Here is a 113897-nt window from a genome sequence, read left to right on the forward strand (position 1 = left end):
ATCACCACCAGCAGCTTCTCGGCCAGCGCGTTGGGCAGGATGCGTTGCCCCACCGCGAAGGAGACCAGCACGAAGCCGAATTCCCCCGCCTGTGCGAGGCTCAGCGTGAACAGCGAGCGATCCGGCCCGCGGATCTTGAACAGCACCGAGAGGCCATAGAGCACCGCCGATTTCAGCGCGACCAGAAGGAAGACCAGCGCGAAGATATTGGCGGGCTGCGCGGTGATGACGTCGAAATTGATGCCCGCGCCCACGGTGATGAAGAAGAGCCCCATCAGCAGCCCTTTGAAGGGCTCGATGTCGGATTCCATCTCGTGCTTGAACTCGCTATCGGCCAGCACGACACCCGCGAGAAAGGTGCCAAGCGCGGGCGAGAGCCCCACAAGGTTCATCAGGCTCGCGATGCCCACCACGATCAGCAGGGCCATCGCCGTGTTCACCTCGCGCAGTCGCGCGCCTTGCACGAAGCGGAAGAGCGGGCGCACGAGGTAGTGCCCCATCAAGACGGTGAGGGCGACGGCTGCCAGCGTGATCACGGTGACACCCCAGGCGGGCAGCGAGTCGATAAGGCGAGCCACGACGTGATCGCCATGCCCCGCCTTGGCCACCGCGCGCGCGCCGGGCAGCGCCAGAAGCGGCATCAGCGCCAGCATCGGGATCACCGCGATATCCTGCGTCAACAACACCGCAAACGAGGACCGCCCGCCCGCCGTCTGCATCAACCGCTTTTCATTCAGCGTCTGCAGCACGATCGCGGTCGACGACAGCGACAGCGTCATCCCGATCGCCAGCGAGACGCGGAAATCCTCGCCCATCGCCATGACGATCGCCGTCACCAGCACCATGGTGACCAGCACCTGCAACCCGCCAAGGCCGATCAGCTTGTCGCGCATCGCCCAAAGTGCGCGCGGCTCCAGTTCCAGCCCGATCAGAAACAGCATCATCACCACACCGAATTCCGCGAAGTGCTGGAGGTCGGTCATTTCCGCGCCGGAGAGGCCCGTGGCGGGGCCGATCAGGATGCCCGCGATCAGATAGCCCAGCACCGAGCCGAGGCCCGCACGCGTGGCCAGCGGCACCGCGATGACCATCGCGAGCAGGTAGAACGTGGCTTGGAAGAGAAAGCTTTCCATTGGCGGCTTGCATCCTTGGGCGGGTGCGCGGGGGAGGCGCGCGACGCGGCTATTCCCCAGCGTAGTCCGGCGCGGGCGGTGCGCAAGGGCGCAGGGGAAAGAATGGTTGCGCCGGGCGCGGTTAGCCGCCTTGCAGCAGCTTCAGCGTCAGGTTGCGCGACCCCTTCTTGTAGGTCAGCGCGTTGGAGCCGATCTGCGTCACGCGCCCGCCATCCAGCCGGTCACCCACCCCCACTTTCACGAAGCGCCCATTCGAGAGCCGCACCAGTGCGCGCCGGTTCGAGGAGGAGCCATAAAGCCCGATCAGGTTGATCTTGCGCAGGTTGATCACGTTCTCTTCGGTCGCCTGACGGGCGACGGAGGCCGAGGTCGGCAGGCGCGGCGGTGCGGCGGTGGGCTCGGGCTCGTCGAGATCGGCGGGCCTCGGGTCGGGCACGGGAGTGGCGACCGGGGCGCGCGCAGCCGCTGCGGCGACCGACGGGGCGGGCTCGGCGGCTATCGCGGCGGCCAGCGCCTTCTCGACCGAGCGCGAGAAGTTGCGCGGTTTGGTCGGCGGGGGAGCGGAGCGCGCCACGGCCAGAGCGGTCGCGCCCGCGAAGGGATCGGTGTTCTCTGCGACGGCGTCGTCTTGCGCCTGCACCGCTGCGGAGACAGCTTCCTGGATCGAGGTCGGACGTCGCTCGGGGCGCAGCGCGGCGAGTTCGGGGTTCGCGACCGCGGCGGATTCCGAAGCGGGGGCCTGCGTCGCGGCGAGCTCGGTCACAGCGTCGGGCCGGGCCGTCGGGCGCGTGGTCTGAAGTTCGGGATTGGGCTGCAGCGCCGGGTCGAGCGTGCCTTGATCGTTGGGATCGGCCTGCGCGGCAGGATCGGTCTGCTCCGGCGCAGGGGCCGCGCCGGTGAGATCAGCGGGGCGGCTGGCCGGGCGGAAGCCCGAGAGCGACGGGATCGCGCCCAGCGTGCCTTCCGGCGTGACCGGCTGCGTCGCGGCATAGGCCTGCGCGACCACTTCGGGGCGGGAGCCCGGCGTAACGTCGGGTTCGCCCGCGAAAAGCGTGAAGCCGCCCGGCATCTCGACCCCGTCTTCCGTCGGCGTGACGGGCGGGGTGTCCGGCGTCTGCGTCTCGCTTTGCAGCGTCTCGGCGCTTGGCGGATCCAGCGGCGTCGCGGTGAAGGCCGGTAGATCGGACGGCTGCGTCTCGGTCGTCGCGGTTTGCGCGTCGCTCGCCGGGGGCTCGGATGCGTCGCTCTGCGGGGCGTCGCTGGTCACGGCGTCCGCTTGGGTGTCAGGCGTGCGGTCCGTCGCCGCTGCCTGCGTATTCGGTGCGGTGTCGGCGGCCGTGTCTGCTGCGGTGTCGGCGGCCGTGTCTGCTGCGGTGTCGGGAGTGTCCGGCTGCGTATCTGCGGGCTGGTCTGCCATGCCCGTGTCGGCTGGCTGCGCATCGGTAGGCTGCTCGGTTGCAGCCGTCTCGGTGCCGGTCTCGGCGGGCGTCGCCTCGTCCGTCGCCGCGGTGTCGTCGGTCGCGGACGTGGTGGCCTCGTCGCTTTGCGCGGCTGGAGCGGGCTGCTCATCGGCAGGGGCGAGCGCTGCGACCTGATCGCTCTCGCGGGCAGGCTGTTCGGGTGCCGCGTCGGTTTGCGCCTGCGAGCCCGGCTCTGCGACTTCGGGAGCGGCGGTCGTGTCGGGCGTGGCCGGTGCGAGTGCGGTCTGCTCGGGGGCGTCATTCGCATCCGGGGCGGGCGCTTCGGCGATGGTGTCCGTCGGTGCATCGACGGGAGCGGGATCGTCGAGCAGGGTGGTCCAGAGCGCGATGATCGCCAGAACCAGCACCAGCGCACCGGTGAGCATCAGCCCGAGATGACGTGGCTTGCCGCCGGTTGCGGGGCGCTTGGTGCCGCCGAAAACGGTCTTGTCCTGCGAGGTCTCGACGATGGGTGCCGGGGTCGCGGTGCTCGGAGCCGGCCCGTCCTTTGCCTCCTTGCGCAGCAGCGATGTCGCGGGTTTCGCGCCAAGCGCGCCCGCGCCGACAATGCCCTTGCGTGCCGCGGCACCCACAGTTTTGGCCCCTTTCGCTCCGGCTTTCGGAGCCGTTTTCGGCTCAAAACGCGGGTCGGGCTCGTCGAAATCGAGGGTCGGCGCAGTGATCTTGGCGCTGCCCGAGGCGATCTCGCTGCGATCGGGCTGAGGGTGGAGCCGGGTGGCTCCGCCGAGCCGGGGGGGCGTCTCGTTCACGGTCACGGTGGTCGTGTGATCCCGGCGCGAGGCGAAAGCGGCGGCGATTACGCTGGCATCGGATTTCGGCAGATCGTCGTCGTCATCCTCGGCTGCATCGTGCCCTTCGTCCTCCGCGCTGGAGCGCGCCTCCTCGGGCTTTGCGTCGGGCACGGCGGGGGTGGCGGCAAGGCCCGCCGCAGCCAGCGACGCGTCTGAGGGCTCAACGGCAGCGTCGGCGTCATCAATGGCCGTTTCGTTCGGCTCGGCCTCGGCAAATTCGACCGCCTCCGTCGCCTCGGTTTTCTCCGCCGCGACCTCGCCAGCCGCGACCGCTTCGGCTGCCTTGGCGGCCGGGCTTTCCGCGCCGGGTGTGCCGTCGCTCGGAGCCTCGGGCGCACCCGTATCTTGCGTATCCGTTTCAGCCTCAGAGGCCGCGAGCAGATCGGAGAATTCGCCCGGCTCTTCCGGCAGGGTGGGCTCGGGCTCCTCCGCCGAAGCTGCCTTCGACGGTTGGTCCAAGGCGCTCAATTCGGCCAATTCGGTTTCCGAGACCGCGCTATCGTCGGCAAGCTCCGTAATGTCGCTTTGCGCGTCGGCGGGGTCCGCCTCAGAGGGGGGCGCCTCCTGCGTCGCGGCTTCCGCCGACGCCTCGGTCGCCTCTTCGGACAGGTCGACGGCCACGATCAGGGCGGATTTGTCGGGCTCGACATGCGCGCCCTCGGGGATGTGCTGCGCGACCGAAGAGGTCAGGCCGAAATGCGGCTCGCCGGGGAAATCGCCGGGCTCGGGGGCGGCGACGAAGCTGACCGGATTGAAACCGTTTTCCTGCGCGAAGCTTTCGGCTTCTTTCAGCGTCTCGCGCGCGATCACGGCGACCTGCACAGTCTGGCCGGGGCCTACGAAATCATAGACCAGCTCGCTGACCGGGTAGGGCGTCATGCCCTCCAGCGCGGTCTCGATCTGGGTCTTGCGCTGCGCGGGGCTCGGTCCGGGCGCATAGATCGCGGTGTAGAGGATCTGCGAATCCGGCAGCACGAGCTTCGAGGTGAAGCCACGCGGCGCCTGCGCCCGTGCCTTGTCGCGGAGGGCCGCGACCTCGGCCATCGGGTCATCGCCTTCGAGCGCGGCCTCGCCCAGAAGCGTCCAGCCCTCTTTCGCGCGGTGCACCAGAGCGATGCCATCATGCGAGAGGATCAATGCAAAATCGGGTTTCATGGGTACTGCGCGCGCCTCGGAGCGGTCCGGTCCAACTCTTCACATCTTCGTAAAGGAGATTCGATCTTCTGAAAAGCGTCGCGACCGGGGCGGAGCGGGCAATTGCCGGTTTTCCACTGTTTCGACGGCGCAGCCGCTGCGGGCGCCGGAAGAAATGTTCGAAATGCAACGACGGGTGGTTTGAATGGCGCGCCGGTTTCGCGGCGCGCCATGTTTGTTATCAGCTGGTTGCGGCGCTCAGCGCCTGATCGAGATCGGCGATCAGATCGTCGACATTCTCGATGCCGATGGAGAGGCGCACCACGTTCGGCGCGGCCCCTGCGGCGATTTGCTGCGCCTCGGTCAGCTGGCGGTGCGTGGTCGAGGCCGAGTGGATGATCAGCGAGCGCGCATCCCCCAAATTCGCGACATGGCTAAACAGCTTGAGATTGTTCACCAGCTTCACGCAGGCGTCGTAGCCGCCCTTCACCGCGACGGTGAACAGCCCGCCTGCACCTTTCGGCGAGATGGTCTTCATCCGCTCGTGCCAGGGCGAGCTTTCCAGCCCGGCATAGGTCACGTAGTCGATGCGCGGGTCTTTCTCGAGCCATTCGGCCACGGCCTTGGCATTGGCGTTGTGCTTGTCCATCCGCAGGCTCAGCGTCTCGATCCCCATCAGCGTGTAATGCGCGCCTTGCGGGTTCATCGTCATGCCGAGATCGCGCAGCCCCACCGCGATCGAGTGGAAGGTGAAGGCCATCGGCCCCAGAGCCTCGTGGAATTTCAGCCCGTGATAGGCGGGTTCGGGTTCGCTTAGCGAGGGGAACTTTCCGCTCGCCGACCAGTCGAACTTGCCGCTATCGACGACACAGCCGCCGGTGACGGTGCCGTTGCCGGTCATGTATTTCGTCAGCGAGTGGACGACGAGCGTCGCGCCATGTTCGATCGGGCGGCACAGGTACGGGGTGGCCAGCGTGTTGTCGACGATCAGCGGCAGGCCGACCTTGTCGGCCAGTTTCGCCACCGCCGGAAGGTCGGTGATGTAGCCGCCCGGGTTCGAGATCGACTCGCAGAAGATCGCGCGGGTGTTCTCGTCCACCGCGGCTTCCAGCGCGTCGAGATCGTCGAAATCGACGAAGGTGCAGGACCAGCCGAAGCGTTTGATCGTGTGGCTGAACTGGGTGATCGAGCCGCCATAGAGCCGCGTCGAGGCCACGATGTTCAGCCCCGGTCCCATCAGCGGGAAGAGCGCCATGATCTGCGCCGCGTGACCCGAGGAACAGGTTACCCCGCCCGCGGCACCTTCCAGCGCCGCGACACGTTCGGCCAGTTTCATCACCGTCGGGTTGGTCAGGCGCGAATAGATGAAGCCCACTTCTTCGAGGTTGAACAGGCGCGCCGCGTGGTCGGCGTCTTTGAAGGCGTAGGATGTGGTCTGGTAGATCGGCACCTGCACCGCGCCGGTCGCGGGATCGGGCTCGGCGGCGGCGTGAATTTGCAGGGTGTCGAAAGCGTAATCGGACATGGTCTGGGGCTCCTCTTCTCTTGCCGAGACGTTAGCGGGACCGGGGGAGGCCGACAAACACATTCGTTTTGCGTGATGAGAGGGGGCAGCTCGCGCGGCTCAGCGCATCCAGAGCTTCGCGCGCTTGATCCGGTTGCGCAGCGCCTTCTCGTGGCGCGGCATCCCTTCTTCGGCGATGATCGCGCGCAGTTTGCGGCCCTTGCCCTGATAGATCAGCTTCTTCGCAGGCTCGTAGGCCTTCAGCACCTTCTTGATCTTGTTCGGGGCCGTCAGCTCTTCGACCGTGTCGATCACGGCCTCGCTTTCGCGCGCATACATTAGCGGCAGGGCGCGGTAATGGCAGGTGATCTCGCCGTCGAGCCCATCGAGCTCCGGCCCCGGACGCCCGCCGCCGAAGGAATGGATCACCAGTGGCAGGGCCACCTGATCGAGCCACGGGTCGAGCGACTGGCAGGCCAGTTCGTCGGGTGCATCGTCGCGGATTTCGCGGGCGTATCGCAGGAAGCGCGCGCCGAATTCGACCGGGTCGGCGCCGAAGAACCAACCCGCGTTGAAATACATATAGCGCCGCCAATATTCGTCCGGCTGGCTCAGATCGAGCGTTTCCTCGAACCCGTCCAGCCCGAACTTGTCGTAGAGCGATTTCCAGATACCCGCGTAGCCGGGACCGTAAAGCGGCGGCTCGGGCCATGTGCCGGTGCGCCGCATCGACGCCGAAGGGCGGTCGAAATCGAAGCCAATCTGCGACAGCGGTCCGGTGAAGACCGTATCGGTGTCGAAGAAGACGAAGGGCTCCCCTTCGGGCAGGGCGGCGAGCGCCTCGATCTTGTTGCCATAGGGATAGGACTGACCGAAGATTTTCGACTCGAAGGGCACGATTTCCGCGCCCGCATCTTCAAGCAGCGCCCGCACCGGACCGGAAATCCGCGTCTCGTCGGACCAGCGCGGTCCGGGCTGCGGCTCGGCTATCAGCAGGCGCCCTTTGAACTCCGGATTGGCTGCGCGAAAGCTCAGCGCGAAAAGAATTGCCTCGAATTCCAGCCGTCCCGCCTGTGCAACACAGAAGATGTTATAGGGTTGTGAAGTCCGGGGGGTCGCCGCCATACTGCCGCCTGTCGGAGGGTTTGGTGCAGTATAGCGAGAAAGTGCAGGGGTAAAAGGTGATACGGATAAGCAAGTTAACTGCGTTGGCGCTGTGTGGCCTCGTGTCGAGCGGCCCGGCGAGCGCGCAGAATTTCACCACCGCCGCCGAAGTACGCCCGATTCTCGGTATGACCCGCGATTCCTGGGTCGCGGTCCGTGAATATGGCGGGAAGGATCTGGTCTATTTCACCCATCTTCTGGCGTGGCGCTGCGGGCTGAGCGAAATTCGCTATGGCTTCAACGGCGCGCCGCCGAGCAAGTCGTTCAAGATGGAGAAGTGCCACGAGGGCACGGCCCAGCCCAACGCGATCTCGGGTGATAATGTCTATGTCAGCCAGCCGCTGGGCTCGGTCTCCGAGGTGCGGGTGAAGCTAATCTATGACGACGGCAGTTCGGAAGAGGCGCGGTTCAACCGCAAGGCTGTGCTGCAGTAAACGACGCAGCGAATGCGCGTTATTCAACGCAGCGGCCCCCGTGGGAGCCGCGTGTCACCAGTTCCTTAAGAGGGGGAAGTGGTGGGTGACCCTGGAATCGAACCAGGCGTGGGTCGCCCCGGCGGAGTTACAGTCCGCTGCCGCACCTTGCAGCACGTCACCCGACGCTGGGCGGGAGATACAAAAGGGGGCGGGAGGCGTCAAGAGAGAGTTTGCCGAAAAATTGCCCTCCGGATCAGAGCTTGCCAAACGAGGCCATTCCGCGCAGGTAGGGGCCAAAGGAGACCCGCGATGAAAAAGCCAGTCTGGGTGATCGAAAAGGAACGTGCCAAGCGCGCTGCGGCCGCCGAGACCGTGTGGCTCTTCGGCCTGCATGCGGTGCGCGACGCGCTGCAAAACCCGATGCGCGAGCGGTTGCGGCTGGTTTGCTCCAAGAATGCCGCCGACAAGCTGGGCGAGGCGATCGCGGCCTCGGGTATGGAGCCTGAGATCGTCGATGTGCGCAAGTTCGACAAATTCGTGCCGATCTCGACCGATTCCGTCCACCAGGGCGCGGCGCTCGAGGTGAAGCCGCTCGATTGGGGTGCGCTGAAGGATGTCTGCTACGATGCGCGCCGCGTGGTGCTGCTCGACCGGGTGACCGATCCCCATAACGTGGGCGCGATCCTGCGCTCGGCCGAGGTCTTCGGCGCGGCTGCCGTGATCGCGCCGCATCGCCATTCCGCGCCCGAGACCGGCGCGCTTGCGAAAACCGCCTCCGGCGCGCTGGAGCGTCAGCCCTATCTGCGGGTGAAGAACCTCTCGGATGCGATGGAGGAGCTGCGCCAGATGGGCTTCCGGCTGATCGGGCTTGCGGGTGAAGCCAAGATGTCGCTCGAAGACGGGCTGTCCGAGGCGGGAATGGAACCGGTTGCACTGGTTCTGGGTGCCGAAGGGCCGGGGCTGCGCGAGAAAACCCGTGAAACCTGCGACCGTCTGGTGCGAATCCCCTTCGCGGGCGAATTCGGGTCGCTCAACGTCTCGAACGCCGCCGCAGTGTCTCTTTACGCATCCGCAAGCCGCTGACGGTCACAAAATCGCGATTATGAGGGTATGGACCTTAAAAGTGGTGAGATGCGTTCCTATCTCACTGTCAGAGGCGCAGCTTCGGAACCGCCGCGCCTCTAGTTCACTGTCCCTCGTTCCGCCACTATTGCGCCCAGCCTTTAAGGCTTGGGCGCATTTTTCTTAGAGGGCTGCGACAAAGTAGAGGTTTCAGATGCAAGACGAGATTCGCGACATTCTGGGCAATGCGAAGGTGATCGCCGTAGTCGGCATGTCCCACAAGCCGGAGCGCCCCTCCTATGGGGTCGCGCAGTTCCTGCAGTCCAAAGGCTACCGCGTGATTCCGGTCAATCCCGGCCTCGCCGGGCAGGAACTGCTGGGCGAGACGGTCTATGCCGATCTCGGCGCGATCCCCGACGAGATTGCTGTGGATATGGTCGACGTGTTCCGCCGTTCTGAGGCGGTGCCGGAGGTCGTGAATGAGGCCTTGGCGCATCTGCCGCATCTCAAGACGATCTGGATGCAGCTTGGCGTGTCCCATGACGCGGCGGCCGAGAAGGCGCGCGGGCAGGGGGTCAAGGTCGTGATGAACCGCTGCCCGAAGATCGACTATCCGCGCGTGATGGCCGGCTGAGGCGGGGGCTCTGCCCCTCGGCCTGTCGGCCTCACCCCCGGGATATTTTCCAAGAGCGAAGGGGGCTGTGCGCCTACGGTCTTCGCTCTTTCCAAATATCCCGGGGTGAATTTCCGTCAGGAAAGAGGGGCAGAGCCCCTTAACCCTTCACCGCTATGACTGCCTCCAGAATCGCATCGGCGATGTAATCCAGATCCGGCTGCTTGAGGCGTGCGGGCAGGCGCGTATCGCAGGCGCGCATCAGCATCTCGCGGGTTTTCGGCAGCTCCGGTACGTCACCGAGGAACTGCCAGTTCCAGAAGGCGCGCGCGTTGTCTTGGCTGAGGCCAAAGACCTGCACGCTGACACCGCGGGCCTTGGCCTCCGATTGCAGCTTGCGGGCCTCGTCATCGGACCAATCGCCCGCGAGGTTGAACTGCAGCGAATCCGGGGCGCGGGTTTCGGGGCCGAGCGGCGGCGGCACGTCGAGCCAGTCGCTCGTGTTAAGTCGCTCGGCGACGTAGTCGTGGTTTGCGCGGCCATCATTCACACGGCGCTCCACTTCCGCGATCTGCGGGCGGATGACGGCGGCGGAGAGGTTCTGCATCCGGCAGTTATAAAGCGGCAGCTTGTTCTGCCAGTGATGGAAGCTGTTCTGCAGGCCGGGATGCTTCTTCCAATTATGCTCGTAGGCGCCCGACATGATCACCGCACGCGCGGCGAGTTCCGGATCGTCGGTCAGCAGGATGCCGCCTTCGCCCGCGTTGATCAGCTTGTAGGACTGGAAGGAGAGGCAGCCGATCTTGCCGATCGTGCCGATCTTCTTGCCGTTCCAGAGCGTGCCGAGCGAATGCGCGGCGTCTTCGATCACCGGCACGTCCTTCTCGGCGGCCAGCTCCATGATCGCGTCCATGTCGGAGGTATGGCCGCGCATATGCGAGATCATCACCGCGTCGATGCTGTCGTCGAACTTCGCGCGGAAATCGTCGAGGTCGATGCGGAAATTGGAGCCGACTTCGACCAGCACCGGCACGCAATCGGCATGGACGATGGCGGAGGGGACGGCGGCGAAGGTGAAGGCCGGGACCAGCACGCGTGCCCCGCGCGGCAGGTCGAGCGCCTTCATCGACAGGAACAGCGCCTGCGAGCACGACGACACGGCGACCGCGTATTTCACGCCCATGAATTCGGCGAATTCGGCTTCCAGCTTGGCGACCGGCGCGTCTGCGGAGGTGTAGCGGAAGAGGTCTCCGCTGGTCAGGAGGCGTTCGATCTCGGCTCGGGCGGCCTCGGGGATGGCCTCGGCGTCATAGCAATTCGGGGCGGTCTGTCCGTCACGCGGCATGGCAAGATATCCTGAAACTGACTTTCAGGTTTTCTTTACACGAATGCCGCTTTTCGCGCCAATGAAGAATTCATGACCAAATTTGAGGCGGCGGCGGCTTGCCTAGATCCCCAGCTTGTCGCGCATCGAGAACCACGTCATCGCGGCGACCAGAAGCGGGCTGCGCAGGAGCGAGCCGCCCGGGAAGCCCGGCACTTTCAGCCCGGCCATCAGGTCGAAGCGCTCGGCCTGACCCGCGACGGCCTCGGCCATGATCTTGCCCGCCATCGTGCCCATCGCTACTCCATGGCCCGAGAAACCGCTGGCCGAGAGCGCGTTTTTCAAGGGCCGTGCGAAATAGGGCATCCGGGTGCGGGTGATCGCGAGCGTGCCGCCCCAAGCGTAGTCGATCTTCACATCCGCAAGGGAGGGGTAGACCTCCAGCATCGGTTTGCGCACGGTCTGCACGATGTCGGGGAACTTGTAGCCATAGCTTTCGCCGCCGCCGAAGAGCAGGCGATTGTCGTCAGAGAGCCGCCAGTAGTTCACCACGAATTTCGTATCCGCGACGGCGACGTTCTCGCGCAGCACTTCGGCCACGCGCGGCCCCAGCGGCTCTGTCGCGACGATGAAATTGTTGATCGGCATCACATGCGAGGCCACACGCGGCGCGAGGTTCCCCAGATAGCCGTTGGCCGCGAGGATCAGGTGATCGGCATCGATATGGCCGTGTTCGGTCTGCACGCGCACCGGCTCGCCGGGGCGGATGTGATGGACGAGCGAGCCTTCGTGGATCGTCACGCCCGCCTTTTCGCAGGCGAGCGCCGAGGCTTGCGCGAAGTTCAGCGGATGCAGATGCCCCGCGCCCCGGTCGATATCGCCACCCAGATAGGCCTCCGAGGGCAGGATCGCGTGCAGCGCGTCGCGCGAGAGCGGCTCCACCTGATCGTAGCTGTAATCGCGGGCCAGCCTTTCCGCCATGTGATGCGAATGCGCGACCTCGGATTGCGTCCGGCAGGCATGGGCGATGCCGGGATGGAATGTGACCGGCATCTCGTAGCGCGTGATCAGGTCGCGGATCAGCGCCTTCGCGTCTTCGCCGATGTCCCAGAGCCTGCGCGCCATCTCGGGACCGTGGGCTTTCTCCAGATCGTCCTGCTCCAGCCGCTGGCCCGAGCCGACCTGCCCGCCATTGCGTCCCGAGGCCCCGAAACCCACGCGATGGGCCTCGAGCAGCCGCACCGAATAGCCCTTCTCCGCCAGATGCAGCGCCGCCGAGAGGCCGGTAAAGCCGCCGCCCACGACGCAGACATCCGCCCGGTGGCGGCCCTTCAACTCGGGCCAGCGCCGGTCGGTCAGCGCGGTCGCTGCGTAATAGCTCGGCGCGTGCTCGCCCTTGCGGTCATTGGCGAAGAGCAGGTTCATCGCATCACACGTTCATCAGCAGATGCTCGCGCTCCCAGGGCGAGATCACTTGCAGGAATTCCTTGTATTCGTTGCGCTTCACCGCCTCGTAGACGGCACAGAATTCCGGGCCCAGAACATCGCGGATCGGCGCGCTTTCCGAGAAGAGATCGAGCGCATCGCCCAGATTCACCGGCACGTCCTCGGCCGACATATAGGCGTCGCCGAGACATTCGGGCTTCGGCATCTGCTTTTCCTTGAGGCCCAGATAGGCGCAGGCAAGCGATGCCGCGAGCCCGAGATAGGGATTGCAATCCATCCCCGCCAGACGGTTCTCGATCCGTCGCGCCGCGGGGCCCGAGATCGGCACCCGCAGGCCCGTCGTGCGGTTGTCGCGCCCCCATTCGAGATTTATGGGCGCTGCGAAATCCGGCACATAGCGGCGATAGCTGTTCACGTAAGGCGCCAGCAGCGCGATCACCGCGGGCAGGTGCGTCTGAAGCCCCGCGATGCAGTGCAGGAAGGCTTCCGTCTCGCCGCCATTCTCGTCGGAGAAGATGTTCTGGCCAGTCTTGGTGTCGATCACCGACTGGTGGATATGCATCGCCGAGCCCGGCTCGCCCTCGATCGGTTTCGCCATGAAGGTGGCGAAGCAATCCTGCCGCAGGGCAGCCTCGCGGATCAGCCGCTTGAAGTAGAAAATCTGGTCGGCCAGTTCGACCGGGTCGCCATGGGCGAGGTTGATCTCGATCTGACCGGCGCCGCCCTCCTGCAGGATGCCGTCGATCTCGAAGCCCTGAAGCTCGGCGAAATCGTAGATGTCGTCGATGACCTTGCCGTATTCATCGACCGCCGACATCGAATAGGCCTGTTTCGCCGCCGCCCGACGACCCGAGCGCCCCATCGGCGGGATGATCGGCTGGTTCGGGTCCACGTTGCGCGCGACGAGGAAGAATTCCATCTCGGGGGCGACGACGGGCACCCAGCCTTCGGCCTCATAGAGCGCGAGCACGCGCTTGAGCACGTTGCGCGGTGCGATCGGCACCGGATTGCCCTGCTGGTCCTCGACGTCATGGATGATCTGCAAGGTCCAGTCCGCCGTCCACGGCGCGGCGGTCGCGGTCGAGAAATCGGGCGTCAGGATCATGTCCGGTTCGGTGAAAGCGCCCGAGGGGTTATCCGTCCACTCGCCGGTGATCGTCTGCAGGAAGATCGAGTTCGGCAGGAAAAAGCGATCCTGAAACTTGAATTTGGACGCGGGCATCGCCTTGCCGCGCGCGACCCCTGCAATATCGGCGACAATGCACTCCACCTCGTCGAGACGCCGACCCTCGATGTAATCGCGTGCGGCTTGCGGGATACGGTCGGTCCAGTCCTTCATGTCGCTCATCGGTCAGCTTTCCGGGTGCGCAGGCACCCTTGTCTTGAGGAAGAAATCGGCGATGCGCTCGGCGATCCGGGACGCGCCGTTGGGCTGCCCGAGCCGCGTGCGGGCGGCCTGCATCAGGTCATCGGGCACGACACCGCGCCCGCGTGTATCCATCAGACCTTCCACGAATGCGTCGGGAAATTCGGGGTGGGGCTGGACGGTGAAGATCGTGTCGCCATAGGCGAGCGCGGGGTAGGCGCAGAAATCATTTTCGGCGATCGGCGTCGCGCCCGGCGGCAGCTCGGTCACCTGATCCTGATGCCACGCATTGAGCGCGATCACCTCGCCGCCGAAATCGTAATCCTGCGGGCCCACGGCCCAGCCGCCGGAGAATTTCTCGACCTTGCCGCCAAGCGCCTGCGCGATGATCTGATGGCCGAAACAGATACCCACCATCGGGACATTCTCGGCATGGGCGTCGCGGATGAACGTCTCAAGCGGCTTGATGAAAGGGTGATCCTCATAGGCGCCGTGGCGCGAGCCGGTGATCAGCCAGCCGTCGCAGTCATGCACGCTTTCGGGGAAGTGCATATGCTCGACGTCGTAGCGCTGGAATTCGAGGCCGCGCCCGGCGAGCAGCGCTTCGAACATGTCAGGATAGTCGCCCGCCTTGTCGCGCAGAACGTCGGGGGATTGGCCGGTTTGGAGGATGCCGATACGCATGGGAGGTCCGCTCGTAAGCTCTTGTTGCCGAAGCGTAGTGCGGGGCGTGAGCGGCGGCAAGGGGGCTCCGCCCCCGGCGCGTGCCGCGCCTCCCCCGGGATATTTCTGCCAAGAGGAAGATGCGTTTCGGCTTGGTTGAAATATCCCGGGGGAGGGCGAAAGCCCGAGGGGGCAGAGCCCCCTCTTTTTTAAGTCTTGTCGTCCTACAGCGACGGGGGGCAGCGCCCCCTCTTGCTTTGGTTTTGTCGCGCTTAGCGCGAGCGGATCATTCCCATGATCTCGAGCGTCTTTCCCAGGATCGGCTGCGCGACCTCGTCGGCGCGGTTCGCGCCGTCGCCGAGGATGCTGTCGATCTCGGAGGGATCGTTCATCAGCCGGGTCATCTCGTCCGAGATCGGAGCGAGCTTTGCGACCGCCAGTTCCGCCAGCGCCGGTTTAAACTTGCCGAAGCCCTCGCCGCCATATTCGCCCAGCACCTGCGTCGGCGTCATGTCGGCCAGCGCCGCGTAGATGTTCACGAGGTTGCGCGCCTCGGCCCGGTCCTTGAGCCCGTCGAGGTCCGAGGGCAGGGGCTCGGGATCGGTCACGGCCTTGCGGATCTTCTTGGCGATCGTGTCGGCATCGTCGGTCAGGTTGATGCGGCTCGCATCCGAGGGGTCGGATTTCGACATCTTCTTGGTGCCGTCGCGCAGGGACATCACGCGGGTCGCGGCGCCTTCGATCAGAGGCTCGGGGGCGGGGAAGAAATCGGTCTTGTAGTCATGGTTGAACTTGGCCGCGATGTCGCGGGTCAGCTCCACATGCTGCTTCTGATCCTCGCCCACCGGCACCATCGTCGCATGATAGAGCAGGATATCGGCGGCCATCAGCGCGGGGTAGGCGTAGAGGCCGAGGCTGGCCTTCTCGGCATTCTTGCCCGCCTTGTCCTTGAACTGGGTCATCCGGTTCATCCAGCCCAGACGCGCGACGCAATTGAACGCCCAGGCCAGTTCGGCATGGGCCGAGACCTGGCTCTGGTTGAACAGGATCGAGCGTTTCGGATCGACGCCCGAGGCGATGAAGGCGGCAGCCGCCTCGCGGGTGTTGCGGCGCAGCGCGTCGGGCTCCTGCCAGACCGTGATCGCGTGCAGATCGACGAGGCAGTAGATCGTCTCGATCCCTTCGTCCTGCTTCTGGGCAAAGCGCTTGAGCGCGCCCAGATAGTTGCCCAGCGTCAGCCCGCCAGAGGGCTGGATGCCGGAGAAGATCCGCGGTTTGAAATTGGCGTTGAGGGGTTGCGCTTGCTCGCTCATCTGATGCTCCTGATCTGCGGGGGGTGGAAGCCCGCCATTGAGGATCTCCCGGGGTGGAAATCCGCTCTCCGCTCGCTTATCGCTAAAGCGCAAAGGGCGCAACTGAGCCCGCGAGCAGGAGACCAATATGCGCGACGGCTATGACGAACACCCGATGAACCCGCTGCCGCCAGTGGTCTGGCTTCTGGCGCTGCCGATCATCGCGACGGAGCTGTTCTTCGCGATGGGCCAGTCGGGTCTGATCGGCGGGGCGCAGGCCGCGGGCTGGCGGCTCGACGCGCTGCAGAAATTCGCCTTCTCGCCGCAGGTGATGCGCGCAATGTTCGAAACCGGTCAATATCCGCCGGAGCAGATGATGCGGATTTTGACCTATCCTTTCGTGAACGCCTCGGTGACGCAGGCGATCTTCGTGCTCGTGTTCCTCTTGGCACTCGGCAAGATGGTGGGCGAGATCTTCTCGGGGCTCGCCGTAGCGGTCGTGTTCTTCGGCGCGACGATCCTTGGCGCGCTGGTCTATGCGGCGCTGCCGTTTACGCAGATCGGGCTCTATGGCGGCTATCCGGGCGATTACGGGCTGATCGGGGCCTTCACGTGGATCTTGTGGACGCGGCTGGGGCAGGAGAATGCGAACCAGCTGCGGGCGTTCTCGCTGATCGGGGCGCTGATGGGCATCCAGCTGATCTTTGCTATGATCTTCGGCGCGCGGCCCGACTGGATCGCGGATATCGTGGGCTTCGTGGCGGGCTTCGTGCTGAGCTTCTTCGTGGCGCCCGGCGGGATGCAGCGGACATTGCAGCGGTTGCGGCGTCGGTGAGCCTTCCTGGCTCGGGGCGACCAGCCCCGGGCCGCGCCCGACCCTCCCGACGGGAGGGCGCATTGGCGATGTCGGTGCAGGCACGGATGACACACGGGCTTGAGAGATAAAGTGCCTGGCCACCAGCGGTTCGGCGCGCCCACCCGAGGGTCGGGCGCGGCCCTCACGCCCCGCCCGGACCGCGGCGCATCGCACCTTTCAGATCGGCCATATGCATCGCACCGATACCGATAGCCGTGCCGAAATAGACGAGCATCCCGAACAGCACGAGCCCCAGCAGCGCCAGCGCGCGTAGGCCCGGCACGGCGAACACGCCCGGCACCGCCCAGGTCACCGCCCAGATCGCAGCCCCCATCACCAGCGCCGCGATCACGATGCGGGGCAGGCGGCGGTAGAAACGGTGATCGAAGCTCGCGGCCTCGCCCATCGGGCGCGCGCCGAGCCAAAGTTGCGCGACCATCGCCCAGGCGGCGAGCGTCGTGCCCACCGCGGCGGCCAGATAGCCGATCACGAAGGACAGCCCGATCGCCAGCACCGCGTTCACCACCATCGCGACCAGCGCGTAGTTGAACGGCGTGCGGGTGTTCTCGCGGGCGAAATACAAAGGCTGCAGCACTTTCTGCAGCACGAAGGCGGGCAGGCCGAGCCCGTAGATCGCTGTGGCCCAGGCGGTGGCGATCGTGTCCTCGTGTGTGAACTGGCCGCGCTCGAACAGGACCGAGACGATGGGCTGGGCTGCCACCAGAAGCGCTACGGCGGGGCCGACGGTGAAGAGGAGCGCGAACTCGCCTGCGCGCGAGAAGGAATAGCGGCTGCCAGCCGTGTCGCCGCCGCGCAACCGGCGCGACAGGTCGGGCAGCAGCACCACGCCAATCGCGATACCCACCACACCCAGCGGCAGCTGATAGAGCCGGTCGGCATAGTTCAGCCACGCGATTGCGCCGTCGAAATGCGAGGCGACCTGACGCCCCACCAGCAGGTTGATCTGGACCACGCCACCCGCCAGCATTGCCGGGATCGCGATGCGGATAAGGCGCTTCATGTCGGGCGAAAGGCGCGGGCGCTTCGGGACGATCTTGAAACCCGCGCGCCATGCGGCGACCCAGACGAGCGCAAGCTGTGCTACGCCCGCGACCGGCACAGCCCAGGCCAGCGCATCGCCCACCGGCCAGCCCGCCTGATCGGCCATCAGCATCGCGATCACGAAGGTGATGTTCAGCAGGACCGGGGCGGCGGCTGCGGCGGCGAAGTGACCGGCTGCGTTCAGCACGCCCGACAGAAGCGCGCTGAGCGAGATGAAAAGGATATAGGGAAACGCGATCCGGCCATAAGTTGTGGCGATCGTGAACCGCTCGTCGCCCGCGAAACCCGAGGCCATCGCCAGCACCAGCCACGGCATCGCCGCCGAGGCCACCAGCGTCAGCAAGATCAGCACAGAGGCCAATCCCCCCATCGCCTCGCGTGCAAAACCTTGGGCGTTCTCGCCGCCCTCCAGCTTCTTCGAGAAGATCGGGATGAAGGCGGTGTTGAACGCGCCCTCCGCGAAGAAGCGGCGGAACAGGTTGGGGAGCGAGAAGGCCACGAGGAAGGCCTCGGCCACCGGACCCGCACCCAGGTAGGCCGCGATCATCATGTCGCGCGCAAAACCGAGGATGCGACTCGCCATGGTCCAGCCGCCCACCGTGAGGAAGCCGCGCACCAGCCGGATTGGTTTCATATTAGTTTCCCGCCCGTTTCGCGCCCGACGCGATGGCGTCCATCAGCTTCTTCTCGAGCGCTTCCTGGCGGGGTTTGGAATGCAGTTTCAGGCCGAACATGTCTTTCACATAGAAGCTGTCCACGACCTGCGCGCCATAGGTGGCGATCACCGCCGAGGAGATCGAGATATTGTTCGACGCCAGCGCCCGGGTCAGGTCGTAGAGAAGGCCGGGCCGGTCGCGGGTATCGACTTCGATGATCGTGTAGATATCCGATCCCTCGTTGTCGATGGTGATATGGGTCGGGAACTTGAACTCGCGCTCACGCTTCTTGAGCTTGTCGCGATCCTTGAGCGCCTCGCGGGCGACGACCTCGCCTTTCAGCGTCTTCTCGATCATGCCGCGCAGCCGGGTCAGCTTCGACGCCTCATAGGGGTGGCCCTCGGCGTCCTGCACCCAGAAGACGGCGGTCGCATATCCGTCCTTCGAGGTGTAGGTGCGCGCGTCGACCACATTCGCGCCGACCAGTGCCAGCGCGCCCGAAAGCCGCGAGAAGATGCCGGGGTGATCGGCCAGCGCGAAGCTCACACGGGTCGCGTCGTGATCGTCGTCGGGATGCAGGTCGATGCGGATCTCGTCATCGCCCAGATCGCGCAGCAACCGCGCGAAGATCTCGTGATTGATGGTGGCGAGCGCTTGCCAATAGGGCGCGTAGTGACGCCCCAGCTCGGCGCGGATTTGCGCCTTGTCCCAGTTGTCATCCGCCTCCAGCACCTCGCGCAAGGCACGCTTGGCCTCGTCGGTGCGCTGCTCGCGATTGACCGCTTCCAGCCCGTGCTCCAGCGCCATCGCGGTCTCGGAATGCAGCTTGCGCAGCAGCGTCGCTTTCCAGTTGTTCCAGACATTCGGGCCGACGCCGCGAATGTCGCAGACGGTCAGCACGGTCAGCAGGTCGAGCCGCTTGCGCGATTTCACGCGCTTGGCGAAATCGCGGATCGTGCGCGGGTCCGACAGGTCGCGTTTCTGCGCCACGTCGGACATCAGAAGGTGGTGGCGCACCAGCCATTCGACGGTCTCGGAATCCTCCTGGTTCAGCCCCAGCCGCGGCGCGACCTTGCGGGCGATCTTCGCGCCGAGGATCGAGTGATCCTCGGGTCGTCCCTTGCCAATGTCATGCACCAGCAGCGCGACGTAGAGGACCTTGCGATTGATGCCTTCCTCGAGGATGTGCGACGAGAGCGGCAGATCCTCGACCAGTTCGCCGCGCTCGATCTGCGCGAGCGTCGAGACGACCTGAATCGTGTGCTCGTCCACCGTGTAGCTGTGATACATGTTGAACTGCATCATCGCCACGATCGGCTCGAATTCCGGGATGAAAGCGGCCAGCACGCCCAGCTCGTTCATCCGCCGCAGCGCGCGTTCCGGGTTGCCGTGCTTTAGCAGCAGATCGAGGAAGATGCGCTGCGCCTCGCGGTTATTGCGCACCTTGTCGTCGATCAGGTCGAGATTGGCCGAGACGAGCCGCATCGCGTCGGGGTGGATCAGCATCCCCGAGCGCAGCCCTTCCTCGAACAGCCGCAGCAGGTTCACCGGATCGGAGAGGAACGCCTTCTCGTCGGCGACATTTATGCGGCCGTTCTCTTCGCAATAGGGGGCTTTCAGTTTGCGCCGCCTGCGGAAAATCCGCTGCAGCATCGGCGCGCTTTTCACGTGCTGCGCTTCGAGCTTGGTCAGGAAGATGCGGGTCACGTCGCCCACGGCGGTCGCGTGGCGGAAGTAATCCTGCATGAAGACCTCGACCGCGCGGCGGCCCGCCAGATCGCGATAGCCCATGCGCTCGGCCACTTCGACCTGCATGTCGAAGGTCAGCTGATCCGAAGCCCGGCCCGAGATCAGATGCAGGTGGCAGCGCACCGCCCAGAGGTAATTCTCGGCCTCGTGGAAGGTCTCGTATTCCTCGGGGGAGAAGGCGCCGATCTTCATCAATTCGCGGGCGCGGCCCACGTGATGGATATATTTGCCGATCCAGTAGAGGGTCTGCAGGTCGCGCAAGCCCCCCTTGCCCTCTTTCACATTGGGTTCGAGCACGTAACGCTGCCCGCCCTGACGGCGGTGGCGCTGCGAGCGTTCCTCCAGCTTGGCCTCGATGAACTCGGCCTCGCTGCCCTCGAAGAGATCGTGACGAAGGCGAAGCGACAGCGCCTCGGCCAGCTTCTCGTCGCCGCCCACGCAGCGATGTTCGAGAAGGGCGGTGCGGATCGTGATGTCCTCGCGCCCGAGCCGGATGCAGTCGTCGAGCGTGCGGGACGAATGCCCCACCTTCAGCTTCAGATCCCAGAGCATGTAGAGCATCGACTCGATGACGCTCTCGGCCCAGGGGGTGACCTTGTAGGGGGTGAGAAACAGCAGATCGACATCGGAATGCGGCGCCATCTCGGCCCGGCCATAGCCGCCCACGGCGAGCACCGCGAAACGCTCCGCCTCGGTGCGGATGCCGCAGGGGTGCAGACGCTGCGTCGCGATGCGCAGCACCGAGCGGACGATGCCGTCAGTCATCTGGGCATAGGCTTCGACCGTGTCGCGCGCGGCGCGCGGATGGGTCTCGAAATCGGCCTCAATCGCGGCGGCGGCGGCGCGGCGCTCCTCGGAGAGGAAGGTCACCGTCGCGGCCCGGATGTCCTTCGGGTCGCGCATGTCAGAGGTCGCTGCGTCGAGCGCCTCGAACAAACGCTGTTGATTTAGAAGGAGGGGCGCCCCGGTCGATGCCGGGGCGGGGTCTGTCATGCTGGTCACTGCGCAGTCTTGTCCCTTGACGGGCCCTTTCGTTTGAAGGCGGTCCGGGTCAGAACCCGAAGCCGCCGAAGTTGCGCGGCGCCGGGTCGATCACGACCGCCTGGCCGTTGCGGACCTGCGCCACGGCGAGCGCCCGTTCGTTGGTGCCGTCGGGCAGGAAGCGGAAGACGCCGTTGACGCCCACGAAGCCCGAACGCTGGGTCAGGCCCTGCTTGGTCAGCGCGCTCGGGTTGCCGGACTTCACCAGCGCGCCGATGGCCGCGATCCCGTCATAGGCGAGGCCTGCGATCGGGTGGGGGGCTTGGCCGTAAGCGGCGCTGTAGCGCGACACGAACTGCTGTTGCAGCGCCGGATCGGGCTCAGCGAACCAGCCGCCCTGAGTGCCCGGCAGCGACAGCGTCGCCGGCGGAATATCCCAGCGGGTCAGGCCGATATATTGCGTCATCTGCGGGGTCACGCCCTGCTCGCCCATCAGCTGCGTGAGCAGAGGGAGCGCGCCTGCGGTATCGGCGGTCAGGAACAGCGCATCGACGTCACCGGACTTCACACGGCTTGCGATCTGCGGCGTCGCATCGACCACGCCCTGCTGCGAGAACGGGTAGGAGGCCACGCCCGCGAGCGAAGCGCCCGAGCGTGCGACCGCGGTCTGGATCGCCTGTGCGCCGATCTCGCCCGCAGTGGTCTGCTCATGCACGACCATGATCCGCTTCTTGCCCTGACGTGTCGCGAAGCTCACGAGGCGGTTGGCGGTGTTCTGGAAGGTCGGGCCGAGCACGAAGACGTTGCCGCCCGCGACGTTGGTGTTGTTCGAAAACGCAAGCACGTTGATGTTGCGCGAGGCGACCGCAAGACCTGCGGCATTCGCCGATTGCGCATAGACCGGGCCGAGGATGATCTTGGCGCCCTCGTCGGCGGCCTTGGTGGCCATCGCGGCCGCTTGCTGCGGATTGCCGGCGGTGTTGTAGACCTGCAGGTCGATCCGTGCGCCTTGCAGATCCTGAATCGCGAGATTTGCCGCATTCTGCAGCGCCCGCGCGAGCGTCTCGTCGCCAGCGTTGCCGGACCCGGCCGGAACCAGAAGCGCGACCTTGACCGGTGCGCTGGTGTCGATCTTCTGACCGGAATTGCCCATCGGCCCCGGCTGACAGGCCGCAAGCCAGACCAATGCGAGGAGGGCTGCGATTCGCGCGGCGAGGGCGCGGGGGTTACGAATGAGATTAAACATGATACGTCCTTTTGGGCGTTGGCGTCCGGTCCGGGCACTGAAGCAACGCCTGCGAACCGCGAGGAAATGACGCGGTCGAGACTACGCACAAGCAGGCGTGAAGTAAACGTTCCACACAAGTGATGAGGCGGGCGATGGGCGAGGGTGTTGTATCTGATGCAAACGCGGAAAATAAGGGAACCAGGAGTGTTCCGGCGCCGTTAAGCCCGGGGCTTCATTTCATTGCCACACCCATCGGAGCCGCCCGCGACATCACCTTGCGCGCCCTCGACATGCTGCGCGCAGCCGACGTTCTGGCGGCCGAGGATACGCGCAGCCTGCGGCACCTGATGGAGATCCACGGCGTGCCGCTGAACGGGCGACAGGTGCTCGCCTATCACGACCATAACGGCGCCGCGATGCGCCCGAAAATCCTCGCAGCCCTGGAGGCGGGGAAATCGGTGGTCTACGCCTCCGAGGCGGGGACGCCACTGGTCGCGGATCCGGGCTATCAGCTTGGCCGCGCGGTGATCGAGGCCGGGCTGCCGCTCTATAGCGCACCGGGTCCCTCGGCGGTGCTGACGGCGCTGACTTTGTCGGGCCTGCCGACGGATCGCTTCCTCTTCGCGGGATTTGCACCGAATAGTAAAGGCGCGCGACGCAACTGGCTCGCGGAGTTCAAGGAAATTCCGGCGACGCTCGTTTTCTATGAAAGCCCCAAACGCATTAGGGAAATGTTAGCTGACGCGGCCCATAGTCTGGGAAAAGAGAGACAAGCGGCGCTGTGCCGGGAGTTGACGAAACGCTTCGAAGAGGTCCGCCGGGGAACGCTGGAAGAGCTTGCGGAAAGCGTGGCTGAGTCGCCGGTCAAGGGCGAAATCGTCGTCGTGGTCGACAGGCCGCATGCAGTCGAGGTCGACGATGCGGAACTGGAGCGGCGGTTGAGCGCCGCGCTCGATCGGGAGTCGCTGCGCGATGCGGTCGATGCTGTCGCCGGGGCGACCGGGTTGCCGCGGCGCAAGGTTTATCAGGCCGCTCTGGCTATGGAGAAGAAGAAATGAGTGGATCGCTGTCGTATTATTCGGGTCTCGCCGCCGAGGAGCAGGTGATGCTGCATTACGAGCGGGCAGGGCGCGCGGTCTCGGAACATCGCTGGCGGGGCAAATATGGCGGCGAGATCGATCTGATCGCACGAGAGGGCGACACCCTGATCTTCGTCGAGGTGAAGAAGTCGCGCAGTCATGCCCGCGCGGCCGAACGTCTTTCGCAGCGCCAGATGCGCCGGATATGCATTTCGGTCGAAGAATATCTGATGCGACATCCCGCTCCGGCAAACTGCAATCGCAAGGTCCGCTTCGATCTCGCCCTGGTCAATGAGATCGGGGAGATCAAGGTGCTGGAGAACGCCTATTTCGGATTGTGACCGGCCCGTGGGTTGAGGTTGCATCCAGACGCGCCACATTGCATCAAGATTGCAGTCTAAAGAGGGGGCGCGGATGGGATTGAAAGTTGCGATCCAGATGGATCCGATCGAAGCGGTCAATATCGAGGCTGACAGCACGTTTAGGATCGCCGAAGAGGCGCAGGCGCGTGGGCATGAGCTTTTCTACTACACGCCGGGTCGCCTGATCTACCGCGAGGGGCACGTCTATGCGCGTGGCTGGCCTCTGGTGGTGCGGCGTGAGAAGGGCAACCACTTCACGCTGGGCGAAGAGACCGAGGTCGATCTGGGCGACTGGGATGTGGTTTGGCTGCGGCAGGACCCGCCCTTCGATATGGGCTATATCACGACGACCCATCTGCTGGAGCGGATACATCCCGAGACGCTGGTCGTCAACGATCCGTTCTGGGTCCGGAACTCTCCCGAGAAGCTTCTCGTTCTGGATTTCCCTGACCTGACGCCGCCGACATTGATCGCGCGCGATCTGGAGGCCATTCGCGCCTTCAAGTCGGAGCACGGCGATATCATTCTCAAACCGCTCTACGGCAATGGCGGGGCGGGTGTCTTCCGGCTCGATCCGAACGATCGCAACCTGTCGTCGCTGCACGAGCTGTTCATCGGCATCAACAACGAGCCACTGATCGCGCAGAAGTTCCTGCCTGCCGTTTCGAAGGGCGACAAGCGGATCATTCTCGTCGATGGCGAGCCGGTGGGCGCGATCAACCGGGTGCCGGCGGCGGGCGAGACGCGGTCGAACATGCATGTCGGCGGACGCCCGGAGAAAGTCGAACTGACCGCGCGTGATCGCGAAATCTGCGAGCGGATCGGCCCGTATCTGCGTGAGAAAGGACAGATCTTCGTCGGCATCGACGTGATCGGCGACTGGCTGACCGAAATCAACGTCACCTCGCCGACGGGCATTCAGGAGCTTGAGCGGTTCGACGGCGTGAATATCACCGCCCGCATCTGGGAGGCGATCGAAGCGAAACGGAGCTGATATGTCGATCCGGCTGGTCTTTCTCAATCTTTGGCTGCGCAGCATCGCGAAACCGATGGTGCGACGGTTCCACGGGGCTGCGCAAACGCGGCGCGCGACGGAGAGATTGGCCAGCTGGGTCGTGCGCGAGCCCACCGGGCTTTGCCGTCTGCCGACCAAGCTGGCCGGGCGCAATGCGCTGTCGCTGCGCGCGGGGCGGTCCTCGGTCGGGCGCATCATTCTCTATCTTCATGGCGGCGGTTACGTCACCGGCTCCCCGTGGATGTATCGCGGGCTCGCGGGGCGTTTGGCGAAGCTGAGCGGTCTCGAGGTGGTCGTGCCGGATTACCGCCTCGCGCCCGAGGCGCCGGTCGGTGCGGCGCTCGAGGACGCGACCGCAGCTTTCGATGCGCTGGTGGAAATGGGCTACGACCCGAGCGCGATCGTGATCGCGGGCGACAGCGCGGGGGGCGGTCTGACATTGGCGCTTCTGAGCGTGCTGTGCCAGCGCGGCACGCGGCCTGCCGGGGCGATTACCTTCTGCCCGTGGACGGACCTGACCTGTTCGGGCGAGAGCCTCCGCGTCAATGCCGCGAAAGACGCGATGCTGCCTGTGGAGCGGCTTGGCGATACCTGCGAGATGGTGCTGCGCGGGCATGACGCGAGTGATCCGCGCTTTTCGCCGCTTTTCGCGGAGTTCCCCGATCCGCCTCCGGTGCTGATCCAGCATTCGATGGGGGAGATCCTGAGCGACGATGCGCTGCGCATGGCCGAGCGGCTGCGCAGCTTCGACGCGGATGTCACGGTGCAAAGCTGGCCCGACGCGCCGCATGTCTGGCAATTCTTCGACGGTCGGGTGCCCGAGGCGCGCGCGGCGCTGGAGGATGCGGCAGCGGCGGCGCGCCGGATGCTCAACCTGCCACCGCGCTGAGCCGATAGCTCAACGCCTCGGCGATATGGGGCTGGCGCACATGCTCGGCATGGTCGAGATCGGCGATGGTGCGCGCAACCCGCAAAACCCGGTGGTAGCCGCGCGCCGATAGTCCGACCCGCTCCGCCATTCGGGCCAATAAATCTCGCCCCTGTGCATCCGGCGTCGCGATGTCTTCCAGCAACTGCCCTTCGGCTTCGGCATTAACGCGGATCGCGGGGTGATCCGCGAAGCGCTGGGCTTGTCGCTCGCGCGCTTCCGCGACGCGGGCCGCGACCTCGGTGGAGCTGTCGCCGGAGGCTGGCAGGTCGAGGTCGGCATAGCGGACCGGGGGCACCTCTATTCGTAGGTCGAACCGGTCCATCAGAGGTCCTGAAATCCGCCCCAGATAGTCGTCGCCGCAGCCGGGCGCGCGGGCGCAGGCGCGTTCTGCATCGCCGAGATATCCGCATTTACAAGGATTCGCTGCCGCGATCAGAAGGAAGCGGCAAGGATAGCGGGTATGGGCGTTGGCGCGCGAGACGACAACTTCGCCGGTCTCGATCGGTTGGCGCAGGGTTTCCAGCACGGCGCGGGGGAATTCGGGGAATTCGTCCATGAACAGCACGCCATTATGGGCGAGGCTGACCTCGCCGGGGCGCGCGCCACGCCCGCCGCCGATCATTGCTGCCATCGACGCGGTGTGATGCGGTTCGCGGAAGGGTCGGGTGCGCGAGATGCCGCCTTCGGCCAGCAGCCCAGACAACGACTGGATCATCGAGGTTTCCAGCATCTCTTCGGGACGCATTTCGGGCAGGATCGAGGGCAGCCGCGCGGCCAGCATGGATTTGCCCGAGCCGGGCGTGCCGATCATCATCAGGTGGTGGCGGCCGGCAGCGGCGATCTCCAGCGCGCGTTTGGCCCGTTCCTGACCCTTCACATCGCGTAGGTCGCGCGGATGCGGCGCGTCGCGGACGAGACCCGGGCGGGCGGGCTCCAGCGGCAGGCGACCGCTGAGATGGTCGATCGCGGCGCCGAGCGTCTCCGGCGCCGTCACCTCGGCCGCACCGACCCAGGCCGCCTCCGCCCCCGAGCCCTTCGGACAGATCAGCCCCTTGTCCTGCGCGACGGCCGCCATCGCGGCGGGCAGGGCGCCCGCGACCGGCAGGAGCCGCCCGTCGAGCGACAGCTCCCCCACGGCGACCAGCGCCTCGATCCGGTCGCGCGGCACGACCCCGATCGCGCCCAGCAGCGCCAGTGCGATCGGCAGGTCGAAATGCGAGCCCTCTTTCGGCAGGTCTGCAGGCGAGAGGTTCACGGTGATCTTCTGCATCGGCAGTGCGATCCCCAGCGCGCCGAGCGCCGCGCGCACCCGTTCGCGCGCCTCGGACACGGCCTTGTCGGGCAGGCCCACGACCGCGAAGCCGGGCATGCCTTCGGAGAGCGCGCATTGCACCTCCACGAGGCGGGCCTCCACCCCCTCGAACGCGACCGTATAGCTCTGGCTGACCATCGGCTCTCCTGCGCCTCTTCCCCGAGGGGTAGCGCAGCCGTGGTTTAGGAATGGTTAACGGGTGTAGGGGCGGGCACCGCGTCCTTCGCCCCTCGACTCGGAGACGAATGCGCCGCTCGAAACATCAGTGGAAATAGAGGGATAAAGGTGCAATTCCTGCATATCTGCACAGCCATCGCTTCAGTTTCGCGCACAAGATCAACATGTTGCGTTACAGTCGCTCAAGTGTCCGTGAGCACGCTTATGATATGCGGTGCTCAAGAAGGAGTGATAGCCTTCCCGTAGCGGCATGAATTTCTTCCATTTTTCGCTTGAAAACGTCGTCAAGTGCGCCACGCGCACAAAGTTTCAGGCAAAATTCAACATTTCCGTGAGGAACCAAAACATGTCATTCGCATTGGGTGGGCAAAGCAGCCATCCAATTCAAGGTTGCGCCGGTTTGGGCTGGACACCCCAGGGAGATTGTAAATGGCACTCGATGGTATGACCGATGAAACCCTGCCACGCCAAGCAATGCGGGCAGAGTTCCTGGATGCAGAAACCGAAGCAGAACTGGCGCGAGCGTGGCGCGATAATCGGGACGAACAGGCGCTGCACCGGCTCGTGACGGCCTACATGCGCCTCGCGATCTCGATGGCCTCGAAGTTCCGCCGCTACGGCGCGCCCATGAACGATCTGATCCAGGAAGCCTCACTTGGTCTGATGAAAGCCGCCGACAAGTTCGACCCGGAACGCGGTGTGCGGTTCTCGACCTATGCGGTGTGGTGGATAAAAGCCTCGATCCAGGAATTCGTGATGCGCAACTGGTCGATGGTGCGCACCGGGTCGACCTCTTCGCAAAAGGCGCTGTTCTTCAACATGCGCCGCGTTCAGGCCCAGCTGACCCGCGAAGCACAGCAAGAGGGTGAGCAGCTCGACGCGATGCAGCTGCGTCAGCGCGTTGCCGAAGTGATCGGCGTGCCGCTCTCGGATGTCGAGATGATGGAGGGTCGCCTGTCCGGCTCCGACTTCTCGCTCAACGCAACGCAGTCCAGCGAAGACGAAGGTCGCGAATGGGTCGATACGCTGGAAGATGACGGCGCGAGCCCCGAGGAAACCGTGGCCGACAGCCATGACGGTCAGACGATGAAAGTCTGGCTGGGCGAGGCGATGGGCCGTCTGACCGACCGCGAAGCCTATATCGTCCGCGAGCGTCGTCTGATCGAAGATCCGCGCACTTTGGAAAGCCTCGGTGAAGAGTTGGGGCTTTCGAAAGAGCGTATTCGTCAGCTCGAAGCGCAGGCTTTCGGCAAGATGCGCAAATCGCTTGAAACCCATCAGGGCGAGGTGCAAAGCTTCTTCGTATGAAGAAGTTTCTTGCCGCGCTTTGCCTGCTGTCACTGACCGGTCCCGCCTTTGGCGCGGAAATGTCGCCCGCCCAGCTGGATACGCTGTCGGGCGATATTGTCGTTCTGGGAGAGATTCACGACAACCCGACCCATCACCTCAATCAGGCGCGCGCGATCAAGGCGCTGAAGCCCGCCGCCGTGGTGTTCGAGCAATTGACGCCCGAGCAGGCGGCGAAGATCACGCCAGCGCTTTTGAAGGATGAGGGCGCGTTGGAAAAAGCGCTGGACTGGGACAATTCGGGCTGGCCCGATTTCGCGATCTATTATCCGATTTTCGCCGCTTTGGGCGATGCTAAGGTCTATGGCGCCGCGCAGCCGCGCGAGACCGTACGCGCCGCGATGACCAAGCCGCTGCCGGAGGTGTTCGGCAAGGATGCTGCACGCTACGGGCTGGACCAGCCCTATCCAGAGGATCTGCAGGCCAAGCTGGAAGCGGAGTCGCAAGAGGATCACTGCAACGCATTGCCGCCCGATCTGCTGCCCGGCATGGTCGCGGCGCAACGCTTCCGCGATGCAGCGTTTGCGCGGGTCGCGCTTGAGGCGCTGAAGGAGACCGGCGGGCCGGTCGCGGTCATCACCGGATCTGGCCATGCGAAGACCGACCTCGCCGTGCCCGCGCTTCTGCGCAAAGCCGACCCGGACGCGAAGGTCGTGGCGATCGGTCAGATCGAGGCGGAGCCGGGCACCGATCCCGGCAAGCAGCCCTTTGATGACTGGATCATCACGCCCCCGACCGAGCGCGCCGATCCCTGCGCCGCGTTCAAGTGATCCTTGCGCCAATGCGCCCCGGCGCTTAGACCATCTGAAAGAGTTTCACGGAGAGGCAAATGCTTGCGGGCAAACGCATCCTGTTGATCATCGGCGGCGGTATCGCAGCCTTCAAGGCGCCCGAGCTGATCCGGCTGCTGCGCGGGGCGGGGGCCTCGGTGAGCCCGGTCCTGACCAAGGCCGGGGCCGAGTTCGTGACGCCGCTGACCGTCTCCTCGCTCGCGGGCGAGGCGGTTCATTCCGACCTCTTCGATCTGACGCATGAGTCCGAGATCGGTCATATTCAGCTGTCGCGCGCCGCCGATCTGGTGGTCGTCGTGGCGGCCACAGCCGATCTGATGGCGAAGATGGCGAACGGTCTGGCCAATGATCTCGCCTCGACCCTGCTGCTTGCCACAGACAAACGCGTGCTGATCGCGCCCGCGATGAATGTGCGGATGTGGGAGCACCCCGCAACGCAGCGCAATATCGCGACGCTCAAATCCGATGGCGTGATCTTTGCGGGCCCGACTGAGGGCGACATGGCCTGTGGGGAGTTCGGCGAGGGCCGGATGATCGAACCCGAGGCGATCCTTGCTGCGATCGACGCCGCGCTGTCGGACGGGCCGCTGAAGGGCCGCCATATCCTCGTGACGTCTGGGCCCACCCATGAGCCGATCGACCCGGTGCGCTATATCGCGAACCGCTCCTCGGGCGCTCAGGGCACGGCGATTGCCGCGGCGCTGCGAGACCTCGGTGCGACTGTCACCTTCGTCACCGGTCCCGCGACGGTCGCGCCGCCTGCGGGCGTGCGGGTGATCAAGGTCGAGACCGCGCGCGAGATGCTGGACGCGGTGCAAAGCGCGCTGCCCGCCGAGGCCGCGATCTTCGCGGCCGCCGTGGCCGATTGGCGCGTGGCCAACGCGGCCGATCGAAAGATGAAGAAGGACGGCACCGGCGCGCCGCCCGCGCTCGAATTCGCCGAGAACCCCGACATCCTCGCCACTGTCTCGAAGATGGGCGAAGGGCGCCCGGGCCTCGTGGTGGGCTTCGCCGCCGAGACCCATGACGTCGCACGGTTTGCGGCCGACAAACGCGCCCGCAAGGGCTGCGACTGGATCGTCGCCAATGACGTGAGCCCCGCGACCGGGATCATGGGCGGGACCGAGAACGCGGTGACGATCATCGACGAGACCGGCGCGGAAAGCTGGGACCGGATGGGCAAGCAAGAGGTCGCGCGGCGGTTAGCTGCGCGCATCGCGGCAGCCTTGGGCGCGGCGACGAAGTAAGGGACGCTCCGCGGGGGATATTTATGCCAAGCCGAAGCAAATCGCCTCTTTCGGCTTGGTCCAAATATCCCCGCCGGAGGCATCCGCATTTGACGCCCGCGCGACATCGGGCAGGAGAGGGACACGTGAGCACACCGATCATCAAGGTTCTGCGCGAGGACTGGGCCGATCTCGAGATTGCGCTGCCGCGCTACGAGACCCACGGCGCCGCAGGGGCGGATCTGCGCGCCAATCTCGCCCCGGAGGATCGCGCGCGCGGGATCACGCTCGCCCCGATGCAGCGTGCTATCATTCCGACCGGGCTGCGCGTCGAGATCCCCGAAGGGTTTGAGATGCAGATCCGGCCGCGCTCGGGGCTGGCGCTGAAACACGGGATCAGCCTGCCCAACACGCCCGGCACGATCGACGCCGACTATCGCGGGCCGCTTGGGGTGCTGCTGATCAATCTCGGCACTGAGGCTTACCTGATCGAGCATGGCGCGCGCATCGCGCAGGCGATTATCGCGCCGGTGGTGCAGGCGCGCTTCGAGCTCACGGACGCTTTGGGCGACACCGCGCGGGGCGCAGGCGGGTTCGGCTCGACCGGGAAGGGCTGAGCGATGCTCGGGCTGGTTCTGATGGCGGCGATCGTGGGGCTCGGGCTGGTGCTCAAGGCCTCCGCGCGTGCGATCTTCGGGATGCTCGTGCTGATCTGGGCGGCCTTGGTGATCGCGCATCTGCCCATCCCCGGGTTTGGTCCGCTCGGGCGCGTTCTGGGCGGCTCGTTAGCGGGTTGGATTGGCCTCGGTGTCGTGGTCGCGCTGGTGCTGATCTATCGCCGGATGCTCGGGGCGATCCGCGTGAAGGCCGAGGCGAAAGAGGCTGAGGCGCCCGCGCCGAAACCGGGCAGCTTTTCCGAGGCCGAACTGGATCGCTATGCGCGCCACATCATGCTGCGCGAGATCGGCGGGCCGGGGCAGAAGCGTCTCAAGCAGGCTAAGGTTCTGGTGGTTGGGGCCGGGGGGCTGGGCTCGCCCGCGCTTTTGTATCTCGCCGCGGCCGGGGTGGGGCGGATCGGCGTCGTGGATGACGATATCGTCTCGAATTCCAATCTGCAGCGGCAGGTGATCCATCGCGATGCCGATCTCGGGATGCCCAAGGTCTTCTCCGCGCAAAAGGCGATGCTGGCGCTCAACCCGCATATCGAGGTGCTGCCCTATAATCGCCGTCTGAGCGCCGAGGATGCCGAAGGGCTGGTCGCCGAATATGACCTCGTCCTCGATGGGACCGACAATTTCGACACGCGCTATCTGGTGAATGCGGCCTGCGTGGCGACCGGCACACCGCTGATTTCCGGCGCGATCACGCAATGGGAAGGGCAGCTGTCGCTGTACGATCCGGCGAAGGGTGCGCCCTGCTATGCCTGCGTCTTCCCCGAAGCGCCTGCCGCCGGGCTTGCGCCGAGCTGTGCCGAGGCGGGCGTGGTGGGCGCGCTGCCGGGCGTGGTGGGCTCGATGATGGCGACCGAGGCGATCAAGGAGATCACCGGCGCGGGCCAATCCGCGCGTGGGCGGTTGATGATCTATGATGCGCTTTGGGGCGAGAGCCGCCAGTTCGGCGTGAAGCGGCGTGCCGATTGCGCGGTTTGCGGAGAAGTGCGCGGCGCGGGGGATGGTCAATCCTGAGCACGCGCCCTAGCTTGCGATGCAAAGGAGACCCGCCATGACCAACCCGCTTCTCGCCGACTGGACCGGCCCCTACAAACTGCCGCCCTTCACTGAGATTTCCGACGCCGATTTTGCGCCTGCGTTCGACGCGGCGCTGGCCGAGGCGCGCGCCAATATCGCGGCGATCGCGGACTCGCCCGACGCCCCGACATTCGCCAATACGATCGAGGCGATGGAGCTGGCGGAAGAGGCGCTCGAGAAGGTCGCGGGCGTGTTCTACAACCTCGCCGGTGCCGATGCGACGCCCGCGCGGCAGGAACTGATGCGCGATCTGGCGCCGAAGCTCGCCGCGTTTTCCTCCGAGATCACGATGAACACCGCGCTGTTCGGGCGGATCGACCAGCTTTGGCAGAGCCGCGAAAGCCTCGGGCTTGGCCCGGAGCAGGCGCGGCTTCTGGAGCAATATTACCAGATGTTCACCCGGTCGGGCGCGGCACTGGAAGGGGACGCGGCCGAACGGATGCGCGAGATCAAGCAGCGCTTCGCCTCGATCACCACGCAGTTCAGTCAGAACCTGCTGGCCGACGAGAGCGGCTGGTTCCGCCCGCTGGCCGAGGACGATCTGGAAGGCCTGCCCGATTTCGTGATCGACACCGCGCGCGCTGCAGGCAAGGAGCGCGGGCAGGACGGCCCGGTGCTGACGCTCTCGCGCTCGCTGATCGTGCCTTTCCTGCAGTTTTCGCCCAAACGCGAGCTGCGGCGCATCGCCTATGAAGCCTGGACGTCGCGCGGGGCGAATGGCGGCGAGACCGACAATCGCGAGATCGCCGCCGAGGTGCTGAGGCTTCGCGAGGAACGCGCGAAGCTTCTGGGCTATGACAGTTTCGCCGCCTACAAGCTGGAGCCCGAGATGGCCAAGACGCCCGAGGCCGTGCGCGGCCTTCTGATGCGGGTCTGGGAGCCTGCGAAGGCTGCCGCAGAGGCGGATGCCGCGAAGCTGGCCGAGATGATGCATGCCGACGGGATCAACGGCGATCTGGAGCCGTGGGACTGGCGCTACTATGCCGAGAAGCGCCGCGTGGCCGAGCACGATTTCGACGAGGGGCAGATCAAGCCCTATCTCTCGCTCGACGCGATGATCGGCGCAGCCTTCGATACGGCGAACCGCCTGTTCGGGCTGGAGTTCAAGGAGATCGGCGGGCCGTTCTACCACGCGGACGTGCGCGGCTGGGAAGTGTCGCGCGGGGGCGAAGTGCTGGCCATCTTCCTGGGCGATTATTTCGCGCGCGGCTCGAAACGCTCGGGCGCGTGGTGCTCGGCGATGCGCTCGCAGCGCAAGCTGGGCGGCGCGCCGGTGCCGATCGTGGTCAACGTATGCAACTTCGCCAAGGGCGATCCGGCGCTTCTGAGCCATGACGACGCGCGCACGCTGTTCCACGAATTCGGCCATGCGCTGCACCAGATGCTGTCGGATGTGACCTATCAGTTCCTATCCGGGACTTCGGTCGCGCGCGATTTCGTGGAACTGCCGAGCCAGTTGTACGAGCATTGGCTCGACGTGCCCGAGACGCTGGAAAAGCACGCGCTCCACTACAAGACCGGCGAGCCGATGCCGATGGAACTGCGCGACAAGTTGAAAGGGGCTGCCACCTTCGATCAGGGCTTCTCGACGGTGGAATATCTCGGCTCGGCACTGGTCGATCTGGCCTTCCACGAGGGTGCGGCGCCGGAAGACCCGATGGCGAAACAGGCCGAGGTGCTGCGCGAGATCGGCATGCCGCATGCGATCCGGATGCGCCACGCGACGCCGCATTTCGCCCACGTCTTCTCGGGCGACGGCTACTCGTCGGGCTATTACAGCTACATGTGGTCCGAGGTGATGGATGCCGATGCGTTCGAGGCTTTCGAGGAGGCAGGCGACGTGTTCGATCCGGAAACGGCGGCGAAACTCGAACGCTTCGTGCTGTCGGCAGGCAATTCGCGGCCGCCGGAGGAGCTTTACACCGAGTTCCGGGGCAAGATGCCGGGGGTCGAGCCTCTGCTGAAGGGCCGCGGGCTGCTTGATCCGGCCGCCTGAGCGGGTGGTGATGTCGGAGCCTCCGGCGGGGATATTCAAGGCAGTTGGAAGCAGGACGATCTGCCTTCCTCTTGGCCAAAATATCCCGGGGGGCGGCGCAAGCCGTGGGGGCAGCGCCCCCTCCGCGCTCAGCCCCGATAGACGTCCTTATGAATGATGACATCGGCCTGCGGATAGGCCTCGACGATGGCGCGTTTGAGCGCGGCGCCGATGTCATGGGCCTCTTCCAGCGTCTGATCCCCGTCGAGCTCGATATGCAGGTTCACGAAAATCTGTGCGCCTGCGGTGCGGGTCTTGAGATCGTGGAAGCCGCGCACGCCGGGCCAGTCGCGGGCGATCTTGGCGATGCCTTCGATCACGTCGTCAGGAGCCGCGCGGTCCATCAGCGCGTGCCATGCGCCAATGAAGATCTTCGCCGCGCCGGCTAGCATGATCGCCGCAGCGATCAGGGCGACGATGCTGTCCACGTCGCCCCAACCGAACGCATGTGACAGCCAGAGCGCGAGGATCGCGCCCAGTGTCGGCAGCAGATCGCCCACATAGTGCAGCCGGTCGGCGGCGACGACCTTGTTGCCGGTCTTGCGCGCCACGCGGCCCTGCCACCAGATCAGGCCGAAGGTGATCGCCGCAGAGGCGACCATGACCGCGATCCCAACACCTTCGGCGGCAAGCGGGGGCGGGGTCGGGGCCAGCAGGCGCTGAACGCCGGTGATGCCGATCGTGATGCCCGCGCCCAGTACGATCAGCGCCTGACCGAGGGCTGCGAGGTCTTCGGCCGAGCTATGCCCGAAGGCGTGATCGTCATCGGCGGGCTTCGCGGCATAGAGAATCGCGAGCAGCCCCGCGCCCGAGATCAACAGGTCCACCGCGCTGTCGGCGAGCGAGGCGCCCACGGAGAGCGCGCCGGTCTGCCACAGCGCCCAGGCCTTGATCGCCACAAGTAGCGCGGCGGTGCCGACCGAGGCCAGACCCGCCGAGGTGTTCATCCGGTGTTCGTTTTCGCTATAGGCCATCGCTGCCGTCTCTACCTTTGCGCCGATCCTCTAGCGCAGGTGAGCGTCTCAGTCACGGGTCTCGTCGGGGTCGACGCCCCAGATTTCGGTCTTGGGCAGCCAGCCATCCGCGCCCGAGCCCTCGATTTCGCACCAATCATGGGTGCAGGCGCCGAGGCCCGCGATCGCGCCGGCCTGCGCCTTGGCGGTGACTGCGGATTTCGGGTCGGGACGGGCATGTAGCGACACCATGTCCTGCATGACGATCACATTGCGCACGCCCGAGATCAGCGTGTAGTGAATCCAGCCGCCCTGACCTTCGTTATCCTCGACGCGCCGCCAATGGCCGAACTCTGCGGTGACTTTCAGCGGCATGCCGGGATGGGTGAAGACCCAGTCGATCCGGTGCGAGAGCGAGGGTCCGCGACGCACATTGCCCTTGGAGCCTTTGAGCGAGACATAGCGCGGGATCGGCAGGTGGGTGACCGGGCCGCGGCGCTGGGGTTTCGCCAGTTGCACGTCGGGGCCGTTGGGGGCGGGCTTGGCCGCGGGCTTCGCTTGTGGCTTGGTGGTCTGGCTGGTTGCAGCGGGCTGAGCGGCGGGGGCGTTCGATTTCGACTGCGCGCCCGAGGCATTGCCCGACACGCTCCAGATTGCGCCGACCAGAATCGCAATTGAGGATACCGCCGCGAGGATTTTGCTGCCCGTCATCGTCCGCCTCATATCCCGGCCCGCCCGCTGGCTGATCCGCGGGTCTGCAACATCCGGCGCGCAATAAAATTGCGCTCCCATGTCGATTTCGGCCATTACTGCTCTTGCCGGGCCTTGTGCCTGCCCGCGTTGAGGGGCAGTTTGCATCCAACCGCCCCGCGATGGAAGAGAGGAGAGGACCGAGATGCCTGCACCGCGCCTGAGTGTTGTCGTGACGCGACGCCTGCCCGAGGTCGTCGAGACCCGAATGAAGGAATTGTTCGAGGTCGAGCTCAATCACGACGATCGCAAGATGAGCCGGGAGGAGCTGGTCGAGGCGATGAAACGCGCCGATGTCCTCGTGCCCTGCGTGACCGACCGGATCGACGCGTCGATGATCTCGCAGGCGGGCGAGCGGCTGAAATTGATCGCGAATTACGGTGCTGGGGTCGATCACATTGACGTTTCCTCGGCGCGTCAGCGTGGGGTGCTGGTGTCGAACACGCCGGGCGTCGTCACCGATGATACGGCGGATATGACCATCGCGCTGATGCTCGCGGTGACGCGACGTATCCCCGAGGGGCTCGCCCATATGCAGGCGGGCGACTGGCAGGGCTGGGCGCCCACCGCCTTCATGGGCCATCGCATCGGCGGCAAGCGGCTGGGCATTCTCGGCATGGGCCGGATCGGTCAGGCGGTGGCGCGGCGCGCCAAGGCCTTCGGGATGCAGATCCACTATCACAACCGGACCAAGGTTCATCCCGATATCGAGGAGGAGCTGGAGGCGACCTACTGGGACAGTCTCGACCAGATGGTGAGCCGGATGGACGTGATCTCGGTGAACTGCCCGCACACGCCCTCGACCTTCCATCTGCTCAATGCGCGGCGGCTGAAGATGCTCAAGCCCGAGGCGGTGATCGTGAATACCTCGCGGGGCGAGGTGATCGACGAGAACGCGCTGACACGGGCGTTGCGCGCGGGCGAGCTGGCCGGGGCCGGTCTGGACGTGTTCGAGCATGGCGCGGAGGTCAATCCGCGGCTGCGCGAGCTGTCGAACGTAGTGCTGCTGCCGCATATGGGCTCGGCCACCGTCGAGGGGCGCGTCGAGATGGGCGAAAAAGTTCTGGTCAACATCAAGACCTTCGCCGACGGGCACCGCCCGCCGGATCTGGTCGTGCCGTCGATGACCTGATCCGCGCGAAACTGTTTTGAGGCCCCGGTGAGATCCGGGGCCTTTTCATTTGGGCTTCGGTTGAGTCGGGCCAGCAATGACGAAAGGCCCCGGGAAAATCCCGGGGCCTTCGCTGGGAGCAGGGGCTGCCCCCGCTCTCCGTCACATCATCCGAAGATTACTTCGCTTCGTATTTCGGAAGCTTCTTCAGTTGCTCTTCGGTCAGACCGGTATGCACGGTGATCGAGGTGTCGTTCTGCAGAACGGTCAGCTCGCTCGCCTTGATTTCGACCGGCTTGGCGCCAATGCCGAGGAAGCCACCCACGTCGATCACGACGCCCGAGACTTTACCGTCATTGCCCTGAACCAGCTCGGACACGTCGCCGACCTTGTCGTCGTTCGGGCCATAGACGCCTTCACCACGCAGCGTGTCGGGAGCGACCGAAGCGATATCGACCTTCTGGCCGTCTTCCTGGTCAGCTTGACCCATGGTGCCCACGGCAGCGGCAGTGCTGTCGACAGCGTCGTCGATCGCGTTGCCGGTTTCATTCGCGGCTTCCTTGGTCGCTTCGCCAGCGTTGTCAGCCGCGTTTTCAACGGCCTGGCCAGTCGCGTTTGCAGCTTCCTTGGTGTTCTGAGCGGCGTCTTTCGCCATCTCTTCGGTCTTGTCGCCAGCGTTGTTCATCGCCTGCTCGGTTTCCTGCGCGGCGTTCTGAGCGGCGTCGGCAGTGTTCTCGGCGGCGTTGTCCATCGCTTCGCCTGCGTTGTCGGCAGCCTGAGCGGTCTTGTCGGCAGCTTCGTTCGCAGCGGCGCCTGCAGCAGCGGCGGTCGCGGTGGCAGCGGCTTCGGCGTTATCGCCAGCCTCATCCATCTTCTGCGACGCGTCGGCGTTCTGCATATCTTCGCCGTTGCCGTTCATGTCGCCATTGGCGTCCGCGCTGAACGCAGTCTGCATTTCGGCGTCATATTTCGGCGCTTGGTCCAGCTGGTCCTTGCTGCCCTGAGCGACGACGAAATAGGAATTATCGGTGTCGCCATCGGGGATCAGGTTGAGCGAATCCATCGAGATCGCGACGGTTTTCTCGCCAATGCCGAGGAAACCACCCACGTCGACGAGCACGGCATCGACTTCGCCGTTGGTGCCGATCACGACGTCGCTGACTTCGCCAACGTCATCCCAGCTATCCTGCGCTTCGTTGATCGCGGTCTTCGCGTCGACCTTGTCCTTCGAGATGTAAACGCGCTTGCCCATGAGGCCCGAAGCGTTGAAGGAGTCCGGAATCGACTTCATGAACATGTCGCCCGACATGTTGGCCGAAGCATTTGCGTTGGCTTCAGCCGTCGCGTTGGCGTTTGCTTTGTCTTCGGCATGTGCGGGCAGGGCAAGCATCAGGCCGATGGCGGTAGTGGTGATGAGCTTTTTCATATCTCGTCTCCCTTTCGTTTTACGTGAGGCGCGTCGGTCCCGGTTTCGGTTTCCCCGGCCTCTGATGGTCTGAAAACTGGTGAAACGGCGCACAGTTCCTGTGCAAATGGGGGAAAAATTTTTACAAATCGTGGGAACAAAACACGGATTCGCGACTCGCCTCACGGAAGCGTCATCACCGGGTTTGCGCACATCCAGTGGGGCTTGAGCTTTCATAATCGGGTCCCGCCGGGCAGGCGCCGCGCCCCCGAAGCGCCGCGCGTGCGCTTTTGTCGTTTTTGTCGCGCGAATGTCGCCCGGATCGGATTGCGTTTGCGATTATGAGGGTCAATCTGCCCCTACGTCCGTATCGGCAAGGAGGCCCCGCGATGAAATCCCATGTGAAAGCTTTGGTCGTCGGTGGCGGCGCAGTCGGGTGCGGTGTCGCCTACCATCTTGCCAAGGCGGGCTGGGACACGCTGCTCATCGAGCGCGACGAGCTGACCTCGGGCTCGACCTGGCACGCGGCGGGTCTGCTGCCGCTGTTCAACATGAGCTACGCGACGACCCACATCCACAAATACTCGGTCGATTTCTACAAGACGCTTGAGGCCGAGACCGGGCTGAATGCGGGCTTCGCGATCGTGGGCAACCTGCGCATGGCGCAGACGCAAGAGCGGATGGACGAATACAAGCTCTATTCCTCCGTCGCCGAGACCGCGGATGTCTATCACGAGTTCCTCACGCCCGCGCAGATGAAGGAGCGTTGGCCGCTTCTGAACACCGAAGACCTCAAGGGCGCGCTGTTCCACCCGCAGGACGGCTATATCAACCCCGCCGACGTGACGCAGGCGATGGCCAAGGGCGCGCGCCAGCACGGTGCCGAGATCGCGCGCAAGCTGCAGGTCAACGCCTATCGCTGGACCGGCTCGGAATGGGTCGTCACGCTTGAGAAGATGGTCGAGAAGGGCGGTAACCTCGTCGGCTCCGGCGAAGAGATCGAGATCCGCGCCGAACACGTCGTGACCTGCACCGGCAACCACGCGCAGCGCACCGCGCGCCTGCTGGGCATCAAGATCCCCGCGATCCCGGTCGAGCACCAGTTCATCGTCACCGATGCAGATCCGGCGCTGGTGAAATGGCGTGCCGAGGGCAATCCCGAGCACCCGGTGCTGCGCGATGCCGATGCGAAATGGTATGTCCGCGAAGAGCGCGGCGGCTGGATCCTCGGCCCCTATGAGCGCAACGCGCCCGCGCGCTTCCTCTATGACGTGCCGGAGACCTTCCGCGCCGATCTGTTCCAGCTCGATCTGGAGCGCATCGAAGAAGAATACATGTCGATGATCCATCGTCTGCCGACCTCCGAGGAAGTTGGCCTGAAGGACGATTTCAACGGCCCGATCTGCTACACCCCCGACGGCAACCCGCTGGTCGGCCCCGCGCCGGGCCTGCGCAACATGTGGCTGGCGGAAGGCTTCTCCTTCGGCATCACCGCCGCGGGCGGCACCGGCTATTACCTCGCGCAGATGATGGTCGAGGGCGAAGCCGAGATCGACATGGCCTCGCTCGATCCCAAGCGGTACGGCAGCTGGATGACCACCGAATACGCGGCGCGCAAGAACGAAGAGGCCTATGAGCACGTCTTCATTCTGCACCATCCCGATGAGGAGCGCGAAGCCTGCCGTCCGCTGCGCACCGCCCCCGCCTATGATCGCCAGATCGCGGCAGGCGCGCAGATGGGCCAGACCAACGGCTGGGAACGCCCGAACTATTACGGGCCCAAGGATGCGCCCTCGAGCTTCGACCATGACAGCCGCTCGTTCCGTCGCGGGGAATGGTGGCAATATGCCAAGGCCGAGGCCGAGGCATTGCGCGACACCGCTGGCCTGATCGACGCCTCCGCCTTCACCAAACATATGGTGCGCGGCCCCGGCGCGACCGCTTTCCTCGATGCCTTCTCCTGCAACAAGCTGCCGAAAGTGGGCCGGATCAACCTGACCTACGCGCTGACCGCAGCCGGCACGACCCGCACCGAATACACGATCGTGCGTCTGGCCGAGGACGAGTACTACCTGATCTCTGCCGGTGCCTGGACCGATTACGACGGTGACTTCCTGCGTAAATCGATCGAGGATTTCCGCGCCGCGGGCGGCGATTATGTCGATTGCCACGACGTGACCACGCAATGGGGTGTCTTCGCGCTGGCAGGCCCCAATGCCCGCAAGATCCTGCAGGAGGTGGTCAAGGACGCCTATCCGGAGACGGTGCTGTCGAACAAGCGCTTCCCGTGGCTCTCGATGCGCAATATCGAGCTGGGCATGTGCCCGGTCCGTGCCGTGCGCGTGGCCTATACGGGCGAGCTGGGCTGGGAACTGCATCACCCCGTCGAATTCGGCCGCTACCTCTGGGATCTGCTGGTCGAGGCGGGCGAGAAGCACGGCATGAAGCTCGTCGGCGCACGCGCCCAGAACTGGCTGCGTCAGGAGAAGAGCTACCGCGCCTTCGGCAATGAGCTGGGCCGCGATGCGACCCCGCAGGAAGCAGGTCTCGACCGCTTCATCGACCTCGAGAAGGAGTTCACCGGCAAGCAGGCGATGCTCGACACCGGCATCCGCTCGAAATGCGTGACGCTTCTGATCGACGGGCCGGACGATGCCGATCCCTGGGGCAAGGAAGTGATCAAACAGGATGGCGAGAAGGTCGGGCGTCTGACCTCGGGCGGCTGGTCGGTGGCCTTCGGCAAGCAGATCGGCATGGGCTATGTGCGCCCCGATCTGGCCGAGCCGGGCACCAAGCTTTCCGTGCGCATCCTCGGTGCCGACTATCCGGCGGAAGTGACCGAGGACAGCCCGCACGATCCGAGCAACGCACGCATCCGCGTCGACGGCTGAGCCTCGATTGATTGAGACCGGAGAAGGGGGGCTCTGCCCCCCTTTTCGCTGCGCGAATTCACCCCCCGGGATATTTGCGCCAAGGCGAAGGGGAAAACTTTGCTGTCTTCGGCTTGGTGAAAATGTCCCGGGGGAGGCGCGCGTCCCGCGCCGGGGGCGGAGCCCCCTCAACTTTGGTCAAATCACGCAGCGCCATCCCGTTGGCTTGACGCAGGTCAAGGATTTCGCCCGCGCCCCGTGTCACGCCGCGAGGGACGAAATGCGAAGGAGACCTCCGATGAGCTACAAGGCGAAAATCGACGAGATGCGCAACGAGCTACGCGTGATGAACAAGACGATCCCCGACGCTGTCGGCGGCTTTGGCGTGCTGTCGAAGGCCGTGAAGGAGAACGGGCCGCTCGATGTGAAGACCAAGGAATTCATCGCGCTCGGTATGGCGGTCGTGCTGCGTTGCGAGCCCTGCATCATGTTCCATGTCGAGGCGCTGATGAAGGCGGGCGGCACGCGCGAGGAACTGGGCGACGTGCTAGCCATGGCGATCCAGATGGGCGGTGGCCCGGGTGTGATGTATGCCGGTCACGCGCTGGCCTGCTGGGACGAGCTGGCCGCCGCGAAAGGCTGAACTGTCCCGCTCTGCGACATGTTGTCAGGCCCGCGCCGGAAAGGCGCGCGCCGTTTCGTTTCATTAGCGACATATCTAATGAAGGACAGACAGATGAAACGCATCGCTTCTCTCGCCGCCCCGTTTGCCGCCGCACTGCTGCTCGGTGCCGCACCGGGGTTCGCGCAAACCGCCCCGGTGCCGGGGCAGGAATTCCTCCTGCAATGGGATCTCGATGGCGATGGCGGCGTCACGCTGTCCGAAGCCCGCGAGCGGCGCGGCGACATCTTCACGATGTTCGACGCGAACGAGGACGACGCCTACTCCGTCGCGGAAATCGCGATGATCGACGAGCATAAGGAAATGGAGCGCGAAGCCGGCAAAGGTCCGGGGCATCAGATACCCGAGGGCATGGGGCAGGGACCCGGCAAGCGACAGGGTCAGGGCCGCAACGCGATGCGCTCGGGCCACGATATCCCGACGGCCGAGGGGCTGCGGGCCTTCGATGCGAATGGCGACGGGGTGATCTCGCGCGCGGAATTCGTGGGTGGCACCGATCGGTGGTTCGCGATGCGCGATCGCAACGGTGATGGCGTCCTGACCAAAGCCGATTTCGGCCCCCGGAGCTGAGCGCCCCCTCTTAGGCGAAGCCTCGCCGATGTCAAAAGACGCCCGCCTGTCAGCGATGACAGGCGGGCGTTTGCATGAGAGGCTGGGAAAAAATCACGGGGGAGTGAGCATGGGGATTTCACGCAGGTTCTTCGTCTCGGGCGCAGCCTTGGCCTTGGCGGGCTGCGGCGGCGCGCCAAGTGGCAAGCAGGCCAAATTGATGCGTCCGGCAGTGTTGTCGGCCTCGAACTACCGGGCGAGCGGCATTCCCGCGCGCTTCGGCGATACCGACCCGCATGATTGGGAAGGTCTGGCGCCGGCGCGGTTGCCGGTGCACGGGATCGACGCGGCGCGCTATCAGGGCGAGATCGACTGGCGCCGGGCGCGCGCGGCGGGGGTGTCCTTCGCGTGGCTCAAGGCGACCGAAGGGGGCGATCACTCCGATCCGGGTTTCCACATCAACGCGACCCGCGCGCGGGCGGCGGGCGTGCCGGTCGGGGCCTATCACTTCTATTACTTCTGCCGCTCCCCCGAAGAGCAGGCCGATTGGTATATCCGCAACGTGCCGCGCCGCCGGGGCGATCTGCCGCCCGTGCTGGATATCGAGTGGAACCACACCTCGCGTACCTGCCAGCGTCGTCCTGCGGCCCATGTCACCCGCGCCGAGATGCACCGTTTCCTCGCGGCCCTGACGCGTCATTACGGCACGCGCCCGGTGATCTACACGACGATCGATTTCTGGCGTGACAACGATCTGTCGCGCTTCTCCGGCTATGAAATGTGGCTGCGCTCGGTCACCGCGCACCCGATGGAACGCTACCCCGGCGCCGATTGGAGCTTCTGGCAGTATAGCGGCACGGGTGTCGTGCCGGGCGTGCCGGGGAACGTGGACATGAACGCCTTCGCGGGCTCTCCGGCCGCGTGGCAAAGCTGGCTCGCGCGGCGGGCACAGCGGGCGTGACCCGGGCGCAGCGCCCTCAGGGAATATGAAAAGGCCGCGCGGATCGCTCCGTGCGGCCTTTGTCTTGAACCCGGTGCGATCGCTTATTGCAGCGAACGCACGCTCACTTCGCCCTCTTTGCGGCTCTTGATCGCCGAGACGGCGGCGATGGAGGCGGCGGCGGTGGTGAAGTAGGGGATCTTGTCATAGAGCGCGACCGCGCGGATGTCGCGGCTGTCCGAGATCGCCTGGCTGCCGTCGGTGGTGTTGAAGACGAGGTCGATCTCGTCATTCTTCAGCCGGTCGACGATGTTCGGGCGGCCCTCATAGACCTTCAGAACCTTCTCGCTTTCCACGCCATGTTCGGCGAGCCATGCGGCGGTGCCGCCGGTGGCGACGATGGTGAAGCCCATCGAGACCAGCGATGCGGCGGCTTCGGCCAGATCGTCGGTCTTGTTCGAGTCCTTGATCGAGAAGAACACGCGGCCGCTTTCGGGCAGCACGGTGCCCGCGCCCAGCTGGGCTTTCCAGAAGGCCGAGGGGAAGTCGCGATCCCAGCCCATCACCTCGCCGGTGGAGCGCATTTCCGGGCCGAGCAGCGTGTCGACACCCGGGAAGCGGGCGAAGGGCAGCACGGCTTCCTTGACCGAGAACCACGGCGTTTGCGGGTCGGCCAGAGTCAGCGGATCGGCGAAGGGCAGCGGCGTGTCGGGGCCGACGCCTTCGGGGTAGGGCGGGCGCGCCGGGAAGGCCGACAGCTTCTCGCCCGCCATCAGACGCGCTGCGATCGACGCGATGGCCGAGTCGGTAGCTTTCGCGACGAAGGGCACGGTGCGCGAGGCGCGCGGGTTGACCTCGAGGACGTAGATATCGCCGTCCTTGATCGCGAACTGCACGTTCATCAGGCCGACCACGTTGAGGCCCTTGGCCATCTTCTCGGTCTGCACCTTCAGCTCGGCTACAATCTCGGGGCTCAGCGAGTAGGGCGGCAGCGAGCAGGCCGAGTCGCCCGAGTGGACGCCAGCTTCCTCGATATGCTGCATGATGCCCGCGACATGGACGCTTTCGCCGTCGCAGAGCGCATCCACGTCAACCTCGATCGCGCCGGCCAGATAGCTGTCGAGCAGCACCGGGTTGTCGCCCGAGACCACCACGGCCTCTTTGATATAGCGCTTGAGGTGGTCGAGGTCGCGCACGATCTCCATCGCGCGGCCGCCCAGCACGTAGGAGGGGCGGATCACCAGCGGATAGCCGACGCGGCCCGCGATCTCGAAGGCCTGCTCGTCCGAGCTGGCGATGCCGTTGACAGGCTGCTTCAGGTCAAGACGGTTGAGCAGGTCCTGGAACCGCTCGCGATCTTCGGCGAGGTCGATCGCGTCGGGCGTGGTGCCGAGGATCGGGATGCCTTCGGCTTCCAGCGCGTTCGCGAGTTTCAGCGGCGTCTGGCCGCCGAACTGGACGATCACGCCGTGCAGCGTGCCGTTATCCTGCTCGACCCGCAGGATTTCGAGGACATGCTCCAGCGTGAGCGGCTCGAAATACAGACGATCCGAGGTGTCGTAGTCGGTCGACACGGTCTCGGGGTTACAGTTGACCATGATGGTCTCGTAACCCGCATCGGTCAGCGCGAAACAGGCGTGACAGCAGCAATAGTCGAACTCGATCCCCTGGCCGATCCGGTTCGGACCGCCGCCGAGGATGACGACTTTCTTGTTGTCGGAGGGACGTGCCTCGCATTCGACTTCGCCCATCGCGGGGGCTTCATAGGTTGAATACATGTAAGGCGTCTGCGCCTCGAATTCGGCGGCGCAGGTGTCGATGCGCTTGAAGACCGCGGTGACACCGAGGTTGCGGCGGGCGCGGCGGACCTGCGCTTCGTCACGGCCGGTCAGCGTGGCCAGACGCGCATCCGAGAAGCCCATCATCTTGAGATTGCGCAGGCCCTTCTCGTCGAGCGGCAGGCCCTTCTTGCGGATCTCGTTCTCGGCCTCGACGATTTCGCGGATCCGGGCGAGGAACCACGGGTCGAAGGAGGTCGCGTGCTGGATCTCGTCATTGCTCAGCCCGTGGCGCATCGCCTGTGCGATGAGGCGCATCCGGTCGGGCGTCTGCTGCGAGATCGCCTTGATGACGGCTGCTTTCTCGGGCGCGCCTTCGATCTCGATCTCGTCGAAGCCGCTGAGGCCGGTCTCCATCGAGGCCAGCGCTTTCTGCACGGATTCGTGGAAGGTCCGGCCGATCGCCATTGCCTCGCCCACCGATTTCATCGCGGTGGTCAGTTCGGGCTTGGAGCCTGCGAATTTCTCGAAGGCGAAGCGCGGGATCTTGGTGACGACATAGTCGATGGTCGGCTCGAACGAGGCGGGCGTGACCTTGGTGATGTCGTTGTCGAGTTCGTCCAGCGTGTAGCCAACGGCCAGCTTCGCGGCGATCTTGGCGATCGGGAAGCCGGTGGCCTTGGAAGCCAGCGCCGAGGAGCGCGACACGCGCGGGTTCATCTCGATCACGACCATGCGGCCGTCTTCGGGGTTGATCGCCCATTGCACGTTCGACCCGCCGGTCTCCACGCCGATCTCGCGCAGCACGGCGATCGAGCCGTTGCGCATGATCTGATATTCCTTGTCGGTCAGCGTCAGCGCGGGCGCCACGGTGATCGAGTCGCCGGTATGGACGCCCATCGGATCGACGTTCTCGATGGCGCAGACGATGATGGCGTTGTCGGCCTTGTCGCGCACGACCTCCATCTCGAATTCTTTCCAGCCCAGCAGCGACTCGTCGACGAGGATCTGGCTCATCGGGGAGGCGTCGAGGCCCGAGCGGCAGATGCGCTCGTAATCTTCGCGGTTATAGGCGACGCCGCCGCCGGTGCCGCCCAACGTGAAGGCGGGGCGGATGATCGCGGGCAGGCCGATATGCTCCAGTTCGAGCAGCGCCTGACGCACGCCCTCGTTGACGTCATAGGTGCCGTTCTCGCGCTTGGGCGAGGACACGATGGTCGCTTTCGGGTTCTCGAGGCCGATCCGGTCCATCGCCTCGCGGAAGAGCTTCCGGTCTTCGGCCATCTCGATCGCGTCACGGTTCGCGCCGATCAGCTCGACGCCGAATTTCTCCAGCACGCCCATATCGGCCAGCGCCAGCGCGGTGTTCAGGCCGGTCTGGCCGCCCATCGTCGGCAGCACCGCGTCGGGGCGCTCGGCCTCGATGATCTTGGCGACGACTTCCGGGGTGATCGGTTCGATATAGGTGGCGTCGGCGAGCCCCGGATCGGTCATGATCGTCGCCGGGTTCGAGTTTACGAGGATGACGCGGTAGCCTTCTTCACGAAGGGCTTTGCAGGCCTGGGCGCCCGAGTAGTCGAACTCGCAGGCTTGCCCGATCACAATGGGCCCGGCGCCGATGATGAGGATTGACGTGATGTCTGTTCTCTTCGGCATGGGAATCCCCTCTGGTCACTGCGCAAATTGAGGCGCTTTATACGCAAAGGGTCAGGCGTCGCAAGAGGGTCAGGACGCGATAGCCGGGTTGCAGGGTGACGCGAGGGCGCGCGCCCAAGCCTGTCGGGCGCTGCGCCAGAGGGCGAGCGGCGTAAATTCGGCCCGGTCGGGGGAGGCTGGCCTATTCGGCGGCCAGCCGGTGTTCCTGTTCGTCTTCGTCGCGATAGAGGTAGTCGCGCGTCAGGGGCACGTCGCCCACCTCGTGGGCGAGCTGATACTGGAACACGACCTGCCCGCCATGGCGGAAGGCCATCTCGGACGCCACGAGATAGAAGCGCCACATCCGGCAGAACCGTTCGTCATACAGCGCGACGGCCTTGTCGATATTCGCCTCGAACCGATCGCACCAATGGCGCAGCGTTTCCGCGTAATGCAGCCGCCAGACCTCGAGGTCGGTGGTGATGAGGCCTTCATGCTCGACCGCATTCGACGCTTCCGACATGGCCGGGCAATAGCCGCCGGGGAAAATGTATTTCGTGATGAAATCGGCGGTCGCGCCACCGGGGCCCGAGCGTCCGATGAAATGGATCAGCGAAACGCCGCCCGGTTTCAACAGCTCGCGCACCTTCGAGAAATACTCGCGGTAATGCGGCACGCCGACATGTTCGAACATGCCGACCGAGACGATCCGGTCGAACTTGTCGGTCACATCGCGGTAATCGGTCAGGCGGATGTCGATCTTGTCTTCGAGCCCGGCTTCCTTAACCCGTTTTCGGGCCAGCGCGTGCTGTTCGGTGGACAGCGTCACGCCGACGACATTCGCGCCGAAATCGCGTGCCAGCGTCAGCGCCATGCCGCCCCAGCCGCAACCGATATCGAGAACGGTCATGCCCGGCTCGATCAACAGCTTCTTGGCGATATGGTGTTTCTTCGCCTCCTGCGCCTCTTCCAGCGTCATGTCGGGGCGCTCGAAATAGGCGCAGCTATATTGCCGGTCCTCATCGAGGAAGAGGTCATAAAGCTCGCCCGACAGGTCATAGTGATGCGCCACATTGGTGCGCGCCTTGTTGACCGGGTTGAACTGCGCGAAGCGGCGGCCGAAGAAACGGCTCGCCTCGCGCGGTTTCTCGAACCACGGCATGCCGGATCCGGTCTGGTTGCGGATCGCGAGGGCGAGAAAGCCACGCAAATCGTCATTCGCGATCGTGTAATCGCCGTTCATATAGCCTTCGCCGACGCCGAGATCGGGCCGGAGCACGATCCTGCGCGTTACGTCGGGGTTTTCGATGGTGACGCGGACCGGGTCTCCGGTGCCGTCGCCGTAGCGTCTGAGCGTCTCGTCCGAATAGACGAGTTCGAGCGTGCCCCTGCGGATCAGGTGGCGCAACATACGGTCGAGAAGCGAGTCCCAAGCTCTCATATGGTCTCTCCGGATCATGCCGGGGCTTGGCAGGCTCCAGCGTTAGCCTTCATGACGGCAACCTTTGTGAAATTACCAAAGTTCCCGTTGTCTCTGAAGTTAACCGAAAATTTACAATTTTTCGAGCCACGCGCGCGTGAACAGCTCGAGACGGGCCTGTGTGCCTCCGCACAGCTTGACTTTTGCGCGCTCAACGGGTGTATCGGCGCGACTATACGCAATTCTCGATCCGGGGAGCCTCCCATGCATGCCTTTCGCAGCCATACCTGCGCAGATCTGAGCGCCGCCAACGCCGGTGAGACCGTCCGCCTCGCGGGCTGGGTCCATCGCGTGCGCGATCACGGGGGGGTGCTCTTCATCGATCTTCGCGATCATTACGGTATGACGCAGGTGCTCTGTGACGGCGACAGCCCCGCCTTCAAGACGATGGAAAAAACGCGCTCGGAATGGGTGATCCGCATCGACGGCACCGTGAAGCTGCGCGACGAGAGCCTGATCAACCCGAAGATCCCGACCGGCGAGATCGAGGTCTATGTCCGCGACATCGAAATCCTGGGCGAGTCCGAGGAACTGCCGCTGCCGGTCTTCGGCGAGCTGGAATATCCCGAAGAAACCCGTCTGTCATATCGCTTCCTCGACCTGCGTCGCGAGAGCCTGCATGACAAGATGATCCTGCGCTCCAACGTCGTGAAATCCATGCGTAAACGCATGTGGGACGCCGATTTCAACGAGTTCCAGACGCCGATCATCACCGCGTCGTCGCCGGAAGGCGCGCGCGACTTCCTCGTGCCGTCGCGTCTGCATCCGGGCAAGTTCTACGCGCTGCCGCAGGCGCCGCAGCAGTTCAAACAGCTGATCATGGTCGGCGGCTTCGACAAGTATTTCCAGATCGCGCCGTGCTTCCGTGACGAAGACCCGCGCGCCGACCGCTCGCCCACCGACTTCTACCAGCTGGACGTCGAGATGAGCTTCGTCGAGCAGGAAGACATCTTCAACGTGATGCAGCCGGTGATCCAGGGTGTGTTCGAGGAATTCGCCGACGGTCGTACGGTCGATCCGAACTGGCCACGCATTCCCTATGCCGAGTCGATGCTGAAATACGGCTCCGACAAGCCCGATCTGCGCAACCCGATCGAGATGCAGGTGGTCTCCGATCACTTCCGCGACTCGGGCTTCGCGATCTTCGCGAAACTGCTCGAGCAGGACGGCACCGAAATCCGCGCGATCCCGGCCCCCACGGGCGGCTCGCGCAAGTTCTGTGACCGGATGAACAAGTTCGCGCAGGAACAGGGCCTTCCGGGCATGGGCTACATCTTCTGGCGCAAGAGCGAGGATGGCTCGCTCGAAGGCGCAGGCCCGCTGGCCAAGAACATCGGCCCCGAGCGGACCGAGGCGGTTCGCGCGCAGCTGGGTCTGGGCGAGGGCGATGCGGCCTTCTTCCTCGGCGGTGCGCCGTCGAGTTTTGAGGGCGTCGCAGGCCGTGCGCGCAACGTGATCGGCGAAGAGCTGGGCCTGACCGACAAGACCAAGTTCAAGTTCGCCTGGGTCGTCGATTTCCCGATGTACGAGGCCGATGACGAGGGCAAGATCGACTTCTCGCATAACCCGTTCTCGATGCCGCAAGGCGGGATGGAGGCGTTGCAGGGCGACCCGCTGCAGGTCAAAGGCTACCAGTACGACCTCGCCTGCAACGGCTATGAGATCCTCTCGGGCGCGATCCGGAACCACAAGCTCGAGACCATGTACAAGGCGTTCGAGATCGCGGGCTATCCGGCGTCGGAAGTCGAGAAGCGCTTCGGCGGCATGGTCAAGGCGTTCAAATACGGCGCCCCGCCGCACGGTGGTTGCGCCGCCGGCATCGACCGGATCGTGATGATCCTCGCCGACACCGCGAATATCCGCGAAGTCATCATGTTCCCGATGAACCAGCGCGCCGAAGACCTCATGATGGGCGCGCCGTCGGAGCCGATGAACGAACAGCTGCGCGAGTTGCGCCTGCGGGTTCTGCCGCAAGAGGACTGATCCTCGCACGGTTACCGATTTAAAAGGCCCCGTTCCGGATGGAGCGGGGCCTTTTGCTATTCGCGGCGGAGGAGCGCGCCAGCGCAAAAGGCGCAGAAGAATAAGGCGAAGGGGCTCTGGCCGAAGCCGAGCCACCCTGAGCCTAAAACCCCGATCAGTCTTCGAGACTGTCTTCCTTCTTCTCGTCGACCAGCTTCATTTCCTTCTTCTTACGTTCGAGGAATTTCTCGCCGTAGTTCTCGATTTCGCTTTCGTCGATCACGTCCTTGGCGCGGCCGAAGATTTCGTCTTCTTCCTCGTCCATGTGGTGATTGTAGTCATGCTCGAGCTTGTGGAACTTGTTCAGCCAGCCGGGGCTCGCCATGTCCATCTCGTTGAGCTCCTCGAGCAGATCGTCGAGCTCGGCATGTTCCTCGACCGAGTGACGCGCCGAGTCCTGACCCCAGGTCTTGGTCATCAGCTTGGAATAGAAGGTCTCTTCCTCGGCGGCGGCGTGGGACTTGATGTCGTAATAGAACTCATTCCACGCCTGCGTGCGCTCCGCGCTGTCGCCGGACGTATCGGCGATCTTCTTCATCAGGGCGCGGTGGTTGTCGTGATCTTGCTTGATGGCGTCGTAGATCGAGCTCATCGGGCTGTCCTCCGGTTGCTTTGACTTGTTTGAGCAACGCGAAGTCGATCAGGCAGTTCCCGGCTGCGTCAGAACGCCCCGGCCGCCGCGATCCGCGCATCTATAATCTGAGTGACCCGGGTCATATCCTCGCGTGAGGGGCCGCCGGACCGCCTCAGGCGCTGCGCCGCATCGTCCAGCGCCGCGTCATGAGCCGAGCACGCGATGCTATGAAGGAAATGTGCGGCATAGGGCAAGGCGCGAGTGTCGGCCCCCTCGGTGTCGCGCAGCAGTTCCGAGAGGTGTTGCAGGTCGTCGCGCAGCGCGAGCGGGTCCGGCGCGATCACAAGATCGGCAAGCGCGCGCAGGCCGAGCGGTCGCATCTCTTCGGGCAGGGTCGACAGGATCGCTTCCTGGAATACGGCGAGGCTTTCGATCGGCTTTTCCAGAAACCCGTCCGCGCCCGCCGCGAGGGCCGCGCTTTTCAGGTCGGGGTCGCCCGAGGTCCCAAGGATCACCGGATGCGGCCCACGCGTCCCGCGTATCTCGGCGATCAGGTCGCTTCCCGAGCCATCGGGCAGGCCCATATCCACGATCACGATCGAGGGCCGATAGGTCTTGAGATGCCGATCCGCCGAGGCGAGGCAATCGGCGCGTCGAATCCGCGCGCCCGAGCGCAGGCACAACAGCCGCACGGCTTCCGAGGCGAAGCGGCTGTCTTCCACCAAGAGCACCGTCAGCCCGGTCAGAGGGCGTTCGGGCGTCGGCATGCGGGTCAGGGTCGGGATCGTGTCGCTCATGTCGTGGCCCCTTCGGCTGCGATCGGATTCGGCTTGTCCGATCAGTAGGGCGCAGATTGCCTAACACTGCGTTAATCCGAACCGGGTTCACAACTGTCCCCGCAAGGCTTGCGCGAAGCCGCGCGCCCGGCTACCCCTTTTAACGCCCGCGTTACCGGAGGAGACCCAGATGATCGGACGCCTGAACCATGTCGCCATTGCCGTGCCCGACCTCGAGGCGGCCTCGGCCAAGTATCGCGACACGCTGGGTGCCAATGTCGGCGCGCCGCAGGACGAGCCCGATCACGGCGTCACGGTCGTCTTCATCGAACTGCCCAACACCAAGATCGAACTGCTCTACCCGCTGGGCGAGAACAGCCCGATCAACGGCTTTCTGGAGAAGAACCCCGCGGGCGGCATCCATCATATGTGCTTCGAGGTGGAAGACATCCTCGAGGCGCGCGACAAGCTGAAAGCGGATGGCGCGCGCGTTCTGGGCAGCGGCGAGCCGAAGATCGGCGCGCATGGCAAGCCTGTGCTGTTCCTGCACCCGAAAGACTTCAACGGCTGCCTGGTCGAACTGGAGCAGGTCTGATGAGCCTCACAGGCGGCATCATCCTCTTCGCGGTGATCTGGTTCATGATCTTCTTCATGGTCTTGCCGGTGCGGTTGAAGACGCAAGGCGATGTGGACGAGGTCGTGCCGGGCACCCCCGCAGGGGCGCCGCACGAGGCGCATCTGGGCGCGAAGGTGAAGATCACCACTATTGTCACCATCGTGCTCTGGGCGGTCATCGCGGCGGTGCTGCTGTCGGGGATCATCACCTTGGAAGATATCGACTTCTTCGGGCAGCTGCGCCGCTAGGCGCGCAAGGAACCCAGTAAAGCGGAGCGAGTTGGGAGGTTATTGAAAGGAGCCTCCCATGACACCAAACTGGTTTACCGTTCTGAGCTGGTTATCGCTTGCTATAGGCGTTCTCTCATTTCTCTATCTTCTCGTTCAAGTTCGTCGGAACCCGCCGCATATGGCCATCATGGCGTGGGTCTGGCCAATTTGCGGATTGTTCGGCGGACCGCTGGTCATCTGGTTGCATGGCCGCTTTCCGGGGCATGGCAATGCGCCCTTCCCGGTCTCGGTCGCGAAGGGGACGCTCCATTGCGGCGCAGGCTGCACTCTCGGCGATATTCTGGCCGAGAACCTCGCGCTCGCGGTTCCTGCGGTGCTGATCGCATTCGGCTGGCCGGGTTTTTGGGAAGACAAGATCTTTGCGGTCTGGGGACTCGATTATGTCTTCGCCCTCGCGATCGGGATCGTGTTCCAATATTTCTCGATTGCGCCGATGCGTGGGCTCGGCCTCGCCAAAGGCCTGAAAGAGGCGGCGAAAGCTGACGTGGCCTCGCTCACCTCGTGGCAGATCGGCATGTACGGGATGATGGCGATCTTCCATTTCGCCGTGTTCAAAGGGCTCTGGGGCGCCGAGATCAACGCCGCCGACCCGGAATTCTGGTTCGCCATGCAGATCGCGATGATGGCGGGTTTCGTGACCGCCTACCCGGTGAACTGGCTCTTGATCCGCAAGGGCATCAAGGAAGAGATGTGAGCGGCGCGTTGGCGCCGCCCCGTCACCCGCGGCGACCGGTGATCGCGTGGAACAGGTGGGTGAAGCCCGCAGCGCCCAGTACCGGCACGAAGAGGTTCACAAGCGGGATCGACAGCGGCACCGCCATCAGCGCGCCCGCGGCCCAGATCGTGACCTTGTTTCGCTCGTAAAGCTCCAAGGCCGCCTCGCGCTCCATCCGCCGGAAGGCCGCCATCTGGAAATATTCACGCCCCAGAAGGTAGCCGTTCAGCCCGAAGAACAGAAACGGCGCCAGCGGGATCACGAATGGGTAGATCATCAGCGCGATGATGTTCGCCACGAGGATCACGCCGAAGAACCGCACCGTGTCGCGCATCCCTTCGGCGAAGGTGAGTTTGCGCACCGGCGGCAGGGTCGGGTAATGCACGTCCTCCACCATCTCGGCCACGTCTTCGAGGAAGAAGCCGGTGAAGGCGGAGGCCACGGGCACCATCAGGAAGATTGAAGCAAACAGGATCACGCCTGCCGAGACGATCGACAGCGCGGTATCGATATGGCCGATCTCGCCGATGAAGGGCAGCGAGAAGCTGTCCGGCACCAGCCAGCCGATCAGCATCACCATCGCCACATAGATCGCGACCAGAAGGCCCAGCGAGAGGGCCACGCCGAAGCCCACGACTTTCATCGCACCGGGCCGCAGCAGATCGGCCCAGGCTTTCACATAGCTCGAGATGATCATTCCGAAATCCGGGTCGTGATCGCGTCGAGGTCGGGGCGGGGGCGTTCGGGAGGCTGCACGCCTTCGGTGCCCAGATGGATGAAGCCCGCGACGCTTTCGCCGTCCTTGAGGCCCAGCATCTCGCGCCCGAAGGCCTCGTCATGCGCGGCCCAGCCGGTGAGCCAGTTCGCGCCCCAGCCCGCGGCGAGAGCCGCGTTCAGAAGCGACAGGCAGACCGCGCCCGCCGAATAGAGCTGCTCGACCTGCGGCACCTTCTCGCTGTCCTTGGGCGAGAACACCACCGCCACGCAAAGCTGGCTGTCATGGAATTGCTTGCCCGCCTTGGCGATCTTCTCTTCGGGCAGGCCCTGCGCCTTCGCGCGGGTCTCGGCCTCGGCGCCCAGACGCTGCGCGGCCTCGCGGGTGATGGTGATGAAGCGCCACGGCTCCAGCTTCCCGTGATCGGGCGTGCGCGCGCCGGCGGTCAGGATCTCGCGCAGCGCGGCCTCATCGGGGGCAGGGGCCTTGAGGGTCTTGGCCGGGCGCGACCGGCGGGTCAGAAGGAAAGCCATCGCCGCGTCATTGCGCTCGGCCGGGTTCACTTCGGGCAGTTCAGTCATGAAAATCTCCGTCTGTTGCGCCAGATATCGGGCGCTCGGCGCGCGATTGCAACCGCAGCATGGACAACTGTCTTGTGCGCCATTGTGCAGGGTCTATGCTGCGCGGCGATGACGGATCTCAGCCACCTTGCCATTCCGGGCAGCGAAATCGCGCTGCGCGTGACGCCGAAAGCGTCGCGCAACGAGATACGCGTGGGGGATGAAGGGCTTCGGGCCTATGTCACGGTCGTGCCGGAGAACGGCAAGGCCAATGCGGCGGTTGTCAAATTGCTGGCAAAGGCGCTGGGCGTCGCGAAATCGCGGCTGACGCTGATCCGCGGCGAGACCGCGCGCGACAAGGTGTTCCGCCTCGATTGAGCGTGCATCGCGGCGCGGGCAGGGGGGTCAGCCGTCCTCGCTGGAGGTGCTTCCGGTCTGCTTCAGGCGATAGACGCCTTCGGGCAGGTTGAGCGCCGCCGCGAGTTCGCGCAGCTGGGCATGGCTGAAGGTGATTGTCTGCACCTGCTCGGTCTGCTCGTCGAGCTGTTCGACCACGACGCAGTCCTCGAAGGAACTGATCGTGATGTCTTCCTGCAGATAATCAAGCGGATCCGTCCCCTCGTCGACAAGGGTGATCACGGTCGCGTCGAATTCGTGTTCGATGGTAAACATGTCCTCATGCTAGCGCGGCTTTTCGATCCGAAAAAGCGAAATCACGCCGCTGCTTGCAGGCGATCGCGTGCAGGAGGCTATGCTGCTGCGAGCCAAGTGGTTAAGCTGGGCGAAATCCTCTTTCAGGGGCGCTTCCCGTCGATGCCTTCCTTCCGTTTTCTCCTCGCAATCCTGTCGCTCGCCGTGACGCTGCTTTCGGGCTGCGTGCCGACGATGGCGCCTATGCCGCAGACCGAAATCTCGCCCGAAGACAGGCAGCGCGCCGAAGTGGCCGTATCGCGGCTGGTCGCTGTGGGCGACCGGATGGAGCCGCAGATCGAGCAGGAATGCCGCAAGCGCACGCGAAAGCTCAACTGCGATTACCTCTTCGTGGTCGATGACCGGCTCGATCTGGATGCGAATGCGTTTCAGACCACCGATCGCTCCGGCCGCCCGGTGATCGGGGTGACGCTCGCCATGATCGCCGAGGTGCGCAATGCCGACGAACTGGCCTTCGTGATCGGCCACGAGGCCGCCCATCACATCGCGGGTCATATCGCGGCGCGCGAACGCGACGCGGCGGTTGGGGCGGCCTATCTGGGGCGCGCGGTGCAGGCGCAGGGCGCCGATCCCCTGACTGTGCAGCGTGCGCGGCGGATCGGGGCCGAGATCGGCTCGCGGCTCTATTCCAAGGATTACGAGCTGGAGGCCGACCGGCTCGGCACGATCATCACATGGGACGCGGGCTACGATCCACTCAAAGGCGCGCAGTTCTTCCTGCGCCTGCCCGATCCGGGCGACAAGACGCTGGGTACCCATCCGCCCAATCAGCTGCGCTTCGACGTGGTGCGCGACACCGTCGCCCAGTTGCGTGCGGGCAAGATCCCGGCGGGCAGCTGAGGGAACCCGTTCAGGGCCTGCGCACTTGGGATTTGACATAGAGGCCCCCGGCAAAGGCGGGTCCGGGACGCGGGGACTGGGGACGGGGACAAAGAACCAATGGCAATCTTTTCGCGACTGCGCTGGCGGCTGAAGGTCATCCTGCGGGAGATCTGGGTGCGGGTGACGGCCTTCGGCGTGCTGGGGGTCCTGACCGCGCTGGGATCGGCGGGCTTCGGCTATCTCGTGCCGCCGGATCTCGGCTACAAGATGGGGGCAGGCTCGGTGGAGCCGATCCTGAAGATCATCGCGACCGCGATGCTGACCGTCACCACCTTTTCGCTGCAGATCATGATTACCGCGTTCAGTTCGGCCCAGACAGGGGCGACGCCGCGCGCGATCAAGCTGATGCAGACCGACCGCGTCACGCAGAACGTGCTGGCGAGCTTCATCGGCTCCTTCGTCTTCTCTCTGGTAGGGATCATCGCGCTCGAGACGAATGTCTATGACGACTCGGGGCGGTTCATCCTTCTGGTGGTGACGCTTGGCGTGGTGGCGATGGTGGTGATCTCGCTGTTGCGCTGGGTGCAGCATCTGAGCGAATTCGGACGCTTGGGCGACGTGATCAGCCGCGTCGAGAGTGCGGCGAGCACGGCTCTGAAGGCACGCTGCGAGCGGCCGTGGCTCGGCGGCAAGAAATGGGAGGAGCCGCCCGTGGGGGTCTTCGGGATCACCTCGACGCGGACCGGCCATGTGCAGCATGTCGATATGGGCGCGCTGCAAAAGGTCGCCGAGGCGCATGACTGCCGGATCTGGCTTTGCGCGCGGCCCGGCGAATTCGTCCATGGGGCGTCTCATTTGGTCCAATGCGATGCGCTGCCGGGCGATACCGAGACCCGCGAGGAGATCGAAGAGGCCGCGCGCGACGCCTTCACCATCGACCATGCCCGCGACTATGATCAGGACCCCCAATTCGGCCTGATCGCGCTGGCCGAGATCGCCTCTCGCGCGCTTTCGCCTGCGATCAACGACCCCGGTACCGGGATCGACATTCTGGGGCGTCTGGCGAGGGTGCTGGCCGAATGGCATCCGCCGAACAGCCCCGAATGCGTCTTCGACCGCGTCTATGTGCGCGCGGTGACGCCCGAGCAATATACCGAGGACGCTTTCGCCGCGATCGGGCGCGACGGGGCGGGGCATCTGGAGGTCGCGCTGCGCCAGCAGGAAGTGCTGGAAGCCGTGGCCGAGATGCATCCCGATCACTTCGGACGTCCCGCCGCGCATCAGGCCCTGCGCGCCGCAGCCCATTCGCAATCCGCGATGACCTTGAGGCGTGATCGCGCCGTGGTCGCAGAGGAAGCGCAGGCTTTGGCCGCGCGCTTCGCGCCCGATCTGGACTGCAATGTCGGACATGAAATTGACGGCGAAACCTCGGATCGCAACGCTTGATCTGAATCATATCGAAATTGCGGACCCTACGGCAGAGTCCCCCCATCACCGGGATGACTGTTCAAGGGAGGCCGCCATGACCGCTGCCAAACATCTCAATCGCCACGCGGCGATGATGAACCGGATGGCCCAGCAGATGGGCGGCGATCTCAGCATGGAAATGGCCAGCGGACGGCTCAGTGGCGAGGGCTGGAGAGACGCGCTGATCCGCTGCACCAAGTGCCGCGAGGCCGGGGCCTGCCTGCTCTGGCTGGCCGAGCATGACCCGCAAAGCAACCCTGCGAAGGCACCTCCCGCCTATTGCGAAAACCGCCTGATGATGTCGCGGCTCCGCGCCACCATCGGCGCCGAACCCCAAGGAGTGGAATGATGGGAATGCAAAGCGAAGTCGATCTGAACTTCTGGGTGACGCGCGGTATGGCGCGGCGTCTTGGCGTGAATATCTCCGAAGCGATGCATAACGGCTTCCTCACGCAAGCCGACTTCGCCGAGATGATCACCACCTGCCGCACCTGCGGACGCACCGAGTTCTGCCTCGCCGTTCTGGCTGAGAAAGGCGAAGGCCCACAGGCCATTCCGTCGGATTGCCCCAATTACGAGGTCCTGACCTCTCTGCGCGCCCTGCAATAACTGAGGGCACCGTTAACGTCGCGAAGCATGTGAGGGGCGATCTTGTCCCCGTGCAGAGCTGATAGATGGTCCTTTCAAATCTGCGTGTTCATCGCGTGCGTAATTTCTTCGCATGCAGACCAACAATGCTTCATTGAACGTGTGTGGTTCCTTGGTCTTGGATGGCCGCGATGAGCAATACTTGCCTTGCGGATGGTATGTGCGCTCCCTGAGTTGAGGGAGCGCGGCACCCAAGTTTTCTTCGCATCGAAATCGCCCTGCCCCGTTCGAGCTACGAGGGCGCGCAATGGCACAGAAGATTGTAGGTCTCGACTGGCTTCGCGCAATCGCCGCGATACTGGTGATGATCGGCCACGCGAGAGCTTTCCTTTTCGTCGACTTCTCCGAGCTTGCGAACGACCCGACGGTCGTCGCCAAAGTCTTCTATTTGCTCACCGGCCTCGGCACCTATTCCGTAATCATTTTCTTCGTGCTCTCAGGCTATCTGGTCGCTGGCTCCGTGGATCGGGCCTATCACGAAGGTCGTTGGTCGTGGAAAGAGTACGCGGTTCACAGGGTCGTCCGTTTGGGTATCGTCTTGCTCCCGGTACTCGTCATGACAGCAATGTTCGACTGGCTTGGAGCATCTCAATTTGACCCGGCTTACTATCGAGGTGAGTTTGGGGCCGAGTTCGCGAGCGCCCCGAACGAGCCGGTGGCCAACGGCGTCCTCGTTTTTCTGGGCAATGCTTTCTTCCTGCACAATATTTTCGTTCCCGTTTACGGGAGTAATGGACCGCTTTGGAGCATCGCCTACGAATTTTGGTATTACGTCGCTTTTCCGCTCGGCTTTTTTGCATTGAAACCAGGCCGTTATCAGCTCTTTTTTGCCGCGCTCTTCGTTCTGACGATGTGGTTCATCGGGCTCGACTTGGCAGTACTCTTTCCGACTTGGTTGTTTGGATACTTTGCGTGGAAAGCACGCGACGGGCTTCTCGGACGCCTTGTTGCAACGAAAGCGATCTACGCGCTCGCGGTGGTCTTCGCGCTTTTCGTCGTCATGTCCGCTCTCAAGTTCGTTAATGATTACTCAATCGGCTCACTCTACATCACGGCTGTCGCGGCGTTTTTCGCGGTGATCGCGCTCTCAAATCCGGTTTTCGACCACGGCGCGCGGCTGGCAGAGTTCCTCTCCAAAACCTCTTATTCTCTGTATCTTGTTCATTTCCCTCTGATGGCCTTGCTCAGTTCGATGCGTCATGTCGCGAGGTTCGACGCTTTGGGGAACGGGATGGTCCTGTTCGGGGTGTATATTCTGTCCTCCTTCTTGCTCGCGTGGTGTGTTCATTGGCTATTTGAGCGTCATACCGCGACACTCCAGAGAGCTATCCTTAGAAGCATGCGCCAGCGTCCTAGGCTCGGGGCTGCGGGATGAGTTGAGAGTGTAGCTCGTCACCGCCTTTGCTTGCCTTCCGGCGCCGGCATTCTGTTCGCTCAGGAACGCGGTTTCTTCAGGTGAAACTTCAGCCAGAACTTCAGAAGCCTGAGCCAACCGACCTTCTTGCGCTCCATGACCTCCGCAAGAAAGGTCGTCCGGCGGAGATATTTCCAGTAGAGCCACGCGTAGGGGTGCCATTCGGCGGCCTGCCAGGGTTTCGGCGACTCCGTGAAATGGATGATCCGCGGCAAAGCCTGAGCCAAGGGAACGGAAGAGGTGTAGTCGCACCCTTCCCAGAGAAAGAGGCGCTGGAAATTCCACTTCGCGTCCAGCGGTGACCAGTTCTCCCAGAATACCTTGTTCAATGCGTCCTGATCCGCGAACTCGTATTTCTCGGGCGCGGCCAGGAGCATGTCGAGCGCTTGGGACAATGCGTCCGTGGCCCGGACCGCGTCGAGATCGAACAGGAGGACACCGGCATTGAAATAAGTGCCCTCGCTCGGCAGCTCATGTTGCCGCGCGAAGTTCGTCGGGTCCACGAACGCGTCTTGCACGGCGCCGCAGGCCAAACCTTTCAGATCGGTGCTCCAGAGGTCGACGAGACTTCCGGTCACAACCATGTCGATATCCAGATAGATCACGCGTGAGATGTCCTGCGGCAGAAGCTCTGCCATGATGAGGCGCAGGTAGGTCGCGCGACTGATATGCAGGATCGGCGGAAGCTTCAGCGCCTTATGATCCGCAACGTGATAGGGATGGATTTCGAGACCCGTAGCAGTCTCTGCGATCTTCGAGAACCGCGCCTCATCGACGGAATCGAGTATCGCGTGAACGCGGATCTTCTCCGCGCCTTTGCCCGCCTCGATGGATTTCAGCAGCGACACGAAATGCGGCGCATAGTTGGAATCGGTCACGCAAACGATGTCGATCACGTTCGGGTCATACGCGGCATGCGGCTCGCGGACGTCGTACATCATTCGGAGTCCTTTGCGATCAGTTCGCCTGTTAGAAATATCGGGACTGTCTCTTGGGAGGCTTGAAATTCGCTGCCAGCAGAGCTTTGGCGATCGCGAAATGCATCCGGGCACGATCGGGGCGGCGGCGGATGGTGGCGAGCACACCGCGCAGAAAACGTGCGGCGATCCGGTCGGGCATCACCAATCTTCGATTCACGAAATGCCCGATCGCGAGTTCTTCATTGAGAAGTTTGGCCTGACTCCAGACGGTCTCTCCGTGATTGGGGTTGAGGTAGCGGAACTTCTCGCTCTCGATCCGGAGCACGGGCCGCTTGAAGCGCTTCAGATAGTAACGCGTCCATTCCTGATCCTCGGCTGAGAAGACCTCTTCGCGGAAAGGGCGTTCGCGCATCAAAGCCGTGGGTGCCAACGCTGCGCTATTCGAAATCCCGTTGCGCCCGTTGAAGAGCCGAGGGGTGATCGAGACGGGTTCGAGCTTGCTCGGGTCCGGGCATTCGGAATGCGCCGGCGCCCAGTAGACGATCTCGAGATCTCGCGCTTTCATCTCCCGCCAGCCGTTTTCCACGAACTTCGGATCGTCGAAGACAACATGGCTGCTGAAGATCAGCGTATAGGGAAGCGTGTTCGCCGCGACGCCGACGTTGATCGCCTTGGAATAGTTGAACTCGGTGTCGTCGTAAGGCGCGACGGTCGCGCCCAGGGCAGCGAACTGGTCGCGCACCGCTGCATCATGCGAGGAATCCACGATGATGATGTTCTCTGGCGGGAAGCTCTGCTCGCGCAGTTTCGCGACCACCTCTGCAAGCAACGGCGGGCATTCATAGGCCCGGATCAGCGCCGCATATCGCGGGGCTGCGTCGTCGCGTGGAAGCTGCTCGGCTAAAGGTCGGGACTGTGAGGCCATCGTTTCTTGCCGCAATCTGAAAACGCTTTCCTGAAGGCAGGCACGGGCAGGTTTCCGTTCCTGAGTATCGCTTCGAAAAACGGTAGGAGGGCTGCCCCAGCCGAGCAAGACGGCCCGCGCGCAAGAGCTCTCGGTGACTGGCTCGCATATGAGATGCGCCGGTTTCTTATCCGTCGCGCCCGCATCTGCCCAAATAAATTGCAACTCGGGGTCGGATCGGAGGCGCGAGAACCGTCACGCGGTGAAGAGGGCGCAGGGCTCGCTTAGGTTCGAGTGGGGAGTGCTCGATACAGTTCAAAGGTAGCCCAGAGAATGCAGTATCTTTTTGTCGTCACTTACGGTCGGTCCGGTTCAACGGTCCTGCTCAACTTGCTCAACAGGTTGGAGGGATATTGCATTCGCGGCGAGAATAACGGGATTGCCAACCATCTTGGCATGAGCGTTTCCGTGCTTGCCGAGGCGCAGGAGCACCCGCATGCAAAGTCCCATAATCCGGACGCGCCCTGGTTCGGGATCAACGATCCGAAGGTCGAAAGCTGGGGCCAAAAGCTGGCGGGTGCGTTTGTCGAGGAGATCTTACGCCCGGACCCGGACACACGCGTCACCGGCTTCAAGGAAATCCGGTTCACCGCCCATGAGACTACGCTGGCAGAGTACGAGAGCTCCATCGCGTTCCTGACGCAATATTTTCCCGGCGCGCGTATCATCTTCAACACGCGCGATTGGCGCGAGGTCGCAGAGTCCGGCTGGTGGCGCTACGAGTCGAACATGAAACGGATCCGCGATCTGATCGAGGATGCGGACCGCCGTTTCGAAGCGTCGGCCAAGGCGCTCGGAGATCGGGCCTTCTTGATCGACTATGCCGACTACAAGGGTAAACCGGACGGGTTCCGCCCTCTGCTCGAGTGGCTAGGAGAGGAGGTCGACGAGACCCTGTTGGCCTCGGTGTCGCAGAATTGGCTCGTTCACCTGCAGAAGTCACACGATGACCGCGGGAAATTCCTCCGCCTGAAACGCGCGCTTTCGAAGCGTTTCGCGGAGCGCGCGATCAAGAAGTCCGGCGAAACTTCGATGCTTTCGTGAATAGCGCCTTCAACAACTGAGCCATTTCGAGTTCCGGCCCCGCTTTGCGCCCGTTGAACTGCCAGAGCGCGGCGACCGCAGCCACGTAGGCCATGCCGCCTATCGTAATCAGGCTCACCAGACGCACCGCCTCCAGAGGGACGCTCGGCGGCTTCTCCCACAGGCTACCGGTGAGCCAGACGACCAGGGCCATGAAGGCCACCGCGATCGTCGGGGTCAGGGCGAGTTTCAGCTGCTCGCGCAGCCTGATGCCTGCGATCTGCGTGACCAGGGTCATGTTCCAGATAATATTTATGACGACCGCCACCGCGCCGCCAATCAGGGCGCCGATGAGCATGCCGTAGTAGCTCGCGCTGCCGAGATACATCCCGAGCAGGATCAGTGGCCATCGAATGAAGAATGCGCGCAGGTCGCGGAAAAAGAGATGCCGGGTGTCTCCCGTTGCCATGGCGATCGGCTGGATCGCCACCGTCGCCTGCAAGGCTAGGATGATCGCCTGTATCTGAATGACGGGGACGGCGGGCATCCACTTCTCTCCCAAGACCAACGCGACAAGGTCATGGGCGACCACCGCGAGGCCGAAGCCGAAGGGGAAAATCCACAGACAAGCAACGCCCTGCACACGTTTATAGGCGGATACGAGTTTTTGCCGATCGTTCTTCACCCGGGAAAAGGCCGGGAAGAACGTCCTTTGCAGGGGTTGGTTCAACTGAGCGATGACCACATTCGTGATCCGGTTGCCGAAACTGTACTGCCCCAGAATATTGGTTGGCAGCACGGCCCCGAACAGCAGCGGATTGGCACGCCAGTTCATCGCTTGGATCCAGGTGCCCAGTGTGATCCAGATCGAGAAAGAGAGGATCTCGCGATACTTGCTAAAGGTCAGGCGGGGCCGGAAGGGATAGAAGACATAGGAGAGAACGATCCGGGCGACGTCCGAGGCCACGGCGCCCAGCACCAAGGCCCAATAGGATCGAAACACGAGTGCAAGCGTAATTGCGACGATCGTGCCGAAGAGTTTCTCCCCGACCTTCATGAGGACGACTTGATGGAAAACCAGTTCTCGCTCGAACAAGGCGAGTTTTGGATTTGCGAGACCGGCGAAGACGAAGGACCCCGCCATCACGAGCAGGATGTTCTGCAGTCGCATATCGCCATAGAGCAACGCGACCGGGTAGGACAGCGCGGCCACCGCGCCCCCGACGATGAGGCCACGCGCGAAGGACATCGAGAAGACGGTGTTGAAATGCTCTTCGGTCGGGGCGTCATGGCGCACCAGCGTCTCCGACAGGGGCATTTCCGCGAGCGACAGAAGAATGGCCATCACCGCAGCACAGATTGCCACAAGCCCGAAATCCTCGGGTACCAGAAGCCGGGCCATTATGATCGTGTTCAGGAACCCGATTCCGTTCGCGATCATGCTTCCGAGCGCGATCCAGACGGCTCCCTTCAGCAGGCGTGTCCGTGTGTCGGTCATCTGTTCTGGGCGTCCTTTCGCAGCAAGCTATGATCGAGGTGGTCGCCCGGCGATCAATGGATGAACGTGATATCCGCGCGCGCTTCAATCGCGGAGAGGTCCGAAACGTAGTCTTGCTGCATTTTTCGGAATTGGTTTTCGGGCCATGGGGAGAACCGGTCCTGAGCGCCTTGCACCGGATACTCATGCTCCAGAGCCGCCATTCGAAACCGCCATTCCGTCGCTGAGAGCGGTTCAGCGGTCTCGGCCATGGCGCGGATTGCACTGTCGGAAGCGCTTCCCCGCACAGTAGGGTTCTGCAGCGGCTCAAACGCCTCAGCCTCGACGTCACTCAACCCTTCGAGGATGCGGGGCTCGAGGTCGCGGAAATCCTCGTAGCGCCAGATGAAGACATTCGCGTGCGGCAAGGCATCGCGGATGTCGTCGATGATCTGCAGCCATGCCCCCTGCGGTGAGGAAAAGGCGGATGCGAATTGCTCTGGGGGCGGCACGGGAGAGAAGCGGATCGCTTCGCCATAGATCGATGCCAGAAAGTCGGGATAGGACCGGATGCAGAGCCAGATATCCAAGGGGCGATCCGGCAGGAAAGTCGACAAGAGGCTGAGCCGCGATATCGCCGTCGGATAAAACGCCCCGTCGAGGAATTCACCCGTTTCGCCCAACAGGTTCTCTTCGGAAACAAGCAGTTCGTCCGAGGTGTCGAACAGGCTCGAGATCTTCGACCCAAGCTTGTCGAGGCGCGTTGGACGGCCCGAGAGTGCCTTGAGCTTTTCCGACCTGCTCGTGCCTTCGCTTTCCGCCCATGCCTGATGGAAAAGGGGCCGCACATTATTGATCGGCCAGAAAGCGACACCTTGCGAGGCAAGAAGCTTCGCGTTCAATTCGAGGCGCGCCTGGAGATAGGTTGTCGCTGTCTTGTGGGCTCCGAGATGGAGGCGAATTCGGGGCGTCGTCACATCATCCTCCGTCTTCTCACCGTTGCTTCAGGCTGCGGTCGGCAGCCGCCGCTGCGTCTGCGGCCTCCTTTGAAAGGGCCGGTCGCGGCATCTTCATACCAATGGCTTACTGAGGAACGGCCCGCGCTGTGAGGTGCAAAGCGCTGAACGGGGCGAGCGCTCTTAATGAAACCGTACGCCTGCCACACAATTGGCCAATTTTCTGGCCATCGCTAAAATAAGTCGCAGGAATTTCTTCGAATTAGGGGTAATTCCGCGATTTAGCGGAATTCTGGGAAAGCGAACGAGCTTCGCACCTGGGATTAAAGGTGATTCTGCCGCCCATAATCCTCAAATTGGATTCCTAGCGCCCGTTTTTCGTGCGGACCGCCTCCAGAATGGCGCAATTTCGCGGATCAGTGATGCGAAATTTATGCTGCAGGTGCGAAAGGGGCATTTGGTCTTGTTCGTTTCGCAAGGTTACCAAATCGTTAATCGAGGGATTTCAAACTGTCGCTCTTTCACTGGGGGGTGAAAACATGACCTTTGAAACGCGTAAGGGGCACTTCTTTGCTCCGACTACAGTCCATAGTGCTGCTTCTGCTGAACCGCTCGTTGAGCGTCCTGCAGGAGATATTGCCAAGCGTGGGCTCGACCTGCTGCTTGTGCTCGTTTTCGTGCCGTTGCTTGTTCCGCTTTTGCTCGGGGTTGCCGCGCTTGTCTGTATGACGAGTTCGGGGCCCGTGCTTTTCGGACACGTCCGCGTCGGACGGGGCGGCAAGAAGTTTCGGTGCTGGAAATTCCGGACGATGGTCGTCGATGGCGACCGGATCCTGGAAGAGCATTTCCGGCGTTTCCCCGAAGAGCGCACTATCTGGGAAGAAGAGAGAAAGCTGCATGACGACCCGAGGGTCACGCCTTTGGGGGCTGTCCTGCGCAAGCTCAGCCTCGACGAACTTCCGCAGCTGATCAATGTGCTTGTCGGCGAGATGAGCCTCGTCGGGCCGCGTCCCGTCGTTGACGAGGAGATGCGCAAATATGGCCGCTCTGGCCGTCACTATCTGCGTGTGCGTCCCGGTGTGACGGGCCTCTGGCAGATCAGCGGACGTAGCGACACTGGCTACGCGACGCGGGTGCTTCTCGATCGTCACTACGTGATGTCGTGGAACGTGCTGCTGGACATCAAGGTTCTGGTTCTCACGATCCCGGCGGTTCTGTTTGCGAGCGGGGCGAGGTAGCTGTGCCAATGTCCCGTGTCCCGTTACGGCGTTTCCTCTTTCCGTTGGCCGTGACTGCGCTGACTGCATTTCCGGCCTATGCCGAAAAGCTTGAAGCCGGTGATGTTGTCTCGCTCAATATCGTTGAGTGGCGCAGCGTCGCCGGTGAAATGGCGCAATGGGCCGCGCTGAAGGGGCCATATGAAATCTCGTCTGACGGTGCCTTGGATATCGGGTTTATCGGGAAGGTCGAGACGAAGGGGCGCGAGGCTGAGGCTGTCGCCGAGGAAATCTCGGCGCGGCTGAAGGATACGTTGGCGCTGACGGAACAGCTCGATGTTCAGCTGAGCATCACCCAGCGTGCGCCGGTGATCGTCGGCGGGCTCGCGAGAAAGCCGGGGCCGGTGGACTTCACCTCCGGGATGACTGTCCGTCACGCCCTCGCACTCGCGGGCGGGCTGACCGGCGTCTCCGGCGATGGGACGATGTCCCAATATCTTTCGATCGCGGCACAGGAGGCCCAGCTGGCGCGGCAAGAGGGCGATTTGCGTCTGCGCATCGCGCGTCTTGACGCGGAACAGGCTGGCACCAGTGATGCGAATTTTCCGACGGCTGCCTCACTCGGGCAGGATGGAGAGTTGCGCGTTGCACAAGAGCAGTCGCTTCTGAAATTGCGGCTCGACTCGGCGAAGCGCAAAAGCGAACTCGTGGACGGGCAGGTGACCCTCCTGACTCAAGAGATCGACAAGTTGCAGCAAAAATCCAAAGGCTTGGACCACCAACGGGAGTTGATTGCAGAGCAGCGCGACAAGGTTGCGCAGCTCGTTGATCGCGGCCTGAGCCCCAGTAACCGGGCAATCGAAGCCGAACAGAAGCTTGCCGCAATCCAAAGTCAGATCCTCGATGTCGACACTGCGATTTTGCGGTCTCGTCAAGCACTGGCCCGCGCCGAAAATGATCGTCTCGATCTGGGCGCCGGGCGCATCACACAGCTGCTGAACGATAAGCAGAAAGCGGAATCCGAACTTTCCGATGTGCGTGAGCGCCTCGACCTTCAACGTGGGTTGATGCGGCTGGCCGTGCCGAGCGCTATCGGCGCAGGCTTGGCAGGCGAAGAGGGCGGCCCGCAATTGCAGGTCGTCGTCACGCCTGCAGGCGGGGGGGCTGCGAAGACCGTTGCCGATTTCGACACGCGGCTTTCGCCGGGTGACCTCGTGGAGGTGACGCTTTCGCGTGACCCCAACGAGACAGCGGCCACGACGGAAGCTCCGCAAAAGCAGGCAACCGGAAGCAACGGCTGAGGCGCGTCCTGCCTATTCGCCCCGCTTTATTCGCCGCGTCGCAATCGGATCGCGTAAACCATCGCGCCGACTGTGATCACCGTGATCGGATCGAACTGGAAGAAATATGTCACTTCGACCAGCGACAGGACGAACTGACGGATCATGAAGGCCGCGAAAAAGATCGTTTCGGCGCGCACATCGCGGATCGCCCAGACAATCACGACATAGCCCGCCCAGAAGACGAGGCCCGTCTGCAGAAGTGCGAAGGGCAGGCCGAGCTCCACGGCGTTCGTGAGCAGGGTGTTGTGGAAGTGGAAACCGGATTTCGACGCGATCCCGAACTGCGCCCAGATTTCCTCCGCGACGGGCTGGCCGGGAATCCAGAACGCCTGGAAACCTGTGCCAAGAACCGGACGTTCGGCAATCTGTCTTATCGCGATCGCCCAGAGGTCGGTGCGCCCGGTGAGCGTGACGTCCTTGCCCGTCGAATGGAAGAACCACGACTCGACATGGCTGAAATTCGCCATGATGAGCAGAACTACCAGAAGCAGTAGCATCGACATCATGACGAGCAGGAAGAACCGCTTCCATGCCGAGGTTCGCGAGAGAAGCACGATCCCCACGGCGACGGCCAAAGCTCCCACGCTCGCAAGGATCGCGCCGACGGATTGCGCTTTCACGAGAAGCAGCGCGGCCAGCAGGGTCATCGCCACGCCCGAGTAGCGCAGCCATCGCGGCAGGCTGCGGTCGAAAAACAGTGGCGCCGCCGAGATGAGCAGCATCGAGGCGGTGCTCGCCATTGCGTTCTTGCTGTGGAATATCCCGAGGAAGCCCAGCCCATCCGCGCGCTCGCGCCCCAGCACCGCACTGATGACGTTGACCGCGGCGAAAGAGTAGAAAACGGCCTTGTAGTAGTTGAGCGGGGACAGGCGCCGCGCAATCAGGATGGCGACCATGAAGGTAAATGTCAGAAGGATGCCGTATCGAAGGCTGAGAGCTGGCGCATCCGACCAGAGCACCGAAAGCACGGTCCAGCCGGGCAGAGCGAGAAGCCACCACATATCGACGATCTCATCGCGCGAACGCCATGGTTGCCGAAGGATCAGGAAACACCCGACGATCAGAAAGCCAAGCGCGCCCAGCGTCCCAATCTTCGGCGTGATGTGCAGGATGAACAGCGCCAATGTCGCGAAGAGCGCCGTCGGGCTGATCACGATCTCATTTCGATACGGATAACCGCCATGTGCAGTCTGGGCCGTCATGGTTCCTTGCACAGCATCGATTCAGGGAATTGGCATGTCTCGCCGAGCGGCGTGTAGCCGACCCAGTCGATCGTGTAGCGCAACGGACCGTCGGGTTTTTCGTAGCGCCCCATCCATTCGCTTAGCGTCTGTGTGCTCCAGAAGGACAGATAGATTTTCTGGGCCGAGCTGGGCACGTCCGATGTGACCTTCAGGATTTCCTTGCCGTCGGCATACCATGTGATCGCGTCCGGCTCCCAGCGGAAGGCAAGCGTCTGGAACCCTTCGGTCGTCGGCTTCGGCAAGGGGAATGCCCCGCCGCCCATCGGTTCTCCCGAGAGATATCGGTTGAGCGAGACTTTCGAGGGGTCCTTGGTGAGGATTTCGATGTCGATCTCGTCATGGGGCATGTCGTGGACCGGCCCGATATAGGTGAAGAAAGAGGCGTTGAGCCCCGAATTCTTAGGCGTGTTCAGCCGCACCTCGTAGGTGCCGTAGCTGTATCTCGCGCGGGTCTGAATTTCGGCGCACAGGTTGGTCTTGTCCGGTCCCGCTTCGGGCAGGAAGAACATGACCAGTTTGCTTTTCTCGAGCTTGAGGGCACGCCGCGCCCAGGTGCAGCTCTGGTGGTCGCCGTTGGTCCAGCCATCGGAGATATACCATCGCTTCTTGTTGAAGCTGTCGAAACTGTCGAAGAAGGCACCGCCCAGAGGTTTCTCCGCGCGGGCGAGGCTCGGTGCCAAAATGGCGAGAGCGACGAGACAAGAAAGGATGCGTAAGATCGACATGCAGCCTTTGTACCGCGCCCCGCAGTCGAATCGCTCGGGCTTTGGTGGCACATGCAGGAGGCCTCGGGCATAGCTGTCTTAAAGCGATGGATTTTTTGGCGTTTCGCTTTCTGTGGCTCGCAAATGCAGCGTGATGCAGACCTGACTTCGGCAGCTTTCTTGTCAGGCGCGCGTGCAGCCGACTCGGCAGCACGCATGGGCTAGCGTGTCTTCATCACTGGTGGAGACTGTATTGGCGGAGCGCATCACGGTTATCATGGCGAACTGGTGCGGCGCGTCCTATCTCGCGACTGCAATCGCATCGCTACGCCGCCAAACCGTATCGGACTGGCGGCTGATCATCTCCGATGACGGATCGGATGATGACAGCGTGGCCATTGCACAGGATTTCGCGCGGCAGGATCCGCGCATCGACGTGCTGACAGCTGATACGTCTTCCGGCCCGGCAACCGCACGCAATCGCGTGCTCGAGCGGGCCAAAGGCGAGTGGGTCGCCATTCTCGACAGTGACGACCTTATGCATCCAGAGCGGCTGGAGCGGATGCTGGAAGGGGCGGACGCGCTGGGCGCGGATGTTATTGCGGATGACATGGTGTTTTTCGGGACTGTCCCGGGATCGGGGGGGCGTACTTTGCTCGAACCGATGTCCTTGGTGGCGCCGCTCGAGATTACGGCGAAGCTGTGGGTCGAGGCCGCCGCGCCGGAGACCGAGCTCCCGCCGCTTGGGTATCTCAAGCCGATGATCCGTCGTTCGATCCTCGGCGATCTGCGCTACGATCCTGACCTGCGGATCGGTGAGGATTTCGATTTCGTCCTGCGTCTCTTGCTGAAGGGGGCGAAGTTCTACGCTTTGCCCGACCCGATGTATCTGTACCGTCGACACAATGCCTCTATTTCACATAGGCTTTCGCCTGCCGCGATCGGCGCAATGGTCCGCGCTCAGCAGCGGTTGTCGAAAGGGCTGGATCCAGCCGTTGCCGCGCAGTTGGCCGCGCGCCATCGCGGATTGCAGAAGATGGCAGACTTCGAAGCGCTCGTGGCCAACCTGAAAGCCCGGCAGTTCGCGGCGGCAGCGATAAAAATCGCGCGGCGTCCGACTCTGGCGCAGGACGTTCTCCGAAGTCTCGCCGAGAGACGCAAAGGCAAAGACGCGACCGGCCCTGAGCGCCGTCCGGTTCGGGTCTCTCTCGGGGCCGAGGAAGGGGCTGACGTGCTGGCCGATGAAATCCCAAACGCATCCGTCGCGGAGAAAATGCATGTCAGCGTACCGAAGCCGGTCGCGCCCGGTGCGCTGTGGTCCTCGCCACCCGCGAAAATGGCCGCGAAGTTGAGCGCCCTTTCCGAAGCGAATGACGTCATTCCGGAGGCTCTGGATGGGGCAGGGGCCTGGGCGCGTTGGCTGTTGCCGCAATGGGCGCAGGAGCAGGCATAGGCGGCAGGCAGCGCTCTCTAGTCTTCGGGTCGAAGCAAGAGGCGGAGCGTATTCGTCGCCGGCGCGGCGGGTTGTTTTTGGGCACGTAATTTGTCCCGCAGAATACCCGACGCGATCGGCATGAAGTTCCTCGGCGGCCTGATCGAGAACTCGAAGGCCGCCCCGAGACCGTCCTGCGCCTTGATGTCGAGAAAGCGCCGCAGCAGGTAGCGATCGCGGATCTGGTCGTGATGCCGACGCATGGCGGAATTCGCGGCGCGGGGCACCGATTGGTCGTCGAGATGTGCAGAGGCCGCTGTCATCAGCGCGCCGAGATCCTTCGTCCCGTGCCGACCCGAGAGCGAATTTTCCCGCACGCGTGCAGCGTATCCGCATTCATTGGTGACAAGAAATTTCGCGCCGCGCGCAAGCATGCGGACATAGAAGTCGAAGTCCTCGCCCAGCCGCAGGCTTTCGTCATAGCGCAGAGCATGTCGGTCCAGAAAGGCGCGCGACATGAGCGGCTTGAGAAACCCAAGCTCGCCCCGCGTCTCGCCGCGTTTGCCCATATTCCCTTCAACGAACCCAGCCAGATCGAGTTCGAAAACCCGCGTCTCACTGTCGGGAAGCCGGGTAGGGTCGAAGGCCTGCGCCATATCGGCGGGCACGAAGGCGATATTGTCCGCGATCAGATCCCAGCCTTCATAGGCGAGAAGGCGCGAGAAGCGGCCGGGGAGCAGAAAGTCATCTGCATCGAGCACTGCCAGAAACGGGGACCGGGAGGCGGCGATTGCACGGTTACGACCCGCGGCCGGTCCCTGATTGCTGTCGTTTCGAAGAACGATCAGGCGCGCGTCACCCGCCGCGGCGTCCTGCGCGGCCTCTGCACTTCGGTCCGTGGAGGCATCATCGACCACGACAACTTCGGCGACCTCTGGCTGTTCGAGTGCGGACCGGACCGCATCGCCGATCGTGTCTTCGGCGTTATAAGCAGTGATTACGACGCAAATCTCTGGGGTCATCGCTTGGTTTCTCCCACTTCGCCGACGGGCTTTCGTGTGCGCGCGATCACGTTAAGGAAGGCGTTCGAGAGGAAGGCCCGATTGCTTTCGCGCACCAGACGCCACAGGTCGCGCCCGCAGAGGCTGGCCAGAATTTCGCGCCGTCTGGGAAAGCTCAGCCCTTGCTTCCAAGGCTGAAAGACCATGTCGCGAACGGTTTCCGCAGAACGGTCGGCAAGCAGTTCGTGCGATCGCGGCGGGAGGCCGTCTTGCCCGATGCTGGTCGTTGCGAGGGCCATGGCGAAATCCAGCGTTTCCGAAAGACCCGTCTCTCGGGCGAGTTGTTCGAGCTGATCCCGCTCGGCCAACTCGAGACTCTCGAATGCCTTGATCATGTCGAGGGCCACAGAGCCCGCAGGTTCATGCGAAAGAAAGGCTTTGCAGAGCGTGATTGCGGCGATCAAACACATGTCTGGCGGGGACGGCACCGGCAGTGTGCTGTTCGCGACCGACTGCCTCACCGCCCGATGCAGGAAGCCCACCAAGTTCCGAGGGCGCGGCAAGCCGGGCTGTTGGACGCTATGGTGCAAGTCCACGAAGATGGGTTGGTCGGGCGCTTCGAAATGGCGTTCGCCGAGGAAATGCACCCACCAGCTGCCGAGTTCGGCTTCGGTGGGCTTGAACCCAGCCTCTTCGAGGATCTTTCCCGCCGCGATCCGGTCCTTGGGCGCGACCAGTATGTCGACATCCCCGGACGGCTTGAAAAGGGGCGTGCCGTAGAGCCGGATTTGCTGCAACGGGCCTTTCAGGTGAAGGTGCGGAATCTGGCCGGCATCGAGCGCTTCGGTGATCTCGGCGGCGAGCTTCAATCCGCGATTATTCGAAAGCATTCCGCGCATGCGTCCGAAGTTGAGTTCAGCGTTCACCTGTTCGGCTGCGTCGCCTTGGAGGTCTGGCCACCCGGGGTGCATCAACAGCTTGTTCACGCGCGCGATTTCAAAGAGAAGGCGAGGGTCGGTGCTGGTCGGCGGCGCTTGACCGGATGCCATCTTCCTGAGAATTTCGACCTGTGTCGAACAGTCGCGCCGCTTCACGTAAGTGAGCTCTTTCTCCGGAAAGCTCACGCGCCTACCTTCACGAAATCGCGAATCGAATCCATCGAGAGATCAACCCCAGGTTGAATTGCGCGACTTTTTAATTCCCCCAAGGTTGCAATTTTAAATGTCCAGCTTTCTGGCGAAATTTTAACGCGCTCATTTCTTGAGCGGGTTTTCGGACAGGATGCTCGCATATTGGACCCCCTGAAATCGGCCGCGGGAATATTGCCTTGATTTTGCCTGTTATTTTCGCAGCGAACTGAAGCTGTGACGCTCCGAATGGACTAAGGTTTGACTCAAGTGGAGCCTGATTAAAGACTTTAGGAGGCGCAAGCCAAAATGAGTACGTAACGTCAAAAGGGGGTATCTACTGATGAAAACGTATACTCGTCCGCAGCTTCAAAAGCACGGCAAGCTCGAAGACCTGACCCACGGTGCAGGTAGCACCACGATCGCCGACCAGGTGCTGCCGCCCGGTACGGATATTGCGGGTCTTACCTTCTCGTAATTCGTAAAAAATGAGAAGGACAGGGGCGTGGTCTCGCCTCTGTCCACTCTATGCAACGTGGCTCTCAAGGTGTGGGTGGGAAGTCTATGAATGCAATGTCCCAATATCGGGTTCGTTCCGAATGTGTTGCTTGTCCTTATGGTGACGGCGTCGCGATTTTGGATTTAAATTCCAATGCCTATTTCAGTCTGGATTCCATCGGCGCCATCGTCTGGAATCTATTGGGCGACGAAAAGAGCGTCGAAGAAATTATCGATACGATTTCGGGCGCTTATTCTGTTCCGCGCGACACCGTTGCCGAGGATGTCTCGGTGCTCCTGAGCGACCTTCACGAAAACGGTCTCGTCGAGGCTTCTTGAAATGCGTTGGAGGCGGCCGATCCTTCACGACGCTCGACTGTTGTTCGAGGCGCTCGTGACAGTCGTGCGTGTGCGTGTCGATCTGTGGCGCCACCGCCATGATGCATTGCGCAAGATCGTGGTGTCCAATGCCGCGCGTTTTCCGGAGCCGAAAGCCGCCGACCGCGGCACTCTCGCTGAAATTTCATGGGCCGTGGCGGCTGCTGCGCGTCTCGTCCCGCAAGCGACCTGCTTGACCCAGGCCACGTCGGGGCAGCTCTTGCTCGCACGTCGCGGGATCGACTCCACCGTACGCCTGTCGCTGCCGATGGGCGGGGAAGAGTTTCGTCCGCATGCCTGGTTGATGTCCGACAATATTATCGTACTGGGTGGAACGCGCGCAGAATTCGCGCGCCATACGCTGTTGAAGAATATGACGGCATTTGCGCAAGGCGAGGCGCGCCCATGAGCCGGCCCGCACTGCATTGCGCAATTGGCGGTTTCGCTGATCCCGCCAAGCTTGCAGCCGTTCCCGAGCTGCGGAACGCCGTGGTTGAGGCATCCGCGCGGTCTTCGGTTCTCATGTCGGGGCCGCAGACGACGCGCAGCGCAACCGGTGCGCTTGTCGCGGCCGATCTGGACCTGACCCACCTGCGCGACACGGCGCGGCGTCTGGCGATGCCGCCGAACAGCTCGGCCATCGAACTTGTTGCCGCAGCCTATGATCGCTTCGACGACGAGCTCGGCCATGTGCTCGAGGGGGCTTTCGCGATCGCAATCTGGGATCCGAAGCGCGCAACCCTTGTTGTCGTCCGGGATAGGTTTGGTCTCAAGCCGGTGGTCTACCGGGCTAATGCGCGCGGGCTTGCGTTGGCGAGCGATCCCGAAGCTGTCATCGCGATGACCGGGGAACGCCCGGAGCATGACGTCCTCTGGATCACCGAACATCTCTCGGGGCAGCTGACCAATCAGACGCGCACGGCTTGGAAAGATATCGTCCGCTTGCCTCCGGGAAAGCTGATGCACTATCGCGATGGCATGCTGTCACCACCGCGCACGTGGTGGAGCCTCGAGCCCCGCGAGTTGAGCGCGGTCGAGCAAACTGACGAGGCCTTGCGAGATGCGCTCTCGGACGCCACCGGCGAGGCAATGAGCGGAGGCTCCGCCGCCGCGATGCTAAGTGGGGGGCTGGATTCAAGTTCGCTGGCGATCCTTGCATCGCGATTGTCGTCAGAGCCTTTCCCGACCTACTCGCTGCGGTTTCCCTCTGCGCCTGAACTCGATGAGGGCGAATATATCGTTTCCGTTCTGGAGGCCGGAAACTTCCGGCCCACGATGCTGAATGGCGGCGTTGGAACGGCGCTCGATCCAACGCTTTCGGACCTTTTCCTGACGAACCAGCAACAGCCGTTTCCGGGTTTTGGCATGGTGACGACGCATACGATCTGTTCCGCAGCGCGGGCGGATGGGCATGCCGTTTTGATCGACGGGCATGGCGGCGATGAAGTCATCGGAGGCGCGTCCTTTTCCTATCTCAACGAACTCGCCCGGTCCGGTGAGTGGGCGAAGCTTTGGACGTTGCTGCGCAAGCTGCATGGGTTTGCGGGTGGCCGTGGCGCGGTCGCGTCCTTCGTGATGGCCTATGCGCGCCACGGCGGAAACCGAAGCGCCGCGAAATTGGCGGGTCGGTTGCAGCGTCGGCTTTTCAGCTCGAGCGATCCGGCCCAACCGGATTGGTTCAGCATCGTCGCGCCGGAGCTGGTTTCGCGTTTGGATCTGCGCGCGCGTTCCGAAGCCGCGAGCACCGCACTCTATTCGGATATGCCGTTTGGCTTTGCGACGCATGCGCGCGCGCTCGCCGGGGATCTGACGCCGAGCGCGTTCGAGCTGCTTGATCGAGCCACGCGCCCCATGGGGCTGCAGTTGCGGTTTCCGTTCTACGACCGGCGCGTCGTCGAGCTTTGCGTAAACCGATCCGATGTGGACAAGATCAAGAACGGACAGCCGCGCGCGCTGATGCGCGATGCGATGAAAGGCATCCTGCCGGAGCATGTCCGATTGAGATCGACGAAGGTCGATTTCACCGCCAACAATCGCCGCGCGATGCGCGAGGACCCGCAGGGACAGTTGCGGCGGTATATCGACAACCCGCCCGAACGACTTGAGCCATACGTCAATATTGCGCGTCTTCAGGAGACTGCGCGGGCGCTTTTCGACTCCTCCGCCGATGCCGGTGGATTGGAGGTCATGCAGCTCTGGCGCGCTGCTTGGCTCGACATGTGGCTCGAGCGGGAAGAACGCGCCCGCCAACCGATTGCATCTGGAATAGAACCGATAAGGGAGGTCCACGCGTGACCGAACTCGAACATATTGAAGCCGCGCAGGGGCTCGGCGCCCCCGCATATTCCTACAGCACATATGGCATGCAGGTTGTTTCCGATATTGAACTCCCGGAACTGGCCTCTGTCGTGCCCGGCTCGGTTGCAGAACCGCGCAGCTTGCGCATTCGCCGCGCGCCGGTGGAACTGCCCGAAAACGCCAGATCTATGCCGACCTGGTACGAGTTCGGGGCCACGGAAACACGGTTCTACTGGCAAACGGTCGGGGCCTTCTCCGTCAATCTCGACGGTACGGAAATTCTCTGCGAGCCCGCGGAGAGTGTCAGCGACGACCTCATCGCGTTTCCGCTGCTCGGTCCGATCCTGTTCGAGTCGCTCCGGCGTCAGGGGCATTTCGTCCTGCATGCGAGTGCGGTCGCCCTCGGGGGGCAGGCCGTCGTTCTGATGGCGGATAAGGGCACGGGAAAGTCGACCTCCGCGGCGGCATTGCTGAATGCCGGGGGCAAGCTCCTTGCAGATGACCTTGTCGCCTTTACGCCGGATGGGGAGGTTCTGTCGGGCTTCGGTCAGGTGAAGCTGTCCGACGCGGCCCTTGAGGCGCACCGGCCGCAGAAGTCCGTCGCCCGGGGCGATGTGCATGCGGCAATCGACAAGAAGCGGGTGCAGCTTCCTCGCGATGCGACGGCAGAATATGCGGCTCCCGCCGTGCGTCTCTATATTCTCGAACGCGGAGAGGGCGAGATGGCTTCCACAGCCGACGTGGCCGCCAACCAGTCGCTTCCCGCGATCCTGCGGTTCTCCTACGGGGTTCGCTTCGGAGAGAACCTGCTGTCGGGAGAGCCGGCCAATCGCCATTTCCGGGACGCCGTTTCGCTTGCCGGGCGGGTGAAGGTCCGCATCCTGCGCCTTCCCGCAACGCTTGACGCCATGACGACCCTCGCGGATGCCATTCGCGCCGATCTGAATTCGGATCGCGCAATGACCGGAGACGAGGATTGAGCGACGTTCTCTCCGCCAGAACGTCTCTGAGCGAGGCGCGCAACCTCTTTACGACGATGCGTCGTGCGGCGGGCAACAAGCTCTATATTGCCTTGGGCATGCTGATGCTGAGTAGCCTCAGCGAGGGCATTTCCGTCCTTCTGCTTCTGCCCATCCTGAGCCTCGTGTCCCGGTCGGAGGAAGGCGCGCCGATCATCGAGATCACTGAGCGCGAATTCATGGGCGTGACGCTTCCCGCCTTCACGCTCCCGCTCGCCGTGCTGCTCTCGATGCTCGTCTGCTTTCTCATTCTGCAGGCTTTGTTCAATCGGATGCGCACGGTCTATGTCACCGACATCCAGCTGAGGTTCTCCGCGATCTTGCGGCATGGTTTGTTTTCCGCCATCGCCGAGAGCCGGTGGGATCATCTGGTCCGCCAGCGCAACGCCGATCTGGAACATGCGCTGGTCGGCGAGGTGGAGCGGGTTCGGATGGCATCGATGTTGTTGATGTCGCTTATCCAGGGCTCTGCATCGCTTGTGCTCTACATTGCGCTGGGGCTGATGATTTCGGTGCCGATGACGGTGTTGTCCGCCGTGTTCGGCGTCGTCGCCTTTCTCGCGCTCAGGCCTTACCGGAAAATGTCTGCGGAATACGGAGTGAAGCTGCAGGGGCTACGGCGCGATCAGTTTCGTGCGGTCTCGGGCTTCCTGTCGGGGCTCAAGACGGCCAAAGCCATGAACCTCGAGGAGGCGGAAATCGCGGGGTTCGACGCGATCCTTGATATGGAACGGACGGACACGCGCGAATTCGCGCGGCGCACCGCGACCGGCTCAGGGATTTTCCAGATCGCCCAAGCGATCGGTGCGGTGATCTTCATTTACCTGTCGCTCGTGCAGCTCGGCCTCGCGATTTCCGAGATTGTCGTTTTGCTGCTCGTGATGATGCGGCTGGCCCCGCGGTTCATGACGCTTCAGCAGCAGGCGCAGATGTTTTTGGTGAATTTGCCGGGGTGGCAGCATATCCGAAACATCCAAGGTGAGATGATCCGCCAGCGCGATGTTGCAGCGGGATTGCCGATCGCGACGCGCGCGCCATGGCACGAGATCCAGTTGGAAAGCGTGTCCTATCGTCACGGCGAAGACCTGCCGCGTGCCTTGGAAGATGTCAGCCTTTCCGTTCGCGCGGGCGAGGTGACGGCGCTGATCGGGCCGTCGGGCTCCGGGAAATCGACCATCGCGGATCTGATTTGCGGCCTCATTCGGCCCGAGACCGGCAAGATCCTCATCGACGGTCAAGACCTCGATCCGATGGATATCCGGAGTTGGCGGCACCGGATTTCCTACGTCACGCAGGACACCTATCTGCCACCGATGACGGTGCGCGAAGCTTTGCAGGTTGGCGCGCCGGATGCGGATCAGAAGGACATGGAGGCGGCCCTCCGCGTCGCGTCTGCAGAGTTCGTCTTCTCGCTTCCCGCGCAGCTCGACACTCTGCTGGGGGAGCGTGGCGTGCTGTTGTCAGGCGGTGAACGCCAGCGGATCGCGCTGGCACGCGCTTTGTTGAGAAAGCCCGAGCTGCTGATCCTCGACGAGGCGACGAGCGCGCTCGACTGGCAAAGTCAGAACCGTATCGTGGCGAACCTTGCGAAGATCGAAACCCCGATGGCGATCCTCACGATCGCGCATCGCTATTCGATGGTCGAATTCGCGGATATGGTCTTCGCGTTGGAAGAGGGTCGGATCGTCGAGAGCGGTGCGCCTGCGATCCTGCGCACCAGGCCTGACGCAAGGTTCATGAAAATGCGTGACGCCGAACGCAGCACGAGCCGCGCGGTGTGACATTAAACGGTGCGCTGAAGCTCAGCGATTTTCCTGATTGAGGTAGGCGCCGCGCGAAACATGCGACGTCGTATTGTCGTCCGAAGCCTCGCGACCGGCTTGCGCGGGCCCCTGATTCTTTCTCCGGGCCGTTTCCTCGCGGGTCATGATGGCGACGAGGCCGACGTACAGGATCTGACCGAGAAAGAAGATCGCGATGCACAAAATCGCGACCATTCCCAAAGACATGCCATTCCAGAACCCGACCGCGCCAGCGATGATCGTGACAAGAGTCAGGACGACGAGAAATGGCATCAAGCGCATGGCTTGGCACTCCGAAACTTGGGCTGGGCTCCAGCGGTTACCTTCTCGATAATAACCGGTCAAGCATTTGAAATTCAATTCTTGCGTGTGTTGGTATTTGTGCCGCGCATCTCGGGCTTGTCCCAGCTTTTTCCCGGATCCCCGAAATATCCGTTGTAATCTTCGAAATAGGCCTCGGTGCTGGAGACGTCGACGAAGTCACGCAAGTCTTCCATATCCACGCGGTTCAGCACCGTTCCCAAGAGGCGCTCGCGCAACGCTGCATTGGCCGAGAGGATGCGGTTCAGCATCAACTTCGGCGTCTTGCCCCAGCTTGCCACGAGGAGCACGGTGTCGAGGTTCGGGATCATGGCACGCGCATCGACGATCGCGCCGAGCGGGGCGAGGTCGATGATCACGAAATCGAATTCGCTGCGCACCTCGGCGATCAACTCGCGCATGCCGCGTGAGGACAACAGCTCGGCGCTGTGGGTGAAGCCGTTCGGCGGAATGCAGGGCAGGATATGCACACCGGTGCCTTCCACTTCACGTACCAGGTTGCGCCAAGGTGCGCGGCCGGCGAGCACTTCGACAAGCCCTTCGCCATGGCGGAAGCCGAGGCGCTGGCTGAGCCCCGGGCGCCGGATGTCGCTATCGATCAAGAGTACCCGTGCATTGGACATGTTGAGCACGGCGGCCAGATTGAGAGACACCGTCGATTTGCCTTCCTCGGGACGTGCGGAGGTGACACCCAGAACGATTGCCCCGGTCTCGACCGGCGCGCGGATTTCTGCGGCGAGCCGCACGCTGCGCAGGGTTTCTGCGAAGAAAGATCTGGGATGGCGCACGGCGTAGATGGCGCTTTCACTGGTCGAATGCGACCCGTTTCTCGGTTTCGAGATATTCTCGGCAAGCCCGTCCCGCAGGTTCTGGAACACGGCGGTGCTCGTGATCGATCGGACCGGTTCCGACTGTGCCGACGTTTCGAACTCCGGCAGATAGCCGAGAAACGGTCCACCGGTTTCGTCCTGAACGTCATCCGAGGTGCGCAGGAACCGCTCCCGCCATTCCTGCCAGGCCGTGATCATCATCCCGATGATCAAACCTAGCACGATCGAGATCGCAAGCGCGCGCTTCGTGCTCGGACCGACCGGATTGCGCGGCACGTCCGCCTTGGTCAGGATCCGCACGTTCGAGACTGGGAAGGATTTCTGTTGCTCGATCTCCTGAAACTTCGTCAGGAACGCCTGGTAAAGCGTCGAGAGCGTGTCGGCGCGTTGCTGCAGCGCGCTGTATTGCACCTCGACGGTGCCGGAGCTCGTGTCGCTGTCGATCGCGAGACCGAGGCTGTTCTTGAGCGCGTCGACCTTCGCTTCGGCGCTTGAGAGATCGCTCTTCGCCTGCGCGCTCCCTTGCTTGAGAAGGGTGAACAGGCGTTCCGCAGCTGCCTGAACCTGTCGTTGGACCACCTTATACTGCGGGTGATCTTCGCCGAAGTTCGTCTTGATCTGATTGAGCATCGCCAGCGAGTCGGTGAGCGTATCGCGGGCTTGCTGCAGGGCAGGGTCGCTCCCGCCGCCAACCCCTGTGGAGCCGCCATCGACGAGGGCTTGGACCCCCCCGGAAATGATCTGGTTGTAAGTGTCGACACGCGCCCGTGCGCGAGCCACATCGCTGACCGCATTGGCCATCTCGGCATTGAGCTGGACGACGGAATCCTTTGTCATCGAAACGCCGCGCGAGGAGACAAGCCCATGCTCGGCCCGGAAGGTCTCCGCATCCAGCGCGGCTTGTTGAGCCTGATTTTGCAGCTCCGTCAGCCGGTCCTGCATCCAGTTCGTCGTCCGTTCGGTCGCTTCGAAATTCGCATTGAGGACATCGGCGATGTAGCCCTCGGCGAGCGAATTCACGATCGCGGCGCTCATGGCCGGATCGTAGGACTCGTAGCTGATAGAGATCACGGAGCTTCTGCCGACACGCCCGACATCGATGCGCGCCTGCAGGGCGCGCGCGGCGAGGTCTTGCCGCGCGGCGGTGATCTGTTCGGGCGTCAGAGTGGTTGTGCCGCTCGGTTCGGGCTTCGAGCGCAGCCAGTTGATCGGTGTGCGGATCGTATTGATCGCGCCGCCGATCAGCCGAGAAAACAGCGAGCTCGGCGGCGACGTGAAGGAGGGATTGTCGAGAAGATCGAGCTCCTTCACGACCGATTGCGAGATCCGGTCGGAGCGGATGATCAGCCGGGCATCTTCAAGGGCGGACTCGCTGAGATTGTTGCTTTCCGAAGCCCCGAGCTGTTCGATAGACCGGCTGATATTCGCATCCAGCAGCAACAGCGAATTTGCAAGGTAGCTGCGCGGCGTGGTCGCCAGATAAATGATCCCGAGGATGCCGAGGATCACGACGGGAACGATGATCGACCACCGCCGACGACGCAGGATACGCGTGAGCTGGCCCAGCGTTACGGTTTCGGGCGGTTTCGAGATCGGCCGCTCGAGATCGTTGCTGGTATCTGCGAATTTGAATTGCGTCTGTCTCAAGAGGTCGTTCCTCGCGCGTTGCGCCTTGAGGCTGTGTTGTGCGTGGCATCGGCAGATGCGCCGCCATAGATTTCCGTTCGGCTTCCGCCGGCAAGTCGCCAGACGACACCGATATGCAGGGCCGCGCGCATCAGATTCCGGTTGCGCGCCAAGGGGACGGTGACGTGGCCCAGCGAAAGTCCGAGGCAGGCAAGTGCTTTCGCACCGGCGCGTCCGAGTTCGATCATTCGTGCAGCGAAGCTCTTGCCCTGCGAGACCAGAACGGCATGGGTCTGGCCCATGCGGAAGCGGCGCCGGAAAAGCCACGAAAGCCGCGCGCGTTCAGCAGGCACATCCTCTTCGAGCCAAGCGTCCGGGGCGTAGGCAAGCGTCCCGCCGCGGCGCTTGATCTGGTCGAAGAAGATCGTGTCTTCGCCGCCGCTGCGACCGAATTCGGGATCGAACCGCAGGCCAGAGACGGCGGGGTGTTTCAGGTCGAGCAACACGTTGCAGGTGTAGCCCGCGCGCACGCGCCCTTCGCTATCGTGCTCGGCGAGGGTGTCGTGGATATGGCCAGCGCGCATCCATTCGGGAGCCGCGTCATTGTGGTAGGCGCGCACGGGGCCGATCACCGCGGCGCTCTCTTCGGATTGGCGCGCCTCCATCAGGGCAGGGAGCCAGCCGGGTAGGGCGCGCTCGTCATCATCGAGGAAGGCGAGGCAGTCCAAGTCTTGTGCCTCGGCTGCGTCGAGAACCGCATTGCGCGCGATCGAGATGTTGTGGGCGGGCGCGTGCAGATAGTGCAGCTCGAAGGGAAGCGGCACCGAACGAACCCGGTCTTCGGACGAGGGTTCAAGATCGTTATCCGCGACGATGACGCAGATATCGAGATCCGGCGGGAGCGTTTCGGCAAGCGACGCGAGGGTGTCGCGCACGATTTCGCGGCGATAAGTACACAGGCCGATGCCGATTTTTTCTTTGCGCGTCGGATTGGTCACTCGGGCACCCCGCGACAGATGGTTGGAATGCTATTGCCCAAAATCTGCGCCCAGAACCCCGCGGACCAGGCCAGATGCATGATACCCGCAATCGGGCCAGCCGTGAGATTGGCGAGGCGCTTCGTCTGGATCGCGATCGCCAGTCCAGCAACCGCGCAGCCCAGAAGCCAGATGATCGCGGGCAGGGCGAAGACCGGGTGCAGCGGGGCCAGCACGACAAGAGCGAGTGCCGGTGCCAGAGCCGCGACGATCGCCTGTCGCATCGCCGGGCGTTCCCTATGCAAGGCAAGCGTGCGGGCGCGTCCCTTGCCGAACCGGAAATATTGCGACGCGAGATCACGCAGGGATTTGCGCGGGAAGTAGCGGACGAAGGTGCGCGCGGTCAGCCAGATCTTGAAGCCCGCGCGGATCAGGCGGTGATCGAGTTCCGCATCCTCGTTATGGCTGAATGTGGTGTTGTACCCCCCGACCGACCGAAAGGCGTTCAGCCGAAACAGGGCATGATGTCCGTGAGTGACCCAACGGCCTTCCCCTGCGCCGCGATGTGCCGACCCACCATTCCCGAAACGAGAATTCTGAGCCCGCGCGATCTGGGTCTGTAGTGGGGACACCCCTTCGGCATGCATACGGACGACGACGCTGTCGGCGCCGGTGTCGATGGCCTCGTTCATCAGCGTTTCGCAGAAATCGCTCGGGTAGGCGCTGTGTGCGTCCACACGGATCAACCATTCCGCGTCGTCGCCGAAACGCTCCACGGCGAGGTTGACCGCTGCGGCCTGCAGCTTGTCGGGATTGTGCAGCAGGACGATTTGCGGCGTTTCCTGTGCCATATTCTCGACTATGGCGCAGGTCCCGTCCGTCGATCCGCCGTCGGCCACTATGACGGTCGCGTCCTGGGCGCGCGCGAAGGGCAAAAGCGCCGAGATGACCGAGGCGATATGGTCGATCTCATTCAGCGTGGGGATGGCGATGAGAATGCGGCTCACGATTGCGCCTCCCGCAGATGCGTGGCGCCGCTGCGAGGCGCGCCAAGCGTGGGGAGATCGGTCAACCACGACACGAGCGCGCGGCATTCTGCGTGACCCGCCTCCCAGGTGGAGCGTGGCTTTGCAGCGACCGCTTGCCGAAGCTTCTGGAGATCCGCATTGCTCAGGTCGGTAAAGGCTTGCGCGACCGACGCGCTCGACGGTTCTGCCACCTGAACCCCGATGCCGAGAGTTTCGGTACGTCGTGCGACCTCGGTTCCCGACAGAACCACCGGGACCGCACCATGCAGGCAGCCTTCGTAAAGGCGATTTGGCAGCAGCCAGTCCGAATTCTCTCCGGCCTCGTAGCGGTCGATCAGCCAGGCAAGATCGACCGCGTCGTAAATCTCATCAAGATCATCGGGCGCAGTATAGGGGCCGCCAAATTCGAGATCAGGATTTGCGGCGACGCGCTCATGGAAATCCGGGAGTTGATCGAGCGCCGGACGTCCGCGCATTTTGACCCGGAAATGTCCCGGTGCGTTGCGGGTGAGTTCGTCGAGCGTGTCCAGCGACCAGCGGCACCGGAGAATTCCATTCCAGCCGATCTGCAACGGCCCCTCCAGAGGGCGCATGCGCGCGTGAAGCTGTGCCGGCTCGAGCGCGAGCGGCTTGTTTTCAATCAGGCACTGGTGCGGCGCGAGCTTCTCGAACGGCTGAGGGTGGCCGCGCTTGAACCCTTCCGAGGAATACAGAAGCCCCGATGCGGATTTGAGCGCCGCTGCCTCAATGGCGCGAATTGCCTTGGACGCCGGGCCGTTCCCCGACAACAGGCGATGCACGTCGAGCAGTTCGTAGACGAGACGTACCGCCGGTGCGCGTCGCTTGAGATACGCCCCGAGCGCGAGCATTTCGAGATTGCGAGCGATGATGACGTCAGTCTCTTGGAGCGTCGGAAACTGCTTGGCGAGACCGGGGAGGGCCTTGAGCACCGAGAGCGCGCGTTGGGCCATTTTCCCATTCGCTGTGTGCCCGAGGACGAGCGCAAGCTCCGGCAGTGGCCGCGCTGAGCGTTGGAACCCCGCGAGGGTCACCTCGGCGCCGCCAGCGCGCAACATCTGAACGCGTCGCCAGATCGCGGCATCATCGAGGTCATGAACGAGGTAGATCAAACGCATCTTGAAAGCCGTCTTCCCTGCGCTCACGCTGCCGCGCGATCAACGGCGTGGCAGTCACCGATCTGCACATGGTCCGCGTGACCGTCAGTCTGCAGGGGCGGGACATTCGCATCGGGCCCACTTCGAGTCATTCAACTTCCTCCAGATCGCCTGAAACGCGGCGCGGAGCGGACGAAAACCAACCACCGCAAAATCAGGCTTCGATCTGCGCAGTTTCCGGTCAAATGCTAAGGAGGGCAGGTTTGCCGAATTACCGCGCGGCATGCGGAAACGTCGCGCGAATATCCAAGGCGCTTAGAAACTGTGCGTAATGTGAACGAATAATCGGCGGCGCTTTCTGCGCTGCAGCGAGGCTGCTTGGCGCTTTGGTAGCGATTCTATTTACGCAATGAGAGTTCTTTCGACGCGCGCTCTGAGAGAACCCGCTTGGTTGCCTATTCAGAATTAGGGTTTACGGAAATTCGTTAGTGGGTTGTCGATAAAATGCCTGCTGAATAGGCGCTTGGCATCTTTTGCACCTTTCACTGCTGAGTGATTGTGCGTCCATGGCTGCACGAGTGGCGGGAATTGCCTGCGGGCTGGCTCGGAGCGGCGCGTCATGGAAACCCTTGGAGGACATCTGAAGTGCATAGGGCGTCGCGTGCGGGGCATGTGATCCCCGAAAAGCCACTTCGGTTTGCGGCGCGATCGCAGCGCGAAGGGGAAGGTGGACGTTGGCTGGGGCAGCTTTCACGAACAAGGTTATTCCCGTCTTCTATGACGGTTACGAGATGCGCGCCTGGGAGATGCCTCTGGGGCGGCAGCTTTCGCAGCTGCGCGGGGTTGCGCGGCGCAGCTACCGCAAATTGAAGCGAAAGCAGCCCTATACCGGGTTCTTCACGGCGTTCCTGAACCTGACGGAAAGTCTTCGGCGAAACGGGTATGACGTTCGGATCAATGATTTCGCGCTCGCCCGTCGGTCACCGGACAGACCGATCGCCATTGCCGGTCATCAGTCGGTCTGGAGCGATGTCGTTCTGCCCAATCCGACCCTGTTCGGGCCCGGCTGGGTTCCCTATCCGGACCGCGCCGAGGCGATGCTGGCCGAGCGGAACTATCAGATCGTGACGCAGCCGTCGGAATGGCCGATCCGGCTTTATACACCGCAGGTCGCCGCGAAAATGGCCCCGATGTTCGTCGGGATCGATACGGATCGATGGCCGCTTCTCGCTGAGAACCGAAAGCAGATCGACTGTGTCATCTACAACAAGATCCGCTGGAACCACGCCGCGCGCGAGGCGGATACGATGCAGCCGCTGCGGGCAATGCTCGAACGCCGCGGCCTGAGTTCGGTCGAGCTGAAATATGGCGAGCACGAGTTGGCAGAGTATCGCAGCGCCTTGGCCAAGGGGCGTGCATTGATCTTCGTGACCGAGCACGAAACCCAAGGCCTTGCTTATCAGGAGGCGATGTCTTCCGGCGTTCCGGTCTTCGCGTGGGATGAAGGCGAACTCGTCGACCCGCTCGGTGCCAAGTTCGTCCCCGAAGGCTTGGAAGTCTCGGCCGTTCCTTATTTTGACGATCGATGCGGGCTGCGTTGGACGCGTGCGAATATGGAAGACCGGTTCGAGGACTTCTGGGCGCGGCTGCCGGAGTATCAGCCGCGCGAATACATCCTCGATGAGCTTTCCCTGGAGCGCGGCGCTCGGCGCTTTCTGGACTTGTTTGAGAGGATCGCGTGATGCCGCACTGTAAGCGACTGGTGCGCCGCGGTCGGTCAGACCTCTTTTCGACGAAGAAGGTGTTCCAATGCCGTTAGCGCTCGTGCGTATGCCGACCTATCGGCGCCCCGACCTGTTGCGGCGTGCCATAGGCACGCTTCAGGCGCAGACTTTCGAGGACTGGGTCTGTGAGGTGCGCGACGACTGCCCCGATGCGAGCGGTCGTGCGATGGTCGAAGAGATTGGCGATCCGCGGGTTCACTACGTGCAGAATCGCCCGCAGAAATTCATGACGCGCAATCTCGATGACTGCTTTCTCAAAGAGAACCCCTACAAGGCCGATTACTTCTGCATGTTGGAAGACGATAACCAAGTCTTCCCTGACTACCTTGCGCGAGGCCACGAGATTTGCACCCAGCAGGGGGTGAACCTCTGCATGCTGAGCCAGGTCATCGAGCACGAAAGCCGGACGCCCAACGCCCGTCTCGGCGACAAGGGCATTTTCGATGATGTCTATGACGAGCGCACCTACACGCCCGAAGAGGTTCATCTGGCGATCTTCGGATCGATCGGCGTGTCGAACGGTGCGCTGTTCTGGTCGCGAAATATGAAGGGCAGTCTGGCGGTGAAGGTCGATACGATCCCGACGCTGGAGGAATATCTGCGCACGGCTCTGATCTCCGAACCTGTCTATGTCTGTCGCGAACGGCTGGCCGCGTGGGCAGAGAACGAGACATCAACCACTCGCAATCTGGGCCTCGACAAGGGGTGGCTGCGGCGCGAGCTTGATCTCAAGGCGTCGATCACGCGGCTTCAACGGGCGATCTGGGGCCGCACCTCGCCAGAGGCGAAGGACGCATTTCTGGCTGGCGAGGTTCTGCGGATACCGCGTTCGGCACGGATCGAGGCGCTCCAGAAGGCGGGGATTGCGGCGAATGGGGTGCCGGGGAATTTCGAGCCAAAGGCGGTCTTAAAGCGGAATGCCGTGCGCTTTGTCGGCCGCGCTCATTCCTCCGTAGATGCTACTTTGCCGAGAGTAAGTAGCTGAATTTAACACGCATTAAGTGTGTTAAAACAGAACGTTCCGCCGCGAATAGCTGACGGTCAGGCGATTCCCTCTTGTCTTGCGGAGGGGTTTTCGGCCAGCCGCCGCCGATCGCAATTCCGTTAAATTCAGGAATCCAGCCCGTAAATGCGCGTTTTTTAAGCATTTTCGGGTGACTTTTAAATGCGCGCGCAACCGCGGATTGAATCGCCGCAAAAACCGCTAGCGGTTCATCAGAGCTGTGTAACCCTTTCTATATTCAATCAAACGTGGGGGTATATGTGGTGATTGAAAATTCTCGAAGCAAAAATGACGCCATCCGGTATGAGCGGCCCAAATTGAAACATTTGGGGTCTCTCGAAGATCTGACGCATGGCGGCCGCGGTCGCGGACACAAGGATGACGATTATGACGGACACGGCTCGTACTGTCCGCCGGATTTGGCTTTCTCGTAACGGCGTTCGGAAAGCTCCGGGTGCTGCCAGTTGCCCGGTAAAGAAGTGGAAGCCTCGCAGCGATGCGAGGCTTTCGTCTTTCCCTTCCGCGCGTGTTGCTCTTTGATGGCGCGGCAAACGACAGGAAGGGAGCGCGCGCATGGCACGTATTTACGAAGACAATTCGCTCAGCATCGGAAACACGCCGCTGGTGCGGCTCAACCGCATGACCGAGGGCGCGGGCGCGACCGTTCTGGCCAAGATCGAGGGGCGCAACCCGGCGTGGTCGGTGAAATGCCGCGTCGGTGCGAACATGATCTGGGATGCCGAGGAACGCGGCGTGCTCGGTCCCGGCAAGGAGATCGTCGAGCCGACCTCGGGCAATACCGGGATCGCGCTGGCCTTCGTCGCCGCCTCGCGCGGCATCCCGATCACCCTGACCATGCCCGACACGATGAGCATCGAACGGCGCAAGCTGCTTCTGGCCTATGGTGCGAAGCTCGTGCTGACCGAAGGCGCGCAGGGCATGAAGGGGGCGATCGCCAAGGCCGAGGAGATCGCGGCCTCCGATCCCGACCGTTACGTGTTGCTGCAGCAGTTCAACAACCCCGCGAACCCCGAGATTCACGAGAAGACCACGGGCCCGGAGATTTTCGAGGATACCGATGGCGTGGTCGATATCTTCGTCGCGGGCGTCGGCACGGGCGGCACGATCACCGGCGTCTCGCGTTATCTGAAAAAGGAAAAGGGTCTGCCGGTGATCTCGGTCGCGGTCGAGCCCGAAGCCAGCCCGGTTCTGTCGCAGGCCCGCGCGGGCGAGGCGCTGCAGCCCGGTCCGCACAAGATTCAAGGCATCGGGGCGGGCTTCGTGCCGAAGGTGCTCGACATGGATCTGGTGGACCGGATCGAGCAGGTCAGCAACGACGAGGCGATCGAGACCGCCCGGCGGCTGGCGCGCGAGGAGGGTATCCTCGCCGGGATCTCCTGCGGTGCGGCTGCGGCGGCGGCCCTGCGTCTCGCGCGCGAGCCGGAAAATGCGGGCAAGACCATCGTCGTCGTGCTGCCGGATTCGGGCGAGCGTTACCTGTCTTCGGCGCTGTTCGAAGGGATGTTCGACGAGGCGTGAGCCGTGGCCTTCGCCGCATCCAGCAGTGCCGCCACCAGCTTTTGCGGGCGGTAGTTCAGGTCCGACGGCGTCAGCCCCATCCGCACCACGACCATATCGGCCGAGGGGATCACGGTGACGGTTTGCCCGTCATGCCCCTCGAGCCAATAGGTGTCGGCGGGCAGCCCGAACCGCGCATCATCGCCCGCTTTCTGCTGATTGCTCGGGCCAGCCAGCCATGTCATGCCTTGCCCATAGACCCCGTCGGTCCGGGCGGGCGCATGCATCCGCTGCACAAATTCGGCGGGCAGCAATTGCCGACCATCCCATTTGCCATCCTGTAGCAGGAACTGGCCGAAGCGCGCCCAGTCCCGCGCGGTGGCGTAGAGGTAGGAACTGCCTACGAAAGTCCCGGAGGCATCGGTCTCGAGCGTGGCCGAACTCATCCCGAGCGGGTCGAACAGCTTGCGGCGCGGCCAGGCGAGCGCGGTGGAGGTGTCGCCCACCGCATTTTGCCAGATGCGCGAGAGCAGCACGGCGGTGCCGCTGGAATAGCTGAAATGAGTGCCCGGCGGATGTTCGAGCGGCTGGGAGGCCGCGAATTCCGCCATGTCCGGCTCGAGATAGAGCATCCGCGTCACATCCGAGACGTCGCCGTAATCCTCGTTGAAGCGCAGCCCGCTCGACATCGACATCAGCTGCGCGACGGTGATCTTCGCACGGTCGTCGCCCTGCCATTCGGGCAGCAGGTCGCTTTGGTCCATCCGCAGCTTGCCCGCCTCGATCGCGGTGCCGACAAGGGCCGCGGTGACGGTCTTCGTCATCGACCAGCCCAGAAGCGGCGTCGCGGCATCGAAGCCATCGCCGTAGCGCTCCGCCACCAGCTTGCCATCCTTGATGACCACCACCGCGCGCATCCCCGGCCCGGTCAGCGCATCGTCGCGCAAGACGGCTTCGAAGCGGCCTTGCCCGGTCAGGTCGGTCTGCGCACCGGTGGGCCAGAGGGCGGCGCTTTTGCTGGGCCCCGGCGCGGGCGGGGCGCTTTGATCGCCGGCGTCGGCCAGATTGCCATCGGGGTAGGTCGCGCAGCCAAGGCCCACGCGCTCCTCGGCGGTCGTGGGCGCGATGATCCCGGCGAAGGCGGCTCGGACCCGGCCTGCCCGGCGATCCGTGCTGACCCAGAAGGCGCGCAGCAACGGGTTGCCCGGCGCCTGCACATCGGTTTCGAGAACTTCATCGGGGTCACGGCCTTGCAGCGCTTCCGCCGAGCAGGTGATCTTCGCGCTATAGCCAGCGCCCACGCGCAGCAGCTCCGGCGGCACCATAACCGCATAGAGCACCGCCGCCACGACAAGCCCGCCGATCCCGGCAAGCACCGCTTTCCATCCCCGCATCTCGTCCTCCCTCGGGTTCCCGCCGCGCCGGACGCGCCAAGTCACCCGCCTGTTTGCGCTCGCGCTGTAGTTTTGGCAAAGCGCGCGCCCTTGCCAAGAGGGCGAGGCGCGGGCTGACGGAAGGTCATCTTGGGGTATGGTGCGTCTTTTGACACGAAATCCGCCCCTCGGTGCGGGAGCCGAGATCATGGACTGAGCGCTGCGAATGGGCTAGCGATAAGGGATGGGCGCCCGTTGCGCCCGGCTTTGAGAGTGTCATGTCGCGCGAGTCCGCACCCGATAGCCAGCACCCCTTGGACCCGACCTTGGCCGGGCTGTTGCGCCACGCGCCGGGCGCGGATGAGGGGGAGGGCGAAGACGTCTGGTTCGATGTGCTCTCGGCGGTCGACCGGACCTATGCCGATCTGGTGGACTATCAGGAGCGGCTGGAGCAGCAGAACCACGAGCTGGAAGACCTGCGCTCGTTTCTGGGCTCGATCCTCGCCTCGGTCTCGGATGCGCTGATCGTGATTTCGCGCTCGGGCGAGGTGCTGGAAACCTCGGCCTCGGTCGCAAGCCTGACTGGCGAGCCGCCCGGCGCATGGCATGGTCGCAAGCTCGCAGGCATGTTCGATGCGCGCTCGGTCGAGGCCTTGGATCGCGGGCTGGCGGAGGCTGCGAATACCCGCAAACCGGTGACGATCGAAGCGGCGCTGAGCGGGCCGGAAGGCCCCGCGCCGCTGGAGCTGTCGATCAGCCCGCGCATGGACGAGCGGTCGCGCATCGCCGGCTATGTGCTGACCGGGCGACCCTTGGGCGAGCTGCGGCAGGCCTATTCTGAGCTGGAGCGCAGCCACGAAGAACTGAAATCGACGCAGGCGCAGCTGGTGCGCAACGAGAAGCTGGCCTCGCTGGGCCGTCTGCTTGCTGGCGTCGCGCATGAGCTGAACAACCCGATTTCCTTCGTCTACGCGAATACCCATGCGCTGGAACGCTATGCGGGCAAGTTCGAGGCCTATTTCGAGAAAGTGCAGGCCGGAGCGGATCGAGAGGCACTGATCGCCCTGCGCGAGGAGCTGAAGCTCGACCGTGAAATCCGCAACCTGCGCTCGGCCATCGAGGGCGCGCGCGACGGGGCCGAACGGGTGCGCGACATTGTCGAAGATCTGCGGCGGCTGAGTGCCGAAGGCTCGGGCGAGATGGTCGTCTTCGATCTGGTTGAGACCGCGCGGGTGGCGGCGAACTGGGTGCAGCGCGGCTCCAAGGCCGGGGTCGAGATCGCCTTCACCGGCGCGGGGACGCTGCAGGTGCGCGGTCGGCAGGGACATATCCAACAGGTCGTGATGAACCTCGTGCAAAATGCGATCGACGCGCTCTCGGGGCTGGAAGAGGGCACCGGCCGGATCGAGGTCGATGCGCGCGTGATGGAGGGACGCGGGACGTTGTCGGTTGGCGACAATGGCCCCGGCGTGACCGAGGAACTGACGCAGGCCATCTTCGATCCGTTCTTCACCACCAAGGCGGTGGGTGCGGGCACGGGGCTGGGCCTCGCGATCAGTCATAAGATCATCGAGGAACATGGCGGGCGTCTGCGGCTCTGCCCGAAAGGGTCGGCGCTGGGCGGGGCCTGTTTCTCCTTCGATCTGGAACTGGGCGAGGGGGCGGAATGAAGGTTCTCTGGCTGCAAGCGGCAGGCTGCGGTGGCTGCACCATGTCGCTCCTTTGCGCGGAAGCCCCGAATGTCTTCGACACGCTGGGCGGGGCGGGAATCGAGTTCCTCTGGCACCCGACGGTCAGCCTCGAGACCGGGGCGGAGGTGCGAACGATTTTCGAGGCGGTCGAGAGCGGCGAGATCGCGCTGGACGTGCTGGCCGTCGAGGGCTCCATCGCCCGCGGGCCGCGCGGGACGGGCAAGTTCCAGATGGTGTCCGGCACCGGGCGCTCGATGCTCGACTGGGTGGTGAGCCTCGCGCCGAAAGCCCGCCATGTCGTCGCGGTGGGCACCTGCGCGACCTATGGCGGAGTGACCTCGGCGGGCGGCAACCCCTCCGATGCGGTCGGCGTGCAATATGACGGCGCGCTGCCGGGCGGGGCGCTGCCGGTGGAGTTCCGTTCGGGCTCGGGCCTGCCGGTGATCAACGTGGCGGGCTGCCCGACCCATCCCGACTGGGTGACCGAGACGCTTATGCTGCTGAATGAAGGCGCGCTGGGGGCGGAAGATCTCGACGCCTTCGGGCGGCCGCTGTTTTATGCCAAGCACCTCGTCCATCACGGCTGCTCGAAAAACGAGTTCTACGAATACAAGGCCTCGGCGGTGGAGCTGTCCGATATCGGCTGCATGATGGAGAACTTGGGCTGCATCGGCACGCAGGCCGTGGGCGATTGCAATATCCGGCCGTGGAACGGCGACGGGTCGTGTACCTCGGGGGGCTATCCCTGCATCAACTGCACCGCGCCCGAGTTCGAGGAACCGCGCCATTCTTTCACCGAGACGCCGAAGATCGCGGGCATCCCGGTGGGCCTTCCGACCGATATGCCCAAAGCGTGGTTCATGGCGCTCGCCTCGCTGTCGAAGGCGGCGACGCCCGAGCGGATCGCGAAGAACGCGGTTGCCGACCGGGTCGAGGTGACGCCGACGATCCGCAAGCAGAAAGGACGCAGATGACTGAGACGCCGCGCCTCGTCGTGGGCCCGTTCAACCGGGTCGAGGGCGATCTGGAAGTGCATCTCGACCTCGCCGATGGGGCGGTGGGCGCGGCGCAGGTGAATTCGCCGCTCTATCGCGGGTTCGAGCGGATGCTGGAAGGCAAAGACCCGCGCGATGCGCTGACGATCACGCCGCGGATCTGCGGCATCTGCTCGATCAGCCAGTCGGCGGCGGCGGCGCGCGCGCTGGGCGCGGCGATGGGGCTGGAGCCCACGCCGCAGGGCGCGGCCATGGCGGCGCTGATCCATGCGGTCGAGAATGTCTCGGACCACCTGTTCCATTTCAACCTGTTCTTCATGCCCGATTTCATCCGCCCCGTTTACGCAGGTAATCCGTGGTTCGATCGGGCCGTGGCGCGGTTTACCCCCGCCGAGGGCGGCGCGCAGCGTGCGGCGGTCGCGGCGCGTGCCGAGCTGATGCATATCCTCGGGCTGATGGCGGGCAAATGGCCCCATACGCTCGCGATCCAGCCGGGCGGCGTCACCCGCGCGCCCGGGCCCCGCGACAAGGTGCGCATCGAGACGACGTTGCGCGCTTTCCGCCGCTATCTGGAGGAGGTGGTTTTCGGCGGGTCGTTGGAGGCGTTCTGCGCGATCGAGACCGTCGATCAGCTTATGGCGTGGGAGACCGGCGATGCGGGGCTGTTCCTGCGCATCGCGGCCGATCTGGATCTGGACCGGCTCGGGCGCGGCTCGGGGCGGTATATGAGCTTCGGAGCCTATCCGCTGGCCGAGGGCTATGGCTTTGGGCGCGGGCTGTGGGACGGGTCCTTGGGCGCAGTCGATTTCGGCGCGATCACGGAAGACCTCAGCCATGCGTGGATGCTGGGGGCGCAGGCCCATCCCTGGCAGGGCGAGACACGGCCCGACGAGGCGATGCGCGAGACCGCCTACAGCTGGTGCAAGGCGCCGCGGCTGAACGGGCAGACGGTGGAGACCGGCGCGCTCGCGCGGCAGGTCGTGGACGGGCATCCGCTGGCGCGTGCGCTGGCGGGCGGCGGCGTGCTGGCGCGGGTCGCGGGGCGGCTGTTGGAACTGGCGCGGACGCAAGCCTTCATGGAGGGGCTGGCGAAAGGCATCGACCCGGCTGCTGCGTTCATGGTGCAGGGCGATTTGCCCGAGGCAGGGCAGGGCGCGGGACTGGTGGAGGCCGCGCGGGGCGCGCTGGGCCATTGGTTGCGGATCGAGGACGGGCGCATCGCTTCCTATCAGATCATCGCGCCCACGACGTGGAATTTCAGCCCGCGCGACGCGGAGGGTGTGCCGGGCCCGCTGGAGGCCGCGCTGGTCGGCGCGCCGGTCTCGGCGGGTGAGACCACGCCGGTCTCGGTGCAGCATATCGTGCGCAGCTTCGATCCCTGCATGGTCTGCACGGTGCATTGAGTAAGTTGGGGCTCTGTCCCTGCCATCGCCGGAGGGCGAGAAACGTTGAAGAATATGGGGGCGCTGCCCCCAAACCCCCGGGATATTTGAGCCAAGAGGAAGATGCAGGGTTTCGAGATCAGGGTGCGCGGGCAGGTGCAGGGGGTGGGTTTTCGCCCCTTCATCTGGCGGCTTGCGCAGGAGCGTGGGCTTTCGGGCCATGTGCTCAACGATCCCGAGGGGGTGCTGATCCGGGTGGCGGGGGCGCTGGACGGTTTGGCCGAGGCGATCTCGGATGAAGCACCGCCGCTTGCGCGGGTCGATGCGGTGGAGGTGTCGGAGTTTATCTTCGATGCAGCACCCGAGGGGTTCGCTATCGTGGCCTCGCAGGGGGCGGGGGCCGAGACGCGGGTGACGCCGGATGCGGCGACCTGCCCGGACTGTCTTGCGGAAATCCGGGGTGACGGGCGCAGGCGCCACTACGCCTTTACCAATTGCACCCATTGCGGGCCGCGTTTCACGATCCTGCGCGCGCTACCTTATGACCGGGCGCAGACGACGATGGCGCCGTTTGAGATGTGCTCGGCTTGCCGGGCGGAATATGAGAACCCGGCGGATCGACGTTTCCACGCGCAGCCGATCGCCTGTCCCGATTGCGGGCCGCGGGTGCGGCTGGAAATGGGCGGGGAAGAGCGTCCTGCCGAAGAGGTCGGAGCGGTTTTGCAGGGCGGGGGCATCGTCGCAGTGAAAGGCTTGGGCGGGTTTCATCTCGCCTGCGATGCGACCAATGCCGAGGCCGTGGCGCTATTGCGGGAGCGCAAGCGCAGGCCTGCAAAGCCCTTCGCGCTGATGGGCGAGATCGAGACCATCCGGCGCTACGCCAAGGTCTCAGAGGCCGAGGCGGAACTGCTGCGCGATCCTGCGGCGCCGATCGTTTTGTTGCAAAAGGCGGGGGAGGTGTTGCCGGAGGCGGTGGCGCCCGGGCAGGACAGCCTCGGCTGGATGCTGCCCTATACGCCGCTGCATCATCTGCTGCTTCGCGAATGGGCGCGGGGGGAAGAGGGGCGACCCTTGGTGATGACCTCGGGCAATCTCTCGGGCGAGCCGCAGGTGATCGGAAACGGTGAGGCTCGGGAGAAACTGGCTGGCTTCGTCGATGCCTTCCTGATGCATGACCGCGAGATCGCGCGTCGGCTCGATGACAGCGTCGTGCGGGCCGATCCGCCGATGGTGCTGCGCCGCGCGCGGGGGCAGGTGCCGGGCACCTTGCCGCTGCCCGACGGGTTCGAGGGCGCGCCGCAGGTTGTGGGCTATGGCGGGCAGATGAAGGCCGCGATCTGCCTGATCAAGAACGGGCAGGCGCTGCTGGGCCATCACTTGGGCGAGCTGGACGAGGCGCTGACATGGGAGGCGTTCGAGCAGGCCGATGCGGATTATGCTGCGCTGTTCGATCATCGTCCCGAGGTGGTGGCTGTCGATCTGCACCCCGATTTTCGGGCTTCGCGCCACGGGGCCGAACGGGCTGTGCGGGAGGGGTTGCGGCTGGTTGAGGTGCAGCATCACCATGCGCATCTCGCCGCCTGCATGGCCGAGAATGGCTGGCCGCTGGAGGGCGGAAAAGTCGCGGGGATCGTGCTCGACGGGCTTGGCTTGGGCCCCGATGGCACGGTCTGGGGCGGCGAGCTGCTGCTGGGCGATTATCATGGGTTCGCGCGGCACGGCTGGATTGAGCCCGCGCCGCTGATCGGTGGCGACCGGGCGCAGGCAGAGCCGTGGCGCAACGCGCTGGTGCGGCTCGATGCGGCTGGGCTGGCGGTGCTGGCCGACAGATTGTTCCCGGAGGCCCCGCGCGATCTGGCGCGTCAGGCGGCGGCGAAGGGGATCAACGCGCCGCTGTCCTCGTCGGCGGGGCGGCTCTTCGATGCGGTGGCGGCCTGCCTCGGGATTTGCCCGATGCGGCAGAGTTATGAGGGCGAGGCCGCGATGCGGTTTGAGGCGCTGGCTGCGCACGCGTTGGCACACGGGGAGTCGGCGGAGGCCGGGGCCTATGCGTTCTCGGATGCGGGCGGTGTGCTCGAGACCGGACCGTTTTTTCAGGCGCTCTCCGCTGATCTGGAGGCCGGGGTTGCGCCCGAGACCATCGCGCTGCGGTTCCATGTCGCGCTGGCGCAGGGCATTGCCCGCCGGGCGCGGTCTCTGATCGAAAGCGGAGACGCGAAAGCCGTGGCGCTGACCGGTGGCGTGTATCAAAACGCGCTGTTGCATCGGCTCACCTGCGCGGCGCTGGGCGATCTGCCGGTGCTACGCCATCGGACGCTGCCGGCGAATGACGGCTCGCTGGCACTGGGGCAGGCGGTGATTGCTGCGGCGCAGTCGGAAAGAGACTGACCGGAATCCCGGAAAGCTGGTCACTGACGTGCCAGTGCGGCCCCGCGCCGCACCGGGGTTTTGACAGGCAACATATCGGAAACAAACAGGAATTCGCGCCTGCGGCATCCTGTCATTATTTCGTTCTGTTCGCGGACCCGACCTGCCAATCCTGAGATCACACATGCGTATTCCCCTCGGGAGGAGGGAGAATCCGGTCATCGGGATCACAGAGGGAGGGACACTTTGCCTGCGATCGAAACCTTTTACGACGTGATGCGTCGGCAGGGGATTACCCGCCGCAGCTTCATGAAATATTGCTCGCTGACGGCGGCGGCGCTGGGTCTCGGCCCGGCCTATGTGCCCAAGATCGCCCATGCGATGGAAACCAAGCCGCGCACCCCGGTGATCTGGGTGCACGGGCTCGAATGTACCTGTTGTTCGGAAAGCTTCATCCGCTCTGCCCACCCGCTGGCCAAGGATGTCGTGCTCTCGATGATCTCGCTCGACTATGACGACACGCTGATGGCGGCGGCGGGCGCGCAGGCGGAAGCCGCGCTGCAGGAGACGATCGACAAGTATAAAGGGAATTACATCCTCGCCGTGGAGGGCAATCCGCCGCTCAACGAAGATGGGATGTACTGCATCGTGGGCGGCAAGCCCTTCGTGGACCAACTCCGCCACGCTGCCGAGCACGCGAAAGCCATTATCTCCTGGGGCGCCTGCGCCTCCTATGGCTGCGTGCAGGCTGCCGCCCCGAACCCGACGCGCGCCACGCCGGTGCACAAGGTCATCACCGACAAGCCGATCATCAAGGTGCCGGGCTGCCCGCCCATCGCCGAGGTGATGACCGGCGTGATCACCTACATGCTGACCTTCGACCGGATGCCCGAGCTGGACCGTCAGGGCCGTCCGCAGATGTTCTATTCGCAGCGTATCCACGACAAATGCTACCGCCGTCCGCATTTCGACGCTGGTCAGTTCGTCGAGACGTGGGACGACGAGAACGCGCGCAAGGGCTATTGCCTCTACAAGATGGGCTGCAAAGGGCCGACCACCTACAACGCGTGCTCGACCGTGCGCTGGAACGAGGGTGTCAGCTTCCCGATCCAGTCGGGTCACGGCTGTATCGGCTGTTCCGAGGACGGGTTCTGGGATCAGGGCTCCTTCTACGACCGGCTCACCAACATCAAGCAATTCGGGATCGAAGCGAATGCCGATGTGGTCGGCGGCACCACGGCGGCCGTCGTCGGCGGTGCGGTGGCAGTTCACGCTGCCGTCTCCGCGCTCAAACGCGCCCAGAAGAAGAACGAGGAGGCGTAATCCATGTCGGTTCTCAACACGCCGAACGGCTACACGATGGACAATTCGGGCAAGCGGGTCGTCGTCGACCCGGTGACACGGATCGAAGGTCACATGCGCTGCGAAGTGAATGTGGACGAAAACAACATGATCACCAACGCGGTCTCGACCGGCACGATGTGGCGCGGGCTCGAGGTGATCCTGAAGGGCCGCGATCCGCGTGACGCCTGGGCCTTCACCGAGCGGATCTGCGGCGTCTGCACCGGCACCCATGCGCTGACCTCGGTCCGCGCGGTGGAAGATGCGCTGGGGATCCAGATCCCCGACAATGCGAATTCGATCCGGAACATGATGCAGCTCGCGCTGCAGATCCATGACCACATCGTGCATTTCTATCACCTGCACGCGCTCGATTGGGTCAATCCGGTCAACGCCCTGCGCGCAGACCCGAAGGCGACTTCGGAGCTGCAGCAGAAGGTCAGCCCGAGCCATCCGCTCTCCTCCCCAGGCTATTTCCGGGACGTGCAGAACCGTCTCAAGAAATTCGTCGAAAGCGGACAGCTCGGGCTGTTCAAAAACGGCTATTGGGACAACCCGGCTTATCTGCTTCCGCCGGAAGCGGACCTGATGGCAACGACGCACTATCTGGAGGCGCTCGATCTTCAGAAGGAGATCGTGAAGGTTCACACCATCTTCGGTGGCAAGAACCCGCACCCGAACTGGCTGGTGGGCGGCGTGCCGTGCCCGATCAATATCGACGGCGTCGGCTCGGTCGGTGCGATCAACATGGAGCGGCTGAATCTCGTCTCCTCGATCATCGACAAGTGCCAGGAGTTCAACGAGAACGTCTATATCCCCGACGTGATCGCGATCGGCGGCTTCTACAAGAACTGGCTCTATGGCGGCGGTCTGTCGTCGCAGGCCTGTCTCGCCTATGGCGACATCCCCGAGAACCCGAACGACTTCTCGCCCGAGCAGCTTCATCTGCCGCGTGGCGCGATCATCAACGGCAATCTCAACGAGGTGCATGACGTCGATCCGCGCGATCCCGAACAGGTGCAGGAATTCGTCGATCACTCCTGGTACACCTATGGCGAGCCAGGCAAGGGCCTGCACCCGTGGGATGGCGTGACCGAGCCGCAATACGAGCTCGGGCCGAACGCCAAAGGCACGCGGACCAATATCATCGAGCTTGACGAGGCTGCGAAATACAGCTGGATCAAGGCCCCGCGCTGGAAGGGGCACGCGATGGAGGTCGGGCCGCTCGCGCGCTACGTCGTGGGCTACGCCAAGGGTCACGAGGACATCAAGAACCAGGTCGACGGCCTGCTGCGCAAGATGGACCTGCCGTTCAATGCGGTCTTCTCGACGCTGGGTCGCACCGCGGCGCGGGCGCTGGAATCCGAGTATTGCTCGCGACTGCAGCGGCATTTCTTCGACAAGATGATGACCAACATCAAGAATGGCGACGAAAGCACCGCCAATGTCGAGAAATGGGACCCGTCGAGCTGGCCGAAAGAGGCCAAGGGCGTCGGCATGACCGAGGCTCCGCGCGGCGCGCTGGGGCATTGGGTCAAGATCAAGGACGGGCGCATCGAGAACTACCAATGCGTCGTGCCCACCACCTGGAACGGTTCGCCCCGTGACACGCAGGGCAATATCGGGGCCTTCGAGGCGTCGCTGATGAACACCAAGGTGGAGCGTCCCGAAGAGCCGGTCGAAATCCTGCGCACCCTGCACAGCTTCGATCCGTGCCTTGCCTGTTCGACCCATGTGATGTCGCCCGACGGCGAAGAGCTCACCACCGTCAAGGTGCGCTGAGGGAGGAGGAAATCATGAAGAAACTCGCATTCGCTTTCAGCATGATCGCAGGTCCTGCGCTGGCCCATCCGGGCCACGCGGTGGCCCCCGGCGCGGAAGGGCACACCATCGCCCATGTCGCGATGGCGGCCGGCGCGATCGCCCTGGCCTATGTGGCCGTCGAGATCGCCCGCGCCGTCAAGCGCGTCCGCAAGGAGTAAGGGCGATGGAGGACACGATCCACACGCCAAACCCCAAGGCGACAGGGGCCTTCGAGGCCTCCCGCCTGACCGGCGACGCGACCGAGGAAGATCTCGACTCGATCCGCCGCCGGACCTCCGTCTATGTCTACGAGGCGCCTGTGCGCCTCTGGCACTGGCTCAACGCGCTGATGATCACGGTGCTGATCGTGACCGGTTTCCTGATCGGTGCGCCCCTGCCGTCGCTGCAGATCGGCGAAGCGACCGAGCAATTCGTCATGGGCTATATCCGCTTCGGCCATTTCGCGGCGGCGCAGGTCCTGACGGTGATCTTCTTTGGGCGCATCTACTGGGCCTTCGTGGGCAATCACCACGCCCGCCAGCTGTTCTACGTGCCGGTTTGGCGCAAGCGCTGGTGGAAAGAGCTGGGGCACGAGCTGCGCTGGTATGCTTTCCTTGAGAAGACGCCGAAGAAATATGTCGGTCACAACCCGCTGGCACAGCTTGCGATGTTCTTCTTCATGACGCTCGGGATCACCTTCATGCTGATCACCGGCTGGGCGCTCTATGCGGAAGGTGCGGGACAGGGCTCTTTGCCCGATACGCTGATGGGCTGGGTGCTGGGTCTCGTGCAGAACTCGCAGAGGCTGCACACGCTGCACCATCTGGGAATGTGGGCCATCGTGATCTTCATGATCGTGCACATCTACGCGGCGATCCGCGAAGACATCATGAGCCGTCAGTCGATGGTCTCCACGATGATCTCCGGCCATCGGACGTTTAAGGACGATCGTATCGAGTAACGGTTCGTGAAGTGGTAGGGCGAACGGGCGCGGGTCAATCCGCGCCCGTTCTGCATTTGGGCCCGGATTCGAGCTGTTTCCAGCGTTGCGCCGCCTGTGGAAGATTTCATTGCAAAAGCCTGCTTAGATGGAAATATAGTTTCCACTTTGATTGCTTTGATGGCGGTGTGTTTTCCAAGAAAATTTAGTAAAAACAAAGACTAGACAGATTGTCGCAGTTCCGTGCGATTTCCGTGAAACCCGCCCACCTGCAAAGCCTATTGTCGGTTCGAGGCGAGGATGGCAACGCGCTTGCCGCCTCGGGGAGAGGGAGGAAATCATGTTGGACTTTGCGCCGGGCCGGGTGCTCGTTCTGGGTATCGGGAACGTTCTTTGGGCGGATGAGGGCTTCGGCGTGCGTTGCGTCGAGGTCATGGCCGAGACCCGCGCCGTGCCGGACAACGTCAAGCTCTTGGACGGCGGCACGCAGGGCCTGTATCTCCTGCCGTTTCTCGAAGAGGCCGACGCGCTGATCGTCTTCGACGCGATCGATTTCGGGCTGGAGCCGGGCGAGATGCGGGTGCTGCGCGACGCGGACGTGCCCGCCTTCATGGGCGCCAAGAAAATGAGCCTGCACCAGACCGGCTTTCAGGACGTGATCGCCACCGCGCAGCTGATGAACCGCTGCCCGGCGAAGCTGACGCTGATCGGCTGCCAGCCGGTTGAGCTGGAGGATTACGGTGGCGGGCTGCGCCCCGCGGTCGCCGCCCAGATCGAGCCCGCGATCCGCGAATGCGAAGCCGAACTGGCGCGCTGGGGTATTTCGGTCGCGGCAGGCGTGACGCAGGCCGATGACCTTGCCGATGCCTCGATCCGTCGTGGCGCGTACGAAGGGGGCCGCCCGACCGAGGGCGAGGCCTGCCGGATGGGCGATCACCGCTTCTTCCCCGGCGCCGAGAAGGTCCGTGCCTGATGTGCGTCGGAATCCCGGTTCAACTGGTGGCGGTCGATGGCATCCGCGGCGAGGTTCTCGAAGAGGGGCAGCCCGGCATCATCGATTTGTCGCTGACGCCCGACGCCAAGCCCGGCGACTGGCTTCTGGCCTTTCTCGGGGCTTCTCGCGAGGTGATCACCGAGGACGAGGCGACCAAGATCGCGGCCGCGCTTGGCGGGCTGCGGGCCCTGATGCAGGGCGGCGATCTGGGCGATGCTTTCGCCGATCTCGACGCCCGCGAGCCGCAACTGCCGCCCCATCTGCAAGCCGCGCGCGATGCCGGCAAAACGACTGCCTGAGGAGAGACACATGCACGATTTCGCAATGCCCGATACTGCCCAGCCCTCGGGCGCGATGCACCCGCTGGTAACCCGCCTGATCGACGAGATGGGCTATCCGCTTCTGGCGAACATGTCCGATGTGGCCGAGTTCACCGCGCGTCCCGGGGCGCATTGCCTGTTCATTCCGGGCGACGCCAAGCGCAACCTCGAGACCCCCGACGCCGCCGTGGTGCTGCCGGAAATCCGCATGGCCTTCCAGCACGCGTTCGACTGCGCGGTGGTGGGCGATGCGATCGAGACCGAGCTGCGCCAGCAGACCCGCGCGCTGAAAGCCCCCGGTTTCCTGTTCTACCGCGAGGGCGAGTATCTCGGCGCGATCGAGAAGATCCGCGACTGGGACGATTACGTCGCCCGCACCTCTCATATCCTGACCGCGAAAGGCTGAGACGATGGTTTCCAATTTCCACCTTCCGCCCATGGGCTTCGGTCCCGGCTCGCAACCCGAAGACGAGGATGCGCAACTCGAATACATGCAGCTCCCTTCGGGTATGCGCACCTATTCGGCGCATATGCCTGACATCGACGACCCTTCCAGCGTGACGCCAGCGCTCAAGACGCTGGCCGATGTGGCGAAGGCCTGCGGGGCGGCGGCGCAAGGCGGCATGGCGAGCTTCGATCTGAGCCATCTCGACGCGGAGAACCGCGCGCTCATCGCAGAGACGATGGGGCAGGGCGAGGTCGCGATGAAGATCCGCGGTATCCCGGCGCTCGCCGTGCAGGAGTCGGTCTTCGCGGGCGTCTGGATGATCGCAGGGTCGGGCGTCGACAAGATCGAGGTCGGTCCGGTCCCCTCGGCGGCGCTGAGCCGCGCCTTCGAGCCGTTCCGCAAGGCCGAAGGCAAGACCCATCCGCGCGGTCCGGGCGTTGTGAATGCGCCGGCGCTGATGGCCGAACTGGAGGATAAATCGGGCAGTTTCATGGGTGGCGAGCCGCATGTGGTGAACCTGACCCTGCTGCCCCATACCGAGGAAGACCTCGTCTGGCTGGATGCGGCGACGGGCGAAGGCGCGGTGACGATACTGTCGCGTGGTTACGGCAATTGCCGCGTCACCGCGACCGCGCTGCCCCATGTCTGGCGGGTGCAGTTCTTTAACTCGATGGACACGCTGATCCTCGACACGTTCGAAGTGACGACGATGCCCGAGGTGGCGATCGCCGCGAAAGAGGATCTCGTCGACTCCGCCGAGCGGATCGTCGAAGTGCTGGAGGCGATCCGATGAGCATCGCGGGGTTCGAGGGCAGCTACATGGGCGCCAATGATCGGATTTCCGATCAGGCGATCATGGAATGCAAGATCTGCTGGACGCCTTACGATCCGGCGGAGGGCGACGATTTCCGCCAAGTCCTGCCCGGCACGCCGTTCTCGATGCTGCCCGAGGACTGGCATTGCCCCAATTGCGACGCACCGAAAGAGCAGTTCATGGTGCAGTCCGATCCGGGCGCGCCCGCGATGCTGGAAGCGCGCCGGATCGAGGAACAGGTGGCCAAGCTCACGGCCGATTTCCGCGAGGTCTGGCATTCGAAAATGCGCGACGTGCCCTTGGTGAACAAGGCGCTCTCGGTCGAGCCGGTGGGGTTCGTCTCGCACGAGGGGCGCGGACTCGGCGTGCTTGTCAGTCCGTGGTTCATGAACCTGATCATGTTGCCGCGCGAGGGCGAGGATTGGTCGGCGCTGGTCCCCGGCGCCAAGGAAAACATCGACTTCCCGTCCGGCACGTACGAGTTCATCCATAACGTCCGCGAGATGGGCGGCGGCTACAAGGCGTGTTCGCTTTTCTCGCCGATGGGCGATTTCCAGACGCAGATGCAGGCGACCGATGTCGCCCGCGCGATCATGATGGAACTGTTCAAGGACGAGAACCGCGCCGAGACGGATCGCAAATCCGAAATCCGCGCCGGTCGCGAGGCCGAGCTTGCCGCGGTCGAAGAGGCGGAGGCCGCACAGGCGGCGGAAGATGCCCGCGTCGAGGAGATGGCGCAACCGACCCGGCGCAAGCTGATCTCGGCCGGTCTGGCCGAGGATGGGCCGCGCGACGCGGCGGATGACGAGGAATGACCCAGACGCTCGGCATAACCATCGCGCGCGACGGCGCTCGGCTGAAGGCGGTGCTTGCGCTGCCCGCGCCGAGCCCGGTCGAGGCGATGATGCTGGGCAAGACCCCCGAAGAGGTCGCGGAACTGATGCCCCGCCTGTTCAACCTGTGCGGCATGGCGCAGGGCCTCGCGGTGCGGCTGGCGACGGGGCTGGAGACCGCCGGATGCGACCCGCGGCGCGAGATTTTGCGCGACCATCTCTCCAAGCTATGCCTGCGCTGGCCCGCGCTGATCGGTCACGACCCGATGCCGCTGCCCGCGGATTGGTCGAAGGGCGGCGCGGCGTTGCAGCGCTGGATCTGGGGCAATGCGCGGCCCTCGCAGCTCGCGGATTGGCTAAGTTCCGGTGCGGGGATCAGCCCGCTTCTGGCCGCGATCGCGGAGCGCTTCGCGCCGGGCGAAGCAGTGGCCGATCTGCCCGACCTGTCGCAGCCTTTGTCGCTGGTGCCGCAGGAAAACTCCGCCGCCGGACGGGTGCGCGATGCGAATTTGATGCGGCAGGCCGAAGCTACTCATGGCCGCGGGCCGCTCTGGCGGGCGCTGGGGCGCGTGGTCGATCTGGATCGGCTGTGCGTCGATCAGCCGTCCGCGCGGCGGATCGCGCCGGGCGTGGCTTCGGTCGCGGCGGCGCGGGGCGCCTATACCTTGCAGGTCAGACTGAGCGGCGGTCGTGTGAGCGCGCTCACGCGGATCACGCCGACCGACCATCTGACCGTGCCGGGTGGGATGTTGCAGCGCAGCTTGGAGACCCTGCCCGCAGAGAAAGCGTCTTTGGCAAGCTTGGTAGTGGACATACTCGATCCCTGCGTGCCAGTTCTGATGCGGGAGGTCGCCAATGCATGAGATGTCGATCGCCGAAGGCATCCGCGGCGTGATCGAGGATGCGGCCAAGGCCAACAGCTTTTCGCGCGTGACCACGCTGCGGCTCGAAATCGGGCGCTTCGCAGGCGTCGAGAAACACGCGCTGGAATTCGCCTTCGACGTTGTGATGCGCGGCTCGCCCGCGGAAGGCGCGGAATTGCAGATTATCGACATTCCCGGCAAGGCGCTCTGCTATGATTGCGCGGAGACTGTGGAAATCGAACATCGACTGGACCCTTGCCCGAACTGCGGCGGCGGCAAATTGCTGGCGCAGGGCGGCGAGGAGATGCGGATCAAGGATATGGAGGTGCTCTGATGTGCACGGTGTGCGGATGCAGCGGACATAGCGTGGAAGATCAGTTCCGCGCCCATCTGGAAAAGAGCGGTCAGGCTGCGCCGAAAGCGGCGCCTCTGGCGGTACTCGCGCAAGGAACTCAGGCACCCGCGCAGGGCCATCATTCTCACGATCACGCCCCCCACCATCACCACCACGACCACGGCGATATCCATATCGGCCTTGGGGCGGCTGGCACCGAAGTGCCGGGTATGAGCCAAGAACGTCTGATCGAGATCGAGACCGATATCCTTTCGAAAAACAACGATTTCGCCGGGAAGAACCGGGCGCGACTGGCGCAGAAGGGCATCTTCGCGACCAACCTCGTCTCCTCTCCCGGCTCGGGCAAGACCACGCTCCTGTGCCGCACGATCGAGATGCTGGGCGATGCGCCGCTCGCAGTGATCGAGGGCGACCAGCAGACCACCAATGACGCGGACCGCATCCGCGCGACAGGCGCGAAGGCCATTCAGGTAAACACCGGCAAGGGCTGTCACCTCGACGGGCGCATGGTCGAGACCGCGCTGGACCGGCTCGCGCTGCCCGAAGGGTCGCTGCTGTTCATCGAGAATGTCGGCAACCTCGTCTGTCCCGCCGCCTTCGATCTGGGCGAGGACGCGAAGGTCGCGATCCTGTCGGTCACCGAGGGCGAGGACAAGCCGCTGAAATACCCGGACATGTTCGCCGCCGCCGGTCTCGCGATCCTCAACAAGACCGATCTGGCCCCCTATTGCGATGTCGATCTCGATCTCTACGAGGCCAACATCAAGCGCGTGAACCCGGAGATCGAGGTGCTGCGCGTCTCGGCCCGCACGGGCGAGGGGATGCAGGCGTGGCTCGATTGGCTCAAGCGCGGGCTCGACCGGAAGGCCGCGTCATGACCGGCTCGACCCCGGCCATCCTCCTCGTCGATGACGAGCCCCATTCGCTTCAGGCGATGAAAATGGCGCTCGAGGACGAGTTCGAGATCCTCACCGCGCCGGGGGCTGAAGAGGCGATGGCGGTACTCGAAGAGGAATGGGTGCAGGTGATCTTCTGCGATCAGCGGATGCCCGGCCGCTCGGGGGTCGATTTCCTCACCGAGGTGCGCGAGCGCTGGCCGGAAACGGTGCGGATCGTGATCACCGGCTACACCGACAGCGCGTCGATGGTGGCCGCGATCAATGATGCGGGCATTCACCAGTTTATCGCCAAGCCCTGGCATCCCGAGCAGCTTCTGGCGGTGGCCCGCAATGCCGCGCGGATGTTCCAGCTGTCGCGTGAGAACGAGCGGCTGACGCTGGAGATGCGGTTCCTCAACTCGACCACCGAGACGCGGGTCGAGAAGCGGCGCCGGTCCTTGCGCGAGGGGATGGGGTTCGAGACGATCCTGCGCGCGCCCAATTCCGCGATGAACGCGGCGGTCACTCTCGCGCGGCAATATGCCAGCTTCGACGTGCCGGTGTTGATGACGGGTGAGCCGGGCACGGGCAAGACGCAGATGGCCCGCGCGATGCATTACGGCTCGCTGCGCTCGGAGAAGCCGTTCTACGAATTGAATATTTCCGGCATGCCGGAAGATCTCGCGATGGTCGAGCTGTTCGGCGCCAAGCGCGGCGTGCTGCCCGGTGGCGTGGCCAAGATCGGGCTGGCGCAGAAAGCCGATCGCGGCACGCTCTATCTGGCCGGGATCGAGGGCGCGAGCCCGGCATTGCAGCTTGCGCTACACCGGATGCTGCGCGACGGGGTCGTGACCCCGGTGGGCGGGCAGGAGGCGGTCTCGACCAATCTGCGACTGATCGCGGGCGCGTCGGGCGACCTGCGCGCAGGCGTCGCCGAGGGGCGGTTCCGCACGGACCTTTACTATGCGCTGAGCCTTGGCGAGATCGCGATCCCGCCGCTGCGCGCGCGGCGGGGCGACGTGGCGATGCTGGCGCAGGCGATCCTGTCCGAGGTCGCGACGAGCCACGGCAAGCCGGTGATGGGGTTCGAGGCGGCGGCGCTGGAATTTCTGGAGAATTACGACTGGCCGGGCAATCTGCGCGAACTGACCAACGAGGTCACGCGGATGCTGATCTTCGCGCAGGACAACGTTCTGGGCGCAGAGCTGATCTCGCGCCACATCCTGCAGGCCGATCCATCGGATGAGGGCGCCGATCGCGCCGCCGAGGACGTGATGACCGCCGAGGGCACGCTCAAGGACCGGATCGAGCTGATGGAGATGCGCATCCTGCGCGAGACGCTTACCCGCAACCGCTGGAACAAGAGCCGGGCTGCGGCCGAGCTGGGCCTGTCGCGCGTGGGCCTGCGGGCGAAACTGGATCGTTACGGCATCGCCGACCCGTCGGTGGCCACCGAGGAGGAGAGTGACTGATGTGTTTGGGTATTCCGGGCCAGATCGTGGCGATCACCGATGAGACGCGCCAGATGGCGATGGCCGAGGTGTCGGGCGTGCGCCGCGAAGTGAACGTGGCTTGCGTGGCGGATGGCGCGCTGGAGGGGCTCGTAGGGCAATGGGCGCTGATCCATGTCGGTTTCGCAATGAGCCTGATCGACGAGGTCGAGGCCGAAAAGACGCTGATCGCGCTGCGCGATCTTGGCGAGGCGCAGGAGGCGCTGGAACAAATGGCCGCGGGCGACGCCGCGCTGGCAGGGGAGTGAGGCAGATGAAATTCGCATCCGAATTCCGCGATCCGAAAGCCGCCAAGGTGCTGCTGGCCGAGATCGCCAAGGTGGCCGACCGGATCGGCGCGACGAAGGACAAGCCCGTCCACATCATGGAGGTCTGCGGCGGGCATACCCATTCGATCTTCCGCTACGGGCTCGACAAGCTGGTCCATGAGGGCATCGAGTTCATCCACGGCCCCGGCTGCCCGGTCTGCGTCCTGCCGCGCGCGCGGGTCGATGAATGCATCGAGATCGCCGAGCGTCCGGGCGTGATCTTCACCACTTTCGGCGATGCGATGCGCGTGCCGGGCACGAAGAAATCGCTTCTGCAGGCGAAGGCCGATGGCGCGGATATCCGCATGGTCTATTCGCCGCTCGACGCGCTGGAGCTGGCGCGCCGTAACCCGGAGCGCGAGGTGGTGTTCTTCGGGTTGGGGTTCGAGACCACGACCCCCTCCACGGCGCTCGCGATCCAGCAGGCTGCGCGCGAAGGCTTGGGCAATTTCAGCGTGTTCTGCAACCACATCACCGTGCCCGAGCCGATCAAGGCCCTCTTGGACGATCCGCATATGTGCCTCGACGGGTTCATCGGGCCCGGTCATGTCTCGATGGTGATCGGGATCCATCCCTATGATTTCATTGCGCAGGATTACGGCAAGCCGATCGCGGTGGCAGGCTTCGAACCGCTCGATCTGCTGCAATCGGTGCTGATGGTTCTGCGCCAGATCGCTGAAGGCCGCGCCGAGGTCGAGAACCAATATGCCCGCGTCGTGCCCGAGCATGGAAACCCGGTCAGCCTTGCCGCGATCGACGATGTCTACGAGACGCGGCCGTCGTTTGAATGGCGCGGCTTGGGCGAGATCGACAGGTCGGGGCTGCGCATCCGTGCGCAATACGAGGCCTATGACGCCGAGGAGAAGTTCGGCATCGGCTATGCCGCCGGTCGGCGCGAGGTCGAAGAGGCCGAGGGTTGCGCCTGCGGGCAGGTGATGACGGGGCGGATGAAGCCGGTGGAGTGCCCGCAATTCGGGCGCGGTTGCACGCCGGAAATGCCGCTTGGCGCGCTGATGGTGAGTTCCGAAGGGGCCTGTGCGGCCTATTGGCAATATGGCGGCGCGCGCGCTGTCGAGCCGGCGGAGTAAAGGGGGCGCTGCCCCCGTCGCCGGAGGGCGACAGTGATTGAGGGAAGAGGGGGCTCCGCCCCCGCGCTTGCGCGCTCCCCCGGGATATTTGAACCAAGGCGAAGGTGTTTAGAATGGCTTTGCGCGACGAGCGGGTGACGCTGGCCCATGGCGGCGGCGGCAAGGCGATGCGGGATCTGATCGAGGAGGTGTTCACCTCGGTCTTCGCGCCGCCCGGCATGGAAGATCAGGCGCGGCTGCAGGCCGAGGCGCTGGCCGAGCCCGGCGCGCGGCTGGCCTTTACGACCGATAGCTATGTGGTGACGCCGATCGAGTTTCCGGGCGGCGATATCGGCAAGATTGCGGTTTGCGGCACGGTGAACGATCTGGCGGTGGGCGGCGCGACACCGCTCTGGCTCTCGGCGGCCTTTATCATCGAGGAAGGCACCGAGATCGCGCTTCTGCGCCGGATCGTGGCGACGATGGCGCGCGAGGCGGAGGCTGCCGGTGTGAGGATCGTCACCGGCGATACCAAAGTGGTCGGGCGCGGGGCTTGCGACGGGGTGTTCGTCACCACCGCGGGCGTCGGCGTGATCTCCGGCGGGGTCGAGATGGCCGCAGGGCTGGTCGCGGCCGGCGATGTGGCGATCGTGAACGGGGTGCTGGGCGATCATGGCGCGACGATCCTTGCCGCGCGCGGCGATCTGGCGCTGTCGAGCGCGATCGAGAGCGATTGCGCCGCTCTGGGGCATCTGATGGCGGATGTGCTGGCGGTGGCGCCGGGTGCGAAGGCCGCGCGAGATCTGACGCGGGGCGGACTGGCCTCGGCGCTCAACGAGATTGCGGAAGCCGCGGGCTGCGGCATCGAGATCGCCGAGGACGCGTTGCCGCTGCGCACCGAGGTCGTCGGGATGTGCGAGATCCTCGGGCTCGATCCACTGTATCTGGCCAATGAGGGGCGGCTCGTGGTCTTCGTGCCCGAGGTCGAGGCCGAGGCGGCGCTGGCCGCGATGCGCGCGCGCCCCGAAGGGACCGGCGCGGTGATCGTGGGCCGTGCGGTCGAGGGGCATAAGCAGGTGCGGATGACGACGGCCTTCGGCGGTCAGCGCATCGTCGATATGCTGGTGGGCGAGCAACTGCCGCGTATCTGCTAGAGTTCCTTTAGCAGGGCGCGCAGCGTGTCTGCGGCGGTGCTCAACGCCCGTTCGTCGAAGGCGGCATAGCCCAAGAGCAGGCCTTGCGGCGGGTCAGGCAGGCGGGCGTGGGACGATAGCGCCCGCAGCGTGAGGCCCACCGCTTTGGCGCGCTCGGATATCGCACGGTCGCCCAGAGGGGCGAGGGCCGGGCCGAGGCCTGCGCAGAGATGCATTCCCGACGGATCGGGCTGAAGCTGAAGATAGTCCTCCAGTCCCGTCAGTTCGTTCAGCAGGTGACGCTGTCGCTTGGCGTAATGGCGCCGCATCCGCCGCAGATGGGTTGCGAATTCGCCGCTCGCCATGAAGCTCGCCAGCGCCGGTTGCGGAACCATCGAGACCCGCGATCCGGTCGTCGCAATCGCGTCGCGCATCGGGGTCACCAGCCGCTCGGGCAACACCAGATAGCCGATCCGCAGCGCCGGGCTGAGCAATTTCGAAAAGCTGCCCATATAGATCACGCGCTGCAATCCATCGAGCCCGGCGAGCGCGGGCAGCGGCTGGCCGCGATAGCGGAACTCGCTGTCGTAATCATCCTCGACGATCAAAGCGTCGCGCTCGCGCGCCCAGTCAAGCAGCGCCAGCCTGCGCGTCAGCGGCATCGCGATCCCGGTCGGGAAATGGCGCGATGGGGTGATGGTGACCGCGCGAGTCTCGGGCGGCAGATCGGCGGGGTCGAGCCCCTCGGCGTCGATGCGCACCGGGCGCTCGGTGATCCCGCTTGCGGCCAGCACATGACCCATCGTCGCCCAGCCTGGGTCTTCGGTCGCCATCAGCGCGCCGGGGGGCAGCGCCGCCCGCGCGATCAGGTCGAACCCGTCCCACGCACCGCCGGTGATCACCACCTGTTCGGTCGCGCAGTCGAGGCCGCGCCATGCCGCGAGGTGGTCGCGGATGGCCTGCCGCAGCGGAGGCCAGCCGAAAGGGTCGGGCCGGTCAAGAAGCGCGGGATCGGGGTTGCGCCATGCCCGCTCAAGGTGGCGTGCCCAGAGCCTGTGCGGGAACAGCGTCTGATCCGGCAGGCCGGGCTGAAAGGGCAGCCACGTCTGTGCCGTGTGCGGCTGCGAATGTGGCGCGTCCCGCGGCGCGGGCGGTGCGAGATGGGGCAGGTCCTCGGCCACATAGGTGCCGCCGCCGGGGCGCGTGCTCAGGTAGCCCTCGGCGATCAGCTGATCATATGCGGTGCTCACCGTCATGCGCGAGACCGACAGCTCCTCGGCCAGAGCGCGGCTTGGTGGCAGGCGCTCTCCGGCTGCGGCGGGATCGGCGCGCAGCATCTCGCGCAGCGCTTGCGTCAGCTGCGCGTGCAGCGGCAAGCCGGAGCGGCGATCCAGCGACAGACCGAAGAGGGCGGCGTTCAGATTGGACTGGTGCATTTTGGCGAAACTGGACATGTTTTCCTATCCAATAGGGCGGTATCGCTGCCGGGACAAGATAGACCCGCTTTGAGTGAGATCCCCATGACCGAGCCCCTTCCCGTGACCGACCGTTCCCGCCTGCGCCGCCTACATGAGCGCGGCCATTTCGACCGCGCGACGATCAACGCGATCCTCGATGCGCAGCCGATGTGCCATGTGGGCTATGTCCGCGATGGCAGGCCTTATGTGACGCCGACGATGCAATGGCGCGAGGGCAATCACGTCTATTGGCACGGCTCTTCCGCGAGCCGCGCTTTGCGCAGCGAGACGCAGGCCGAGGTTTGTCTGACGGTCTCGATCCTCGATGGGTTGGTGCTGGCACGCTCGGGCATGCATCATTCGCTCAATACGCGGTCGGTGATGCTCTATGGGACCGCGTTCAAGGTGGAGGATCCGGCGGAGAAGCTGCAAAAGCTCGGGACCTTCGTGAACCATCTCTATCCGGGGCGCTACGAGATGCTGCGCCCCGATCACGCGCAGGATCTGAAAGCGACGACCGTGCTGGGGATGGAGATCACTGAGGGCGCGGCGAAGATCCGGACCGGTGGGCCGAGCGACGACGAGGAGGATTACGCGCTGCCGATCTGGGCCGGGGTGATCCCGATCCGTCTGGAGGTGGGCGACCCGATCCCCGATCCGCGCAATCTCGAGGGCGTCGAAATGCCCGCGCATGTGCGCGATTTCCGCTATGGCGGTTAATTCGAGGCGATCTGGTCGAGCTCTCTCAGGCGCATCTCGTAGAAGTAGGTGAGGCAATCGATCAGGCTGCGGAATTGCAGCGGGTCGTTCGTGTCGATGCCGCCCGGACGACAGGCGCGGTCGCGGATATTGAGCCAGCGTCGCTGGCTTTGCTTCGTGTTGTCCGCGTCCTTTGCGACGGCTTGTCCGTAGAGCTTGCCCAGCACACCGTCAAGCTGGCCGAGCGGGCGGATCAAACAGATTACCTCCGCCGCCGGATCGAGCTTGCTGGTACAATCGAAGCTGGGGGCGGTGGTGTCGGGAAACTGGGCGAGGATCGGCGCGACGCCTTCGGAGGGCTCGATGGCGGGGAAATTGTTCCAGACGCCATCCGGGCCGAGGATGGTGAAATCGTTGATCGGGTAGGGAGTGTCGTAGTCTAGGATTTCGCGCCGACGGTTCTCTGGGAAGTATGGGGAATGAATGTCGGGGGAATAGGTCTGCACATACCAACGCCCATCCGCCTGCTTGAAAACGGTACAATCCATGCGCCCCGTTCGCAGCATTATGTTTTCGAAGAAGTAAACGTCATCTCCGTTTGGCGGCAAGAGAGGCTGCATGAAGTTTTTCATGTCGGCGCGCGGAAGCGGACCGCCTGATCGTTTAACGTCCGAAGGGATCAACGCGCCGGTCGGGGTGGCTCCTCCAGAGCTATTCACCATAGTGGCAGAAGGCTCGTAGAACCAGTATTCCCCGGTATTTTCAAAGACAACATATGTGCAGGCGTTAAATGCACCGAGGATTCCAATCTGCTTGGGTGCGGTAATGCGATCGGCCACGAGTGTCGTTTTGGTGGCCTTCAATGCCGAAACATTGTTCAGAAGCAGATACTGTTCAGCCAACGGGCGCTCATCTTCTTGACGATATTTCTTTCCGATCATCGAGAAGACGAAATCCGGGTCGAGTTCCCAAGCGCTCATTCGTTTGGTGATCTCGTTGATCGCATCTTGGGCCTGAGCGTAAAACTGATTTGCGATGAGCTTACTGAGTTCTTTCGAGAATGGCGTGCCATCCGACACCTGAATTGCGCTCGTAATGCTGGAAAATGGGGCGTGAAAGCCAACAACAGCTTCGGAGTGAATATGCCGGATCGGCATTTCCTTTGCGCCACGGGCCATGCGGACAGAGCCACCCAGGAACGCGATTGCGCAGGCGGATAGGCACTGATCGCCCTTGCCGACATAGGTCTCAAATCCCACGATCTGGTCGGAGAGCTTTAGCCCTGCGTAGAAG

The 113897-nt window shown here is 63.9% G+C and carries 102 protein-coding genes and 1 tRNA gene (2 of these 103 running past the window's edge); 63 read left to right on the forward strand and 40 right to left on the reverse strand.

Going from position 1 to position 113897, the window contains the following annotated elements; genetic code table 11:
- From BMI89_RS03950 to BMI89_RS03965, 4 genes are all read right to left on the reverse strand, one after another.
- Positions 1-1133, reverse strand: the 5' portion of a protein-coding gene (locus tag BMI89_RS03950; RefSeq protein WP_078520520.1) for a monovalent cation:proton antiporter-2 (CPA2) family protein. 760 nt of this gene lie to the left of the window's left edge; 1133 of the gene's 1893 nt are visible here — the first part of the coding sequence; the start codon lies at positions 1131-1133; its stop codon lies beyond the left edge, outside the window.
- A 121-nt stretch (positions 1134-1254) separates the two neighbouring features.
- Positions 1255-4560 (reverse strand): hypothetical protein, encoded by a 3306-nt coding sequence (locus tag BMI89_RS03955; protein ID WP_078569914.1) that lies wholly within the window; start codon positions 4558-4560, stop codon positions 1255-1257.
- 220 nt (positions 4561-4780) lie between these two features.
- Positions 4781-6064 (reverse strand): O-acetylhomoserine aminocarboxypropyltransferase/cysteine synthase family protein, encoded by a 1284-nt coding sequence (locus BMI89_RS03960; protein ID WP_078520518.1) that lies wholly within the window; start codon positions 6062-6064, stop codon positions 4781-4783.
- A gap of 99 nt (positions 6065-6163) precedes the next feature.
- The gene (locus BMI89_RS03965) at positions 6164-7168 is read right to left on the reverse strand and encodes a hypothetical protein (protein WP_078569915.1); all 1005 of its coding nucleotides are present in this window, start codon (positions 7166-7168) and stop codon (positions 6164-6166) included.
- Positions 7169-7335: 167 nt separating this feature from the next.
- Between BMI89_RS03965 and BMI89_RS03970 the strand changes: the two genes are divergently transcribed.
- Positions 7336-7641: a hypothetical protein gene (locus BMI89_RS03970; RefSeq protein WP_246831964.1), complete on the forward strand. Its 306-nt coding sequence runs from the start codon at positions 7336-7338 to the stop codon at positions 7639-7641.
- 79 nt (positions 7642-7720) lie between these two features.
- Here BMI89_RS03970 and BMI89_RS03975 read toward each other — a convergent pair.
- A tRNA-Tyr gene (locus BMI89_RS03975) sits at positions 7721-7804 on the reverse strand.
- A gap of 128 nt (positions 7805-7932) precedes the next feature.
- Between BMI89_RS03975 and rlmB the strand changes: the two genes are divergently transcribed.
- Both rlmB and BMI89_RS03985 read left to right on the forward strand, forming a co-directional pair.
- Complete coding sequence (rlmB, locus tag BMI89_RS03980) at positions 7933-8706, forward strand: 23S rRNA (guanosine(2251)-2'-O)-methyltransferase RlmB (RefSeq protein WP_078548501.1); 774 nt, start codon at positions 7933-7935, stop codon at positions 8704-8706.
- Between the two features lie 193 nt (positions 8707-8899).
- On the forward strand, positions 8900-9319 hold the full coding sequence (locus BMI89_RS03985) for a CoA-binding protein (protein ID WP_078569916.1): 420 nt from the start codon (positions 8900-8902) through the stop codon (positions 9317-9319).
- A gap of 139 nt (positions 9320-9458) precedes the next feature.
- Here BMI89_RS03985 and BMI89_RS03990 read toward each other — a convergent pair whose 3' ends face one another.
- From BMI89_RS03990 to trpS, 5 genes are all read right to left on the reverse strand, one after another.
- The gene (locus BMI89_RS03990; protein WP_078569917.1) at positions 9459-10643 is read right to left on the reverse strand and encodes an aminotransferase class I/II-fold pyridoxal phosphate-dependent enzyme; all 1185 of its coding nucleotides are present in this window, start codon (positions 10641-10643) and stop codon (positions 9459-9461) included.
- A 102-nt stretch (positions 10644-10745) separates the two neighbouring features.
- The gene (locus BMI89_RS03995; RefSeq protein ID WP_078569918.1) at positions 10746-12047 is read right to left on the reverse strand and encodes an FAD-binding oxidoreductase; all 1302 of its coding nucleotides are present in this window, start codon (positions 12045-12047) and stop codon (positions 10746-10748) included.
- A 4-nt stretch (positions 12048-12051) separates the two neighbouring features.
- On the reverse strand, positions 12052-13407 hold the full coding sequence (locus tag BMI89_RS04000) for a glutamine synthetase family protein (RefSeq protein ID WP_078542107.1): 1356 nt from the start codon (positions 13405-13407) through the stop codon (positions 12052-12054).
- A gap of 12 nt (positions 13408-13419) precedes the next feature.
- Positions 13420-14118, reverse strand: coding sequence for a type 1 glutamine amidotransferase (locus BMI89_RS04005; RefSeq protein ID WP_078569919.1), 699 nt, complete (start codon positions 14116-14118; stop codon positions 13420-13422).
- A 251-nt stretch (positions 14119-14369) separates the two neighbouring features.
- Positions 14370-15410 (reverse strand): tryptophan--tRNA ligase, encoded by a 1041-nt coding sequence (gene trpS / locus BMI89_RS04010; RefSeq protein WP_078569920.1) that lies wholly within the window; start codon positions 15408-15410, stop codon positions 14370-14372.
- A 127-nt stretch (positions 15411-15537) separates the two neighbouring features.
- Here trpS and BMI89_RS04015 point away from each other — a divergent pair, with 127 nt between their 5' ends.
- Complete coding sequence (locus BMI89_RS04015) at positions 15538-16224, forward strand: rhomboid family intramembrane serine protease (protein WP_078569921.1); 687 nt, start codon at positions 15538-15540, stop codon at positions 16222-16224.
- Between the two features lie 163 nt (positions 16225-16387).
- Here BMI89_RS04015 and murJ read toward each other — a convergent pair whose 3' ends face one another.
- Genes murJ through BMI89_RS04030 form a run of 3 tightly spaced genes read right to left on the reverse strand, consistent with a single transcriptional unit; the run spans position 16388 to position 21939 of the window.
- A complete protein-coding gene (murJ, locus tag BMI89_RS04020) occupies positions 16388-17941 on the reverse strand; it encodes a murein biosynthesis integral membrane protein MurJ (RefSeq protein ID WP_078569922.1) in 1554 nt (517 codons plus the stop codon).
- 1 nt (position 17942) lies between these two features.
- Positions 17943-20705: a [protein-PII] uridylyltransferase gene (locus tag BMI89_RS04025; RefSeq protein WP_078569923.1), complete on the reverse strand. Its 2763-nt coding sequence runs from the start codon at positions 20703-20705 to the stop codon at positions 17943-17945.
- 58 nt (positions 20706-20763) lie between these two features.
- Complete coding sequence (locus BMI89_RS04030) at positions 20764-21939, reverse strand: penicillin-binding protein activator (protein WP_078548480.1); 1176 nt, start codon at positions 21937-21939, stop codon at positions 20764-20766.
- A 134-nt stretch (positions 21940-22073) separates the two neighbouring features.
- Here BMI89_RS04030 and rsmI point away from each other — a divergent pair, with 134 nt between their 5' ends.
- The 4 genes from rsmI to BMI89_RS04050 all read left to right on the forward strand — a co-directional run bounded on the left by rsmI (position 22074) and on the right by BMI89_RS04050 (position 25266).
- Positions 22074-22979, forward strand: a complete 906-nt coding sequence (gene rsmI, locus BMI89_RS04035; protein ID WP_078569924.1) for a 16S rRNA (cytidine(1402)-2'-O)-methyltransferase — start codon at positions 22074-22076, stop codon at positions 22977-22979.
- Positions 22976-23341, forward strand: a complete 366-nt coding sequence (locus tag BMI89_RS04040; RefSeq protein ID WP_078542070.1) for a YraN family protein — start codon at positions 22976-22978, stop codon at positions 23339-23341. The genes rsmI and BMI89_RS04040 overlap by 4 nt, the downstream gene beginning before the upstream one ends.
- 73 nt (positions 23342-23414) lie before the next feature.
- Positions 23415-24356, forward strand: coding sequence for a glutathione synthase (gene gshB, locus BMI89_RS04045; RefSeq protein WP_078569925.1), 942 nt, complete (start codon positions 23415-23417; stop codon positions 24354-24356).
- 1 nt (position 24357) lies between these two features.
- The gene (locus BMI89_RS04050) at positions 24358-25266 is read left to right on the forward strand and encodes an alpha/beta hydrolase (RefSeq protein ID WP_078569926.1); all 909 of its coding nucleotides are present in this window, start codon (positions 24358-24360) and stop codon (positions 25264-25266) included.
- Here the strand turns inward: BMI89_RS04050 and BMI89_RS04055 are convergent.
- Positions 25247-26758, reverse strand: a complete 1512-nt coding sequence (locus BMI89_RS04055; RefSeq protein WP_078569927.1) for a YifB family Mg chelatase-like AAA ATPase — start codon at positions 26756-26758, stop codon at positions 25247-25249. The genes BMI89_RS04050 and BMI89_RS04055 overlap by 20 nt on opposite strands.
- Positions 26759-27226: 468 nt before the next feature.
- On the opposite strand from BMI89_RS04055, the gene BMI89_RS04060 reads away from it, so the two are divergent.
- The 6 genes from BMI89_RS04060 to BMI89_RS04085 all read left to right on the forward strand — a co-directional run bounded on the left by BMI89_RS04060 (position 27227) and on the right by BMI89_RS04085 (position 33905).
- Positions 27227-28105: an RNA polymerase factor sigma-32 gene (locus BMI89_RS04060; protein WP_078520502.1), complete on the forward strand. Its 879-nt coding sequence runs from the start codon at positions 27227-27229 to the stop codon at positions 28103-28105.
- The gene (locus tag BMI89_RS04065; protein WP_078569928.1) at positions 28102-28914 is read left to right on the forward strand and encodes a ChaN family lipoprotein; all 813 of its coding nucleotides are present in this window, start codon (positions 28102-28104) and stop codon (positions 28912-28914) included. The genes BMI89_RS04060 and BMI89_RS04065 overlap by 4 nt, the downstream gene beginning before the upstream one ends.
- A 59-nt stretch (positions 28915-28973) precedes the next feature.
- Positions 28974-30182, forward strand: coding sequence for a bifunctional phosphopantothenoylcysteine decarboxylase/phosphopantothenate--cysteine ligase CoaBC (gene coaBC / locus BMI89_RS04070; RefSeq protein ID WP_078569929.1), 1209 nt, complete (start codon positions 28974-28976; stop codon positions 30180-30182).
- A 125-nt stretch (positions 30183-30307) separates the two neighbouring features.
- The gene (gene dut / locus BMI89_RS04075; protein WP_246831965.1) at positions 30308-30778 is read left to right on the forward strand and encodes a dUTP diphosphatase; all 471 of its coding nucleotides are present in this window, start codon (positions 30308-30310) and stop codon (positions 30776-30778) included.
- A 3-nt stretch (positions 30779-30781) separates the two neighbouring features.
- The gene (locus BMI89_RS04080; protein WP_078569931.1) at positions 30782-31846 is read left to right on the forward strand and encodes a HesA/MoeB/ThiF family protein; all 1065 of its coding nucleotides are present in this window, start codon (positions 30782-30784) and stop codon (positions 31844-31846) included.
- Between the two features lie 37 nt (positions 31847-31883).
- Complete coding sequence (locus tag BMI89_RS04085) at positions 31884-33905, forward strand: M3 family metallopeptidase (protein WP_078569932.1); 2022 nt, start codon at positions 31884-31886, stop codon at positions 33903-33905.
- 128 nt (positions 33906-34033) lie between these two features.
- Here BMI89_RS04085 and BMI89_RS04090 read toward each other — a convergent pair whose 3' ends face one another.
- Both BMI89_RS04090 and BMI89_RS04095 read right to left on the reverse strand, forming a co-directional pair.
- Positions 34034-34918 carry a cation diffusion facilitator family transporter gene (locus tag BMI89_RS04090; protein ID WP_078569933.1) on the reverse strand — a complete coding sequence of 295 codons (885 nt, stop codon included), beginning with the start codon at positions 34916-34918 and terminating at the stop codon, positions 34034-34036.
- 48 nt (positions 34919-34966) lie between these two features.
- Entirely contained in the window at positions 34967-35608 is a 642-nt protein-coding gene (locus BMI89_RS04095) for an SH3 domain-containing protein (protein WP_078549772.1), read from the reverse strand.
- Positions 35609-35792: 184 nt separating this feature from the next.
- Here BMI89_RS04095 and BMI89_RS04100 point away from each other — a divergent pair, with 184 nt between their 5' ends.
- The gene (locus BMI89_RS04100) at positions 35793-36779 is read left to right on the forward strand and encodes a D-glycerate dehydrogenase (RefSeq protein ID WP_078569934.1); all 987 of its coding nucleotides are present in this window, start codon (positions 35793-35795) and stop codon (positions 36777-36779) included.
- A 157-nt stretch (positions 36780-36936) separates the two neighbouring features.
- Here the strand turns inward: BMI89_RS04100 and BMI89_RS20555 are convergent, their stop codons facing one another.
- Positions 36937-38184, reverse strand: coding sequence for a PRC-barrel domain-containing protein (locus BMI89_RS20555; RefSeq protein ID WP_078604718.1), 1248 nt, complete (start codon positions 38182-38184; stop codon positions 36937-36939).
- 368 nt (positions 38185-38552) lie between these two features.
- On the opposite strand from BMI89_RS20555, the gene BMI89_RS04110 reads away from it, so the two are divergent.
- From BMI89_RS04110 to BMI89_RS04125, 4 genes are all read left to right on the forward strand, one after another.
- On the forward strand, positions 38553-41054 hold the full coding sequence (locus BMI89_RS04110; RefSeq protein ID WP_078569936.1) for an FAD-dependent oxidoreductase: 2502 nt from the start codon (positions 38553-38555) through the stop codon (positions 41052-41054).
- Between the two features lie 277 nt (positions 41055-41331).
- Positions 41332-41676, forward strand: coding sequence for a carboxymuconolactone decarboxylase family protein (locus tag BMI89_RS04115; RefSeq protein WP_075774118.1), 345 nt, complete (start codon positions 41332-41334; stop codon positions 41674-41676).
- Positions 41677-41769: 93 nt separating this feature from the next.
- The gene (locus tag BMI89_RS04120; RefSeq protein ID WP_168176769.1) at positions 41770-42285 is read left to right on the forward strand and encodes an EF-hand domain-containing protein; all 516 of its coding nucleotides are present in this window, start codon (positions 41770-41772) and stop codon (positions 42283-42285) included.
- Between the two features lie 199 nt (positions 42286-42484).
- Positions 42485-43225, forward strand: a complete 741-nt coding sequence (locus BMI89_RS04125) for a GH25 family lysozyme (protein ID WP_093477057.1) — start codon at positions 42485-42487, stop codon at positions 43223-43225.
- 83 nt (positions 43226-43308) lie between these two features.
- Here the strand turns inward: BMI89_RS04125 and carB are convergent, their stop codons facing one another.
- Complete coding sequence (carB, locus tag BMI89_RS04130; RefSeq protein WP_078569938.1) at positions 43309-46638, reverse strand: carbamoyl-phosphate synthase large subunit; 3330 nt, start codon at positions 46636-46638, stop codon at positions 43309-43311.
- A 181-nt stretch (positions 46639-46819) separates the two neighbouring features.
- Entirely contained in the window at positions 46820-48058 is a 1239-nt protein-coding gene (locus tag BMI89_RS04135; RefSeq protein WP_078520487.1) for a cyclopropane-fatty-acyl-phospholipid synthase family protein, read from the reverse strand.
- A 243-nt stretch (positions 48059-48301) separates the two neighbouring features.
- Between BMI89_RS04135 and aspS the strand changes: the two genes are divergently transcribed.
- Complete coding sequence (aspS, locus tag BMI89_RS04140) at positions 48302-50080, forward strand: aspartate--tRNA ligase (RefSeq protein ID WP_078569939.1); 1779 nt, start codon at positions 48302-48304, stop codon at positions 50078-50080.
- Between the two features lie 154 nt (positions 50081-50234).
- On the opposite strand, the gene BMI89_RS04145 is transcribed toward aspS, so the two are convergent.
- Together BMI89_RS04145 and BMI89_RS04150 are read right to left on the reverse strand one after the other, a co-directional pair.
- On the reverse strand, positions 50235-50711 hold the full coding sequence (locus BMI89_RS04145) for a hemerythrin domain-containing protein (protein WP_078569940.1): 477 nt from the start codon (positions 50709-50711) through the stop codon (positions 50235-50237).
- A gap of 68 nt (positions 50712-50779) precedes the next feature.
- Entirely contained in the window at positions 50780-51490 is a 711-nt protein-coding gene (locus BMI89_RS04150; RefSeq protein ID WP_078569941.1) for a response regulator, read from the reverse strand.
- 169 nt (positions 51491-51659) lie between these two features.
- Between BMI89_RS04150 and mce the strand changes: the two genes are divergently transcribed.
- The 3 genes from mce (at position 51660) to BMI89_RS04165 (ending at position 53069) form a co-directional block, all read left to right on the forward strand.
- Positions 51660-52064 carry a methylmalonyl-CoA epimerase gene (gene mce, locus BMI89_RS04155; RefSeq protein ID WP_078569942.1) on the forward strand — a complete coding sequence of 135 codons (405 nt, stop codon included), beginning with the start codon at positions 51660-51662 and terminating at the stop codon, positions 52062-52064.
- A complete protein-coding gene (locus tag BMI89_RS04160; protein ID WP_078569943.1) occupies positions 52064-52333 on the forward strand; it encodes a DUF1467 family protein in 270 nt (89 codons plus the stop codon). The genes mce and BMI89_RS04160 overlap by 1 nt, the downstream gene beginning before the upstream one ends.
- Positions 52334-52493: 160 nt before the next feature.
- A complete protein-coding gene (locus tag BMI89_RS04165; protein ID WP_246831966.1) occupies positions 52494-53069 on the forward strand; it encodes a DUF4396 domain-containing protein in 576 nt (191 codons plus the stop codon).
- A gap of 22 nt (positions 53070-53091) precedes the next feature.
- On the opposite strand, the gene BMI89_RS04170 is transcribed toward BMI89_RS04165, so the two are convergent.
- Complete coding sequence (locus tag BMI89_RS04170; RefSeq protein ID WP_078548420.1) at positions 53092-53787, reverse strand: EI24 domain-containing protein; 696 nt, start codon at positions 53785-53787, stop codon at positions 53092-53094.
- Entirely contained in the window at positions 53784-54386 is a 603-nt protein-coding gene (locus BMI89_RS04175) for a nitroreductase (RefSeq protein ID WP_078569945.1), read from the reverse strand. Before BMI89_RS04175 ends, BMI89_RS04170 begins: the two co-directional genes overlap by 4 nt.
- A gap of 108 nt (positions 54387-54494) precedes the next feature.
- Between BMI89_RS04175 and BMI89_RS04180 the strand changes: the two genes are divergently transcribed.
- Positions 54495-54743: a DUF167 domain-containing protein gene (locus BMI89_RS04180; RefSeq protein WP_078569946.1), complete on the forward strand. Its 249-nt coding sequence runs from the start codon at positions 54495-54497 to the stop codon at positions 54741-54743.
- A 27-nt stretch (positions 54744-54770) separates the two neighbouring features.
- Here BMI89_RS04180 and BMI89_RS04185 read toward each other — a convergent pair whose 3' ends face one another.
- On the reverse strand, positions 54771-55037 hold the full coding sequence (locus BMI89_RS04185; RefSeq protein ID WP_078569947.1) for a hypothetical protein: 267 nt from the start codon (positions 55035-55037) through the stop codon (positions 54771-54773).
- Positions 55038-55178: 141 nt separating this feature from the next.
- On the opposite strand from BMI89_RS04185, the gene BMI89_RS04190 reads away from it, so the two are divergent.
- The 5 genes from BMI89_RS04190 to BMI89_RS04210 all read left to right on the forward strand — a co-directional run bounded on the left by BMI89_RS04190 (position 55179) and on the right by BMI89_RS04210 (position 59388).
- Positions 55179-55916 (forward strand): M48 family metallopeptidase, encoded by a 738-nt coding sequence (locus BMI89_RS04190; protein WP_078570168.1) that lies wholly within the window; start codon positions 55179-55181, stop codon positions 55914-55916.
- Positions 55917-56015: 99 nt separating this feature from the next.
- Positions 56016-57344 (forward strand): DUF2254 domain-containing protein, encoded by a 1329-nt coding sequence (locus BMI89_RS04195; RefSeq protein ID WP_078569948.1) that lies wholly within the window; start codon positions 56016-56018, stop codon positions 57342-57344.
- 76 nt (positions 57345-57420) lie between these two features.
- The gene (locus BMI89_RS04200) at positions 57421-57714 is read left to right on the forward strand and encodes a DUF6455 family protein (RefSeq protein WP_078520475.1); all 294 of its coding nucleotides are present in this window, start codon (positions 57421-57423) and stop codon (positions 57712-57714) included.
- Positions 57714-57974, forward strand: coding sequence for a DUF6455 family protein (locus tag BMI89_RS04205; RefSeq protein WP_078569949.1), 261 nt, complete (start codon positions 57714-57716; stop codon positions 57972-57974). The genes BMI89_RS04200 and BMI89_RS04205 overlap by 1 nt, the downstream gene beginning before the upstream one ends.
- A gap of 286 nt (positions 57975-58260) precedes the next feature.
- On the forward strand, positions 58261-59388 hold the full coding sequence (locus tag BMI89_RS04210; RefSeq protein WP_078569950.1) for an acyltransferase: 1128 nt from the start codon (positions 58261-58263) through the stop codon (positions 59386-59388).
- Positions 59389-59447: 59 nt separating this feature from the next.
- Here the strand turns inward: BMI89_RS04210 and BMI89_RS04215 are convergent, their stop codons facing one another.
- Positions 59448-60368, reverse strand: coding sequence for a glycosyltransferase family 8 protein (locus BMI89_RS04215; protein WP_078569951.1), 921 nt, complete (start codon positions 60366-60368; stop codon positions 59448-59450).
- A 28-nt stretch (positions 60369-60396) separates the two neighbouring features.
- Positions 60397-61380 carry a glycosyltransferase family A protein gene (locus tag BMI89_RS04220; RefSeq protein WP_143593810.1) on the reverse strand — a complete coding sequence of 328 codons (984 nt, stop codon included), beginning with the start codon at positions 61378-61380 and terminating at the stop codon, positions 60397-60399.
- Between the two features lie 204 nt (positions 61381-61584).
- Between BMI89_RS04220 and BMI89_RS04225 the strand changes: the two genes are divergently transcribed.
- Complete coding sequence (locus BMI89_RS04225) at positions 61585-62355, forward strand: sulfotransferase (RefSeq protein WP_078569953.1); 771 nt, start codon at positions 61585-61587, stop codon at positions 62353-62355.
- On the opposite strand, the gene BMI89_RS04230 is transcribed toward BMI89_RS04225, so the two are convergent.
- Both BMI89_RS04230 and BMI89_RS04235 read right to left on the reverse strand, forming a co-directional pair.
- A complete protein-coding gene (locus BMI89_RS04230; RefSeq protein ID WP_078569954.1) occupies positions 62321-63832 on the reverse strand; it encodes a lipopolysaccharide biosynthesis protein in 1512 nt (503 codons plus the stop codon). The genes BMI89_RS04225 and BMI89_RS04230 overlap by 35 nt on opposite strands.
- Positions 63833-63885: 53 nt before the next feature.
- On the reverse strand, positions 63886-64659 hold the full coding sequence (locus BMI89_RS04235; protein WP_143593811.1) for a hypothetical protein: 774 nt from the start codon (positions 64657-64659) through the stop codon (positions 63886-63888).
- Between the two features lie 785 nt (positions 64660-65444).
- Here BMI89_RS04235 and BMI89_RS04240 point away from each other — a divergent pair.
- Positions 65445-66005, forward strand: a complete 561-nt coding sequence (locus BMI89_RS04240) for a sugar transferase (RefSeq protein ID WP_246831972.1) — start codon at positions 65445-65447, stop codon at positions 66003-66005.
- Positions 65930-67285 (forward strand): polysaccharide biosynthesis/export family protein, encoded by a 1356-nt coding sequence (locus tag BMI89_RS04245; RefSeq protein WP_143593812.1) that lies wholly within the window; start codon positions 65930-65932, stop codon positions 67283-67285. The genes BMI89_RS04240 and BMI89_RS04245 overlap by 76 nt, the downstream gene beginning before the upstream one ends.
- A 26-nt stretch (positions 67286-67311) precedes the next feature.
- Here the strand turns inward: BMI89_RS04245 and BMI89_RS04250 are convergent, their stop codons facing one another.
- Positions 67312-68529 carry an O-antigen ligase family protein gene (locus tag BMI89_RS04250; RefSeq protein ID WP_078569958.1) on the reverse strand — a complete coding sequence of 406 codons (1218 nt, stop codon included), beginning with the start codon at positions 68527-68529 and terminating at the stop codon, positions 67312-67314.
- Complete coding sequence (locus tag BMI89_RS04255; RefSeq protein WP_078569959.1) at positions 68526-69296, reverse strand: family 16 glycosylhydrolase; 771 nt, start codon at positions 69294-69296, stop codon at positions 68526-68528. The genes BMI89_RS04250 and BMI89_RS04255 overlap by 4 nt, the downstream gene beginning before the upstream one ends.
- Positions 69297-69528: 232 nt before the next feature.
- Between BMI89_RS04255 and BMI89_RS04260 the strand changes: the two genes are divergently transcribed.
- The gene (locus tag BMI89_RS04260; protein WP_078569960.1) at positions 69529-70728 is read left to right on the forward strand and encodes a glycosyltransferase; all 1200 of its coding nucleotides are present in this window, start codon (positions 69529-69531) and stop codon (positions 70726-70728) included.
- 17 nt (positions 70729-70745) lie between these two features.
- On the opposite strand, the gene BMI89_RS04265 is transcribed toward BMI89_RS04260, so the two are convergent.
- Positions 70746-71729 (reverse strand): glycosyltransferase family 2 protein, encoded by a 984-nt coding sequence (locus tag BMI89_RS04265; protein WP_078569961.1) that lies wholly within the window; start codon positions 71727-71729, stop codon positions 70746-70748.
- The gene (locus BMI89_RS04270; protein ID WP_143593813.1) at positions 71726-72832 is read right to left on the reverse strand and encodes a nucleotidyltransferase family protein; all 1107 of its coding nucleotides are present in this window, start codon (positions 72830-72832) and stop codon (positions 71726-71728) included. The genes BMI89_RS04265 and BMI89_RS04270 overlap by 4 nt, the downstream gene beginning before the upstream one ends.
- Positions 72833-73178: 346 nt before the next feature.
- Between BMI89_RS04270 and BMI89_RS21210 the strand changes: the two genes are divergently transcribed.
- The 6 genes from BMI89_RS21210 (at position 73179) to BMI89_RS04295 (ending at position 78809) form a co-directional block, all read left to right on the forward strand.
- A complete protein-coding gene (locus BMI89_RS21210) occupies positions 73179-73313 on the forward strand; it encodes a hypothetical protein (RefSeq protein WP_256365664.1) in 135 nt (44 codons plus the stop codon).
- 86 nt (positions 73314-73399) lie between these two features.
- Positions 73400-73672 (forward strand): PqqD family protein, encoded by a 273-nt coding sequence (locus BMI89_RS04275; protein ID WP_078600194.1) that lies wholly within the window; start codon positions 73400-73402, stop codon positions 73670-73672.
- Positions 73673-73712: 40 nt separating this feature from the next.
- The gene (locus BMI89_RS04280; protein ID WP_198453201.1) at positions 73713-74120 is read left to right on the forward strand and encodes a lasso peptide biosynthesis B2 protein; all 408 of its coding nucleotides are present in this window, start codon (positions 73713-73715) and stop codon (positions 74118-74120) included.
- On the forward strand, positions 74117-76006 hold the full coding sequence (locus BMI89_RS04285) for an asparagine synthase-related protein (RefSeq protein WP_078569965.1): 1890 nt from the start codon (positions 74117-74119) through the stop codon (positions 76004-76006). Before BMI89_RS04280 ends, BMI89_RS04285 begins: the two co-directional genes overlap by 4 nt.
- Positions 76003-76989 (forward strand): hypothetical protein, encoded by a 987-nt coding sequence (locus BMI89_RS04290; protein WP_078569966.1) that lies wholly within the window; start codon positions 76003-76005, stop codon positions 76987-76989. The genes BMI89_RS04285 and BMI89_RS04290 overlap by 4 nt, the downstream gene beginning before the upstream one ends.
- Positions 76986-78809 carry an ABC transporter ATP-binding protein gene (locus BMI89_RS04295; RefSeq protein ID WP_078569967.1) on the forward strand — a complete coding sequence of 608 codons (1824 nt, stop codon included), beginning with the start codon at positions 76986-76988 and terminating at the stop codon, positions 78807-78809. The genes BMI89_RS04290 and BMI89_RS04295 overlap by 4 nt, the downstream gene beginning before the upstream one ends.
- 21 nt (positions 78810-78830) lie before the next feature.
- On the opposite strand, the gene BMI89_RS04300 is transcribed toward BMI89_RS04295, so the two are convergent.
- From BMI89_RS04300 to BMI89_RS04320, 5 genes are read right to left on the reverse strand one after another with little or no spacing between them, the layout of a single operon-like run.
- Entirely contained in the window at positions 78831-79175 is a 345-nt protein-coding gene (locus BMI89_RS04300; RefSeq protein ID WP_143593814.1) for a hypothetical protein, read from the reverse strand.
- A gap of 11 nt (positions 79176-79186) precedes the next feature.
- Positions 79187-81628: a GNVR domain-containing protein gene (locus tag BMI89_RS04305; protein ID WP_168176770.1), complete on the reverse strand. Its 2442-nt coding sequence runs from the start codon at positions 81626-81628 to the stop codon at positions 79187-79189.
- Positions 81625-82605: a glycosyltransferase gene (locus BMI89_RS04310; RefSeq protein ID WP_078569969.1), complete on the reverse strand. Its 981-nt coding sequence runs from the start codon at positions 82603-82605 to the stop codon at positions 81625-81627. Before BMI89_RS04310 ends, BMI89_RS04305 begins: the two co-directional genes overlap by 4 nt.
- On the reverse strand, positions 82602-83591 hold the full coding sequence (locus BMI89_RS04315) for a glycosyltransferase family 2 protein (protein WP_246831967.1): 990 nt from the start codon (positions 83589-83591) through the stop codon (positions 82602-82604). The genes BMI89_RS04310 and BMI89_RS04315 overlap by 4 nt, the downstream gene beginning before the upstream one ends.
- The gene (locus BMI89_RS04320) at positions 83588-84748 is read right to left on the reverse strand and encodes a hypothetical protein (RefSeq protein ID WP_078569970.1); all 1161 of its coding nucleotides are present in this window, start codon (positions 84746-84748) and stop codon (positions 83588-83590) included. The genes BMI89_RS04315 and BMI89_RS04320 overlap by 4 nt, the downstream gene beginning before the upstream one ends.
- A 713-nt stretch (positions 84749-85461) precedes the next feature.
- Between BMI89_RS04320 and BMI89_RS04325 the strand changes: the two genes are divergently transcribed.
- The 3 genes from BMI89_RS04325 (at position 85462) to cysK (ending at position 89053) form a co-directional block, all read left to right on the forward strand.
- Positions 85462-86469, forward strand: coding sequence for a glycosyltransferase (locus BMI89_RS04325; protein WP_078569971.1), 1008 nt, complete (start codon positions 85462-85464; stop codon positions 86467-86469).
- Positions 86470-86536: 67 nt separating this feature from the next.
- Entirely contained in the window at positions 86537-87496 is a 960-nt protein-coding gene (locus tag BMI89_RS04330) for a glycosyltransferase family 2 protein (RefSeq protein WP_078569972.1), read from the forward strand.
- Between the two features lie 591 nt (positions 87497-88087).
- Complete coding sequence (cysK, locus tag BMI89_RS04335; protein WP_078569973.1) at positions 88088-89053, forward strand: cysteine synthase A; 966 nt, start codon at positions 88088-88090, stop codon at positions 89051-89053.
- Here the strand turns inward: cysK and BMI89_RS04340 are convergent.
- Complete coding sequence (locus tag BMI89_RS04340; protein ID WP_078569974.1) at positions 89008-90426, reverse strand: serine hydrolase; 1419 nt, start codon at positions 90424-90426, stop codon at positions 89008-89010. The two genes, cysK and BMI89_RS04340, sit on opposite strands and share 46 nt — an antisense overlap.
- 257 nt (positions 90427-90683) lie before the next feature.
- Here BMI89_RS04340 and BMI89_RS04345 point away from each other — a divergent pair, with 257 nt between their 5' ends.
- The 20 genes from BMI89_RS04345 to hypE all read left to right on the forward strand — a co-directional run bounded on the left by BMI89_RS04345 (position 90684) and on the right by hypE (position 110469).
- Positions 90684-92075 (forward strand): ATP-binding protein, encoded by a 1392-nt coding sequence (locus BMI89_RS04345; protein WP_078569975.1) that lies wholly within the window; start codon positions 90684-90686, stop codon positions 92073-92075.
- A complete protein-coding gene (locus BMI89_RS04350) occupies positions 92072-93070 on the forward strand; it encodes a HupU protein (RefSeq protein WP_078569976.1) in 999 nt (332 codons plus the stop codon). Before BMI89_RS04345 ends, BMI89_RS04350 begins: the two co-directional genes overlap by 4 nt.
- Positions 93067-94494, forward strand: coding sequence for a nickel-dependent hydrogenase large subunit (locus BMI89_RS04355; RefSeq protein ID WP_078569977.1), 1428 nt, complete (start codon positions 93067-93069; stop codon positions 94492-94494). The genes BMI89_RS04350 and BMI89_RS04355 overlap by 4 nt, the downstream gene beginning before the upstream one ends.
- Before the next feature lie 102 nt (positions 94495-94596).
- The gene (hypF, locus tag BMI89_RS04360) at positions 94597-96861 is read left to right on the forward strand and encodes a carbamoyltransferase HypF (protein WP_078569978.1); all 2265 of its coding nucleotides are present in this window, start codon (positions 94597-94599) and stop codon (positions 96859-96861) included.
- Between the two features lie 225 nt (positions 96862-97086).
- On the forward strand, positions 97087-98163 hold the full coding sequence (locus tag BMI89_RS04365) for a hydrogenase small subunit (protein ID WP_078548350.1): 1077 nt from the start codon (positions 97087-97089) through the stop codon (positions 98161-98163).
- 3 nt (positions 98164-98166) lie between these two features.
- Positions 98167-99963: a nickel-dependent hydrogenase large subunit gene (locus tag BMI89_RS04370; RefSeq protein WP_038145393.1), complete on the forward strand. Its 1797-nt coding sequence runs from the start codon at positions 98167-98169 to the stop codon at positions 99961-99963.
- A 14-nt stretch (positions 99964-99977) separates the two neighbouring features.
- The gene (locus BMI89_RS04375) at positions 99978-100163 is read left to right on the forward strand and encodes a hypothetical protein (protein WP_038145392.1); all 186 of its coding nucleotides are present in this window, start codon (positions 99978-99980) and stop codon (positions 100161-100163) included.
- Between the two features lie 5 nt (positions 100164-100168).
- Complete coding sequence (gene cybH / locus BMI89_RS04380) at positions 100169-100945, forward strand: Ni/Fe-hydrogenase, b-type cytochrome subunit (protein ID WP_038145390.1); 777 nt, start codon at positions 100169-100171, stop codon at positions 100943-100945.
- Positions 100946-101264: 319 nt separating this feature from the next.
- Positions 101265-101897 carry a HyaD/HybD family hydrogenase maturation endopeptidase gene (locus tag BMI89_RS04385; RefSeq protein ID WP_078542012.1) on the forward strand — a complete coding sequence of 211 codons (633 nt, stop codon included), beginning with the start codon at positions 101265-101267 and terminating at the stop codon, positions 101895-101897.
- The gene (locus BMI89_RS04390; protein ID WP_038145386.1) at positions 101897-102217 is read left to right on the forward strand and encodes a HypC/HybG/HupF family hydrogenase formation chaperone; all 321 of its coding nucleotides are present in this window, start codon (positions 101897-101899) and stop codon (positions 102215-102217) included. The genes BMI89_RS04385 and BMI89_RS04390 overlap by 1 nt, the downstream gene beginning before the upstream one ends.
- Positions 102218-102227: 10 nt before the next feature.
- On the forward strand, positions 102228-102644 hold the full coding sequence (locus BMI89_RS04395) for a hydrogenase accessory protein (protein ID WP_078569979.1): 417 nt from the start codon (positions 102228-102230) through the stop codon (positions 102642-102644).
- 4 nt (positions 102645-102648) lie between these two features.
- Positions 102649-103479, forward strand: coding sequence for a hydrogenase expression/formation protein (locus BMI89_RS04400; RefSeq protein ID WP_078569980.1), 831 nt, complete (start codon positions 102649-102651; stop codon positions 103477-103479).
- 2 nt (positions 103480-103481) lie between these two features.
- Entirely contained in the window at positions 103482-104315 is an 834-nt protein-coding gene (gene hybE, locus BMI89_RS04405) for a [NiFe]-hydrogenase assembly chaperone HybE (protein ID WP_078570170.1), read from the forward strand.
- Positions 104312-105196: a hypothetical protein gene (locus tag BMI89_RS04410; RefSeq protein ID WP_078569981.1), complete on the forward strand. Its 885-nt coding sequence runs from the start codon at positions 104312-104314 to the stop codon at positions 105194-105196. The genes hybE and BMI89_RS04410 overlap by 4 nt, the downstream gene beginning before the upstream one ends.
- Positions 105189-105530 carry a hydrogenase maturation nickel metallochaperone HypA gene (hypA, locus tag BMI89_RS04415; RefSeq protein ID WP_078520435.1) on the forward strand — a complete coding sequence of 114 codons (342 nt, stop codon included), beginning with the start codon at positions 105189-105191 and terminating at the stop codon, positions 105528-105530. Before BMI89_RS04410 ends, hypA begins: the two co-directional genes overlap by 8 nt.
- Positions 105530-106429 (forward strand): hydrogenase nickel incorporation protein HypB, encoded by a 900-nt coding sequence (hypB, locus tag BMI89_RS04420; RefSeq protein WP_078569982.1) that lies wholly within the window; start codon positions 105530-105532, stop codon positions 106427-106429. Before hypA ends, hypB begins: the two co-directional genes overlap by 1 nt.
- Complete coding sequence (locus BMI89_RS04425; protein WP_078548325.1) at positions 106426-107901, forward strand: sigma-54 dependent transcriptional regulator; 1476 nt, start codon at positions 106426-106428, stop codon at positions 107899-107901. Before hypB ends, BMI89_RS04425 begins: the two co-directional genes overlap by 4 nt.
- Positions 107901-108188 carry a HypC/HybG/HupF family hydrogenase formation chaperone gene (gene hypC / locus BMI89_RS04430; protein WP_078548323.1) on the forward strand — a complete coding sequence of 96 codons (288 nt, stop codon included), beginning with the start codon at positions 107901-107903 and terminating at the stop codon, positions 108186-108188. Before BMI89_RS04425 ends, hypC begins: the two co-directional genes overlap by 1 nt.
- Positions 108189-108193: 5 nt before the next feature.
- Complete coding sequence (gene hypD / locus BMI89_RS04435) at positions 108194-109336, forward strand: hydrogenase formation protein HypD (RefSeq protein WP_078569983.1); 1143 nt, start codon at positions 108194-108196, stop codon at positions 109334-109336.
- Positions 109337-109449: 113 nt separating this feature from the next.
- The gene (gene hypE, locus BMI89_RS04440; protein WP_078569984.1) at positions 109450-110469 is read left to right on the forward strand and encodes a hydrogenase expression/formation protein HypE; all 1020 of its coding nucleotides are present in this window, start codon (positions 109450-109452) and stop codon (positions 110467-110469) included.
- Here the strand turns inward: hypE and BMI89_RS04445 are convergent.
- Positions 110466-111902 carry a PLP-dependent aminotransferase family protein gene (locus BMI89_RS04445; RefSeq protein ID WP_078569985.1) on the reverse strand — a complete coding sequence of 479 codons (1437 nt, stop codon included), beginning with the start codon at positions 111900-111902 and terminating at the stop codon, positions 110466-110468. The two genes, hypE and BMI89_RS04445, sit on opposite strands and share 4 nt — an antisense overlap.
- A 66-nt stretch (positions 111903-111968) precedes the next feature.
- Between BMI89_RS04445 and BMI89_RS04450 the strand changes: the two genes are divergently transcribed.
- Positions 111969-112625, forward strand: a complete 657-nt coding sequence (locus BMI89_RS04450; protein WP_078569986.1) for a pyridoxamine 5'-phosphate oxidase family protein — start codon at positions 111969-111971, stop codon at positions 112623-112625.
- Here BMI89_RS04450 and BMI89_RS04455 read toward each other — a convergent pair.
- Positions 112622-113897, reverse strand: the 3' portion of a protein-coding gene (locus BMI89_RS04455) for a hypothetical protein (RefSeq protein ID WP_078569987.1). Its footprint extends 332 nt past the window's final position; the window shows 1276 of its 1608 coding nt (coding positions 333-1608); its start codon lies off the right edge, out of view; it ends in the stop codon at positions 112622-112624. The genes BMI89_RS04450 and BMI89_RS04455 overlap by 4 nt on opposite strands.

This window comes from Thioclava sp. F36-7, from assembly GCF_002020075.1.
Lineage (GTDB): Bacteria > Pseudomonadota > Alphaproteobacteria > Rhodobacterales > Rhodobacteraceae > Thioclava > Thioclava sediminum.

Bases quoted from the DNA above. Each gene is read 5' to 3' on its own strand.
- BMI89_RS03955 (WP_078569914.1), bottom strand. From the start codon at position 4,560: ATGAAACCCGATTTTGCATTGATCCTCTCGCATGATGGCATCGCTCTG.
- BMI89_RS03960 (WP_078520518.1), bottom strand. From the start codon at position 6,064: ATGTCCGATTACGCTTTCGACACCCTGCAAATTCACGCCGCCGCCGAG.
- BMI89_RS03965 (WP_078569915.1), bottom strand. From the start codon at position 7,168: ATGGCGGCGACCCCCCGGACTTCACAACCCTATAACATCTTCTGTGTT.
- BMI89_RS03970 (WP_246831964.1), top strand. From the start codon at position 7,336: ATGACCCGCGATTCCTGGGTCGCGGTCCGTGAATATGGCGGGAAGGAT.
- rlmB (WP_078548501.1), top strand. From the start codon at position 7,933: ATGAAAAAGCCAGTCTGGGTGATCGAAAAGGAACGTGCCAAGCGCGCT.
- BMI89_RS03985 (WP_078569916.1), top strand. From the start codon at position 8,900: ATGCAAGACGAGATTCGCGACATTCTGGGCAATGCGAAGGTGATCGCC.
- BMI89_RS03990 (WP_078569917.1), bottom strand. From the start codon at position 10,643: ATGCCGCGTGACGGACAGACCGCCCCGAATTGCTATGACGCCGAGGCC.
- BMI89_RS03995 (WP_078569918.1), bottom strand. From the start codon at position 12,047: ATGAACCTGCTCTTCGCCAATGACCGCAAGGGCGAGCACGCGCCGAGC.
- BMI89_RS04000 (WP_078542107.1), bottom strand. From the start codon at position 13,407: ATGAAGGACTGGACCGACCGTATCCCGCAAGCCGCACGCGATTACATC.
- BMI89_RS04005 (WP_078569919.1), bottom strand. From the start codon at position 14,118: ATGCGTATCGGCATCCTCCAAACCGGCCAATCCCCCGACGTTCTGCGC.
- trpS (WP_078569920.1), bottom strand. From the start codon at position 15,410: ATGAGCGAGCAAGCGCAACCCCTCAACGCCAATTTCAAACCGCGGATC.
- BMI89_RS04015 (WP_078569921.1), top strand. From the start codon at position 15,538: ATGCGCGACGGCTATGACGAACACCCGATGAACCCGCTGCCGCCAGTG.
- murJ (WP_078569922.1), bottom strand. From the start codon at position 17,941: ATGAAACCAATCCGGCTGGTGCGCGGCTTCCTCACGGTGGGCGGCTGG.
- BMI89_RS04025 (WP_078569923.1), bottom strand. From the start codon at position 20,705: ATGACAGACCCCGCCCCGGCATCGACCGGGGCGCCCCTCCTTCTAAAT.
- BMI89_RS04030 (WP_078548480.1), bottom strand. From the start codon at position 21,939: ATGTTTAATCTCATTCGTAACCCCCGCGCCCTCGCCGCGCGAATCGCA.
- rsmI (WP_078569924.1), top strand. From the start codon at position 22,074: ATGGGCGAGGGTGTTGTATCTGATGCAAACGCGGAAAATAAGGGAACC.
- BMI89_RS04040 (WP_078542070.1), top strand. From the start codon at position 22,976: ATGAGTGGATCGCTGTCGTATTATTCGGGTCTCGCCGCCGAGGAGCAG.
- gshB (WP_078569925.1), top strand. From the start codon at position 23,415: ATGGGATTGAAAGTTGCGATCCAGATGGATCCGATCGAAGCGGTCAAT.
- BMI89_RS04050 (WP_078569926.1), top strand. From the start codon at position 24,358: ATGTCGATCCGGCTGGTCTTTCTCAATCTTTGGCTGCGCAGCATCGCG.
- BMI89_RS04055 (WP_078569927.1), bottom strand. From the start codon at position 26,758: ATGGTCAGCCAGAGCTATACGGTCGCGTTCGAGGGGGTGGAGGCCCGC.
- BMI89_RS04060 (WP_078520502.1), top strand. From the start codon at position 27,227: ATGGCACTCGATGGTATGACCGATGAAACCCTGCCACGCCAAGCAATG.
- BMI89_RS04065 (WP_078569928.1), top strand. From the start codon at position 28,102: ATGAAGAAGTTTCTTGCCGCGCTTTGCCTGCTGTCACTGACCGGTCCC.
- coaBC (WP_078569929.1), top strand. From the start codon at position 28,974: ATGCTTGCGGGCAAACGCATCCTGTTGATCATCGGCGGCGGTATCGCA.
- BMI89_RS04080 (WP_078569931.1), top strand. From the start codon at position 30,782: ATGCTCGGGCTGGTTCTGATGGCGGCGATCGTGGGGCTCGGGCTGGTG.
- BMI89_RS04085 (WP_078569932.1), top strand. From the start codon at position 31,884: ATGACCAACCCGCTTCTCGCCGACTGGACCGGCCCCTACAAACTGCCG.
- BMI89_RS04090 (WP_078569933.1), bottom strand. From the start codon at position 34,918: ATGGCCTATAGCGAAAACGAACACCGGATGAACACCTCGGCGGGTCTG.
- BMI89_RS04095 (WP_078549772.1), bottom strand. From the start codon at position 35,608: ATGACGGGCAGCAAAATCCTCGCGGCGGTATCCTCAATTGCGATTCTG.
- BMI89_RS04100 (WP_078569934.1), top strand. From the start codon at position 35,793: ATGCCTGCACCGCGCCTGAGTGTTGTCGTGACGCGACGCCTGCCCGAG.
- BMI89_RS20555 (WP_078604718.1), bottom strand. From the start codon at position 38,184: ATGAAAAAGCTCATCACCACTACCGCCATCGGCCTGATGCTTGCCCTG.
- BMI89_RS04110 (WP_078569936.1), top strand. From the start codon at position 38,553: ATGAAATCCCATGTGAAAGCTTTGGTCGTCGGTGGCGGCGCAGTCGGG.
- BMI89_RS04115 (WP_075774118.1), top strand. From the start codon at position 41,332: ATGAGCTACAAGGCGAAAATCGACGAGATGCGCAACGAGCTACGCGTG.
- BMI89_RS04120 (WP_168176769.1), top strand. From the start codon at position 41,770: ATGAAACGCATCGCTTCTCTCGCCGCCCCGTTTGCCGCCGCACTGCTG.
- BMI89_RS04125 (WP_093477057.1), top strand. From the start codon at position 42,485: ATGCGTCCGGCAGTGTTGTCGGCCTCGAACTACCGGGCGAGCGGCATT.
- carB (WP_078569938.1), bottom strand. From the start codon at position 46,638: ATGCCGAAGAGAACAGACATCACGTCAATCCTCATCATCGGCGCCGGG.
- BMI89_RS04135 (WP_078520487.1), bottom strand. From the start codon at position 48,058: ATGAGAGCTTGGGACTCGCTTCTCGACCGTATGTTGCGCCACCTGATC.
- aspS (WP_078569939.1), top strand. From the start codon at position 48,302: ATGCATGCCTTTCGCAGCCATACCTGCGCAGATCTGAGCGCCGCCAAC.
- BMI89_RS04145 (WP_078569940.1), bottom strand. From the start codon at position 50,711: ATGAGCTCGATCTACGACGCCATCAAGCAAGATCACGACAACCACCGC.
- BMI89_RS04150 (WP_078569941.1), bottom strand. From the start codon at position 51,490: ATGAGCGACACGATCCCGACCCTGACCCGCATGCCGACGCCCGAACGC.
- mce (WP_078569942.1), top strand. From the start codon at position 51,660: ATGATCGGACGCCTGAACCATGTCGCCATTGCCGTGCCCGACCTCGAG.
- BMI89_RS04160 (WP_078569943.1), top strand. From the start codon at position 52,064: ATGAGCCTCACAGGCGGCATCATCCTCTTCGCGGTGATCTGGTTCATG.
- BMI89_RS04165 (WP_246831966.1), top strand. From the start codon at position 52,494: ATGGCCATCATGGCGTGGGTCTGGCCAATTTGCGGATTGTTCGGCGGA.
- BMI89_RS04170 (WP_078548420.1), bottom strand. From the start codon at position 53,787: ATGATCATCTCGAGCTATGTGAAAGCCTGGGCCGATCTGCTGCGGCCC.
- BMI89_RS04175 (WP_078569945.1), bottom strand. From the start codon at position 54,386: ATGACTGAACTGCCCGAAGTGAACCCGGCCGAGCGCAATGACGCGGCG.
- BMI89_RS04180 (WP_078569946.1), top strand. From the start codon at position 54,495: ATGACGGATCTCAGCCACCTTGCCATTCCGGGCAGCGAAATCGCGCTG.
- BMI89_RS04185 (WP_078569947.1), bottom strand. From the start codon at position 55,037: ATGTTTACCATCGAACACGAATTCGACGCGACCGTGATCACCCTTGTC.
- BMI89_RS04190 (WP_078570168.1), top strand. From the start codon at position 55,179: ATGCCTTCCTTCCGTTTTCTCCTCGCAATCCTGTCGCTCGCCGTGACG.
- BMI89_RS04195 (WP_078569948.1), top strand. From the start codon at position 56,016: ATGGCAATCTTTTCGCGACTGCGCTGGCGGCTGAAGGTCATCCTGCGG.
- BMI89_RS04200 (WP_078520475.1), top strand. From the start codon at position 57,421: ATGACCGCTGCCAAACATCTCAATCGCCACGCGGCGATGATGAACCGG.
- BMI89_RS04205 (WP_078569949.1), top strand. From the start codon at position 57,714: ATGGGAATGCAAAGCGAAGTCGATCTGAACTTCTGGGTGACGCGCGGT.
- BMI89_RS04210 (WP_078569950.1), top strand. From the start codon at position 58,261: ATGGCACAGAAGATTGTAGGTCTCGACTGGCTTCGCGCAATCGCCGCG.
- BMI89_RS04215 (WP_078569951.1), bottom strand. From the start codon at position 60,368: ATGATGTACGACGTCCGCGAGCCGCATGCCGCGTATGACCCGAACGTG.
- BMI89_RS04225 (WP_078569953.1), top strand. From the start codon at position 61,585: ATGCAGTATCTTTTTGTCGTCACTTACGGTCGGTCCGGTTCAACGGTC.
- BMI89_RS04230 (WP_078569954.1), bottom strand. From the start codon at position 63,832: ATGACCGACACACGGACACGCCTGCTGAAGGGAGCCGTCTGGATCGCG.
- BMI89_RS04250 (WP_078569958.1), bottom strand. From the start codon at position 68,529: ATGACGGCCCAGACTGCACATGGCGGTTATCCGTATCGAAATGAGATC.
- BMI89_RS04255 (WP_078569959.1), bottom strand. From the start codon at position 69,296: ATGTCGATCTTACGCATCCTTTCTTGTCTCGTCGCTCTCGCCATTTTG.
- BMI89_RS04265 (WP_078569961.1), bottom strand. From the start codon at position 71,729: ATGACCCCAGAGATTTGCGTCGTAATCACTGCTTATAACGCCGAAGAC.
- BMI89_RS21210 (WP_256365664.1), top strand. From the start codon at position 73,179: ATGAAAACGTATACTCGTCCGCAGCTTCAAAAGCACGGCAAGCTCGAA.
- BMI89_RS04275 (WP_078600194.1), top strand. From the start codon at position 73,400: ATGAATGCAATGTCCCAATATCGGGTTCGTTCCGAATGTGTTGCTTGT.
- BMI89_RS04285 (WP_078569965.1), top strand. From the start codon at position 74,117: ATGAGCCGGCCCGCACTGCATTGCGCAATTGGCGGTTTCGCTGATCCC.
- BMI89_RS04320 (WP_078569970.1), bottom strand. From the start codon at position 84,748: ATGCGTTTGATCTACCTCGTTCATGACCTCGATGATGCCGCGATCTGG.
- BMI89_RS04330 (WP_078569972.1), top strand. From the start codon at position 86,537: ATGCCGTTAGCGCTCGTGCGTATGCCGACCTATCGGCGCCCCGACCTG.
- cysK (WP_078569973.1), top strand. From the start codon at position 88,088: ATGGCACGTATTTACGAAGACAATTCGCTCAGCATCGGAAACACGCCG.
- BMI89_RS04340 (WP_078569974.1), bottom strand. From the start codon at position 90,426: ATGCGGGGATGGAAAGCGGTGCTTGCCGGGATCGGCGGGCTTGTCGTG.
- BMI89_RS04345 (WP_078569975.1), top strand. From the start codon at position 90,684: ATGTCGCGCGAGTCCGCACCCGATAGCCAGCACCCCTTGGACCCGACC.
- BMI89_RS04350 (WP_078569976.1), top strand. From the start codon at position 92,072: ATGAAGGTTCTCTGGCTGCAAGCGGCAGGCTGCGGTGGCTGCACCATG.
- BMI89_RS04355 (WP_078569977.1), top strand. From the start codon at position 93,067: ATGACTGAGACGCCGCGCCTCGTCGTGGGCCCGTTCAACCGGGTCGAG.
- hypF (WP_078569978.1), top strand. From the start codon at position 94,597: ATGCAGGGTTTCGAGATCAGGGTGCGCGGGCAGGTGCAGGGGGTGGGT.
- BMI89_RS04370 (WP_038145393.1), top strand. From the start codon at position 98,167: ATGTCGGTTCTCAACACGCCGAACGGCTACACGATGGACAATTCGGGC.
- BMI89_RS04375 (WP_038145392.1), top strand. From the start codon at position 99,978: ATGAAGAAACTCGCATTCGCTTTCAGCATGATCGCAGGTCCTGCGCTG.
- cybH (WP_038145390.1), top strand. From the start codon at position 100,169: ATGGAGGACACGATCCACACGCCAAACCCCAAGGCGACAGGGGCCTTC.
- BMI89_RS04385 (WP_078542012.1), top strand. From the start codon at position 101,265: ATGTTGGACTTTGCGCCGGGCCGGGTGCTCGTTCTGGGTATCGGGAAC.
- BMI89_RS04390 (WP_038145386.1), top strand. From the start codon at position 101,897: ATGTGCGTCGGAATCCCGGTTCAACTGGTGGCGGTCGATGGCATCCGC.
- BMI89_RS04395 (WP_078569979.1), top strand. From the start codon at position 102,228: ATGCACGATTTCGCAATGCCCGATACTGCCCAGCCCTCGGGCGCGATG.
- BMI89_RS04400 (WP_078569980.1), top strand. From the start codon at position 102,649: ATGGTTTCCAATTTCCACCTTCCGCCCATGGGCTTCGGTCCCGGCTCG.
- BMI89_RS04410 (WP_078569981.1), top strand. From the start codon at position 104,312: ATGACCCAGACGCTCGGCATAACCATCGCGCGCGACGGCGCTCGGCTG.
- hypA (WP_078520435.1), top strand. From the start codon at position 105,189: ATGCATGAGATGTCGATCGCCGAAGGCATCCGCGGCGTGATCGAGGAT.
- hypB (WP_078569982.1), top strand. From the start codon at position 105,530: ATGTGCACGGTGTGCGGATGCAGCGGACATAGCGTGGAAGATCAGTTC.
- BMI89_RS04425 (WP_078548325.1), top strand. From the start codon at position 106,426: ATGACCGGCTCGACCCCGGCCATCCTCCTCGTCGATGACGAGCCCCAT.
- hypC (WP_078548323.1), top strand. From the start codon at position 107,901: ATGTGTTTGGGTATTCCGGGCCAGATCGTGGCGATCACCGATGAGACG.
- hypD (WP_078569983.1), top strand. From the start codon at position 108,194: ATGAAATTCGCATCCGAATTCCGCGATCCGAAAGCCGCCAAGGTGCTG.
- hypE (WP_078569984.1), top strand. From the start codon at position 109,450: ATGGCTTTGCGCGACGAGCGGGTGACGCTGGCCCATGGCGGCGGCGGC.
- BMI89_RS04445 (WP_078569985.1), bottom strand. From the start codon at position 111,902: ATGTCCAGTTTCGCCAAAATGCACCAGTCCAATCTGAACGCCGCCCTC.
- BMI89_RS04450 (WP_078569986.1), top strand. From the start codon at position 111,969: ATGACCGAGCCCCTTCCCGTGACCGACCGTTCCCGCCTGCGCCGCCTA.